General features: G+C 72.8%; 101 protein-coding genes, 1 tRNA gene, 2 pseudogenes and 1 riboswitch (2 of these 105 running past the window's edge). Of the genes and pseudogenes, 59 read left to right on the top strand and 45 right to left on the bottom strand.

Translation table 11 applies throughout. From position 1 onward, the window contains the following. Together ACPA54_RS14030 and pheA are read right to left on the bottom strand one after the other, a co-directional pair. On the bottom strand, positions 1-956 hold the 5' portion of the coding sequence (locus ACPA54_RS14030; RefSeq protein WP_423529479.1) for a DNA polymerase III subunit beta family protein. The gene continues 127 nt to the left of window position 1, outside the view; only the first 956 of its 1,083 coding nucleotides appear in the window; its start codon is at positions 954-956; its stop codon lies beyond the left edge, outside the window. 263 nt (positions 957-1,219) lie between these two features. Further along, complete coding sequence (gene pheA / locus ACPA54_RS14025) at positions 1,220-2,167, bottom strand: prephenate dehydratase (protein WP_423529477.1); 948 nt, start codon at positions 2,165-2,167, stop codon at positions 1,220-1,222. 143 nt (positions 2,168-2,310) lie between these two features. On the opposite strand from pheA, the gene ACPA54_RS14020 reads away from it, so the two are divergent. The 3 genes from ACPA54_RS14020 (at position 2,311) to ACPA54_RS14010 (ending at position 5,407) form a co-directional block, all read left to right on the top strand. Then, positions 2,311-3,177: an ABC transporter permease gene (locus ACPA54_RS14020; RefSeq protein WP_423529475.1), complete on the top strand. Its 867-nt coding sequence runs from the start codon at positions 2,311-2,313 to the stop codon at positions 3,175-3,177. Between the two features lie 255 nt (positions 3,178-3,432). Further along, positions 3,433-3,726: a hypothetical protein gene (locus ACPA54_RS14015; protein ID WP_423529473.1), complete on the top strand. Its 294-nt coding sequence runs from the start codon at positions 3,433-3,435 to the stop codon at positions 3,724-3,726. A gap of 7 nt (positions 3,727-3,733) precedes the next feature. Beyond that, complete coding sequence (locus ACPA54_RS14010) at positions 3,734-5,407, top strand: alpha/beta hydrolase (protein WP_423529471.1); 1,674 nt, start codon at positions 3,734-3,736, stop codon at positions 5,405-5,407. A 3-nt stretch (positions 5,408-5,410) separates the two neighbouring features. Here the strand turns inward: ACPA54_RS14010 and efeB are convergent, their stop codons facing one another. The 6 genes from efeB to ACPA54_RS13980 form a co-directional block, all read right to left on the bottom strand. Further along, positions 5,411-6,637, bottom strand: coding sequence for an iron uptake transporter deferrochelatase/peroxidase subunit (efeB, locus tag ACPA54_RS14005; protein ID WP_423529469.1), 1,227 nt, complete (start codon positions 6,635-6,637; stop codon positions 5,411-5,413). A gap of 5 nt (positions 6,638-6,642) precedes the next feature. Then, a complete protein-coding gene (locus ACPA54_RS14000; RefSeq protein WP_423529467.1) occupies positions 6,643-8,445 on the bottom strand; it encodes a copper resistance CopC/CopD family protein in 1,803 nt (600 codons plus the stop codon). After that, on the bottom strand, positions 8,435-8,974 hold the full coding sequence (locus tag ACPA54_RS13995; protein ID WP_423529465.1) for a copper chaperone PCu(A)C: 540 nt from the start codon (positions 8,972-8,974) through the stop codon (positions 8,435-8,437). Before ACPA54_RS13995 ends, ACPA54_RS14000 begins: the two co-directional genes overlap by 11 nt. Next, entirely contained in the window at positions 8,971-9,669 is a 699-nt protein-coding gene (locus ACPA54_RS13990; protein ID WP_423529463.1) for an SCO family protein, read from the bottom strand. The genes ACPA54_RS13995 and ACPA54_RS13990 overlap by 4 nt, the downstream gene beginning before the upstream one ends. A 43-nt stretch (positions 9,670-9,712) precedes the next feature. After that, positions 9,713-10,471: a YcnI family copper-binding membrane protein gene (locus ACPA54_RS13985; RefSeq protein ID WP_423529461.1), complete on the bottom strand. Its 759-nt coding sequence runs from the start codon at positions 10,469-10,471 to the stop codon at positions 9,713-9,715. 218 nt (positions 10,472-10,689) lie between these two features. Further along, positions 10,690-11,457: a hypothetical protein gene (locus ACPA54_RS13980; protein ID WP_423529459.1), complete on the bottom strand. Its 768-nt coding sequence runs from the start codon at positions 11,455-11,457 to the stop codon at positions 10,690-10,692. 242 nt (positions 11,458-11,699) lie between these two features. Here ACPA54_RS13980 and ACPA54_RS13975 point away from each other — a divergent pair, with 242 nt between their 5' ends. Next, the gene (locus ACPA54_RS13975) at positions 11,700-12,143 is read left to right on the top strand and encodes an ATP-binding protein (RefSeq protein WP_423529457.1); all 444 of its coding nucleotides are present in this window, start codon (positions 11,700-11,702) and stop codon (positions 12,141-12,143) included. A 196-nt stretch (positions 12,144-12,339) separates the two neighbouring features. Continuing rightward, on the top strand, positions 12,340-14,532 hold the full coding sequence (locus ACPA54_RS13970; protein ID WP_423529455.1) for a hypothetical protein: 2,193 nt from the start codon (positions 12,340-12,342) through the stop codon (positions 14,530-14,532). Here the strand turns inward: ACPA54_RS13970 and ACPA54_RS13965 are convergent. Both ACPA54_RS13965 and ACPA54_RS13960 read right to left on the bottom strand, forming a co-directional pair. Beyond that, complete coding sequence (locus tag ACPA54_RS13965) at positions 14,476-16,005, bottom strand: MptA/MptB family glycosyltransferase (RefSeq protein WP_423529453.1); 1,530 nt, start codon at positions 16,003-16,005, stop codon at positions 14,476-14,478. The genes ACPA54_RS13970 and ACPA54_RS13965 overlap by 57 nt on opposite strands. 90 nt (positions 16,006-16,095) lie before the next feature. After that, positions 16,096-16,932 (bottom strand): glycosyltransferase, encoded by an 837-nt coding sequence (locus ACPA54_RS13960; RefSeq protein WP_423529451.1) that lies wholly within the window; start codon positions 16,930-16,932, stop codon positions 16,096-16,098. A gap of 449 nt (positions 16,933-17,381) precedes the next feature. Here ACPA54_RS13960 and ACPA54_RS13955 point away from each other — a divergent pair, with 449 nt between their 5' ends. From ACPA54_RS13955 to ACPA54_RS13945, 3 genes are all read left to right on the top strand, one after another. Further along, positions 17,382-18,104, top strand: coding sequence for a bifunctional DNA primase/polymerase (locus tag ACPA54_RS13955; protein WP_423529449.1), 723 nt, complete (start codon positions 17,382-17,384; stop codon positions 18,102-18,104). 157 nt (positions 18,105-18,261) lie between these two features. Then, positions 18,262-19,020, top strand: a complete 759-nt coding sequence (locus tag ACPA54_RS13950) for a hypothetical protein (RefSeq protein ID WP_423529447.1) — start codon at positions 18,262-18,264, stop codon at positions 19,018-19,020. Between the two features lie 128 nt (positions 19,021-19,148). Then, positions 19,149-19,796: a hypothetical protein gene (locus ACPA54_RS13945; protein ID WP_423529445.1), complete on the top strand. Its 648-nt coding sequence runs from the start codon at positions 19,149-19,151 to the stop codon at positions 19,794-19,796. A 325-nt stretch (positions 19,797-20,121) separates the two neighbouring features. Here the strand turns inward: ACPA54_RS13945 and ACPA54_RS13940 are convergent, their stop codons facing one another. From ACPA54_RS13940 to ACPA54_RS13925, 4 genes are all read right to left on the bottom strand, one after another. Then, a complete protein-coding gene (locus ACPA54_RS13940) occupies positions 20,122-21,102 on the bottom strand; it encodes a DUF5926 family protein (protein WP_345674035.1) in 981 nt (326 codons plus the stop codon). A gap of 225 nt (positions 21,103-21,327) precedes the next feature. Beyond that, positions 21,328-21,810 (bottom strand): ATP-binding protein, encoded by a 483-nt coding sequence (locus ACPA54_RS13935; RefSeq protein WP_423529863.1) that lies wholly within the window; start codon positions 21,808-21,810, stop codon positions 21,328-21,330. Between the two features lie 278 nt (positions 21,811-22,088). Next, positions 22,089-22,898, bottom strand: coding sequence for a glycerophosphodiester phosphodiesterase (locus tag ACPA54_RS13930; protein WP_423529443.1), 810 nt, complete (start codon positions 22,896-22,898; stop codon positions 22,089-22,091). Between the two features lie 76 nt (positions 22,899-22,974). Continuing rightward, the gene (locus tag ACPA54_RS13925; RefSeq protein WP_423529441.1) at positions 22,975-24,324 is read right to left on the bottom strand and encodes a purine-cytosine permease family protein; all 1,350 of its coding nucleotides are present in this window, start codon (positions 24,322-24,324) and stop codon (positions 22,975-22,977) included. Between the two features lie 209 nt (positions 24,325-24,533). Between ACPA54_RS13925 and ACPA54_RS13920 the strand changes: the two genes are divergently transcribed. The 4 genes from ACPA54_RS13920 to ACPA54_RS13905 all read left to right on the top strand — a co-directional run bounded on the left by ACPA54_RS13920 (position 24,534) and on the right by ACPA54_RS13905 (position 28,280). After that, a complete protein-coding gene (locus ACPA54_RS13920) occupies positions 24,534-25,004 on the top strand; it encodes a TFIIB-type zinc ribbon-containing protein (protein WP_423529439.1) in 471 nt (156 codons plus the stop codon). A gap of 144 nt (positions 25,005-25,148) precedes the next feature. Continuing rightward, a complete protein-coding gene (locus tag ACPA54_RS13915; RefSeq protein WP_423529437.1) occupies positions 25,149-26,870 on the top strand; it encodes a S1C family serine protease in 1,722 nt (573 codons plus the stop codon). Between the two features lie 746 nt (positions 26,871-27,616). Beyond that, positions 27,617-27,705: transfer RNA gene (locus tag ACPA54_RS13910), tRNA-Ser, on the top strand. Positions 27,706-27,788: 83 nt separating this feature from the next. Beyond that, the gene (locus ACPA54_RS13905) at positions 27,789-28,280 is read left to right on the top strand and encodes a peptidylprolyl isomerase (protein ID WP_423529435.1); all 492 of its coding nucleotides are present in this window, start codon (positions 27,789-27,791) and stop codon (positions 28,278-28,280) included. Between the two features lie 145 nt (positions 28,281-28,425). Here the strand turns inward: ACPA54_RS13905 and ACPA54_RS13900 are convergent, their stop codons facing one another. After that, a complete protein-coding gene (locus ACPA54_RS13900; protein WP_423529861.1) occupies positions 28,426-28,959 on the bottom strand; it encodes an ATP-dependent DNA ligase in 534 nt (177 codons plus the stop codon). A 534-nt stretch (positions 28,960-29,493) separates the two neighbouring features. Further along, a pseudogene (gene ligD, locus ACPA54_RS13895) lies at positions 29,494-30,357 on the bottom strand (non-homologous end-joining DNA ligase); the annotation flags it as partial. Positions 30,358-30,521: 164 nt separating this feature from the next. Here ligD and ku point away from each other — a divergent pair. Both ku and ACPA54_RS13885 read left to right on the top strand, forming a co-directional pair. Continuing rightward, on the top strand, positions 30,522-31,571 hold the full coding sequence (gene ku, locus ACPA54_RS13890) for a non-homologous end joining protein Ku (protein WP_423529433.1): 1,050 nt from the start codon (positions 30,522-30,524) through the stop codon (positions 31,569-31,571). 812 nt (positions 31,572-32,383) lie between these two features. Further along, the gene (locus ACPA54_RS13885; RefSeq protein WP_423529431.1) at positions 32,384-33,142 is read left to right on the top strand and encodes a transglycosylase family protein; all 759 of its coding nucleotides are present in this window, start codon (positions 32,384-32,386) and stop codon (positions 33,140-33,142) included. Between the two features lie 171 nt (positions 33,143-33,313). Here ACPA54_RS13885 and ACPA54_RS13880 read toward each other — a convergent pair whose 3' ends face one another. Then, a complete protein-coding gene (locus ACPA54_RS13880) occupies positions 33,314-33,487 on the bottom strand; it encodes a hypothetical protein (RefSeq protein ID WP_345674044.1) in 174 nt (57 codons plus the stop codon). A 234-nt stretch (positions 33,488-33,721) separates the two neighbouring features. On the opposite strand from ACPA54_RS13880, the gene ACPA54_RS13875 reads away from it, so the two are divergent. The 3 genes from ACPA54_RS13875 (at position 33,722) to ACPA54_RS13865 (ending at position 37,833) form a co-directional block, all read left to right on the top strand. Beyond that, a complete protein-coding gene (locus tag ACPA54_RS13875; RefSeq protein ID WP_423529429.1) occupies positions 33,722-35,122 on the top strand; it encodes a vWA domain-containing protein in 1,401 nt (466 codons plus the stop codon). 182 nt (positions 35,123-35,304) lie between these two features. Continuing rightward, positions 35,305-36,345: an LLM class flavin-dependent oxidoreductase gene (locus tag ACPA54_RS13870; RefSeq protein ID WP_423529427.1), complete on the top strand. Its 1,041-nt coding sequence runs from the start codon at positions 35,305-35,307 to the stop codon at positions 36,343-36,345. Positions 36,346-36,462: 117 nt separating this feature from the next. Then, positions 36,463-37,833, top strand: a complete 1,371-nt coding sequence (locus ACPA54_RS13865; RefSeq protein ID WP_423529425.1) for an MmgE/PrpD family protein — start codon at positions 36,463-36,465, stop codon at positions 37,831-37,833. A 4-nt stretch (positions 37,834-37,837) separates the two neighbouring features. Here ACPA54_RS13865 and ACPA54_RS13860 read toward each other — a convergent pair whose 3' ends face one another. Then, positions 37,838-38,422 carry a TetR/AcrR family transcriptional regulator gene (locus ACPA54_RS13860; protein ID WP_423529859.1) on the bottom strand — a complete coding sequence of 195 codons (585 nt, stop codon included), beginning with the start codon at positions 38,420-38,422 and terminating at the stop codon, positions 37,838-37,840. 159 nt (positions 38,423-38,581) lie between these two features. Between ACPA54_RS13860 and ACPA54_RS13855 the strand changes: the two genes are divergently transcribed. From ACPA54_RS13855 to ACPA54_RS13840, 4 genes are read left to right on the top strand one after another with little or no spacing between them, the layout of a single operon-like run. Further along, positions 38,582-39,253: an FMN-dependent NADH-azoreductase gene (locus tag ACPA54_RS13855; RefSeq protein WP_423529423.1), complete on the top strand. Its 672-nt coding sequence runs from the start codon at positions 38,582-38,584 to the stop codon at positions 39,251-39,253. Position 39,254: 1 nt separating this feature from the next. Further along, the gene (locus ACPA54_RS13850; RefSeq protein ID WP_345674049.1) at positions 39,255-39,572 is read left to right on the top strand and encodes a DMT family transporter; all 318 of its coding nucleotides are present in this window, start codon (positions 39,255-39,257) and stop codon (positions 39,570-39,572) included. A gap of 43 nt (positions 39,573-39,615) precedes the next feature. Continuing rightward, positions 39,616-40,098 (top strand): thioredoxin family protein, encoded by a 483-nt coding sequence (locus ACPA54_RS13845; protein ID WP_423529858.1) that lies wholly within the window; start codon positions 39,616-39,618, stop codon positions 40,096-40,098. Next, complete coding sequence (locus tag ACPA54_RS13840; RefSeq protein WP_423529421.1) at positions 40,095-40,517, top strand: DUF4395 domain-containing protein; 423 nt, start codon at positions 40,095-40,097, stop codon at positions 40,515-40,517. The genes ACPA54_RS13845 and ACPA54_RS13840 overlap by 4 nt, the downstream gene beginning before the upstream one ends. Positions 40,518-40,521: 4 nt before the next feature. Here the strand turns inward: ACPA54_RS13840 and ACPA54_RS13835 are convergent, their stop codons facing one another. After that, positions 40,522-40,722, bottom strand: coding sequence for a hypothetical protein (locus tag ACPA54_RS13835; protein WP_345674051.1), 201 nt, complete (start codon positions 40,720-40,722; stop codon positions 40,522-40,524). A 100-nt stretch (positions 40,723-40,822) separates the two neighbouring features. Further along, positions 40,823-40,934: riboswitch (TPP riboswitch) on the top strand. On the opposite strand from ACPA54_RS13835, the gene thiC reads away from it, so the two are divergent. Further along, positions 40,925-42,703: a phosphomethylpyrimidine synthase ThiC gene (thiC, locus tag ACPA54_RS13830; RefSeq protein WP_423529419.1), complete on the top strand. Its 1,779-nt coding sequence runs from the start codon at positions 40,925-40,927 to the stop codon at positions 42,701-42,703. Its footprint overlaps the riboswitch before it by 10 nt. A gap of 158 nt (positions 42,704-42,861) precedes the next feature. Here thiC and ACPA54_RS13825 read toward each other — a convergent pair whose 3' ends face one another. Then, positions 42,862-44,178, bottom strand: coding sequence for a prealbumin-like fold domain-containing protein (locus tag ACPA54_RS13825; RefSeq protein WP_423529417.1), 1,317 nt, complete (start codon positions 44,176-44,178; stop codon positions 42,862-42,864). 394 nt (positions 44,179-44,572) lie between these two features. Here ACPA54_RS13825 and ACPA54_RS13820 point away from each other — a divergent pair, with 394 nt between their 5' ends. Continuing rightward, positions 44,573-44,713, top strand: coding sequence for a hypothetical protein (locus tag ACPA54_RS13820; protein WP_423529415.1), 141 nt, complete (start codon positions 44,573-44,575; stop codon positions 44,711-44,713). 83 nt (positions 44,714-44,796) lie between these two features. Here the strand turns inward: ACPA54_RS13820 and ACPA54_RS13815 are convergent, their stop codons facing one another. From ACPA54_RS13815 to ACPA54_RS13805, 3 genes are all read right to left on the bottom strand, one after another. Next, entirely contained in the window at positions 44,797-45,426 is a 630-nt protein-coding gene (locus tag ACPA54_RS13815; RefSeq protein WP_423529413.1) for a hypothetical protein, read from the bottom strand. A gap of 253 nt (positions 45,427-45,679) precedes the next feature. Next, positions 45,680-46,603 carry a metallophosphoesterase family protein gene (locus ACPA54_RS13810; protein ID WP_423529411.1) on the bottom strand — a complete coding sequence of 308 codons (924 nt, stop codon included), beginning with the start codon at positions 46,601-46,603 and terminating at the stop codon, positions 45,680-45,682. A gap of 327 nt (positions 46,604-46,930) precedes the next feature. Then, positions 46,931-48,028 (bottom strand): LacI family DNA-binding transcriptional regulator, encoded by a 1,098-nt coding sequence (locus ACPA54_RS13805; protein ID WP_423529409.1) that lies wholly within the window; start codon positions 48,026-48,028, stop codon positions 46,931-46,933. A 272-nt stretch (positions 48,029-48,300) separates the two neighbouring features. Here ACPA54_RS13805 and hisC point away from each other — a divergent pair, with 272 nt between their 5' ends. Further along, entirely contained in the window at positions 48,301-49,401 is a 1,101-nt protein-coding gene (hisC, locus tag ACPA54_RS13800; RefSeq protein ID WP_423529407.1) for a histidinol-phosphate transaminase, read from the top strand. Positions 49,402-49,492: 91 nt separating this feature from the next. Here hisC and ACPA54_RS13795 read toward each other — a convergent pair whose 3' ends face one another. Then, positions 49,493-50,083 (bottom strand): hypothetical protein, encoded by a 591-nt coding sequence (locus ACPA54_RS13795; RefSeq protein WP_423529405.1) that lies wholly within the window; start codon positions 50,081-50,083, stop codon positions 49,493-49,495. Positions 50,084-50,284: 201 nt separating this feature from the next. On the opposite strand from ACPA54_RS13795, the gene ACPA54_RS13790 reads away from it, so the two are divergent. The 11 genes from ACPA54_RS13790 to trpS all read left to right on the top strand — a co-directional run bounded on the left by ACPA54_RS13790 (position 50,285) and on the right by trpS (position 66,619). Then, a complete protein-coding gene (locus ACPA54_RS13790; protein ID WP_423529403.1) occupies positions 50,285-51,790 on the top strand; it encodes an efflux RND transporter periplasmic adaptor subunit in 1,506 nt (501 codons plus the stop codon). Between the two features lie 56 nt (positions 51,791-51,846). After that, positions 51,847-52,611 (top strand): ABC transporter ATP-binding protein, encoded by a 765-nt coding sequence (locus tag ACPA54_RS13785; protein WP_479729414.1) that lies wholly within the window; start codon positions 51,847-51,849, stop codon positions 52,609-52,611. Continuing rightward, positions 52,608-53,828, top strand: coding sequence for an ABC transporter permease (locus ACPA54_RS13780; protein ID WP_423529401.1), 1,221 nt, complete (start codon positions 52,608-52,610; stop codon positions 53,826-53,828). The genes ACPA54_RS13785 and ACPA54_RS13780 overlap by 4 nt, the downstream gene beginning before the upstream one ends. Before the next feature lie 79 nt (positions 53,829-53,907). After that, entirely contained in the window at positions 53,908-54,690 is a 783-nt protein-coding gene (locus tag ACPA54_RS13775) for a hypothetical protein (protein WP_423529399.1), read from the top strand. 1 nt (position 54,691) lies between these two features. Further along, positions 54,692-55,492, top strand: a complete 801-nt coding sequence (locus ACPA54_RS13770) for a response regulator transcription factor (protein WP_423529397.1) — start codon at positions 54,692-54,694, stop codon at positions 55,490-55,492. A gap of 125 nt (positions 55,493-55,617) precedes the next feature. After that, the gene (locus tag ACPA54_RS13765) at positions 55,618-57,111 is read left to right on the top strand and encodes a sensor histidine kinase (protein ID WP_423529395.1); all 1,494 of its coding nucleotides are present in this window, start codon (positions 55,618-55,620) and stop codon (positions 57,109-57,111) included. A gap of 330 nt (positions 57,112-57,441) precedes the next feature. Beyond that, on the top strand, positions 57,442-58,890 hold the full coding sequence (locus ACPA54_RS13760) for a cytochrome ubiquinol oxidase subunit I (RefSeq protein WP_423529393.1): 1,449 nt from the start codon (positions 57,442-57,444) through the stop codon (positions 58,888-58,890). Between the two features lie 11 nt (positions 58,891-58,901). Beyond that, positions 58,902-59,918, top strand: a complete 1,017-nt coding sequence (cydB, locus tag ACPA54_RS13755; RefSeq protein WP_423529391.1) for a cytochrome d ubiquinol oxidase subunit II — start codon at positions 58,902-58,904, stop codon at positions 59,916-59,918. A gap of 78 nt (positions 59,919-59,996) precedes the next feature. Continuing rightward, positions 59,997-63,563: a thiol reductant ABC exporter subunit CydD gene (gene cydD, locus ACPA54_RS13750; RefSeq protein ID WP_423529389.1), complete on the top strand. Its 3,567-nt coding sequence runs from the start codon at positions 59,997-59,999 to the stop codon at positions 63,561-63,563. Between the two features lie 90 nt (positions 63,564-63,653). Continuing rightward, positions 63,654-65,366 carry a GAF domain-containing sensor histidine kinase gene (locus ACPA54_RS13745; RefSeq protein ID WP_423529387.1) on the top strand — a complete coding sequence of 571 codons (1,713 nt, stop codon included), beginning with the start codon at positions 63,654-63,656 and terminating at the stop codon, positions 65,364-65,366. 221 nt (positions 65,367-65,587) lie between these two features. Next, positions 65,588-66,619 (top strand): tryptophan--tRNA ligase, encoded by a 1,032-nt coding sequence (trpS, locus tag ACPA54_RS13740; protein ID WP_423529385.1) that lies wholly within the window; start codon positions 65,588-65,590, stop codon positions 66,617-66,619. A 69-nt stretch (positions 66,620-66,688) separates the two neighbouring features. On the opposite strand, the gene ACPA54_RS13735 is transcribed toward trpS, so the two are convergent. Continuing rightward, positions 66,689-67,345 carry a response regulator gene (locus tag ACPA54_RS13735; RefSeq protein WP_423529383.1) on the bottom strand — a complete coding sequence of 219 codons (657 nt, stop codon included), beginning with the start codon at positions 67,343-67,345 and terminating at the stop codon, positions 66,689-66,691. 396 nt (positions 67,346-67,741) lie between these two features. Between ACPA54_RS13735 and pdhA the strand changes: the two genes are divergently transcribed. Genes pdhA through ACPA54_RS13720 form a run of 3 tightly spaced genes read left to right on the top strand, consistent with a single transcriptional unit; the run spans position 67,742 to position 71,410 of the window. Next, positions 67,742-68,992 (top strand): pyruvate dehydrogenase (acetyl-transferring) E1 component subunit alpha, encoded by a 1,251-nt coding sequence (pdhA, locus tag ACPA54_RS13730; protein WP_423529381.1) that lies wholly within the window; start codon positions 67,742-67,744, stop codon positions 68,990-68,992. Between the two features lie 17 nt (positions 68,993-69,009). Further along, entirely contained in the window at positions 69,010-69,978 is a 969-nt protein-coding gene (locus tag ACPA54_RS13725) for an alpha-ketoacid dehydrogenase subunit beta (protein WP_423529854.1), read from the top strand. 13 nt (positions 69,979-69,991) lie between these two features. Then, entirely contained in the window at positions 69,992-71,410 is a 1,419-nt protein-coding gene (locus ACPA54_RS13720; RefSeq protein ID WP_423529379.1) for a dihydrolipoamide acetyltransferase family protein, read from the top strand. 75 nt (positions 71,411-71,485) lie between these two features. On the opposite strand, the gene ACPA54_RS13715 is transcribed toward ACPA54_RS13720, so the two are convergent. Both ACPA54_RS13715 and ACPA54_RS13710 read right to left on the bottom strand, forming a co-directional pair. Continuing rightward, positions 71,486-71,986 carry a hypothetical protein gene (locus tag ACPA54_RS13715; protein WP_423529377.1) on the bottom strand — a complete coding sequence of 167 codons (501 nt, stop codon included), beginning with the start codon at positions 71,984-71,986 and terminating at the stop codon, positions 71,486-71,488. Between the two features lie 99 nt (positions 71,987-72,085). Then, the gene (locus ACPA54_RS13710) at positions 72,086-72,913 is read right to left on the bottom strand and encodes a maleylpyruvate isomerase family mycothiol-dependent enzyme (protein ID WP_423529375.1); all 828 of its coding nucleotides are present in this window, start codon (positions 72,911-72,913) and stop codon (positions 72,086-72,088) included. 168 nt (positions 72,914-73,081) lie between these two features. On the opposite strand from ACPA54_RS13710, the gene ACPA54_RS13705 reads away from it, so the two are divergent. Both ACPA54_RS13705 and ACPA54_RS13700 read left to right on the top strand, forming a co-directional pair. Then, the gene (locus ACPA54_RS13705) at positions 73,082-73,858 is read left to right on the top strand and encodes a carbon-nitrogen family hydrolase (RefSeq protein ID WP_423529373.1); all 777 of its coding nucleotides are present in this window, start codon (positions 73,082-73,084) and stop codon (positions 73,856-73,858) included. 91 nt (positions 73,859-73,949) lie between these two features. Continuing rightward, complete coding sequence (locus ACPA54_RS13700; RefSeq protein ID WP_423529371.1) at positions 73,950-75,818, top strand: NHL domain-containing thioredoxin family protein; 1,869 nt, start codon at positions 73,950-73,952, stop codon at positions 75,816-75,818. A 25-nt stretch (positions 75,819-75,843) separates the two neighbouring features. Here ACPA54_RS13700 and ACPA54_RS13695 read toward each other — a convergent pair whose 3' ends face one another. Together ACPA54_RS13695 and ACPA54_RS13690 are read right to left on the bottom strand one after the other, a co-directional pair. Further along, positions 75,844-77,133, bottom strand: a complete 1,290-nt coding sequence (locus ACPA54_RS13695; protein WP_423529369.1) for a M18 family aminopeptidase — start codon at positions 77,131-77,133, stop codon at positions 75,844-75,846. Between the two features lie 165 nt (positions 77,134-77,298). After that, complete coding sequence (locus ACPA54_RS13690) at positions 77,299-79,131, bottom strand: acyl-CoA dehydrogenase (RefSeq protein ID WP_423529367.1); 1,833 nt, start codon at positions 79,129-79,131, stop codon at positions 77,299-77,301. Positions 79,132-79,261: 130 nt separating this feature from the next. Here ACPA54_RS13690 and ACPA54_RS13685 point away from each other — a divergent pair, with 130 nt between their 5' ends. Further along, complete coding sequence (locus ACPA54_RS13685) at positions 79,262-79,660, top strand: SseB family protein (protein WP_345674082.1); 399 nt, start codon at positions 79,262-79,264, stop codon at positions 79,658-79,660. Positions 79,661-79,853: 193 nt separating this feature from the next. Then, a complete protein-coding gene (locus ACPA54_RS13680; RefSeq protein WP_423529366.1) occupies positions 79,854-80,705 on the top strand; it encodes a helix-turn-helix domain-containing protein in 852 nt (283 codons plus the stop codon). A 224-nt stretch (positions 80,706-80,929) separates the two neighbouring features. Here the strand turns inward: ACPA54_RS13680 and ACPA54_RS13675 are convergent, their stop codons facing one another. Together ACPA54_RS13675 and ACPA54_RS13670 are read right to left on the bottom strand one after the other, a co-directional pair. Then, a complete protein-coding gene (locus tag ACPA54_RS13675; protein WP_423529364.1) occupies positions 80,930-81,118 on the bottom strand; it encodes a DUF397 domain-containing protein in 189 nt (62 codons plus the stop codon). Positions 81,119-81,367: 249 nt separating this feature from the next. Beyond that, a complete protein-coding gene (locus tag ACPA54_RS13670) occupies positions 81,368-81,547 on the bottom strand; it encodes a DUF397 domain-containing protein (protein WP_423529362.1) in 180 nt (59 codons plus the stop codon). A gap of 455 nt (positions 81,548-82,002) precedes the next feature. Here ACPA54_RS13670 and ACPA54_RS13665 point away from each other — a divergent pair, with 455 nt between their 5' ends. Continuing rightward, positions 82,003-82,419, top strand: coding sequence for a hypothetical protein (locus ACPA54_RS13665; RefSeq protein WP_423529360.1), 417 nt, complete (start codon positions 82,003-82,005; stop codon positions 82,417-82,419). 129 nt (positions 82,420-82,548) lie between these two features. Here ACPA54_RS13665 and ACPA54_RS13660 read toward each other — a convergent pair whose 3' ends face one another. The 5 genes from ACPA54_RS13660 to ACPA54_RS13640 all read right to left on the bottom strand — a co-directional run bounded on the left by ACPA54_RS13660 (position 82,549) and on the right by ACPA54_RS13640 (position 86,909). After that, positions 82,549-82,620, bottom strand: a complete 72-nt coding sequence (locus ACPA54_RS13660) for a 50S ribosomal protein bL37 (protein WP_372498534.1) — start codon at positions 82,618-82,620, stop codon at positions 82,549-82,551. 78 nt (positions 82,621-82,698) lie between these two features. Continuing rightward, a complete protein-coding gene (locus ACPA54_RS13655) occupies positions 82,699-83,403 on the bottom strand; it encodes a DedA family protein (protein ID WP_423529358.1) in 705 nt (234 codons plus the stop codon). Positions 83,404-83,608: 205 nt separating this feature from the next. Continuing rightward, positions 83,609-84,181, bottom strand: a complete 573-nt coding sequence (locus ACPA54_RS13650) for a TetR/AcrR family transcriptional regulator (protein WP_423529356.1) — start codon at positions 84,179-84,181, stop codon at positions 83,609-83,611. After that, entirely contained in the window at positions 84,181-84,999 is an 819-nt protein-coding gene (locus tag ACPA54_RS13645; protein ID WP_423529354.1) for an alpha/beta fold hydrolase, read from the bottom strand. The genes ACPA54_RS13650 and ACPA54_RS13645 overlap by 1 nt, the downstream gene beginning before the upstream one ends. A 188-nt stretch (positions 85,000-85,187) precedes the next feature. Beyond that, on the bottom strand, positions 85,188-86,909 hold the full coding sequence (locus ACPA54_RS13640; protein WP_423529352.1) for an N-acyl-D-amino-acid deacylase family protein: 1,722 nt from the start codon (positions 86,907-86,909) through the stop codon (positions 85,188-85,190). 108 nt (positions 86,910-87,017) lie between these two features. Between ACPA54_RS13640 and ACPA54_RS13635 the strand changes: the two genes are divergently transcribed. Beyond that, positions 87,018-87,647, top strand: coding sequence for a TetR family transcriptional regulator (locus tag ACPA54_RS13635; RefSeq protein WP_423529350.1), 630 nt, complete (start codon positions 87,018-87,020; stop codon positions 87,645-87,647). Between the two features lie 219 nt (positions 87,648-87,866). Here the strand turns inward: ACPA54_RS13635 and eda are convergent, their stop codons facing one another. From eda to edd, 3 genes are read right to left on the bottom strand one after another with little or no spacing between them, the layout of a single operon-like run. Continuing rightward, positions 87,867-88,517 carry a bifunctional 4-hydroxy-2-oxoglutarate aldolase/2-dehydro-3-deoxy-phosphogluconate aldolase gene (gene eda / locus ACPA54_RS13630; RefSeq protein WP_423529348.1) on the bottom strand — a complete coding sequence of 217 codons (651 nt, stop codon included), beginning with the start codon at positions 88,515-88,517 and terminating at the stop codon, positions 87,867-87,869. Next, the gene (glk, locus tag ACPA54_RS13625) at positions 88,514-89,539 is read right to left on the bottom strand and encodes a glucokinase (protein WP_423529346.1); all 1,026 of its coding nucleotides are present in this window, start codon (positions 89,537-89,539) and stop codon (positions 88,514-88,516) included. The genes eda and glk overlap by 4 nt, the downstream gene beginning before the upstream one ends. Next, a complete protein-coding gene (gene edd, locus ACPA54_RS13620; RefSeq protein WP_423529344.1) occupies positions 89,536-91,440 on the bottom strand; it encodes a phosphogluconate dehydratase in 1,905 nt (634 codons plus the stop codon). Before edd ends, glk begins: the two co-directional genes overlap by 4 nt. A 175-nt stretch (positions 91,441-91,615) precedes the next feature. Here edd and ACPA54_RS13615 point away from each other — a divergent pair, with 175 nt between their 5' ends. The 5 genes from ACPA54_RS13615 (at position 91,616) to ACPA54_RS13595 (ending at position 95,640) form a co-directional block, all read left to right on the top strand. After that, the gene (locus tag ACPA54_RS13615; protein ID WP_345674095.1) at positions 91,616-92,833 is read left to right on the top strand and encodes an ROK family transcriptional regulator; all 1,218 of its coding nucleotides are present in this window, start codon (positions 91,616-91,618) and stop codon (positions 92,831-92,833) included. 273 nt (positions 92,834-93,106) lie between these two features. Continuing rightward, entirely contained in the window at positions 93,107-94,063 is a 957-nt protein-coding gene (locus tag ACPA54_RS13610; RefSeq protein WP_423529342.1) for a pirin family protein, read from the top strand. A 267-nt stretch (positions 94,064-94,330) separates the two neighbouring features. Then, the gene (locus ACPA54_RS13605) at positions 94,331-94,606 is read left to right on the top strand and encodes a hypothetical protein (RefSeq protein WP_345674097.1); all 276 of its coding nucleotides are present in this window, start codon (positions 94,331-94,333) and stop codon (positions 94,604-94,606) included. After that, positions 94,606-95,283 (top strand): hypothetical protein, encoded by a 678-nt coding sequence (locus ACPA54_RS13600; RefSeq protein WP_423529340.1) that lies wholly within the window; start codon positions 94,606-94,608, stop codon positions 95,281-95,283. Before ACPA54_RS13605 ends, ACPA54_RS13600 begins: the two co-directional genes overlap by 1 nt. Positions 95,284-95,376: 93 nt before the next feature. Beyond that, positions 95,377-95,640 carry a hypothetical protein gene (locus ACPA54_RS13595; protein WP_345674099.1) on the top strand — a complete coding sequence of 88 codons (264 nt, stop codon included), beginning with the start codon at positions 95,377-95,379 and terminating at the stop codon, positions 95,638-95,640. A gap of 27 nt (positions 95,641-95,667) precedes the next feature. On the opposite strand, the gene ACPA54_RS13590 is transcribed toward ACPA54_RS13595, so the two are convergent. Beyond that, positions 95,668-96,120: a GNAT family N-acetyltransferase gene (locus ACPA54_RS13590; protein WP_423529338.1), complete on the bottom strand. Its 453-nt coding sequence runs from the start codon at positions 96,118-96,120 to the stop codon at positions 95,668-95,670. 106 nt (positions 96,121-96,226) lie between these two features. Next, positions 96,227-96,577 (bottom strand): annotated as a pseudogene (locus tag ACPA54_RS13585) (ADP-ribosylation/crystallin J1); the annotation flags it as partial. A 210-nt stretch (positions 96,578-96,787) separates the two neighbouring features. Here ACPA54_RS13585 and ACPA54_RS13580 point away from each other — a divergent pair. Together ACPA54_RS13580 and ACPA54_RS13575 are read left to right on the top strand one after the other, a co-directional pair. Further along, complete coding sequence (locus tag ACPA54_RS13580; protein WP_423529336.1) at positions 96,788-97,282, top strand: hypothetical protein; 495 nt, start codon at positions 96,788-96,790, stop codon at positions 97,280-97,282. A gap of 145 nt (positions 97,283-97,427) precedes the next feature. Continuing rightward, positions 97,428-97,931: a GtrA family protein gene (locus ACPA54_RS13575; RefSeq protein ID WP_423529334.1), complete on the top strand. Its 504-nt coding sequence runs from the start codon at positions 97,428-97,430 to the stop codon at positions 97,929-97,931. 65 nt (positions 97,932-97,996) lie between these two features. Here the strand turns inward: ACPA54_RS13575 and ACPA54_RS13570 are convergent, their stop codons facing one another. Beyond that, the gene (locus ACPA54_RS13570) at positions 97,997-99,703 is read right to left on the bottom strand and encodes an N-acyl-D-amino-acid deacylase family protein (protein ID WP_423529332.1); all 1,707 of its coding nucleotides are present in this window, start codon (positions 99,701-99,703) and stop codon (positions 97,997-97,999) included. A 186-nt stretch (positions 99,704-99,889) separates the two neighbouring features. Between ACPA54_RS13570 and ACPA54_RS13565 the strand changes: the two genes are divergently transcribed. The 6 genes from ACPA54_RS13565 (at position 99,890) to ACPA54_RS13540 (ending at position 106,591) form a co-directional block, all read left to right on the top strand. Continuing rightward, the gene (locus ACPA54_RS13565; RefSeq protein ID WP_423529330.1) at positions 99,890-101,095 is read left to right on the top strand and encodes an amidohydrolase family protein; all 1,206 of its coding nucleotides are present in this window, start codon (positions 99,890-99,892) and stop codon (positions 101,093-101,095) included. Next, entirely contained in the window at positions 101,092-102,750 is a 1,659-nt protein-coding gene (locus tag ACPA54_RS13560; protein WP_423529328.1) for an alpha-keto acid decarboxylase family protein, read from the top strand. The genes ACPA54_RS13565 and ACPA54_RS13560 overlap by 4 nt, the downstream gene beginning before the upstream one ends. After that, positions 102,747-104,069 carry an alpha-hydroxy acid oxidase gene (locus ACPA54_RS13555; RefSeq protein ID WP_423529326.1) on the top strand — a complete coding sequence of 441 codons (1,323 nt, stop codon included), beginning with the start codon at positions 102,747-102,749 and terminating at the stop codon, positions 104,067-104,069. Before ACPA54_RS13560 ends, ACPA54_RS13555 begins: the two co-directional genes overlap by 4 nt. Beyond that, complete coding sequence (locus ACPA54_RS13550; protein WP_423529324.1) at positions 104,066-104,704, top strand: TetR/AcrR family transcriptional regulator; 639 nt, start codon at positions 104,066-104,068, stop codon at positions 104,702-104,704. The genes ACPA54_RS13555 and ACPA54_RS13550 overlap by 4 nt, the downstream gene beginning before the upstream one ends. After that, positions 104,704-105,795 (top strand): Zn-dependent alcohol dehydrogenase, encoded by a 1,092-nt coding sequence (locus tag ACPA54_RS13545; RefSeq protein WP_345674108.1) that lies wholly within the window; start codon positions 104,704-104,706, stop codon positions 105,793-105,795. Before ACPA54_RS13550 ends, ACPA54_RS13545 begins: the two co-directional genes overlap by 1 nt. A gap of 145 nt (positions 105,796-105,940) precedes the next feature. Continuing rightward, positions 105,941-106,591, top strand: a complete 651-nt coding sequence (locus ACPA54_RS13540; RefSeq protein WP_423529321.1) for an NAD(P)-dependent oxidoreductase — start codon at positions 105,941-105,943, stop codon at positions 106,589-106,591. 4 nt (positions 106,592-106,595) lie between these two features. Here the strand turns inward: ACPA54_RS13540 and ACPA54_RS13535 are convergent, their stop codons facing one another. Continuing rightward, positions 106,596-107,651: a zinc-binding dehydrogenase gene (locus ACPA54_RS13535; protein WP_423529319.1), complete on the bottom strand. Its 1,056-nt coding sequence runs from the start codon at positions 107,649-107,651 to the stop codon at positions 106,596-106,598. A gap of 154 nt (positions 107,652-107,805) precedes the next feature. Between ACPA54_RS13535 and ACPA54_RS13530 the strand changes: the two genes are divergently transcribed. Together ACPA54_RS13530 and ACPA54_RS13525 are read left to right on the top strand one after the other, a co-directional pair. Continuing rightward, positions 107,806-108,420: a DinB family protein gene (locus tag ACPA54_RS13530; protein ID WP_423529317.1), complete on the top strand. Its 615-nt coding sequence runs from the start codon at positions 107,806-107,808 to the stop codon at positions 108,418-108,420. Between the two features lie 214 nt (positions 108,421-108,634). Next, positions 108,635-110,806: an MMPL family transporter gene (locus ACPA54_RS13525; protein WP_423529316.1), complete on the top strand. Its 2,172-nt coding sequence runs from the start codon at positions 108,635-108,637 to the stop codon at positions 110,804-110,806. A 111-nt stretch (positions 110,807-110,917) separates the two neighbouring features. Here the strand turns inward: ACPA54_RS13525 and ACPA54_RS13520 are convergent, their stop codons facing one another. Next, positions 110,918-111,388, bottom strand: a complete 471-nt coding sequence (locus ACPA54_RS13520; protein WP_345674113.1) for an iron chaperone — start codon at positions 111,386-111,388, stop codon at positions 110,918-110,920. Between the two features lie 93 nt (positions 111,389-111,481). Next, on the bottom strand, positions 111,482-111,934 hold the 3' portion of the coding sequence (locus tag ACPA54_RS13515) for a carboxymuconolactone decarboxylase family protein (protein ID WP_423529314.1). Its footprint extends 3 nt past the window's final position; 453 of the gene's 456 nt are visible here — the last part of the coding sequence; its start codon lies beyond the right edge, outside the window — the gene reads right to left on this strand; the stop codon is at positions 111,482-111,484.

Raw genomic sequence — 111,934 nt, 5'->3', positions numbered from 1 at the left:
CTCATGGCGGGATAGAGCGTGGTCAGTGCGAACCGGATCCGGAGGGCCTCGCCCGTCACGGTGGCCGGGAGCGGGATGCCGGGGTGGGCATCGTCCGCCGACCGTTCCGCCGACCGGATGTTCACTCCGTGGCCGGCGACGTGCAGCGCGATACGGTCGCCCGGGAGTTCTTCCAACGCGCGCAGGAGCAGGTCCTTCGGCACCGTTGCGCGCGTGGTGACCTCGCCCAGTGACGCGAGCATCAGCCGATGGTCGGGGAACTCCTCGGACAGCAACCGGCAATGCAGGTCGTCCCGGTCGGCCATGCGGAACCGGATCCCGTGCGGCACCGCTTCGAGACGGACCAGCGCGCTCCGGCGGAGCTCGGCGACCGCGGTCCGGAGATCGTCGCCGTCGACCGTGCCGGCCCACGGCTGCTCCGGCGGTTCCACCGGCACCAGGGTCCGTACCGAGAGCCGGTACCGGTCGGTCGCCGTCAGGGCGACCGCCTCGTGGTTCGCCTCGATGTGCAGGCCGGCGAGTACCGGCATCCCCGGCTCGTGCGCCGTCGCGGCCAAGACCTGCTCGACCGCATCCGCCAGCACGGGCCCCTTCAGCGCCGCAATCGGCAGACCGGGCGCGTCGCCCAACGCGGCCCTGAGGACGGCAGCTTTCCGGAGTGCCGCCGCCGTATCCCCGACGAGCTTCGCGACATGCTCGTCGACCAGCCGGGATGCCTCGTCCGCCTCGGCGTCGAGGACCGCCTCGACGGCGGCAAGGGGCATGGCGATCTCGCGGAGCCGACGCAGCGTGCTCGCCCGCGCCACTTGGTCGGCGCCGTAGTAGCGGTATCCCGAGACGGGGTCGACTTCGGCAGGGGGCAGCAGGCCGGAGTCGGCGTAGAACCGCAACGCGCTGGAGGTCAGGCCGCTGCGTCGGGCGAAGACCCCGATCGGCATCAACTCGGAATTCGGCACCTCGCCATCTTTGGGCTTCGACCGACTCGAAGGTCAACAGCGCCGGCGCCGCGAGTCGCGTCCGAGGGGGGTATGCCTGGGCATACCCGAGATCCGCGTGCCTGCCGGAAGGTGCTGTTCGCGGACGAGCCGACGTCGCGTCGTTGGAATCGGCCTGCCGCCGGACGACGACACCCACCGCCGCGTCCTGGCCGTCCTGGCCTACCTCGGATCGGGGATCGGCTGATCTCCCCGCGTCGGCTTGTCCCTCCGGTGGCGCCCGGTCAGCTCTGCCCGCGGCGCGCCCGGTCGAGCCAGCGGGCCGCGTCGTCGAACTCCGCGTCGGACGTGCCGCGCCGCACCTGCGGCCGCGCGCCGTCGGCCCGCGGATACGAGCCGAGGAACCGCACCCCCGCGCACACCCGCCGCAGGCCCATGAGCGCTTCGCCGACCCGGGCGTCCGCGATGTGGCCCTCGGCCTCGATCGCGAAGAAGTAGTGGCCGAGGCCGTCCCCGGTGGGGCGGGACTGGATGTGGTCGAGGTTGACCCCGCGCACCGCGAACTCCTGGAGGATCTCCAGCAGCGCACCCGCGTGGTCGTCGACGATGAACGCCACCACCGACGTGCGGTCCGCCCCGGTCGGCGGCGATACCGGAGCCGGCCGCCGGACCTGCACGAACCGGGTCACCGCGCCCTCGACGTCGTGGATCTCGGCGACCAGCGGCACCAGGCCGTAGCGCTCGGCCGCGAACTCGCCCGCGAGGGCGGCGTCGTAGCGGCCTTCCTGGACGAGCCGGGCGGCATCCGCGTTCGAGGCCGACGAGAACCACTCGGCGTCCGGGAGGTTCGCCCCCAGCCAGCGACGGACCTGCGGCTGCGCGTGCGCGTGGCTCGACACGGTCTTGATGTCGGCCATCGTGGTGCCGGGCCGGACCAGCAGGGCGAAGGAGATCGGCAGCAGGATCTCCCGCTCGATGACGAGCGGCTCGCCGGTGGCCAGTTCGTCGATCGTGACGGACACGGAGCCTTCGACCGAGTTCTCCAGCGGCACGACCGCCGCGTCGGCCTCCCCACGCCGCACCGCGTCGAGTGCGGCCGGCACCGAGGCCATGGGCAGCGCCTCGGCCTGCGCGGCCTCCGGCAGCGTCAGCAGCGCGGCCTCGGTAAACGTCCCTTCCGGCCCGAGGTAGGACCAACGGGGGGCACCGGAAGCGGCGGAGGAGTGAGGCATGCCAGCAAGCGTATGCCCTCGCTCCGAGGGCACTAGCCGACGGTTCATCACCCATCCGGGCGAATCACCGTTCCGGCCTCTTCCTCGGCCGCCTCCCTGCGCGTCCTCTGCCGCGCCCGCCCCCGACGCCCTACCGTCAGCCCATGCCCCACCAGCCCTGGGAACCCCACCTGTTTCCCGACGCGGCCCGCATGGCTTCCTCCGTCTTCTCCCCGCTCGCCGCGCCCACCCCGACAACCGCGGCGTCCTCCTCGGGCCAGCTCCCGGTCACCCCGTCGCTCGGCGCCGCCATCGCCGTCCTCCTGCTCCTGGCCTTCGCGATCACCGCGGTCGCGCACCTCGGGCACGGCCGGGCGGTGCTGCTGGCCGGGGTCCGGGCCGCGCTGCAGCTGCTCGTGGTCGCGGTGGTCATCACGCAGGTGGTGGACCACTGGTGGGCGAGCCTGCTGTTCATCGCCGTCATGTACGCGGTCGCCGTGCTCACCGCGTCCGGCCGCATCGTCGGCGCCGTCTACCATCCGTGGATCGCGGTCCCGATCCTCGTCGCCACGATTCCGGTGCTGACCGTCCTCGTCGCCGTCCGCATCGTGCCGTTCGAAGGCCTCGTGCTCATCCCTATCGCGGGCAGCCAGCTCGGCGGCGCCATGACCGCGACCGTCCTCTCCGGGCGCCGGGCACTGGAGGAACTCACTCTGCGGCACGGCGAAGTCGAGGCCGCGCTGTCGCTCGGGTTCCTCGACCGCGACGCGCGGATGGAGATCTGCCGGCCCGCGGCGTCGGGTGCGCTGATCCCCGCGCTGGACCAGACCCGGACGGTCGGACTGGTCACGCTGCCGGGCGCGTTCGTCGGCATGCTGCTCGGCGGCGCCTCGCCGTGGAACGCCGGTGCGGTGCAGTTGTTCGTGCTGATCGCGCTGCTGGCGGTGGAGGCAGCCGCGATCACGGTGACCGTCGAGCTGATCGCGCGCGGCCGCATTGCCCGGCCGCGGACCGCAGGGGTCACCACCTGAGTCGGCCAACGACGCGCGGACTTCCGGCAATTCGGCAGCAAACGCCAGACCTTTATCCACAGGGTTGTGGATAATTTCCCGAGGATCACCGCTCGACCTGTGGATATCTCTGTGGACTACTTCGTCCGCCTGCGGGAGATGCCCCTTATCGGTGAAGATTCCCGATCCCCCCGTGAACTGGCCGATTTGGCAGTGCACTCGGCATAGAGTCGGAGCCACAACCAACCGGCCGGAAGCACGAGGGGGAGGCATTCCGTGCATGTGGATCCTGCCGTACTGAGGACGGCCGCCGCGGAAGCGCATCGGCTGGCCGACGAACTCCCCCGGCTCACCGACGCCATCGCCATCACCGGCCATGAAGCCGCCGCCGCCTGCCCGGGGTTCGCCACCGCCACCGCACTCGCCGAGGTCACGGCCGCCTGGCAGGGTCGACTGGCCGCCGTGGGCGAGACGTTCGCGCGCACCGCACAGGCTCTCGCGGGCACGGCCGACCGCGACTCCGCGGCCGACGGCCACGCCGCCGCCGCGTTCGACGCCGCCGCACGCTGAGCGGACCATGACCCCCGGCACGCTTTCCTGGCTGCGGAACCTCCGCCCCGACACCCTGGATGCCGCCGCTCGCCAGTGGCTGCGCTTGGCCGGCGACGTGGAGAACGCCGCCGGCCGGGCCGCGGCCGAGATCGCCGGGGTTCTCACGACCACCGTTTGGCAAGGGGCCGACGCCGAGGCCGCCGCCCGACAACTCGACGACCAAGACACCGAGTTGCGCATCGCGACGCAGGAAGCGGCGGCCGTGGCGGCCCTGATCGGCCGGGCGGCCCAGGAGCTGGCCGCCGCCCGGCGGAATGGGGAGTCCCTGCTGGCCGAGGCCTCCGCGGCAGGCCTCCGCGTCGACGACGACGGCACCATCCGTCCCACCGCCACTGCCGGGGATCCGGCCGACGCCGTCCGCCTCGCCGCCGCGCTCACCACCGTGCTCGACTCCGCCGCCCTGGCCGACCGCCGCTTCGCGGCCGCCCTGCGCGATCTCGCCCCCGACGCGGTCCGCCCCGGGCGCGACCGCTGGGCCGACGCGGTGGACGACGGCGCCGCCGTCGCCCTCCTCGCCCGTATCGACGCCCGCGCCATCCCGTCGGCGGCGAGTCCGGACGCCGTACGCGCCTGGTGGGCAGGCCTCGACGACGGCGCCCGGCAACGGTTCCTGGTCGGCTGCCCCGCCGTGCTCGGCAAGCTCGACGGACTCCCCGCCACCGTGCGTGATCGTGCCAACCGCTTGCTGCTGCACGCGTCCGAGGCCGGCCTCCGGCGGGAACTGCGGGCCGCGGAGACCGCGTTGGCGCAGGCCGGAGCGCGCAACGGCGGCGGTCCCGCACTCGTGAGCCGCATCGGCGACCTGCGCCGCCGTCTCGCCGGGGTCGAGACCCTGCGCGGCCACCTGGAGTCCGCCGCCCACCGGTGGGGTCCCACCTATCTGCTCGCCTTCGCCCCCGACGGCGACTACGCCGCGGGCGGCCGAGGACGCGGACGGGCGGTCATCGCCGTCGGCAATCCCGACCACGCGCGCCACACCGCCGTGTTCGTCCCCGGCATGGGCGTGGGCCTCGACGCCGCGGGGGACGAGTTGGGGCGCGTGGCCGACCTGCGCGCCGCGGCCCAGGCCAAGACAGGCAGCCCGGACGTGGCGGCCGTCGCCTGGATCGGCTACGACACCCCCGACCGGCTCGCCCAAGCCCTCGATCCCCGCTATGCCGAACGCGCCGCCCCGCACCTCGGCCGCTTCACCGGAGGACTCCGCGCCGCGCACGAGCCGGGCGCCGGCCACCTCACCGTGATCGGCCACAGCTACGGATCCCTTGTCGTCGGCGAAGCCGCCCAGACCGGTTCCGGCCTGCACGCCGACGACATCGTCGTGGTCGGCAGCCCCGGTGTGCACGCCACCCGGGCCACCCAACTGGGCGCCGGACCCGGCCATGTCTGGGTGGGCCGCGCGCAGGGCGATCCGGTGCCCGGCCTCGGCGCGCTGACGTACGCAAGCCCGGTCACCGGAACGACCCCCACCGACCCGGCGTTCGGCGCCAACCGGTTCACCACGGACGGCGCCGCCGGCCACAGCGACTACTGGAACACGGCCCGCCCGGACAGCCTCGCCAACCAGGCCGCGATCGTGGCCGGCAGGTACGGCGACGTCCGGCTGGTCTCCGGCGCCCCGCCCGCGGACGGGAAGCCGTAGCCGCTACCCCTCGAACAGCCCCTGCCCGACGTACCCGCCCGGCGCACAGCCGGGCGGCGCCACGAACAGCCCGCTCGTCTCGTGCCGGATGAACGGCGACAGCGCGTCCCCGCGGGCCAGCTTCTGCTGCACCGGCACGAACCCGTCCCGCGGATCCGCCTGCCAGGCGACGAACAGCAGACCGGCGTCCGCCGTCCCGTCCGGGCGGAACCCGTCGTCGTACGAGTAGCCGCGCCGCAGCATGGCCGCCCCGCGGTTGAACTCCGGTGCGGTGACCCGGATGTGCGCGTTGGCCGCGATGACCGGCGTGCCGTCGCCGTTGCGCCGTCCGTAGTCCGGCTCGGTGCGTTCCGCGCCGCCGGTGAGCGGCGCCCCGGTGTCCTTGCGCCGCCCGATGACCCGCTCCTGCGCGGGCACGTCCAGCCCGTCCCAGCTGTCGAGCAGCATGCGGATGCGCCGCACCACGACGTACGAGCCGCCCCGCGCCCACGCCGGATCCGCCGTGGGTGCGATGAACAGCTTGGCCTCGAAGTCCGCGTCCTCCGGCCGCGGGTTCTTGGTGCCGTCGACCTGGCCCATGAGGTTGCGGTGCGTCATCGGCGTGGCCGTCGCGCCCGGCGACCGGGCGAACCCGGCCATCCTCCACCGGGGGCGTGCCGTGCCCTGGGCGAGCTTGTGCAGTGTGCGCAGCGCGTGGAAGCCGACCAGCGCGTCGTCCGCGCACACCTGGACCAGCAGGTCGCCGTCGCTGCGGGCCGCGTCCAACTCCTCGCCGGGGAACGCCGGAAGGGGCTGGAGCGCGGCGGGCCGCCGGTCGGCCAGGCCGAGCTTGTCGAACAGCGCGGACCCGAACGAGAACGTCACGGTCAGCGACGAGGGCCCCGCGTCGAGCGCCACTTGGTCGTCGGCGTCGGCGCGTTCCCCGCGGCTCATCCGCGCGGCCGCGTCCGACCAGCGACGCAGCAGCGCCGCGGTCTTCGCCCGGTCGGCGCCCGGCTCCAGGTCGTAGGCGGCCAGCACGGTCCGGGCCTGTGGCGGCGTCGTGATGCCCGCCTGGCGGGCGCCGTGGAACGGCACCGCCGTCGACCCCAGCGAGGTCAGCGCGGGACCGCCGCCGGACGAATCCGCCACGGCCGCCGCGACCCCGGCGCCGCCGGCCCCGCCGAGCAGCAGCCCGGCCGCGCCGGCGGCACCCAGCAGACCGCGCCGCGACATTCCGTCGTTGCCCACCGTCCTCACCGCACCTTCACCGGCAACGTCACCGTCGCCCGATCGATCTCACTCGTCCGCACCGAGACCGACAGCTGCCACGTGCCCGCCATCGGCAAGGACACGTTCTGCGCCCGCCACTGCCCCGGCCCGATGTGCTCCAGCGCCAGTGTGATCCCGTCGATCTGCTTGTCGGGCAGCGCGATGGCCGCGGTGACCTCGGGCGGGTCGATCGGGTTCTTCTGCGGGTCGCGGACGAACAGGTCCACGGTGTTCGTGCCGGCGCGGGCCGGGTCGACGACCGCCTCCACGAGGCCCTTGCCGGCCGCAATGCCCGCCGAGCCGCCCGCGTCGTACTGCTGCGTGACGGTGACCGTACGCGGCTTCGTCGCCTGCTCGCGCTCCCACGCGGTGCGTCCCGGCTCGGTGTTCACCAGCACGGCGGTGACCGCGATGACCGCGATCGCGAGCGCGGCTTCCGCGCCGACCGCCCGCTGGAGGGTCCGGCGCTGTGGCAGCGGGTCCCCGGCGCGGGCGCCCGCACCGGCGCGGGACCGCAGCCGGGCTTGCAGCCAGCGCCGCGCGACCCACGCGGCGGCGATCATCAGCACGACGAAGTTGACCTTGAGGATCAGCAGCAGGCCGAACGTCGTGGAGAACAACGCGTCGAAGGAACCGACTTGCCGCCACGCCGCGTACACGCCGGTGACCGCCAGCACGGAAACGCTCGCCATCGCGGCCTTCGAGAACGTGCCCACCGCGGGCACGTCGAGCCCGCCGGGCAGTTCCTCGCCGTCCTCGTCCCGGTCCGGACCGAACAGCAGGGTCAGCATGACCGCGAGCCCGCCGATCCAGCAGCCCATCGCGAGCAGGTGCACGATGTCCGCGGCCGTGGCGAGCGGCGCCTGCCGCCCGACGGACGCGTGGTCGGCCATCGACCAGGTCGCGGCGAGGCCCGTGGACAGCAGGACCCATGCCGCCCCCAGCACGATCCTGGCGCGGCGTTTGGCTTCGCCGAGCACCGCCACCAGGTAGCCGAGCAGGGCGCCGGCCGCGCCGAGGATCAGGATGCGCACCGACAGCGCGCGCCCGAGTTTGCTGTCCAGGGTCACCCGCAGCACGTCCAGGTCGAACGCCGACGAGAACGACAGCCCGGAGGCCTTGGGCCCATAGAACATCAGCGCCGCGACCGTGGACACGAGCAGTCCGGCCCACGACGCGAACAGCAGCATCCACACCCGGAACCGGCCGACCGCGGCAGGCCGCAGCGCGACCAGGAACAGCACCGAGCCGGACAGCAGCGCGAACGACAGGAACGCCGCCCACCGCGCCAGGCCGTCGGCGAAGTTCACCGCGCTGTCGGTGCCTTGCCCGAGCCCGGACACGTTCGCACCGGCCGAGGCCCGGATCACGTTGAACGTGAACGCCCCGGAGACGGGGTGCGAGTCGTCCGAGACGACCCGCCACGCGACGGTGTAGGTGCCGGGGCCCAGCCCGGACAGCAGCTTGACGCGCACCGTCGAGCCGCCGCCGATGCCGTGCTCCGGGTTGCCGGAGTCGACGCGCTTCCCGGCCGGGTCGAGGACCTTCACGCCGCCGAGTTCGGTCGACACGGACTCGCTGAACCGCAGCGTCACCGTCGGCGGGCCGGACGGCAGCGTCGACCCCGACACCGGATCGGTCGAGTCCAGGCTCGCGTGCGCGGACGCGGTGCCCGCGCCGCCGAGCACCAGCGCCACCAGCAGGACGGGCAGCGCGAAGATCCAGGCGAACCGGCGGCGCCCGGGCCCGGCGGCGGCCGCCGGACCCGTCATCGGCTCAACTGCCATGGCCCGGGTGCTCCGGCGACCCCGCCGTCACGGCCGGTCCGGACGGTACGCCCGGATCGCCGGGCCGGTCCGCCGCCCCGAGCACCGGCACGTGCACGGTGATCGGCGCGGATTTCGCGAACGTCAGCGTCACGTCGACGGATTCGCCCTTCTTCAACTGGCGCGTGGGATCCATGAACATCAGGTGCATGGTGCCGCGTCCGAGCACGCCTTGCCCGTGCGCCGGGATGTCGAGGCCTTCGACTTGCTGCATCGCGTTGCCGCTCGACTCGTGGATCTCCGCGCTCGGCGCGAACGTCGAGCTGACCGCGACCAGCCGGTCGGCGGAGTCCCCGTCGTTGCGCACGACCAGGTAGCCCGCCGCCACATCCGGCGACGCGGGCTGCGGGATGTACGGGTCGACGACCGCCAGCTTCGGCGCGGTCGACCCGGACGACCCGCCCGTCGCATACGCGACCAGCCCGATGCCGCCCGCGAGGACGACGGCCCCCGCCGCGCCGAAGAGCACCGTGCGGTGGGGCAGCCTCACGACGCGTCCGGGTGGATCAGCAGCGGCAGGTCGTGCGCGAAGTCGTCGGCGGTGATCCCGGCCGCGCTGCCGTCCGGGTTCATGCCGACCGACGCCAGGTACACGACGCGCGCCCGGTTGTCCGGCGAGAACGCCACGACCTGGGTGCCGTGCGTGCTGGTGACCTTGCCGTCCTTGACCACCGGCGGCTCGATCGGCACGCCGACGCTCTTCGCGGCCGCCTGGATCGTCTCGAACGATCCGGTCAGCCCGGTGAACGACGGGTCGAACGCGTCGAGCCACTGCCGCAGTTCCGGGCCGGTGTCGCGCTCCGGGTCGGTGGTCACGAACACCACGTTGACGTTCGCCCGGTCCTCCGCCTTGAGCTTGGTGAGGGCGCGGGCCACGTCGGCCATGGTGGTGGGGCACACGTCGGGGCAGTGCGTGTAGCCGAAGTACAGCAGGGTGACCTTGCCGGCCGTGCGGGCCTTGAAGTCGTACGCCTGCCCCGACGTGTCCGTCAGCGCCAGATCGGGCTTCTCCATGGGCCGGTCCAGTTCGGTGCCGCGGAACTTCGACGGCGGCCCCGACGAGGTGATCTTCACCGGCGCGCCGTTTCCGCTCGGAGTGCCGTTGCCGTCGGAGCTGCTGCAGCCCGCGGCGAAGAGCAGCCCCGCCACGGCGAGTGCCGCGGTCCTGACCAGTGCCTTGCGCATGGATTTCTTCCGATCGATGACGTGGACGGAGAGGGGAGCGGGGCTACGAGGCCCGGCGCGAGCCGCGGATCAGGCCGAACGCACCGACCGCGAGGCCGAGCACGCCGACCACCAGCCCGGCGATGCCGAGCGTGCGCGCGGTGGAGTCACTGGCCTTGTCCGACTTCGACGCGGCGACGGTGACGTTCTGGCCGGACGCGCCGGACGCCGCCGGGCTCGGCTTGGCCGCGCTGCCGGTGCCCGCCGGGACCAGCTTCAGGGTCGGCGCGGGCTTCTCCGGCTCCTTGCCGTCCGGGCCGGGCAGGTCGATCCAGCGCACGACGTCGCCGTTGTCGTAGGTCTGCAGCGCCTTGAAGACGAGCTTGTCGGTGTCGGTCGGCAGCGGGCCGAGGGACACCTCGAAGTCCTCGTACTGGCCGGGGTTGATGCGGGTGCCCGCGTTGGCGGTCCACGTCACCTTGGACACCGCCTCGGTGATCGTCTTGCCGTGCGACGTGATCGGCGTCGCCAGGGTCTTCTTCTCGACGTTGGCCGTCCAGCCCGCCAGCGGACGGGTGCGCACCGAGGTCAGCGGCTTGTCGTCGGGCAGGTTGACCTCGAGCTTGTTGGTGCCCGCGTTGTCGTTCTCGTTCGGGACGCGGAACGTCACGCCCGCGTAGCCGCCCTGCTCGGCCTGGCCGGGCTGGACGCTGACGTGCGCGGACGCGGGCGCGGCAAGTCCGAGGACGGCCGCCGCGGCGATCGCGGTCAGCGTCAGCGCACGGCGGCGGGCGGGACGGGCGGTGCGGATGTTTGCACGCATGGGTGCTGAGTCTCCCTGGATGGGCGTACGCCGCCGCAGCCGCGGCACAGCGCGGGCGGGGGTACGGAAACCGGATGCGCGGCCTTCGCGGACGCGCGGGCAAGAACGGCGGAAAACGCCGGAGGCCTGCCGGATCCGGTCTCCTCCCACGGCACGGCGGCCGAGGCCGCGCACACGCCCGGATACCGGGGCGGCGGCCTACACAGCAGGAGAAAGGGTCAGCAGGCGGGCGCGAACGCCGGCGGCCCGCGCCGCACGACGGCATGCCGCAACTCGGCCGACAGCAGGCGGCGCACCGCGGCCCGCGGACGGTCCACCGGCAGCGGGGTGCCCGCCGCCGGAACGGTGCCGAACAGCACGGCCAGCACCGCGCGCAGCGGCGCCACCGCGGCGCCGCCCAGGCGTGCCAGCAGGCGGAACAGCGCCGCTTCGCCCTGGCGCAGCCACCACGCGGCGACGAGCGCGGCGGCGGCGTGCGCGGCGAGCATGCCGTAGCCGCCGTCGAAGATCATCGGGCCGACGGAGTGACCTCCGCCGTGTGCCCCGCCCGGCACGGAGGGCAGTGCGCCCGCCTTGTCGGGATCGATGCCCGCGCTCGCCACGACGTCGCGGGCCGACCAGCCGGATGGCAGCATGATGTGCCCGCCGGAGTCGCGCGACCCGCACAGCAGCCGGTCGAGGACGCTCAGCCCGGAGGCGCGGCCGTCCATCGCCGAGCCGGTGTGCGACGTGGCCATGCCGAAGCTGAAGAGGGTGTGCAGGGCAACCTGCCCGGCCGCCAGCAGCACGCCGATGCCCGCCCACGGGCGCTCCCGCCCGGCGGCCGCGTAGGCCACCGCGAAAACGCCGGCGAAGCCCGCGGCGAACGTCCACCACGGCAGCGGCTCGGCCGTCATGAACGCGTGCCCGGCCGCCGACAACGCGACGCACACCGCGGCGAACACGGCGGCTCGCGCGGCGCGAAGCGGGGCGGACACGGTAGGCATGACGCCCCATGGTCTCACCGCGGATCCGACACCCCTACGCAGCCCCCGGATTCGCCTCGCACGCGCCCGGCCGCGGGCTCCCTCGGACCTCCCCCGGCACTCCCTCGCGTCCCCCTCGATCACCGCGGCGCGCGGTACACGGGAGGCGGAAGGGGAAGAAAATTCGTTGTTGACTTTCTGTGTGATTCGGGTATATGCGCTGAGTCTTTGTCTGAAGGCGCCCCACCGACTGGAGGCCGTTCATGGACATGCGGTGGACCGTTCACCTTCCGCGGGAGACGGCGAGCGTTCCCATGGTGCGGCGCTTGCTGATGGGGGCCATGGAGACCGCGGGCGTCGACCCCGGGGTGGCCGCGGAGATCGGCCTCGCGCTGTCCGAGGCGTGCGCGAACGTCGTGGAGCACGCCTGCGGCACCGACCCGGAGGCCGAATTCGAGGTCCGCGCCGGCATCACCGGCAACCGATGCCGCGTCGAAGTCTGCGATACCGGCCCCGGGTTCAGCCCGGAACGACTCAGTACCCCGCTGCACCACGTCGCGTCGCCGGGCGCCGAGAACGGCCGCGGCCTCCTCCTCATCGAGGCGATGAGCGACCGGGTGCAGCTGCGCAACCATCCGCGCAAGGGCGCGGTCATCCGCTTCGAGAAGTCCTTGCGCTGGCGCAAGGACGCGCTGCTGCCGGTCTGACCCGGCCTCGGCCCGGCGCCCTCCCGCGCCTCTCCTGCCGTCTCCCGCTCCTCCTGCCCACTCCTGCCCCCTCCCGCCGCGTCCTGCCTCACTCGTCTCCCCGGACCCCCGCGGCACCCGGCGTGCCCGCGGCGGGTGCGCGCTCCGCATAGCCTGGTGGCCCCCCGCACCGGACCGTACGAGGAGCCCGCCCGCCGTGACGACCCGCCCCGCCAGGCCGCTCCTTGCCGTGGCCGCGCTGCTCGCCGCCGTGGCCGGCGTGCTCCTCGGCACCCCGGCCCACGCCGTCTCGGCCGCTCCGGCGGCATCCGACGGCCGGGACGCCGACCATGTGGTGTTCGTCGGTATCCCCGGCCTGCGCTGGTCGGACGTCACCCCGGAGCGCACGCCGAACCTGGCCCGCCTCACCGGTCAGGCCTCGGCCGCGACGCTGTCCGTGCGCACCGTCGAGAAGACCACCTGTCCCGCCGACGGATGGCTGACCGTCGGCTCCGGCGCCCGCTCGTCCGCGCCCCGCCAGGACGGCGCATGCGCCCCGCTGCCCGCCGTGGCCGTCGGCCCGGACGGCGCGGTCACGGTGCCCGACCTGCCGCGCATCGCGGACTTCAACACCACGTACTCGTACGACCCGAAGTTCGGCATCCTCGCCGCCACCGCGGCCCGCAGCAACCAGTGCGTGACCGCCGTCGGCCCCGGCGCCGCGCTCGCCACCGCCGACGCCCAGGGCCGCAGCCCGGCCGCCTACCTGCCCGGCGCCGACGCCCTCGACGCCGCGGCGCTGGCCCGCTGCGGGCTGACCCTCGTCGACCTCGGCGCGCTCACCGACGGCGCCCCCGACCGTGACGCAGGCCTGCGCGCCGCCGACGAGGCGGTCGGCCGCATCGCCGGCCTGCTGCCCGAACGCACCGAACTCGTCGTCGCGGGTCCCGGCGACGGCGGCACGACCGGCACGCCGCACCTGCGCACGCTGCTCGCCACCGGGCCGGGCACCCGCTTCGACGGCGGCTACCTGACCGCGCCGTCCACCCGCTACGACGGCATGGCCCAGCTCACCGACCTCGCGCCGAGCCTGCTCGACCCGCTCGGCATCGACCCGCCGTCCGAACTCGTCGGCTCGGTCGTGGCCCGCGCCTCCGGCCCGACCGGCGCCGCCGCGGTGCGCGATCTGAACCTGATCGACGTCGGCGCGCAGGCCGCCCGGGACGTCCGCGAGACCTACCAGTTCTTCACCTGGCTGACCGTCGTGCCGCTCGTGCTGTTCGCGGCGGGTATCGCCGCGGCGGCCCGCATGCGGAAGCGGGGGGTGCCGGACGCCTCGCGGGCGAAGCTGTACCGGGCGCTCCAGGTCGTGGGCGTGACCGCCGGAACGGTGCCCGGGGCGACGTTCCTCGTCGGCCTTTTCCCCTGGGAGAAGGCGGGCAGCCCGGAAGCCGCGATCGTCCTGCTCAGCCTGGGCTGGACGGCGGTGCTGACCGCACTGGCCTTCGCCGGGCCGTGGCGGCGCAGCCCGTACGGCCCGCCCGGCTTCGCCACCGCGGCGACCGTGCTCATCCTCGCCGCGGACGTGGTCACCGGCTCGAACCTCCAGATGAACACGCTGTTCGGGCTGTCCCCGCTGGTCGCGGGCCGGTTCTACGGCTTCGGCAACGTCGCCTGGTCGGTGTTCGGCCCCGCCGTGCTGCTCGCCGTCGCCTGGCCGGTCGGCCTCCGCCTCGGCGCGGGACGCCGCCGCGCGGCACTCGGGGTCCTGGTGGCCGGGGCCCTGGCGGCGATCGTGGTGGACGGCTGGCCCGCCTTCGGCAGCGACTTCGGCGGCGTCCTCGCCCTGGTACCGGGCTTCGCGGTCCTCGGCCTGCTGCTGTTCGGCATCCGGATCTCGTGGGGCAAGGCGGCCCTGGTCGCGGCCGGTGCGGTGACCGTGGTGGCGATCATCGCGGTCTTCGACTGGATGCGTCCCGCGGCCGGCCGCTCGCACCTCGGCAAGTTCGTCCAGCAGGTGATCGACGGCGACGCGGGCAGCGTGCTGCACCGCAAGGTCGCCGACAACCTCAGCTCGTTCCACGGGCCGATCGCGTACCTGATCCCGGTGCTCTACGCCGTGCTGCTCGTCGCCATCCTCGCCCCGCACCGGCTCCGCGCCACCGCACTGCCGCCCGCCTACGAGCGGATCCCGTGGCTGCGCGCCGTGCTCGTCGCCTGCTGGATCGCCGCCGCGGTGGGCTACGCCGCCAACGACTCGGGCATCCAGATCCCCTCGGTGGCGCTGCTCATCGGCCTTCCGCTGCCCGCCGCGGCGCTGGCCGCGGTGGCCGCGGAACGCGCCGGCCGCGCGTCACGCGGCGAGGGGAGCCCGGCGCGCCCGCAAGCCCAGCCACAGGGCGCCGAGTAGCAGCGCGATGCCGGCGTACGGGCCGATGCTCGCGCGCAGTGTGTGCGCGAGCGAGTCGACGGCGTGCGGCAGCGGCACCACACGGCCCGGAACGTAGGCGCACACCAGCACCGTCGTCCGGCCCAGGAGCAGTCCGTCCGCGCCCGACGCCGCGACGAGCACGAACGGGGCCCACGCGGCCACGTCGTACCAGGGCAGGCTGTAGGGCGCGGTCAGCAGCCACGCCAGCGCGAGCAGCGCCGCGGCCCCCGCGGCGTCGGCCGACACCCCGTCGCGGAGCGGCCCGCGCGCGGCTGCCCGCATCACGACGGGGGCCAGCAGCCAGGCGACCAAGGCGAGCGTGGCGTAGCCGACGAGGCCGATCAGGTTCCGGGCGGTATCCGCACCGAGCGCCGATTCCAGCGGGTGCACGGCCAGCCGCAGCGGCATGGCGAGCGACACCAGCTTGCTGTTCTCCCGCATCTGCGCGAACGCGTCGCCGCCGCCCGCCGCATAGACCGGCAGATAGGTGAGAACGCCGACCGCGAGGCCGGTGCCGAGCATCGCCGCCAGGTCCCGCCGCCGATGCCGCAGCCCCCACGCCAGCGCCAGCACGAACAGCCCGAGCGTGATCTTGGTGGCGCATGCGAGCCCGACCAACACACCCGCGAGGACGGGCGAGCGGCGTACCGCCACAAGCGCACCGACCGCGAGGGCGACCGCGAACGCGTCGATGTGGCCCGCATTGACCCCGACGAACAGCAGGAGCGGATTCAGCGACCACAGCAGCGCCACCCGGGCCCGTGCCTCCTGTGTGCGCACCGCGCGCTGCATCAGCAGCCCGGTGAGCACGAACGCGGCCGCGCCGATCAGGGTCAGCACGAGCACCGTCGTGTGCACCGACGTGCCGCCGATCTTCGCGGCCAGCCATTGCTCAGCCGTGGCGACCGGGCCGTACACCGACGGGGTGTCCTGCCACGGCGCCTCGACGGCCCGGCCGACCGGATCGCCCGACCGGGCGAGGTCCGCGGCGGTGTCGAGGTACGGGTTGCCGCCGGTCGCCGTGAGCCTTCCGTAGGCCGCGTACACCAAATGGTCCGCGGACCCCATCGGCGGCACCAGTACGGCAGCCGCGGCGGCCACCGCGCCCGCGATGGTCAGCCGCCGGGGATCCGGCGTCCACCCGCCGCGCAGCGCGAGCATCGCCAAGCCCAGCCCGACCGCCCCCGCCAGCGCGGAGCCCAGCAGCAGCCCGGTCACCAGCCCCGCGGACGGGTCGGTGCCCAGGTCGTACGGCGGCAGCCATCCGGGCCCGCCCGGCAACGGGGGAGCGGCGGCGGACGTGCCGAGGAGCCCGGCGGCCAGCAGCAGCCCGATCCCGGCGGCCAGAAACGCGAGCGCGGCTTTGCCCGCGCCTGGTAGGCCATCCGCGCCGAGCGCCCGCAGCCGCGCGCCGACCCCGGTCGCCCCGGTCGTGGCGGTCGTGGCGGTCACGCCGTCGGGCCGGAGCGTCGATGCGGGGCCTGACCTGGGCGGTTGTGTTTCACGTGAAACATGCGGTGGATTCGGCACGGACACGGCGGCTCAAACGCCCGGCTTACCGGACGTGCCGGAATCACCCGGACGGGCGACCTTGCCGCGCACCGCCCCCGGCAGCGCGCCCGCCGCGCCGCGCTCCGCCAGTGCGCGCGCCACATGCGCGTACTGCTTCGCCCGGTGCAGCTGCCCGGCCAGATCGGCGCCGGTCACCCGGTGGTGCAGGTCCACTTCCACCTCGAGGACCTCGAAGCCCTGCCGGACCAGGTCGATGGTCAGCCCGGTCTCCACGCCGAACCCGGCGGCCAGCGGCAGCGCCGCATCGAACGCCTCGCGGGTCAGGCAGCGCTGCCCGGAAAGCGGCTGCGTCGCCACGAACCCGCTCGCCCGGCGGATGCCGTCGCGCGACGCGCGCACCACGAACCCGTGTCCGCCCCCGGCACGCTTCTGCGGCGGCAGGATCGCGATCGTCATCGCCGCCTCGCCGTCCCGCACCGGCCCGATGAGCGCCGCCGCATGGGCCGCGCTCTCCTCCAGGTCGGCGTCCAGGAACAGCAGCAAATGCGCGGTGTCCGGCTTGGCGCGGCCTTCCCGCGCGTCGATCGCGGCGACCGCCGCGGCACCCGTCTCCATCGCCGCGGCCTTGCCGCGGTTGCGGCCGTGCCGCACCACGATCGCGCCCGCCGCCGACGCCGCCGCGACCGTGCCGTCGCGCGAGCCGTCGTCGACCACCACGACCAGGTCCACACCGTCCATCACCGACGCGGCACGCACCGTCGCGGCGATTCTGCGCTCCTCGTCGTGCGCCGGGATCACCACCGCGGTCGGTGCCGCGGCTCCGTGCGCCGCTGCGGACTCCGCCATTCCGGATGCCTGAACTGCCATGGCAAGGGATCGTAGAGCGTGTGCGAACCGGTCCGCCGCGACCGTACCGCGCTCCCGACGCGGCGCGGCGGCGTGCCCGGATACCCCGAAACGGGTACAAAGAAAGGCAGGGCAAGGCCCGGACCGGCTTCAAGGTCATCGGGAACCTTGCGGAGTGACGATTCGTCATCTCAGAAGAGAAGAGCTGATCGGGTACACCTCCCGACGGCGTCGCACGCGGGCCGCGGCAGGCCCGTGGGATCCGGCAGACCGGGTGCGGCGCGCGGGCGGGAGTCCGGTCGAAGGCTGTACCTCCGCGGCACCGTGCCGCGTGGCCGACCCGCCCTCACCGGCGCGCGCAGTGCGCGGCCGGCACATCCGGCGATGTACCTCCGGCGCCCGCAGAACAGCGGCGTGCACATGCAATGCACCAGCAGTTTCCGGCAGGCTCACGGAAGGGAACGAGCGCCATGTTGCGCGAGATCCTCGGCAAGCGACGTAGGGAACGCTCCGCACTGCTGTCCGCCGCGACGGCCTGCGCCCGCTGGGGCTGGCCCGTGGTGCCCGGCATCGGCATCGCCGCCTGGGCGGGCACCTGCGGCTGCGGACAGGACGACTGCCCGCTGCCCGGCGCCCACCCGGACACTCCCCCGCCCCCCGACCCGGACACGCCGGTCCTCCCGCGCACCGCGGGGTCCGCGCGGCCGCCGCTGATGGCCGCGAGTGCGGACGAGCGCATGGTGCGGTGGTGGTGGTCCCGATTCCCGGACGCCCCGGTGGTTTTGGCGACCGGCGTCCGGGTGGCGGCGCTGAGCGTGCCCGCCGAAGCGGGCGTTCGGGCGCTGCGCCAGCTCGACACGCTCGGCGTGCGCACCGGGCCGGTGACCGTCGCGCCGGGCCGCTACGGCTTCCTCGTCCGGCCCTATGCGCTGGACGAACTCGCCGACCTGCTCGACCGCTACGGCCTCAACCGGTACGGCTCGGTGCCGTTCACGCTGCGCTGCCACGGCCCCGGCGGCTTCCTCGCGCTGCCGCCGTCGCGGGTACCGGGCGGTCCGCTGCGGTGGGCGGTAGCGCCGCGGCCCGGGGATGTTTCCGGCGCGTCGGCGCCGTGGCTGCCCCATGTGTCCGACCTCGTGCGTACGCTCGTCGATACCTGCCACTCGGTCACCCACGTGCGGCGTTCGGCCTGACCGGACGCGGTCCGGGTGGCCTGCCGGGGGTTCGTGCCCGGCGTGGCGGGGCGTGCGAGATGTCGCGTCCCGTGACCGCGGAGTCGCGATGAGTCTCCCGCGACCGGCGCGACGGCGGTAGCGTGAGACCGGATCGGAAGCGGCTCGGGGAGGGCGAATGCGTCAGCCGGACGGGTACGAATCCGGTGCCACGCGGGACTTCGCCGGGCACGGCGGCCGTGGCGCGGAGCCGGAAGGATGGGACGGCTCGCTGCTGCCGCCGAGTGTGTCCGGCGGGTTGGAAAGCCTTGCCCGCTTGTGCGTGGACATGGATTTCGCCTTGGAGAGCGCCGACTTGGCAGTCGGCAAAGTGCGCGTGGCCTATGAACGGGCCCGCCAGGACGAGTCGGGCGCGTCGTTCCAGCCGCGGACCGCCGTCGCGTGGCAGCTGGAGTCGCTGGTCTACGCGCACTACAACGGAATTCGGCGGCTGGCGTTCGAGCGCAACGCGGCTTATGCGCTGGCCGCGGCCGCCGTCTTGCAGGCGGTGGTCGAAGGACGTGCGCCCGGCGATGCCGACCTCGCGCCGGCCGGGGATCCGGAGCACATCCGGCAAGTACTCGACGACGCAACCGCGCTGCGGGAGATGCTGTCGCGGCCGGTGACCGGCAACGTCGAGGTCGACGACGTGCTCGGCCGGGCGCACCGTGCGGTGCTGCGTGCGCTGGGGGCCGCCGGTTCACAGGAACTTCCGTGGAGCCAGGCGCATTTGCACCTGGCCGAGCTGGTGGACGACTTGGCCGAGCTGGACCCGCCGGTGGCGACGGGAGAGCCGGGGATCAACCTGTCGCTGCGGGCGTACGCGCAGGGGTGCCACGGCGTGGTGCTGGGGTTGGCGCCGGGCGGGTGGCTGGCGGTCAGCCCGGTGGCGGGCTGACGGGTTTCCCGACCATCCGATCGTCACCACAACTCCCGCGCGACTGTGGCATATCCGGGACATCGCGTGATCGTTTCGACGGCGCCCAGGCGATAGGCTCGCGCAGGACCTTCGCGCGAGGAGACAACATGCAGCGGGCACGTGCGGCACGCGTTCGTACGGCGGCGCTCGGCACCACGGTCGGGCTCTGTCTGCTCATCCCCCTCGCCGCCGCGTCCGCGGATTCGGCACACGACCACGGCGCTTCCGCCGACGGTCCGCGCGCGTCCGCGTCCGGCGCCGCGACGCCCAAGCCGTCCGGCGGCGGCCACGACTACGGCAACGGTGTCGCCCCCGGCGGCCCGGACGGCATCGACGCGGTCAAGCAGCTGCTCGGCCCTGCGTCGTCGCCGGCCGCGACCAAGTCGGTGCCGGTCGTTCCGGCGGGCACCGTCGCGGTGGCCGACAAGCTGTGCGGGAAAGCCGTCGAGGTGCAGGCTGTGCGCGCCCAGACGTGTGTGGAACGCGAGGGCGGCGAGGTGTGGGCCCGGGTGTACTACCGCAACACGTCGGCGGAGCCGCTGATGCTGGTGCTCGGCATGGTCCGTCCGGGGGTCGGGGCCGGGAGCCTGCAGATGACCTGCGACATCGACGCCAAGTCGGGCGACGGCCAGTGCGATACCCCGCGCCTGCGTACCGACCAGCCGCTGGCGGCGTGGTCGGCGGTGTCCGAGATCGCCACCGCGGACGGCTCCCGCAAGGTGCTGCGCAGCGGCACGGCCGGCGCCGCGGGCTGACCGCGGGAGCCCGGCCGGACGGCGGGGCGGCAGCGGGACGGGTTCCGCAAAAAGAAAAAACAAGGGCCCGGCCGCTGAAGACGGGGGATGCATCAGCGGCCGGGCTGGGTCAAAGGTAACAGGCAATTTCCCTGTACCCAAGTCCGCGGCGACATTGGACCGGGTCCAATGTGTCGACCCGGCCCCGAGGCCGGGAATCCCACGGTGACCTGCTGCACTTTCCCGTCGTGCGGCGGTGTGTTGCCGACAGGTGCCGGTAAAGCCGGAGGGGGCCGCGCAGGGTCGGAATCCGGCCGTGCGCGGCCCCCTCGGGCGGTCGCGTCGCTCAGTTCAGGGTGATCTGGCGGTTCAGCAGCCCGTTCCGGGCGCTGCGCTGACGGGGCGTCAAAGCCGTTGTGTCGGCGAGGGATTCGGCCAGGCGCACGGCGAATTCGGCGGCCGGCTTCTCGACGTCGTCGGCCGTCATGCCGGCCGGGAGGTCCCACACCGGTACGAGCAGGCCGTGCGCGCGGAAGGACCCGACGAAGCGTGTGCCGTCGCCCAGCGACGACGCGTCGGCCGCGTGCAGGCGGGCGATCGCATCGAGGAGCTGCTCCTCCGGGTGCGGCATGACCCAGCGGAGGTGATTCTTCTCACGCATGCTGCACCAGTACGCGGCGTCCACCGACGTGAGGCGTGCGGTCGGGGTCGCGGCGGCGTTGGCGCGCTCCAGGGAGGCGGCGACGTCGCCGGTCGCGGCGTCGGCGTCCTCGACCCAGAAGTCGAAGCCGGTGTGCACGGTGACCTCGAGCGGCGCCGACACGTCCAGCAGGTCCTGGAGGCGCGCGCCCGGGCCGGGCAGCGGGCCCGGGGTGATCGGCGTGCCGTCCTCGGCGGCCAGTGCGCGCTCCAGCGAGTCCGCGAGGTCGCGGCTCACGTCGCCGGAACTGGTGTGCGTCTGCAGGCCGATGAGGATCTCGCCGGTGTCGCGGCGGAGCGCCGGCCAGGCCATCGGCAGCACCGTGGCGAGCGTGACCGGGCGGGCGGCCTCGGCGCCGGCGAGGGTGAGCGACGCGGTGGCGGCGGGCACGAGTTCGCGCATCGCGACCCAGTCGCACTCGTTCGGCAGTCCTTCGAACGGCCGCTGGACGAGCGTGTCCGCGGCCACCGCCGCGTCGCGCCCGTGGCAGGCCTTGTAACGGCGGCCGGATCCGCACGGACAGGGTTCGCGACCGCCGACCACCGGGACCGTGTCCGCGGCGCCCGGGGAACCCGGGGCGGTTGCGCTGGTGTTGTGCCGGATGTTCCGCGCGGCCTTCTTGCCCATGCTGAGATGTCTCCCGGTCGCGGATCGCGATTGTGGGCGGCACGGACCGAACGAGTGCCCGACGCCGCAGGACGGTGAACGTCCGTCGAGCGTAGTGCGCTCCCGGCATATAACCCATTCCGCGGCACGCGCCCGGCACCGGGCGGATGCGGTGCCGCCGGGCAGTACAGCCGAGCAGTACAGGCAAGCTGTGCGGGCGGGCCGTGCGGGCGGGTGGTGCGGCGGTCAGCCGTCGAGGGGTTCGACCGCGTCGAAGTCGAAGGCGTCCCACGCGGAGGACGCGCACTCGTCCGGGCGGCCGGTGGCGAGCAGCGCCCACACGGTCACTTCGTCGCCGCCGCCGCGGACGCCCCATTCGGCGGAGAGCGCGTCGATGATCGACAGGCCGCGGCCGCCGCGTGCGGTGAGCGACGGGCTGGACCGGCGGGGCAGCGTCGGTCCGCCGCCGTCGGTGACCTCGATCCCCAGCAGGTGGTCCGGGCGCACCGCCCAGGCCGCGCGCACGCTTCCGGACGGCAGGGCGTGCGCGTGCTTGAGCGCGTTGCTGAGGAGTTCGGACAGGACGAGTGCGGCGTCGTCGACGACTTCCGGCGCGATGCCCCGGTCGGTGAGGTCGGCGATCATCCGGTGCCGGGCGGCGGCGACTCCGACAGAGGCGTGCGGGACGAGTACAGCCTCGGAATCGGGCACCCCACGGGCCACGACCATTGCCACCCCCGGACCTCCTTCTCACCCACACACGTCGGGCATGGGATGCCCGGTGCGCGTCGATCGGAAACAGAATCGCCATCCGCCCGCAACAACGGGTACGGCCCCCGAGGCACCGGACCCGCGCGTCGGCCGGACGGGCCTGCGGCGCGGAGCCGCGATGTGTGTGCTCCTTTCTACCCCGTCGGAGCACCGGAGCCGGAGACCGCGGCCAAGGCTGATGAGGACTTGTTACCGAGTTCGTGTCGCGGCGGTAGCCGCGCGGTCACCGGATACGCCTACCCGGAGATCTGACGGAGAACCGCCCCGGGCCGGTTGGTGATGATGGCGTCGACGCCGAGCGTCATGCACAACTCGACGTCTTCGGGCCGGTCGACGGTCCAGACGTGGACGCGGTGCCCGGCGCGGTGCAGCCGGGCGACGAAGCGCGGGTGGGCGCGGACGATCTCGATGCTGGGCCCGGCGATCCGCACGTCCTTCGGCAGCGCGCCGTCGCGGAAGCGGAGGGGAACGCGTTCCATCAGGAACACCGCGGGCAGGCGGGGCGCGAGTTGCCGCATACGCCGCAGGGACAGTTGGGAGAAGCTCATCACGCGCACCGGCGAGGGGGTGTCGCCGACGGGGCGGGCCATGCCGAAGTGGTCGAGGAGTTCGACGAGGCGGCGTTCGACGAGGCCCGCGTACCGGGTGGGGTGTTTGGTCTCGACGGCCAGTTGCACGGGGCGCCCGGCGTCGACGACGAGTTGCAGGAGCCGGTCCAGGGTGAGCACGGACGTGCGGTCCCAGTCCGGGGCTTCGGGGTCTTCCGCGTGGATGCCGCCGGCTTTCCAGGAGCCGAAGTCCAGGGTGGCGAGGTCGGCGAGTTCCAGTGTGGAGACGAGGCCGCGGCCGTTGGAGGTGCGGTTGACGCGCCGGTCGTGCACGCAGACGAGTCGGCCGTCCGCGGTGAGCCGCACGTCGCATTCCAGCGCGTCGGCGCCGTCGTCGATCGCCTTGCGGTAGGCGGCGAGCGTGTGTTCGGGCACGTCCTCGGACGAGCCGCGGTGTGCGACCACCTGGACGGCGGGGCGCGGTGCGGGAGCGGTCACGCCCACATCGTGCCACCTCGTCCCGAACACGAGGTGACGTGCGGCCGACGCGCCGGCGCGTGCCGCGCCCTGCTGCTCAGCGGGTGCGGCGGGCGTCGAGGCGGACGAGGAGCAGGGTGCCGAGCGCGGAGGCGGCGAACGCGAAGAGGGTGGCCGAGGTCCAGGTCTGCGGGTGGATGTGCAGGGCGTCCTGCGCGCGCGTCCAGAAGTCCGCCCACCAGCCGATCGTGCCGGGGTTGATGAGCTGGTACACCGCGAACCCCAGCAGCCACGGCAGCAGCATCGCCCAGCGGGCGGGCGCGTCGTCGCCGAGGTTCCACGCGGTGCGTCCGCGGCCGAGGAACCAGTCGACCGCTGTGACGCCGAGCAGCGGCACGAAGACCGAGCCGATGAGGTAGAGGAAGCTCTCGTACTTGGAGAAGTCGTCGACGAGCATCGCGCAGCCGGTGACCAGCGCGCCGACGGCGAGGCAGATCGCCCGGCGGTCGAGCCGGGGCGCGAAGTTCTGCAGCGACATCGCGGTGCTGTAGACGTTCGCGAACGACTGGTCGACCTCGCGGATCACGAGCACGGCGAAGAACAGCCAGCCCGCGGTGAAGCCCAACAGGGTGTCGAACACGTCCTGGTCGGCCTTGGTCTGGGCGAGCGCGAGGATGCCGACGAGGCTGCACCAGATGCCGGTGGTCGAGTATCCGCCGAGCGCGCCCCAGAACGCGGTGCGGGTGCTGCGCGAGTGGCGCGTATAGTCGGACGCGAGCGGGACCCACGAGACGGCGAGCGCGACGGACGCGTCGACGACCGGCAGGAATCCGTCCCAGGAGCCCGCGGTGACGTCGGGGACGCCCGCGCGCACGAGCTGGACGGTGAAGTAGAGCATCGCGATGCCGACGGCGATCGTCACGTAGCGGCGCAGGATGCGCAGCATCCCCAGGGGCCGCAGCGTCATCGCGGTGGTGAGGACGCCGGCGAGCAGCACGTACAGCCAGTGCGGTCCGCGGCCGTCGGTGAGCTTCTCGACGCCCATCGCGATGACGGTCAGCTCGAAGACGCCCCAGCCGACGCACTGGACGATGTTCATCCCGGTCGGCAGGTACGACAGCTTGGTGCCGAACAGGCCGCGCAGCAGCGCCATCGCGGGGGCTCCGGTCGCGGCGCCGGGCAGCCCGGACACGGCGACCATCGCGGTGCCGACCACGGTGCCCACGGTGATCGCGACGGTCGCCGCGATCAGCGACATCTGCGGATAGCCCTCGGGGGCGAGGAACGCGGCGGCGCCGCTGAAGCCGATGAGGCTGACGCCGAGGTTGGCCCAGAACGAGAACTGGTCGCGGAACCCGAGCGTTTTCGGCGGCGCGGTGTCCAGGACGAGCGGTGCCTCGTCGCCGGACGGATGCGGGCGCGGTCCGGTGGCGGCTGGAGCCGACATGGCTCTCCTCTTCTCCCTACGCCGGCATTACCCGGTCAGGTTCGAGCGGTCGGCGGCACCGGAAGCCCTCTTGCTTGCTCCCAGCCGCCCTCTCAGCCTGGTTGGCCCAAGCTCCCGCGTGTGGTGAGGAAGAGCACAGTACGCGGTGGAGCCGCGCGCGCCGGCGGCAGGGTCCTCCGCGGAACCGTTTCCGTGGGTACGTTGGCGAGATGAATACCCTCACCTGCCCGCGCTGCCACGGCATGATGCAGACGTTCCAGCGCGCCGGCGTCGCGGTCGACCAGTGCACCCAGTGCCGGGGGATCTTCCTCGACCACGGGGAGCTTGAGCACATCCTCAACGCGGAGAAGTCGTGGGGCGCGCAGGCCTATCCGCAGCAGCCCGGATACCCGCAGCCGGGCCAGCCGCAGCCCGGCTATCCCCAGCCCGGATACCCGCAGGCGGGGTATCCGCAGCAGGGTTACCCGCAGCAGGCTCCGCCGCCGCCCGGGTACGGCGCGCCGGTGCCGGGGGCGCACGGGGCGCCGCATGCGGGCGGGCACGCCTACTACGGCCATGCCAAGCACGGCGGGCACGCGTACTACGGGCATGGAAAGAAGGGGCACGGGTACTACGGCCACCGGCGGCACGGCGGCCACTACGGGCACCGGAAGAGCTTCATCCAGGAGCTGTTCGACTGACCGGGCCTCGTGCGCCGGCGGTGCCGCGGGTGCGTAACCCCGGCGTAAAGATGCCGTGGGCCAAGTCGCGCGGGCATTAACCGCGTTCCGACACGCCATCCGGAACGATGAGCGCACAAGGTAGCCCGACGAGTGGAGGAACCCGTGGCCAACGACGATCGCGAGGGCGCCGGCAACGTGCCGGCCGAGGGGGAGGGCAGCAGCCTCGCGCCGTCCGAGCCCGAGGCGTTCCCGGCGGCGGACGGCGGCGCGGAGCGCGACAGCGCGCCGCCGCGGCCGCAGCAGCCGCCGGTGGTCGGCATGGGGTCGGACGAGGTCGAGCGGGCCGCCGCGGCCGGGGACACCGGGCAGGCACCGGCCGTGCCGCCGACGGCGCCTCCGCCGCCGGCGGAACGGCCCGCGGCGGCTCCGCCGGAGCCGACCGCGCCGGTGGCGGCCGCGCCGCCGTCGGTGCCGCCTGCCGTTCCTGCCGTGCCCGCGGCTTCGGCGACCGAGCCGCCCGCGAGTGTTCCGCCCGCGAGTGTTCCGCCGGCCGACGCCGACGACCCGTTCGCCAAGCCCGGTGCTCCGGCGGCCGATCCGGCGACGGCGGTCTTCGGCATGGCCGCGGCGGGAGCCGGGGGTTCGGGTGCCGGAGGCGGGTCGGGGCTGCCGCCGTACGGCTTCCCGGGCGGCCCCTACGGCAGCCAGCCCAACTTCGTGATGCCGCCCGCGCCGCGGCGCCGTCGGCCGAACCCGCTGGTGGTGACCGCGCTCGTGACGGCGCTGCTCGCGGGCGGCGTCGGCGGCGGCATCGGCGCGTGGCTCGCGGACCGGGACAACGGCTCGTCGTCGTCGAGCGTCAACACGTCCAGCGGCCCGGTCGACCCGGCGTCGCTCAACCGCGCGCCCGAGTCGGTCGCCGGAATAGCGGCCAAGTCGCTGCCCGGCACGGTCACCATCAAGACCAAGAGCGGCGGCACCGGCCGCGGCGGCCAGGAAGGCACCGGCGCGGGCTTCGTCCTCGACGACCAGGGCCACATCCTCACCAACAACCACGTGGTGTCGCTGGCGGCCGACGGCGGCGAGCTGACCGTCACGTTCTCGGACGGCAAGACAGTGCCCGGCAAGATCGTCGGCCGGGCCGAGGGCTACGACCTCGCGGTGGTCAAGGTCGACGGCGTGCAGGGCCTCAAGCCGCTGCCGCTCGGCGACAGTTCGGCCGTCGCGGTCGGCGACCCGGTGCTCGCGATCGGTTCGCCGTACGGGCTCGACGGCACGGTGACGCAGGGCATCATCAGCGCCAAGAACCGGCCGGTGGCGTCCGGCGACCAAGAGCAGACGTCGTACATGAACGCGCTGCAGACCGACGCGTCGATCAACCCCGGCAACTCCGGCGGCCCGCTCCTCGACGCGCAAGGCCGCGTGGTGGGCGTGAACTCGGCGATCCGTTCGGCGGGCGGCAGCGGCTCGGACCCGTTCGGCGGCCAGCAGCAGGCGGGCAGCATCGGCCTCGGCTTCGCCATCCCGATCGACCAGGCCAAGTGGGTCGCCGACACGCTGATCAAGACCGGCAAGCCGGTCTACGCGCAGGTCGGCGTCATCCCCGACCCGGACTACCGCGGCGTCGGCGCGCGCATCCGCCAGGCCACGGTGCAGGGCCAGGTCCCGGTCACCCCCGGCGGCCCCGCCGACAAGGCCGGCCTCAAGGCCGGCGACGTCATCACCAAGCTGGGCGACCGCCCGGTGACCGGCTACGAAGAACTCTTCAGCGAGATCTGGAGCCACAAGCCGGGCGAGAAGGTCAAGATCACCTACCAGCGCGACGGCAAGGAGAACACGACCGAGCTGACCCTCGGCCAGCGCGACGGCGACCAGACGAACTAGGGCGTGTCTGGTGGATATTCGCGCCCCTCACGTCGTCTGGTGCCGTGCATCGCAAGGCGCAGGCCCGCAGCTCGTACTTTCTCGTACTCGCAAGGGCCTGCAACGCCGTGAGGTGCGGTGCCAGGCGGCGTGAGGGGTGTGAAGATCCACCAGACACGCCCTAGTCGACCCCCGAGCGCGGCAATGCTGCGGTGGCGGTGGAACCGGGTGGGGCCGGCCACCCCACCGCAGTTGTCGTTCGAGGTCGTTCGAGGTCGTTCGAGGTCGTTCGAGGTCGGTCGCGGCCGGTTGCGCCGGCGGCTCCCGTCGCGCGGGACGAGCGGTGGGGACCGGCCGGACGGTTGTGGCGCGGGTGGCAGGAGTGGCCCGCCGTTCCGCCGCGTGGGACCGGCCGCCCACGGCGCGGCTGTGGCGGGAGAAGCGTGGGGCCGACTCGTCCGCCTGGCCCGATCAGCGGCGGGGCGCGGTGTGTGTCGGCGTGTCCGCGCCCCGACCGCAGCCGGGCGGGTCCCGTTTTTTGCCGCTCGCCGGGGTCTGCGGCGCACGTCGGCCGCCGAGGGCGAACCCGCCTGCGGGTATCGCCACCCGCCGTTGGTTGCCCACCACGTCCGGTCCCGCCCCGCGTTTTCCGAGCGGTCGGTTCTCGTGCCTGCGATCCCGTCGACCGCGCTCCCCCGGGGCCGAAATCCGCCGTCGGCACGAGGCCCCGTCATGAGAGACTGTCGAGGCCCGCGCAGCGCGGGCCTGGAGGGCTCGCCTAGAGGCCGATGGCGGCGGTCTTGAAAACCGCTATGGCTGGTGACAGTCATCGTGGGTTCGAATCCCACGCCCTCCGCTTCCGCTATCACACGCATGCCCCCCGCCCGCCTGCCGCGCGGCCGGGGGCTTCGGGTGCGGGGGCTGTGTATGTTCGGGGCTATGAGCAACGTCTTCTTCGACATCACCATCAACGACGAGCCCGCGGGCCGGATCGTCTTCAACCTGTACGACAAGGCGGTCCCCAAGACCGCCCGCAACTTCCGCGAACTCGCCACGGGCCAGCACGGCTTCGGCTACGAGGGCTCGTCGTTCCACCGCATCATCCCGGCGTTCATGCTCCAGGGCGGCGACTTCACCCGCGGCAACGGCACCGGTGGCAAGAGCATCTACGGCGAGAAGTTCGAGGACGAGAACTTCCAGCTGAAGCACGACAAGGTCGGCCTGCTGTCCATGGCCAACGCGGGCAAGAACACCAACGGCTCGCAGTTCTTCATCACCACGGTCGTGACCCCGTGGCTGGACGGCAAGCACGTCGTCTTCGGCGAGGTCGTCGAGGGTCTGGACCTGGTCCAGAAGATCGAGTCGCTCGGCTCCTCCAGCGGCACCCCCAAGGCCAAGGTCACCATCGCCAAGTCGGGCGTCGTCGAGTAATTCGCCCGGACGGCTGCCTGGCCGCGCGGCGCGGCGACGTCGGACCCCCGCCGGGTCACCGACCGCCCGACCGCCACCCCCGGTACGGACCCGGACCTGCCACCCCCGCGGCTGCGCGCCGCGCCCCGGCGGGTCCGGGTCCGCGTCATGTCGGCGGGTTCTCGACCGTTCGCCAGGCGGTGCGCAGGCGCGCGCTGTAGCGGGTGCCGAGGCCCTTGGCGACCAAGCCCTCGATACCGGTCGGGGCCAGGGCACGCTGCCACCCGACGGCTTCGGCGCGGACGGTGGTGGCCATGACGATTTCCAGCGGCGGTCCGACGCCGTCGAGCGTGCTGTGGAGCAGCTCCCAGCGGTCCCGGAGCGGGAGTTCGCGGACGTCCCGGCCGGGCGCCGCGAGCAGGTCGAAAGCGGCGTAGGTGAGGGCGACGCGGTCCCGGTCGCGGGCCGCGCGGGTGCGGGCGAGCTGGTCGAACGCGAGGCGGCCGTCGTGCCAGGCGCACAGCTCGCCGTCCAGGACGGTGCCCGCCGGGAGCGCCGCGACGGCCGCGGCGACGGCCGGGAAGTCCGCGGCGAGGTCCCGCCCGGTGCGTGACTGCAGCACGGCCCGCCCGGACCCAAGAGCGAACGCGACCACCCGGAACCCGTCGAGCTTGATCGAGTACTGCACGCCGCCCGGCATGCCGTCCTCGTCGGGCAGGTCCGGGACGGCTTTCGGCCGCATGACGGTGACCGGTGGCGACAGGACGACGGAAGCCGCCTCCGGCGTCGCCGCCGCCCGGGCACGGCCGGGGCCGCGGCCCGCCGCCTCGCCGTCGGCACCACGGGGTGGCCCGGCGGCACGCCCGCCCCCCGGGCTGCCGCGCGACGGGCCCGATGCCGCCGCCCTCGCCTGTCCCGCGCCCGCACCGGACGCCGACCCCGCGCCCGCACTCGTCCGTTTCCCCGTCCCCGTCCGCGCGCGCGACGCCGATTCTGCGCCCGAACCCCGCCCCGTCCCGGCCGTCCCGCCGGCGCGTGCTGTCTGCACCCCGCTCTTCCCTCCACCGCCGCGCGCTTGGTCTCCGCGCGGCGTTCCGGACCGGCCCGTCCCGGTCCCGCGCGGCGCCCCTTTGCCACTCGTCTCGGCCGCCCGTGATTCCCCGGTGCCGCCGGCCGCCGCCCCGGCGTGGTCCGTCCGCCCCCGCGCGGCCCCACGCCGCACCCCACCCACATCCGGCAACCGCTCCTCCCGCCGCGGGTTCAGCATCGGCGCCAGGAGATCCCCCATCCGGGCGATCCGTTCCGGTACCTCGTCGATCGTGAAGACCAAGTCCGCCGCCGCGCGCGCCGCCGCCAGTTCCTCCCACGCCACCGGCGTCGACACCGTCGGCGTCGGGCGGGCGCGCACCGTATAAGGAGCCGCCGTGGTCTTCGCGGCGGCGTTCTGGGAGAAGTCGAGGAAGACCCGGCCGGGGCGCCGGGCCTTGGCCATGTCGGCGACGATCAGCGACGGGTGCGCGCGGGCGAGTTCCACCGCCAGTGCCTTCGTGTAGGCAGTCACCTCGTCCGACGGCACCGGTTCCAGCGCCGAGACCAGGTGCAGCCCCTTCGACCCCGACGTCTTCGCATAGGCCGTCACCCCGTCCGCGGCCAGCCGCTCGCGCACCAGGAACGCCGCGTCGCGGCAGGCCAGGATGTCGGCCGGCGCACCGGGGTCCAGATCGACGACGAGGCGGTTCGCGATGCCGTACGCGTCCTCGCGCCACTGCGGCGTGTGCAGCTCGGCGACCAGGTTCGCCGCCCACACCAGCGTCGGCAGGTCCTGGACGACGACCTGCCGGATCGTCTCGGTCTTGCCCGGCGTGTCGGAGTAATGCACCCATGCGGGCGTACCGGGCGGGAGATGTTTCGTGACGAACTGGTGTCCGGTTCCGCCGTCCGGATAGCGCACGAAGGAGATCGGCCGGTCGCGCAGATGCGGCAGCAGCGCCGACGCGATGCGCGTGTAGTAGTGGACGAGTTCGCCCTTGGTGGTGCGGGTCTCCGGGAACAGCACCTTGTCGAGGTTGGTCAGGGCGATGCGGCGGCCTTCGACCATGGTCACCGGCACGGGGCGTCCTCCGGCATGCGCTGCGGCCTCCTCCGGGGGCGTCCCGCGGTCCGGCCGGGACCGCGGACAGGAATGTTGGCTAAGCGGACAAATGAGACAATTAACGCTACTCCCGGGGGCCTGGCGAGGGGGCCGACGAACGGAGCGAACCGGTGGCGGTGCGTGCGATCTGGAAGGGTGCGATCAGCTTCGGGCTGGTCAGCATCCCGGTGAAGGTGGTCTCGGCAATCGGCAGCGAGCACTCCGTGAAGTTCCACCAGATGCACCAGTCGGACCAAGGCCGGGTGCGTTACCGCAAGGTGTGCGAGCTGGACGGGCAGGAACTGTCCTCGGGCGACATCGTGCGCGGCTACGAGGCGGCCGACGGGCGGACCGTCGTGGTGACCGACGACGATCTGGCCGACCTGCCGCTGCCGACGGCGCGGGCGATCGAAGTGCACGGGTTCCTGACCGAGGACACCGTCGACCCGCTGCAACTCGGCAAGCCCTATTACCTGGCGCCGGACACCGCGGGTGCCAAGCCGTACGTGCTGATGCGCGAGGCGCTGCGCCGCTCCGGCAAGGCCGCCGTCGCGAAGCTCGCGATGCGCGGGCACGAGACCCTGGCCCTGGTGCGGGCACAGGACGACGTCCTGGTGCTGCACCAGTTGTACTGGCCGGACGAGATCAACTCCACCGACGGTGTCGCGCCCACCGAGCGGGTCCAGGTGACCGACGCCGAATTGGACATGGCCGACACCTTGATCGACACCCTGGGCGCCGCCGACTTGGACGAGTTCCACGACGAGTACGCGGCCGCCGTCGAGGAGTTGGTCACCGCCAAGCTGGAGGGCGTCGAACCGCCCGCGCCGGAGGCCGAAGGCGAGACCGGCGCGCAGGTGATCGACCTGATGGCGGCGCTGCGGCAGAGCGTCGAGCAGGCGCAGGGCAAGCGCGCCGAGGAGGCCGGGGACGAAGGCGCCAAGCCGGCCCGGAAGTCGGCGCGTGGCGGCGGTGCCCCGGGCGGGTCGGGCTCGGCGGGTGCGCGGGGTGGCGCGAAGAAGTCCCCGGCGAAGCGGGCCGCGTCCGGCGGAGCCGCCAAGAAGACGACCGGGAAGACGGGCACGAAGACGGCGGCGAAGAAGACCGCCACGAAGAGCACGGCCGCGAAGAGCACGGCGAAGAGCACCGCTTCCCGGAGTGCGAAGAAGAAGGCCGGCTGACCGCGCGACCATCCCGTTCAGGCCGTTTCGGGTACGGGTCCGGCCCGTTCTGCGGGCGGTTTCGGTCCGGTTCGGCCGGGTACGCGCGCGGGGGCCGGGGCGGCCCGCCGGACGCGGTTATCCCCGGGAAAGTGGGCTGAGTCACAGCTATTCGCGGGGCGCAGGTAATGCCGTCCGGGTATTGCGCCGACTTGATCGCCGCCTTTCCTTACCGGAATCACCGCAGTTGAGAGGCGGCGCGCGCGGTCGTGCGCCGGGCGCGCGGAACCCCTATTACGCGGCGCGATCATCGACAAGGCGAACGGCCGTGTGAACTCGGTCACGCAGCAATCACAAGACCGGCAAAACCGGACGGAACGACCGCCGAGTGGTCATTCCATCTCACCGGTTGTCCGGCAATCGGGTGACTACCGTGTGTGATGTATGAACAGATGGTAACCGATTCACTCCTTTGCGCTTATCGCCGAGGGGCAAACAGGACGATTCGTTCCCCATGCGTCCCACCGGCAAACTCCGAATCACCGGGAAAGACACACCCGAGTGCATCGGAAAAACGCGGGCTGACCTGCATAAACATCGGAGGAGGTTGATAACGCCCCGATAACCTGCTTATGGTCTCGGCCAAGTGCAAATCGCACCCCGAGGGTTTCTCGACTCGAACGTCGAGGTCGGGATCCGCGCCTGGGAGGGACGCGGAACCAGCGATTGCCGGAACGATCTCGCCGCAAGGCGGAACCGGGCCGGCACCCCGTGCGGCACGGCCTTCGGGTCCGCGCCGCCGTATCGCCCCGCGGGAATTCCGAGAGGAATGTATGTCTCTCCGTTCCGCTTTCCGCAGCGACAACACCCACCGCGGCATGGGGCGCACCCAGCGCCGTGTCCGCACCGCCGTCGTCGCCGGTGCCGTGGTCGCCGCCCCCCTCGTGGGTGTCGCGGCCGCCGGTTCCGCCTCGGCCGCGAGCGTCTCGACGTGGGACAAGGTCGCGCAGTGCGAGAGTGGTGGCAACTGGTCCATCAACACGGGCAACGGTTACTACGGCGGCCTGCAGTTCACGGTCAGCACGTGGCGGGCCAACGGCGGCTCCGGCATGCCGCACCAGGCGTCCAAGTCCGAGCAGATCCGGGTCGCGGAGAACGTCCTCAAGAGCCAGGGCCCCGGTGCGTGGCCGGTGTGCGGTGCGAAGGCCGGCCTGTCGCGCGGCGGATCCAGCCCGGACCTCGGCTCCTCGCAGACGCAGAGCAAGCCGCAGTCGAAGCCGCAGACCAAGCCGAGCACCTCGACGGCGAAGCCGCAGACCAAGCCCCAGACGAAGCCGCAGACCAAGCCGCAGACCAAGCCGCAGACTTCGGCCCCGTCCCAGACGTCGGCCAAGCCGGCCCAGCCGGAGGCGGCGCCGCAGGCGGCGGACGCGGCGGGTACTTACGTGGTCCAGGCGGGCGACACGCTCAGCAAGATCGCCGCGCAGCACGACGTGCCGGGCGGCTGGCAGGCGCTGTACGCCAAGAACCGCACCTTGGTCGGCTCCAACCCGGACCTGATCTTCCCGGGCCAGAAGCTCGTCCTGAGCTGACGCCGGAGGGTTCCCGAGGGTGACGTCCGAAGGGCCGTCCCGCACCGACGAGGTGCGGGGCGGCCCTTCGGCATGCGCGGGACGTTTGCGGGTAGGGCGCTGAGGGGCCGTCAGAGGGCCTCGGGAGGCCAGGAGGCAGGGGAACCTGGGTTGCGGGTCCGGCCGCCCGCGTCAGCGCGGCAGCGGGTCTTCGGTGAGGGTCCGGCAGGCCCGTTCCATCCGGCGGGCTATGTCGCCCGCGCGTTCCAGGAGCAGCCGGGCCCGCTCGCGGTCACGCTCACGCCACACCAGGGCGTCGGCGTCCTCCGAGTCGGAGTCGCAGAGAGCGGGACCGTTGTTGTTCATGTTCGGTCGGTTTCCACATCCTTGGGAGAGTCATTCGTCTTTTGATGGATCGTCATGCGTGATTCCAGTCACGTCACGGACCGTCAGGAGTCGTCACGCGATCGGAAGTTGTCGACGCGCCCGGCCGCGGGCGTGGCCGACCGGCCGGCGCCGCAAGGTTTTTGCGGGCCGCCGCGGGCGGCAATTCGGGCCCTGGCCAGCGGGAGCGGGGCCGGGCCGGTCATCATGTCGTCCATGACGACGCTGATCGCCGGTGCCAATGTCCCCGTTCCGGCCGGGGACCTGACGGTGGTCGTCCGCTGGGCCGCGGGCGCGCACGGGTACGGCGCTTCCGCCGTGGACGCCTCGGCGCTGCTGGTCACCGCGGCCGGCCGGGTGCGGTCGGACGACGACTTCGTCTTCTACAACCAGCCGCAGGCGGCCGGCGGCGCGGTGGCGCACCACGTCGGGCAGGCCGGTTCGGAGTACCTGCGGGTGCGGCCCGAGGGGCTGCCCGCCGACGTCGACCGGGTCGTGGTGGCGGCGTCCGTGCACACCGGGACGTTCGCCGCGGTCGCCGGGCTCGCCCTCGACCTGGTCGACGCCCACGGCACGGTCACCGCGACGTTCCCGGTGCAGGCACACGGCGCGGAGACCGTGATGGTGCTGGGCGAGCTGTACCGCCGCCAAGGCGCCTGGAAGCTCCGGGCGATCGGCCAGGGCTACGACAGCGGCCTGGCGGGCCTGGCGACCGACTACGGCGTCTCCATCGCCGAAGAGGACCCGACGCCCGCCCCGCCGCCCGGCGTGCTGCCCGCGTCTCCGCCGCCGCCCCCGGACCGCTGGGCGCCGCCCGCGTACGCCGACGACGCGACCATGCGGCTGCCCAACCCGGCCGACGACGCGGACACCGCCGGACTCCCGCCGAACATGGGCGCGTTGGTGTCGCTGCGCAAGGAGACCGTGCGGGTCACGCTGGAGAAGAAGGGCATGACCGGCGTGCGGGCGCGCGTCGCGGTGGTGCTCGACCGGTCCGGCTCGATGCGGTCGCTGTACGGCGGCGGCACGGTCGGCCGCCTCATCGAGCGGATGGCGCCGATCGCCGCCAAACTCGACTCCGACGGTTCGCTCGACGCGTGGATCTTCGCCGACGAGTTCGCCCGGCTGCCGTCCTTCCGGGTGCCCGAACTCGCCCGCTGGATCGACTCCCACGTGTACATCCTCAGCAAGGGCCAGCAGGTCCCGCCGCTGCCGGACGGGAGCCGGCGCCACCCCGACACGCTCGCGCACGTGCGCGGCGGCAACAACGAGCCGCCGGTGATCCGCGACATCCTGGACTTCTACACCTCCCGGCCGGGCGACCCGGTCCTGGTGATCTTTTTCTCGGACGGCGGCATCAACCGCAGCAAGGAGATCGGCCGCCTCCTCACCGAAGCGGCCCGGTTCCCGGTGTTCTGGCAGTTCGTCGGCCTCGGCCGCGCCGACTACGGGGTCCTCGAGAAGTTCGACACGATGCCCGGCCGTGTGGTCGACAACGCCGGGTTCTTCCAGGTCGACGACTTCGACAAGGTGCCCGACGGCGAGCTGTACGACCGCCTGCTCGGCGAGTTCCCGCAGTGGATCGCCGCGGCCCGCGCGCAGGGCATCGTCCGCTGACCCGGACCGGTCCGCGCGCGGCCGGACGCCGGTCCGCCGCGACCCGGGCACCGGCGAGACTTTCGCCCGTGCCCGGCACCGGGTAGAAAAGGCTCAGCCCCCAAGGGGATGTGGGGGAACGTGGGGGATGCGGCCTTTGCACGGAGCGCGTACCGCCCCGCTCGCGAGACGGAGGTGCTCCGGTGACCCGGCTGCGGATCACATACAGCCCGTGGGGCGAAACGCTTACCGAGCTGTGTGCCGCGGCGGCGGCCGCCGAGGACGCCGGCGCCGACGTGCTGTGGGCGCCCGAGCTCCACCGCAGCGGCACCATCGCGGCCGCCGCGATCGCGCACGCCACCAACCACGCGCACATAGGCACCAGCGCGGCCCTGGCGTTCACCCGGTCCCCGATGACCACCGCGCTGGAAGCCCTCGACCTCGACGAGCTGTCCGGCGGCCGGTTCCTGCTCGGGCTGGGCAGCGGCGTGCGGCGGCTCAACGAGGAGTGGCACGGCGTCCCCTTCGACCGCCCGGTCCGGCGTATGACGGAAACCGTCGCCGCGATAAGGCAATTCACCACGCAGTGCACCACCGGCGACCCGGTGGAGCTGCGCGGCGAGGTCGCCGGCATGCGCCTGCGCGGGTACCGGCGGCCGTTCCCGGTGCGCCGCCCCCGCATACCCGTCTACGTCGCGAGCTTCGGTCCGGAGATGACCCGCTGCGCGGGCCGCGTCGCCGACGGGTGGATATCCCACGAACTGTGCTCGCCGGCCTACCTGAAGGACCGGCTGCTGCCGCACTTGGGCGAAGGCATGACGCAGGCCGGGCGCGGGCCCGGCGACGTTGACGTGGTGGTGTCCGCGTGCTGCTCCGTCGACCCGGACCGGGCGGTCGCCCGGCGCCGTGCGGCCGGCACCGTCGGCTTCCACGCCACCGTGCGCACCTACGCCGACCTGTTCACGTACCACGGCTTGGGTGCGGAACAGGCCGAAATAGACCGCCGGTTCCGCGCCGGGGCGGCCCCCGACGGGCTCGCCGACGCGGTGCCCGACCACATGGCCGACGCGCTGGCGCTCACCGGCACCGCCGACGACGTCCGGGCCCGGATCCTCGCCTACGAAGGCGTCGCGGACACCGTCCGGCTCACGCCGCCGACCCACGGGCTCACCCCGCGGGAGATCCGCACCGCGCAGCAGCGCGTCATCGAGTTGATCGCGGACCTGTCGGCCGACTGGCAGTGACCGGGCCGGCCGCCAACGCCTCTGTCGGCGATCCCCAGTCGTAATCGGCCCTTCCGCCGGGTACGACGCGGGGCAGGGACGCGGCACAGGGCCGCGCGGCCAGGGTGGGGGCCCGACATGACCGTTGCGACACACCTGGCGTTGTGGGCATTGGGACTGGCCGACGACGACGTTCCGGACGAGGTGCGCGACGCCGCGTGCCGCCAACTCCTCGACGGGGTCGGCACCGCGGTGGCGGCGGCACGGACGGGTGCCGGGGGACCGGCCGTGACGGTGGCCGGGCTGCTCGGCGGCCCGCGCAGAGCCGCGGTGATCGGTTCGACGGGCCCGAAACTGTCCGCGCCGGCCGCCGCGTTCGCCAACGGCGCGCTCGTGCACGCACTGGACTACGACGGCACGCATCCCGCGGGCGTCGTGCACGCGACGGCTCCCGTGCTGGCCGCGGCGTTCGCCGCCGGCCAGGACGAGCGGGCCACCGGGCGCGAGGTGCTGCTCGCCTCGGTGGCCGGGCTGGAGGCGGTGTGCCGGATCGCGGCCGCCGTGCCGCACGCGTTCCATGCCCGCGGCCTGCACGCGACCGGCATGGCCGGGGTGTTCGGGGCGGCGCTGACGAGCGCGCGGCTTCTCGGGCTGGACGTGCAGCAGACCGTGCATGCGCTGGGTATCGCGGGGAGTTCCTCGTCCGGGCTGCTGGAGTGCCTGAACACCGGGGCGGAGACCAAGCTGCTGCACCCGGGCTCGGCGGCGGCCGGCGGGGTGCTGGCGGCGTGGCTGGCCCGGGCCGGGGCGACCGGGCCGGACACCGTGTTCGAGGGCGAGTTCGGGTTCTACCGGGCGTTCGCGGGGCGTTCCGTGGCGCCGCACCAGGTGATCGGCGGGCTCGGCGAGCGCTGGGAGCTGCCGGACATCACGGTCAAGCAGTACCCGTGCTGCGAGCTGATCCACGCCTCGCTGCGCGCGGCGGCGACGGCGGCCGCGCAGATGGCCGAGGCGGGGCTGGGGTCGGACGACATCGAATCGGTGAAGGTCGCGGTGCCGAAGGAATCGATTCCGCTGGTCGGTACGCCGGACAAGGCGGCGCCGCGGTCGGTCTACGAGGCGAAGTTCTCGCTCGCGTGGTCGGTGGCCGCGATGCTGGTCGACGGATCGGTCGACGTCGACACGTATGCGGAGGGCTGCACGCGGCGGACCGCGCCGGCGGAACTCGCGCAACGGGTGCGGATCTCCACGGTTCGGTGTGACGGGCCCGCGGTGTCCGCGCCGGGCGAGCTGACCGTCCGGTTCCGCGGCGGGCGGCGGCTGCGCGTGGACGAGCCCGGACTGACCGCCGTGCCGGACGAGGTGGTGACCGCGAAGTTCCATGCCAATGCGGGCGGCATGACCTCGGATTCGGAACTGCTGGCGGCGAAGCTGCGTGCGCTGGGCACGGTGTCGCGCATCGGGCCGCTGATCGAGCTGACCGCGAAGATCGCCGCCCCGCGCGGGTGACGGGTCAGGCCCGTGGTGCCAGCACGCCGCGCGCCAGCGCGGCCAGACCGGCCGCGATGCGGTCCGGGCTCAGGCCGCGGCCGCGCTGCATCCGGTACACCTCGGGGGCCAGCGGGGCGAGGAGCTGGTCGGCGAGGGCGTCCGGGTCGGCGCCGGTGCCCGCTTCGGTCACCAGGTGCCGGACGTGCGCGCGCCAGAAGCCGTACGCGCCGGTCGCGAACCGGGCCTGCCCGGTCTCCGCGCCGAGCACCAGGTCCACGTGCGACTCCAGCAGGTCGACCATCGCGGCGTAGAACGCGGCGAGCCGTTCCGCGGGCGCGACCGCGCCCGGGCCCAGCGGCGCGGGGCCGCGCATGAGCCTTTCCTGAAGCGCGCGTTCGTGCTCGTCGAGCAGGGCGCGGGCGATGGAGGCGCGGTCGGGGTAGCGCCGGTAGAGGGTGCCGCGGCCGATCCCGGCGGCTTTCGCGATGTCGTCCATCGTCACCGCGGCCGGCTCGCCGTCGCGGAACAGCCGGTCCGCGGCGGCGAGCACGCGCGCCCGGTTGCGGGCCGCGTCCGCCCGTTCGCGGGCCGGGGCGGGAGCGGCCATCGGTAGCTCGGGAATCGGGTTCACGCCGGCCACTCTACGGCACCTCCGCGAATAAGTGGACATGACGTCCGGTTGACCCGTAGGGTCGTCACCGAACAAGCGGACGACATGTCCGTTTGTTCGTCAGCCGATGCCTGCCCCGCGACCTGGGAGTACGCCATGCCCCGCCTCCTCCACCTGGACAGCAGCGCCCGTTCCGACGCGTTCTCGCGCCGCCTCGGCGCCGCCTTCGTGACGTCGTGGCAGGCGTCCGGCGGCGGCCCGGTCACCCACCGCGACCTGGCCGCCGACCCGCCCCCGCCGATCGGCGAAGCCTGGACGACGATCTGCGACACGCTGCTGCGCGAGGGCATCACCGACATCGCCCGCTACCCGGAGGCCGTGCGCACCGACGCCGAACGCGCCGCGTGGGCGATCGTCGCGCCGCTGCTCGACGAACTGGTCGCCGCGGACGTCGTGCTGATCGGCGCACCGATGTACAACTTCGGCGTGCCGGCCGCGCTCAAGGCATGGATCGACCAGGTGACCTTCCCCAAGATGGTGCTGGCCCCGCGCCGGTTCGTCGTGGTGACGGGGCGCGGCGGCGCGTACGGCCCGGGTATGCCGCGCGAGCCGTTCGACCACCACGGCCGCTACCTCGCCGACTTCTTCCGCGGCCACTACGCCGTCGACGACGCGGTGTTCGTGCACGCCGAGCTGACCAACGCGCTCGTCGACCCGGGCCTCGCGGAGCGGTTCCCGCAGCACAAGGAATCGTCCGTCGCCGCCTACGCACAGGCCGCCGACCTGGGCGCCGAGCTGGCCGGATTCGCCCTGCCGAGGGAGGACTGACATGCCGTGGATATGGCTGCTGCTGGCCGGCGTCGTCGAGGTCGCCTGGTCGCAGAGCATCAAACCGACCGAAGGCTTCACCAAGCTGCCGCAGACCGCGCTGTGCTTCGTCCTCATGGTCGGGGCGGTCTACCTGTTGTCCCGCGCCATGAAGGACCTGCCGACCGGGACGTCGTACGCCGTCTTCACCGGCATCGGCACGATCGGCGCCATCACGCTCGGCGTGGTCCTCCAGGGCGACAGACTCGACCTCGCGCGGATCACCGCACTGGCGCTCATCGTCGCCGGACTCACCGTGGCGCGGCTCACCTCCGCCTAGCGGGGGGGAATAGCGCAGGCATACGGGTGTGTTGTCCGCTGTCATGCTCACCGGACTCGCCGTCGTCGCCTGCGTGCTGGCCGCCGCCACCGCGGTCGGCCTGTGGCGCCGCCGGACCGACGGAAGGATGCGCCCCGTGGCCGACTCCGCCGCGGCGGCGCCCGCGCCCGCCCTCACCCCCGACGAGATCGGCACCGCGCTCGGCGACCGCGCCACGTTCGTGCAGTTCTCCACGGCGTTCTGCGCCCCGTGCCGGACCACGCGGGCGCTGCTCGGCCAGGTCGCGGGTGAACTCGACGGCGTTGTGCACGCCGAGATCGATGCCGAGCACCACCTGGATCTGGTGCGCCGCCTCGACGTGACCCGGACGCCGACCGTGCTCGTCCTCGACGCGCACGGCACCGTCGTCAAGCGCGCCACGGGCATCCCGCGCAGGCAGGACGCGCTGGCCGCGGTGGCGCTCGCCGCGGCGGGGGCGTCCGGGGCCGGGGCGTCGGGGACCGAAGCGTCGGGGGTTGGAGCATGACCAAGGGCCTCGACCCGCGTGGGCCGCGGTTCGCCGCCGCCGTGACCTCCGTCGTCCTCGCGGTCGTCGTGGTGACCGGGAGCGGATGGCTGCTGGCCGCGCAGGCGGCCGTGTTCGCCATTGGTGCGTTCGCGGGTCCGGGAGCCGCGCCGTACGGCATGTTCTACCGCCGCGTCGTCGCGCCCCGGCTGGCCCCGCCCGCCGAGCGCGAGGACCCGCGGCCGGTCCGGTTCGCGCAGTTCGTCGGACTGGCGTTCGCGGTCGTCGGCGCGGCGGCGTACCTGCTGGGCGCCCCGGTCGTCGGCATGGTCGCGGCCGCGGGCGCGCTGTTCGCGGCGTACCTCAACGCGGCGTTCGGGCTGTGCCTCGGCTGCGAGATGTACCTGCGCTACCGCCGCGTGGTCCCGGCCCGCGGCTGACCGGTCAGCCGAACGCGGACTGCACGTACACCGTCCGCGGCGCCTGGTACTCCACGACGGTCACCAACTGACCCACCTCGAACGTCTCGTCGGGTGTCACGGGATAGGCCAGGAACGCCTCGATGCCGCCCCGCACCCCGACCATGACCTCGCCCACCAGACCGGGGCCGATCCGCCCCGTCACCTTCCCGCGCAAGCCGACCATGCGGCAATTGTGGACTGCCGGAGTACGGCACGGCCGCCGGGATCCCCCTCGACCGGACGGGGCTGGCCGGAATGCCCGGTGTATGCCAGGGTGGTGGCCGACCGATACACGCGGGAGCTCGGGGCACCGGGCTGAGAGGGCGCTGACAGAGCCGCGCCGACCGCAGAACCTGACCGGGTAATGCCGGCGTAGGGAGATTTCGATGTCGACGCCCTCCAATGCGTCCACGCCTGCCCGCAACTCCGCCCCCGCCGGGGCCGGAACGGGCATCACCACCGGTGCGATCTCCGCGGCGCACCACAAGCAGTACCTCACCGGATCACGCGACGACCTGCGGGTTCCGGTGCGGACCGTGCACCTGACCGACGACTCGACGGTGCGCTTGTACGACACGTCCGGCCCGTACACCGACCCCGCCTACGAGGTCGACGTCCGCCGCGGCCTGCCGCCGATCCGCGACCCCTGGATCGACGAACGCGGCGACACCGAGCGCTACGACGGCCGCATCGCGGCCCTCGGCGTGCTCCCCGGCGCCACCGTCGTCCGCCCCCGCCGAGCCGCCGGTGGCACGGCGGTGACCCAACTCGCCTACGCACGCCGCGGCGTGGTCACCCCGGAGATGGAGTTCGCGGCGATCCGCGAAGGCCTGTCCCCGGAAACCGTGCGCGAAGCCCTCGCGGCGGGGCGCGCGGTGCTGCCCGCGAACATCAACCACCCGGAGATCGAGCCGATGCTCATCGGCAAGGACTTCCTGGTGAAGGTCAACGCCAACATCGGCAACTCGGCGGTGACTTCCTCGATTGAGGAGGAGACCGACAAGCTGGTGTGGGCGATCCGCTGGGGTGCCGACACGGTGATGGATCTGTCGACCGGCGACGACATCCACACCACGCGCGAGTGGATCGTACGCAACTCGCCCGTCCCGATCGGCACGGTGCCGCTGTACCAGGCGCTGGAGAAGGTGAACGGCAAGCCCGAGGCCCTGACGTGGGAGTTGTACCGGGACACCGTGATCGAACAGGCCGAGCAGGGCGTCGACTACATGACGGTGCACGCGGGCGTGCTGCTGCGATACGTGCCGCTGACCGCGCGCCGCAAGACCGGCATCGTGTCGCGCGGCGGATCGATCATGGCGGCGTGGTGCCTGGCGCACCACGAGGAGAACTTCCTCTACACGAACTTCCGCGAACTCACCGAGATCCTGCGGGCGTACGACATCACCTACTCGCTCGGCGACGGCCTCCGCCCGGGCAGCACCTACGACGCCAACGACGAGGCGCAGTTCGCCGAGCTCACCACGCTCGGCGAACTCGGGCGCATCGCCCGCGAGATGGACGTCCAGGTGATGATTGAGGGCCCCGGCCACGTGCCGATGCACAAGATCAAGGAGAACATCGACCTCCAGCAGGAGATCTGCGACGAGGCGCCGTTCTACACTCTCGGCCCGCTCACCACCGACATCGCGCCGGGCTACGACCACATCACCTCGGCGATCGGCGCCGCGATGATCGGCATGTGGGGCACGGCGATGCTCTGCTACGTGACTCCCAAGGAGCACCTGGGACTTCCGGACCGCGACGACGTCAAAGCGGGCGTGATCGCGTACAAGATCGCCGCCCACGCCGCGGATTTGGCCAAGGGCCACCCCACCGCCCACGAATGGGACGACGCCCTGTCCGACGCCCGTTTCGAGTTCCGCTGGCAAGACCAGTTCGACCTGGCCCTCGACCCGGATACCGCCCGCGCCTTCCACGACGAAACGCTCCCGGCGGCCCCGGCGAAGACCGCGCATTTCTGTTCGATGTGCGGTCCGAAGTTCTGTTCGATGAAGATCAGCAGAACCATCACGGAGACCTATGGGCCCCTTGGCGCTGCCTCTGATGCCCTGACCAGCGGTGATGCCGTGGAGGACGGGATGCGGGCCAAGTCGGAGGAGTTCGCCCAATCGGGCCACCGGGTGTATCTGCCTGTGCGGGATTGACCCGCCGGCTCGGCTGTCTCCCCTTCGTGTGACGGCCGGGTGGGAGTCGGGTCGACGGCCGGCGACAGGATCGACACCGTGCAGGAGTTCGCGGAGCGCGAAGGCGAGCGGTGCTTTGGCTCGGCCTCGCGCTCCGCGAGTGGATGTGTGCGTCGTGGTCAGCTGTCGCAGCCGCCGCGCTCGGAAGGTCCGGGCTTGTCCCAGTCGTCGGGGTGACCGTGGCAGGGCGGCTTCGGCCAGGTCGGCTCCGCAGGGTCCTCGGCGGTGGCGCTGACGCCGGTGGCGGCGTTGGCGGCGGTCAGGACGAGCGGGCCGAACACGCGGTCGTCGGGGAGGAGGTAGCCGGCCGGGGCGCCGGTCTCTTCCCAGTAGTACGTGCCGGCGGGGACGTTGCGGGTGCAGGTTCCGTCGGTGCCGGTGACGCACGGCTCGCCGATGCTGGTGTCGGCGTTGCTGCCGGTGGTCTGGAGCCCGGGGGTGCCGTTGGTCTCCTGCCAGAGCTGGAAGGTGGCGCCGGCGAGCGGGGCTTGGGTCTCGGCGTCCCGTTTGAGGACGGTCACGTTGCCGGTGACGACGGCGCAGGGCTCCCAGGTGAGGGTGGCCTCCCCGTTGCCCTGACGGGCTCCGGTGGTGAACACGGCGTTCGCGGGGCCGCTGCTGGAGCCTCCGCCGCCGCCCGCGCCGCTGTTGGAGGAGGTGGGGGACGCGGCCCCGCCGCCGCCCCCGGTGGCTCCCGCACCTCCGCCGCCACCCGCGCCGCCGTGGGGGTCGAGGATGCTGTTTCCGCCCGCGCCTCCGACCGGTCCGACGGCCGGGCTGCCGTTCTCGCCGTTGGGGTCGGTGTGGGGCGCGTTGACGCCGCCCTGACCGCCCTCGCCGCCAGGCCTGCCGGGCTTGCCCTCGTCGTCCCCCGGGAGCCCCTGGCCCGGCTCGCCCACCTCGCCGGCGTTCCCGCCGCCGATGGCGGTGGCGAAGAACGACGCGCCGCCCCCTCCGCCGCCACCCGCCACGACGAGGGCTGTCGTACCGGTGCCGACGGTGGTCCGGCCTCCGCCGCCACCCGCGGCGATACCGGAAATCTGCCCGTTTGCGATGTAGGCGCCGCCTCGGCCACCCCCGTTGTAGCCGCCCTGGGTGCGTGCCGGGTCGCCGTCCTCTCCGGAGTGCCCGGCGCCGCCCACGTTCACCGTGAGGACTTGTCCCGGCGTCACGCCGAACGTCGCCGATACTTCCGCTCCCCGGCCGCCGGATACGCCGTACTGGCCGATCCCTCCGGCGGCCCCGAACGCGTCTACGGTCACCTCGCACACGTCGGCGGGGACGGTGAACTGTTCGGGTGCCCCGGTGAAGGTGAAGGTCTGCGAAGCCTGCCGCGGAGAGGGGGCCGTGGCTGCCAAGGCCGCGGTGGGGAACACGGCCGACGTGGACAGTCCGGCGGCCAGCACTGCGCCTGCGAACGAAAGGTAAGGTCTCATAAGGGAAGGCTCAGTTACGCAGGCAAGCAACGCTCAGTGGAGATCGGCCAAGCGGCCGAATAACGCGCCCGTACGGGTAAAGCCCGCACGCGGAATGCCCAACCATCAGGTCGGACTTTGTTGCGCTACCAGGTCCTGTCTTCGAAGTTGGTAGCTGCCGGAGCAGGGTTGCCGCGAGGGTGACAGCTGCTTCGTAGGAGGCCGCGGCCTTGTCGGAACGGCTGGCGATGGCGCGTTAGTACTTGAGACCGTTGAAGCACCGTTCGGCGACCGGGATCCCCCGCAGCGAGCGAACGACTTTGCCTCGTGCCGACATTCGATTCCTTCAGCCCTTGGGCGAGGTCGAGACGACGGCAACGTGGCATGTGTTTCTTCTGTCGGGATCCTCTGTTCGATGCGCATTTCTTCGGACATCCGTGCGTACGCCGCGGCGCGCGGCGTCGACGAGGATTCCGCACGCGCCGACGGCATGCGCGAGAAGTCCGCGGAATTCGCCGCGCAAGGCGGCACGGTGTATCTGCCGCTCGCCGACTGAGCGACTGAGCGGCTGAGCGACCGAACGGCTTTCGGTGACCCTGGCCCGGGCGTTCCCCCGTCGGGACGTCCGGGCCCGGGCGGTCAGCCGACCACGCCGTCGCGGCCGAGGGCCGCGGCGGCGAGGCGGGTGGTCATGAACGGCAGGATGCCGCGGTGCAGCAGGGCGCGGTGCCAGGCGTCGCGGGCCCGGCGGACGTCCTGGTCGGGGGCCGGGGTGCGCTGGTTGCGGCCCGCGGAGAAGAGCATGGCGAAGCCCGCGACGACGGCGGTGGTGAGGGCGATGGCCAGGGAGGCGAAGCCGACCAGGCGGAGCGGGGCGACGCCGTCGTCGTGGCGGGTGGTCAGGGCGATGGCGTAGTAGGCGCCGAGGAAGACCGTGGCGGAGATCGTCGCGACGATGATGGTCACCCAGGACGTCAGGGCGAACGCGCCGACGCCTTCCGCGGGTTCGGCGGTGTCCGCGGCGTCGAGCGCGGCCGGCTCGGCGCGGTCCTCGGCGTCGGTCAGGCGCAGGTACTCGGCTGCGGCCGCCCCGGTGATCGATTCGGCGTGCGCCCAGGTCGCCGTGCGGAGTTGCTCGGCATTGATATCCGGCGTGTCGGCGAGAGCCTTCGCGATTTCCTCGACGTGCAGGGCCTCGTCGACGAACTGTTCGAAAAGTCTCCGGTGTTCCTCACGTCGGAAGGGGTGTGGGTGCTGGTCGTTGTGCATCGGATCCCCCGAGGTCGACCGCCGCGCGGGTGCGCCCGCGTCCGCCCCAAACCCGCCGGGCCGCAAAGGTGGCGACGATTCCCGTCGCTCGCCGCCTCGCGGCCGGGCGGCGGCGGAGCGGATATCACCGATGGTAGAGCGCAGCCGGGGGATTTCGGACAGGGATTTCCCTCTGGTGCGGGGCATTCCGTCCGCCGTGGAATGCGCGGCGGTACGTGGGGAAACGCGAGTGAAACCGCGGTGGGGGAGGGACTCAGCGGTACTCGGGGTCCTCGTCGATGTCGTAGACCATGCCGAGAGTTTCGTCGTCCGACCCGGACACCGGCGGCTCGACCGGCTCGCGCAGCGGCAGCCGCGCGACCAGGCACGGACCGCCCAGGTAGATGCCGCCGTCCAGGTTGATGACCTGGCCGTCCGCGTACACCCGCGGGCCGTCGATCAGCGCCGGGTCCTCGCCGGTCTGGTACGGGATCGGCGTGTGCCCGTGCACGATCTGCCGTCCGCCCAGCTCGCCCATCAGGTCCGCGGCCGCCAGCGCGCCCGTCTCGCCCATGAAGGCGCCGCGCCGGGTGAGGTTGCGGAACAGGTCCCAGCACGGCAGCGGCTCGGGGTCGCCGAGCAGGTCGCGGATCTCGCCGTCGATGTCCTCGATGGTGCTGCCGTACTCCAGGTACGCGTTGCTGTCCGAGTGCACCAGCAGGTACTGGTCGACGACCGCGGCGACCGGCTGGCGGGCCAGCCACAGGGCCTGCGCGTCGGTGAACCGGTCCAGGTCCCACTGCAGGCCGCCGTTGCGCAGCCAGATCTCCCGGAACGTCGTCGAGCCGCCCGCCACCGGCACCGGGTGGTCGCCGAAGAAGTAGACGCCGAGCAGCAGGATCTCGTGGTTGCCCAGCAGCATTCGCGAACTGCCGCCGGCCTCGGCGGCCTCCTCGGACAGCTGCATGGCCAGTTCGACCACGCCGATGCCGTCCGGGCCCCGGTCGGTGAAGTCGCCGAGGAACCACAGGCGCGCGGCGCCGCCGGCCCAGTGGCCGTCCTCGTCGATCAGACCTTGTTCCAGGAGTGCCTCGCGCAGCGGCTCGAGGTGGCCGTGCACGTCGCCCACCACGTACAGCGGCGCGTCCTCGACGCCGACCGCGCCCGAGGTGTCGGGCGCTCCCGAGGCGATGCTCACGAGACGATTCCTTTCTTCCGCCCCCACGCCACACGGCACGCCATGAGGGTGCTGCCTGTCATGAAGCATGACGCACTGGCCGGCTTCCCGGCTGCGGTGGCGGGGCCCGAACATCTGTCGGAACCGCCGCCGGCCGCGGAGGCCGTGCGGTGACCGTATCCTGCGCGGGCTGATCCGGGAACGGTACGGCCCGGACGCGTCGCGCGTCCCGCGCATTCCGGGCGCTCCCGGGGCCTGTTCGCGGCGTCCGGACACGCCGGTGCTCGACCGATCGGAGCAGCCCCGCGGGGGCGGTCCGTCCGCCGGGCGGCGGCGGACGGGCCGCCGCTACCCGCCGGGCACGGCCTGGATGCCCTGCGCGGCCCGGGCGGCCGCGGTACGCATGCTGGAATCGCGGACGGACAGACGGATCGGCACCGTGCGCTGCGCGGGGATGCGCGGGCCCGGCCCCTGGGCGTCGTCCTCGATCACCCCGACGAGCAGCTCCACCGCGCTGCTGCCCGCCACTCGCGGCTGGAGGCTCAGCGTGGTGAGCGCCGGGTCGCCCGACGTGGCCGCGGCGTCCTCGCCGCAGCCGGCCACCAGCACGTCCTCCGGAACGCGCAGCCCGCGGGTGCGGGCGGCGGCGAGGAGTTCGGCGCCGCAGCCTTCCTGGATGCCGTAGACCGCGTCGGGGCGTTCCCCGGCGGGCCGGTCGAAGAGCCGTCCGGCGGCTTCGCCGGCGGCGCCCGGGCGGCCGAGCACGTAGGTCTCGATGAGCGGCTCCCGGCCGTGCTCCGCGCACCAGGCCTGGTACGCCGCCACGCTCCGGCGCGCGTACGTCCCTTCGCCGGCCGCGAGCACCGCGATGCGCTGCGCGCCCGCGTCGGCGAAGTGCCCGAGGACGGTGCCCATCGCCAGCGCGTGGTCGATGTCCACCCACCCGTGCACCGTGCTGTCGCCGGGGTGGCCGCCGGTCACCACCGGGACGCCGCGGCGCAGCAGCTCGCGCACCATCGGATCGTCCTCGGCGGGGTCGACGACGATCGTGCCGTCGAGTGCGACGTTGCTCCACACGTCGTGGCGCGACGAGGTCGGCAGCACGACGAGCGCATAGCCGCGGTCCAGTGCGGCGCCGGTCGCGGCGCGCACCAGCTCGGTGAACCAGCCGTACTCGGTGAGCGCGAACGGTTCTGCGGCGTGGTTGGTGGTGGTCAGCCCGATCAGGCCGGACCGCCCGGTGCGCAGGGTGCGCGCGGCGGCCGACGGGCGGTAACCCAGCCGGTCGGCGACCTCGCGCACGTGCACGCGGGTCGAATCCGGAAGTCTGCCTTTGCCGTTCAGGGCATCGGAGACGGTCGTGATCGACACCCCGGCCGCGGCGGCCACATCGCGGATACCGACGCGCGCGGGGCGGCGCGCGGGCACTCCCTGGTCAACAGTCATCGCGACCGACATTAGGGCCGTTCGGGGGGCCAGGTGCCCGCCATGGGCTTCCTTTTGCGAAGAAACGGTTTTCCGCATACCTGGTCCTGAAGGTGCGTATTCCTTCGGCATTCCGCCGGGGGCGGCACCGGCCCGCGCCTCCGTCGCCCAGGGAACGCACCGGGCCGTCTCCAGGTTGCATTCGGCAGGCTCGTAAGGTGAGCGAAGGGCGCACGACGAGGTGCGCGCCAGCTCGTGCAAACCCGCATCCCGCGGGCGACTGGAGGACGACGGTGACCCACGACCACGCCGGAACCACCGGGCCCAGGCTGCGCGGCGTCCTGGACACGCTGCCCGCCTACACGCCGGGCCGCCCGGCCGCGGCGGGGGCGGACGCGCCGTCGTACAAGCTGTCCTCGAACGAGAACCCCTACCCGCCGCTGCCGGGCGTGCTGGCCACCGCCACCGCCGCGGCCGGGGAGATGAACCGCTACCCGGACCTGACCGCGGCCGCGCTGACCGCCGAACTCGCCGACCGGCTCGGTGTGCCGCAGTCCCACCTGGCGACCGGCACCGGCTCGGTCGGCGTCGCGCAGTCGCTGCTGCACGCCACGGCGGGCCCGGGCGACGAGGTGATCTTCGCGTGGCGGTCGTTCGAGGCGTACCCGATCATCACGCAGATCGCCGGCGCGACCGCGGTGACCATCCCGCTGCTGCCCGACGAGAGCCACGACCTGGACGCGATGGCCGACGCGGTGACCGACCGGACCCGGCTCATCTTCGTCTGCAACCCCAACAACCCCACCGGCAACGCCATTCGCCGTGCCGAGCTGGAACGGTTCCTGGACCGCGTCCCGACCTCGGTGCTGGTCGTGCTGGACGAGGCCTACAAGGAGTTCGTGCGCGACCCGGAGATCCCGGACGGCATCGAGATCTACCGCGACCGCCCGAACGTGGCCGTGCTGCGCACCTTCTCCAAGGCCTACGGCCTGGCCGGCCTGCGGGTCGGCTTCGCGGTGGCGCACGACCCGGTCGCCATGGCGCTGCGCAAGGTCGCGGTGCCGTTCGGCGTGAGCCACATCGCCCAGGAAGCCGCGATCGCGTCGCTGCGCTCGGAGGACGCGCTCCTGGAACGCGTCGAGAACCTGGTCGCCGAGCGCACCCGCGTCTTCGACGCGCTGGTCGCACAGGGCTGGACGGTGCCGGAGACCCAGGCCAACTTCGTGTGGCTGCGCCTCGGCGACCGCACGCAGGCGTTCGCCGCAGCGTGTGCCGAGGCGGGCGTCGTGGTCCGGCCCTACGGCGACGAGGGCGCGCGGATCACGATCGGCGAGAAGGAAGCGAACGACCTGTTCCTGGAGGTGGCCGGGCGGCTGGTGGGCGGCGCGGCCTGACGCCGGCCACCCGATCATCCGACGGCTCGACCGCGCGGCGCCTCCCTCCGGAGCGCCGCGCGGCCGCATTTTCCGCGGTGGGCCGACGCCCTTACGGCGTGCCGGTGGCGGCCGGCGTCGGCGCGAGTGCCGCGCACGCCTTCAGCGCGTCCGCGACGCCCGCTGCCGAGCGGTCCAGCGCGGCGATCCCGCCCTGGGGGATCGTCACCTGGTGGTCCTTGAGGCAACTCGTGTACACCCGCTCGCCGTTGCCCGCGCCGCCCCCGTTGCCGCCGCCGTTGCCGTTTCCGAAGCCGCCTTCGCCGGTGCGCTGCGGCCGGACCGACGCGCACGCCTGCATGGCCTTCTGCCACGCCGGGTCGGTGCTCCGGCTCTCGGGGAACCCGGAGGGCCGACCCGACGGGCGGTCCGTGGCGCGGTCGGTCGGACGGTCGGTCGGGCGTGCCGTGGGCCGCCCGCTCGGGCGGTCCGAACCGCGGCCGCCGGGGCGTTCGGCGGGCTGGGTGACGCCGTTGGCGCGCAGGCAGTCCGTGTAGGCGGAGTTCCCGGGCCCACCGGACGCGCTGCCGCTCGGCGCCGCCGCGGACGCCGGCTTGGCGCCGCCTCCGCCTCCGCAGCCGGTCAGCAGCAGCGCCGCGGTCAGGGCCGCCGCGGCCGCCGCCCCCGTACGGTTCGCGTTCACGCTCGTTCCTCCCGATCGGTCCGCGTACGACGTAACCGCGCGGAGGTGTCCGCACCCCGGGAGAATGCTGGGAGTTCCCGGGCAACCACCGTCGGATACGCCGGGAAAGGCCGGTAAGTCAGGATTTGTCGGCAGGCTCTCCCAGCGTTCTCCCAGCCCGCCCCCAGCCTTGCGCCACCCCGGCGGCCAAGGCTGGCCCGCATGACGCGAGTGCGACGACGACGCGGCCCGATTCTGCTCAACGCGGCATTGGCGGTCGCCCTGGTGACCGGTGCCGGGTTCGGCTATGCGGCGGTCAATGACGACGGCAAGTCATCCGGCACCCCGCGGGTCCGCACGGCCGCGGTGGCGCGCGGGACGGTGCTGGCGTCGGTGTCCGCGTCCGGCACGCTCGTTTCGCCGTCCGACACCGGCGTCTCGTTCGGTGCGTCCGGCAAGGTCACGGCGGTGAACGTCAAGGTCGGCGACCAGGTCAAGGCCGGGCAGGTGCTGGCCCAGATGGACACCGCGCAGGCCGACGAGGACCTGGCCGCGGCGCAGTCCGGTGTCGACGTCGCGCAGACCAACCTGGACAAGGCGGAGAAGGGCACCGCGGTGCAGTCCTCCGGCGGCCAAGGCAGTGGTGGCGGCAGCAGCGGCGGCAGTGGTGGCGGCGGCAACAGCCAGCAGGCCGACGTGCGGCCCGCCGCGGCCGGCGCCGACCGGACGGCGACGGAGCCCGCGGCCGGATCGTCCGCGACGCCGCGCCCGGAGACGTCCGGCAGCGGCAAGCAGACCCCCGCGCCGACGGTGACGGTGACGATCACGAAGACCGTCGCGGCGTCGCCGACGCCGAGCCCGTCCACCACCGTCGACGCCGCGCAGGTGGCGCAGGCGCAGAACGCGCTGGTGCAGGCGCAGAACAAGCTTGCCCAGGCGCAGCGCGCCCTCGACGCCACGGTGCTGAAGGCGCCGAACGACGGTGTGGTGGCGTCCGTCGCGGGCAAGGTCGGCGACACGGTCGGCACGTCCGGCGGCTCCGGGTCGGGCTCGACCGGCAGCGGCAGCGGGAGCGGCGGCAGCGGCAACTCCGGGAGCTCGTCGAGCAGCGGCACGCCCAGCGGGTTCGTGGTGTTGACCAACCCGGGCGGCATGCAGGCCGCCGCGTCGTTCTCCGAGGCGGACGCGGGCAAGATCAAGGCCGGGCAGGCCGCCGTCGTCACCCTCAACGTGGACAGCACGGTCAAGCGCAACGCGAAGGTCGTCAGCATCAACCCGCTGCCGGACAGCGGCGGTTCGTCGGGCTCGGTGAAGTACTCCGCGCGGGTCGCGCTGGACGGCGACCTGAGCACGCTGCGCACCGGTCAGACGGCGAGCATCCAGGTGGTCATCCAGGAAGCCGACAACGCGCTGTACGTGCCGTCCGGCGCGGTCACCGGCACCGGCACCACGGGCACCGTCCAGGTCGACGTGGCCGGGAGCACCGAGCGCCGCCAGGTCGAACTCGGCGTCAAGGGCGACCAGACCACGCAGATCCTCACCGGGCTCAAGGAGGGCGACCTGGTCGTGATCGGGATCCAGGGCACCACGGGCACCGGTACCGGTTCGACCGGTCAGACGGGCACCGGCACGACCCGCGGCGGCCTCGGCGGCGGAGGTGGCGGCGGTGGCAGCCTCGGCATTCCCGGCGGTGGCGGCGGGGCCGGCTTCGGCGGCGGTGGCCGGTGACGGGGCGTTCCCGCCGCGGCCGGCCGCGCGACGCGGGCAAGCACGCCGAGGACGCCCTGCCCACGGTGCGGCCCGACGCTCCGGTGATCGCGCTGCACGGAGTCACCAAGTCGTACGGCGAAGGCGACGGTGCCGTGCACGCGCTGCGCGGCGTCGACCTTGTCGTCGAGCGCGGCGACTACGTGGCGGTGATGGGAAGTTCGGGTTCCGGCAAGTCCACGCTGATGAACATCGTCGGCTGCCTCGACGTGCCGACGGCCGGGCGGTATCTGCTCGACGGACTCGACGTCGGCGTGATGGACGAGCGGCGGCTGAGCCTGGTGCGGTCGCGGCGGATCGGGTTCGTTTTCCAGTCGTTCAACCTGATCCCGCGCACCAGCGCCCTCGCGAATGTGGCGATGCCGCTCGCCTACGCGGGCGTCCGGGCCCGCGAGCGCCGCACCCGCGCGCTGGCCGCGCTCGCCCACGTGGGCCTCGCCGACCGCGTCGACCACCACCCCAACGAGCTGTCCGGCGGCCAGCAGCAACGCGTCGCGGTGGCCCGGGCGTTGGTGACCGCGCCCGCACTGCTGCTCGCCGACGAGCCGACCGGCAACCTGGACAGCCACAGCACCGACGAAGTGCTCGGCATCATCGACCGGTTGAACAACGCGGGCCGCACGGTCGTGGTCATCACCCACGAGTCCGAAGTGGCCGCCCGCGCGAAGCGCGTGCTGCGGCTGGTCGACGGCCGCGTGGTCGAGGACCGCCGCCAGGCCCCGGTCGGCGGACCGCCCCCGGCCCTGGCCGGCGTCGCGGCCCCCGCGGGGGTGACGGCGTGAACCCCGTGGAGATCGTCCGGTTCGCGGTCCTCGGACTGCTCGCCAACAAGATCCGCACCGCGCTCACCATGCTGGGCGTGCTGATCGGCGTGGCCGCGGTGATCCTGCTCGTCGCGGTCGGAAACGGCTCGTCGCAGGCGGTGCGCTCCTCGATCGAGAAGCTCGGCACGAACCTGCTGACCGTGTCGCACACCGCCGGCGGCGGCCGGTTCGGCGCGGCGGGCTCGGGAAGCGCACTGAAGGACCTCACCGTCGACGACGCGCACGCGCTCGCCGACCCGGTGGCCGCACCGCATGTGAAGTCGGCGTCGCCGGTGCAGAGCACGTCCCAAAGCGTGACCTACGCCGGACAGTCGGTGACGGTGAATCAGATCGTCGGCACCACGCCCGACTGGTTCGCGACCACCAACCACGACCTCGGCGACGGCGCCCTGTTCACCGCCGACGACGTGACGCTGTCCCGGCGCGTGGCGGTGCTCGGCACCACGACCGTCGAGAACGTGTTCGGACCGGAAGACCCGATCGGCAAAGACGTGCTGGTCGGCGGCGTGCAGTTCCGCGTGGTCGGGGTGCTCCAGACCCGCGGCGGCGCGGAGGGGCAGGACCCGGACGACACGATCGTCGTCCCGCTGACCGCCCTGCGGGAAAGCCTGACCGGCTACGGCTCGCTCAGCCAGATCGCCGTGCAGGCCACCTCGTCGGGCGCGACCGCGCAGGCGCAGGCCGAGATCACCGCGATCCTCGACACCCGGCACCGGATCACGTCGTCGTCCGCGGCGGACTACCGCATCGTCAGCCAGGAATCCCTGCTCAGCGCCCGGGACGAGACGACGCACACGTTCACCGTGCTCCTCGCCGCGGTCGCGGCGATCTCGCTGCTCGTCGGCGGGATCGGCATCACCAACATCATGCTCGTGACGGTCGCCGAGCGGACTCGCGAAATCGGCATCCGGAAGGCGATCGGCGCGCCGCGCGGGGCGATCCTCGGGCAGTTCCTGGCCGAGTCGACGCTGCTGTCCGTGTGCGGCGGGGGCCTGGGCGTGGCCGCGGGCTTGTTCGCGGCCCGGTTCACCGTGGTCGGGATCGAGCCGGTGGTGGTGCCCAGCTCGGTGGTGGCGGCGTTCGGGGTGTCGGTGCTGATCGGGCTGTTCTTCGGCAGCTATCCGGCGGGGCGCGCGGCGGGGCTGCGCCCGATCGAGGCACTGCGCCATGAGTAGTAGCACGGCCGACATGACTGGCAACCCGCGCCCGGCAGGGTGCACCGGCACGGCGGAACAGGCGACGGAGGAGACGGCCATGACGGCATCGGAGTACGCGGGCGAGGCGGACACCCGCGAGTTCGTCGGCGGCTTCACGGGCGTGTCCCCCGAAGCACCCGAGTCGGCCGGCGCGGACGAGGCCGGCGCCGCGGCGGCGACGGTTGACCTGCTCGCACCCCCCGAGGGCATGCGGGACGTCGACGCCGAGCTGACCGCGCCGCCGCGGGCCAAGCTGCCCCGGGTCACGCTGCTGCTGGCCGCGGGCGTGCTGCTCGCGGGCGGCTTCTTCGCCGGCGTCAAGGTCGACCGGTGGCAGAACGGCACCGGTGGCGAGACCGCACGCGGCACCGCCGCCGCGGGCGCCGGACGGCAGAACACCGCAGGCCAGGGCCAGACCGCGGGCAACACGGCCGGCGGCACGGCGGGCGCGGCGGCGGGTCAGGGCGGCACCCGGGCGAACGCGGCCGGGGCGGGGGCGACCGTGGGAACGGTCAAGCTCGTCGACGGGTCCACGGTCTACGTCACCGACGCATCAGGCACCATCGTGAAGGTGACGACGAACGCGGACACGAAGATCCAGGTCTCCCAGGACGGCAAACCCGCCGACCTCAAGCCGGGCGACACCGTCGTGGTGCGTGGCGCCGCGGGCGACGACGGCACGGTGGCGGCGAGCACGGTGACGCAGGGCCAGGCCGGGGCGGGCCTCACGTCCGGCGGCTTCGGCGGCGCCGGGGCGGCCGCGGGGACCGGCGCGGGGACGGGTGCCGGGACCGGCACCGGCGGCGGCACCCGTGCGGGCACCGGTTCAGGGCGAGGCTGACATGGCGGGCATATCCGGGATGTCCGGCCGCGGCGACTCCGGGCCGGCGGCGGGGTTCCCGCACCCGGTGCCCGCGGCCCGCACCCCCGCGCCGACCTCCGGAGCCCGGCTGCTGGTCGTCGACGACGAGCCGAACATCCGCGAGCTGCTGTCCGCCAGCCTGCGCTTCGCCGGATTCACCGTCGAGTCCGCCGCCACCGGTGCGGAAGCCGTCGCGGTGTCCCGCGCGCGGCGCCCCGACCTGGTCGTCCTCGACCTGATGCTGCCCGACATGGACGGCTTCTCCGTCGTCCGCAAACTGCACGCCGACGGCAGCCGCCCGCCGATCCTGTTCCTCACCGCCCGCGACGGCGTCGACGACAAGATCACCGGGCTGCGCATCGGCGGCGACGACTACGTCACCAAGCCGTTCAGCCTCGAAGAGCTGATCGCCCGCATCCAGGCCGTGCTGCGCCGCACGTCCGGCGAGAACGCCGAACCGGCCGCGCCGACCGAGCGGCTCGCCGTCGCCGACCTCGTCCTCGACGTCGACGGCCACGAAGTGACCCGTGCGGGCGCCGAAGTGCCGCTTTCACCGACCGAGTTCAAGCTGCTGCACTACCTGATGGTCAACACCGGCCGGGTTGTCTCCAAGAGCCAGATCCTCGAACACGTGTGGCACTACGACTTCGGCGGCGACGCCAGCATCGTCGAGTCGTACATCAGCTACCTGCGGCGCAAGGTCGACAACGCCGAGCCCAAACTGATCCACACCGTGCGCGGGGTGGGGTACGTGCTGCGCCGCCCGCCCGCTTCGGCATGATCCCGGCGACCGACATGCCTTCCTCCTCGGACCGGTTGCCGCCGCCCGCGCCTTCGCGGGTCCGCGGCCGGTTCCGGCGCGGGCTGCGGCGGGTGAGGCCGAGCCGTTTCTCGCTGCGTTCCCGCGTGCTCACCACCGCAATTGCGCTGGTGGCGTGCGCGCTCGCGGTGAGCGCGACATTCGTCACGGGCGCGCTGCGCGGATACCTGACCGACCAGGTCGACCGGCAACTGGCGCTCGCGGCACGGCAGCTGTCCCACGTCGGCGGCGAACGGACGGCGGACGGCACGGGCGGGTCCGGCGTCTTCACCCCGGGCAGCGGCTCGGTCGGGCCGGGCTCCGGCACGGGGACCGGAGGCGGCAACGGCAACGGGACGCTGTTCCCGCGGCCGCGCGTGAACGTGCTGCCCAGCCGGGTCGTCGCCGAGTACCTCAACGAGGACGGCACCACCCGCGACCGGCTCCGCTCGCCCGGCAGCGAAGCCGAGAAGGGGCCCCGGCTCCCGCACCTCGACGGCGCGGCGGTGCGGGACCGAGACCGCGCGCCGTTCGAAGCACGCAGCGCCGAAGGCGAAGGCCGGTGGCGGGTCCTCGCGGTGCCGATGTCGAACGGCTCCGGCAGCGTGGTTGTCGCGACGTCGCTGCACGACGTGGACGCCACGGTCGCCCGCATGGACGTGCTGTGCCTGGTGGTGGGCCTGGTGTCCATCGCCGTGCTGGGCGGCGCCGGGTGGTTCGCGATCCGCGCGAGCCTGCGCCCGCTGCGCCGGATCGAGGAGACCGCGGCGGCGATCGCGGCCGGCGACCTGTCGCACCGTGTGCCGGTGCCCGTGACCGGCACGGAGGTCGGGCGGTTGTCCGGCTCGCTCAACGGGATGCTCGCGCAGATCGAGTCCGGGTTCGCGGCCAGAGCCGAATCCGAGGCGCGGATGCGGCGCTTCGTCGCGGACGCCGGGCACGAACTGCGCACGCCGCTGGCCAGCGTGCGCGGTTTTGCGGAGCTGTACCGGATGGGTGCGCTGTCGGATCCCGACGAAGTCGCGCGCACGATGCGGCGCATCGAGGACGAGGCGGTGCGGATGGGCGGCCTGGTCGAAGACCTGCTGCAGCTCGCCCGCCTCGACGAACAGCGGCCCCTGCGCCGCGAACCGCTCGACCTGCGCGTGCTCGCGGGCGACGCGGTCCACGACATCGAAACGCTTGCCGCGGACCGCCCGGTGACCCTCGGCGGCCACGACGGCCGCCCGGCCCGGGCGGTGGTGGTCCCGGGCGACGAGGCGCGGCTGCGGCAGGTCGTGGGCAACCTGGTGACGAACGCGCTGAAGCACACGCCGCCGGGGACGGCGATCCACATCGTCGTGGACACCGAGGACGGGTACGGCTACCTCGAAGTCGCGGACGAGGGGCCGGGACTCGACGAGGTGCACGCCGCCCGGGTGTTCGAACGCTTCTACCGAGTGGACTCGTCGCGGAGCCGTGGGACGGGCGGGGGAGCGGGGCTGGGGCTGGCGATCGTGGATGCGTTGGTGGCGCGGCATGGGGGGCGGGTGGAGTTGCGGAGCGAGGCGGGGCGGGGCGCGGCCTTCCGAGTCCTGCTGCCACTCGTGCCCCCGTCATAGGGCCCTCCCTCCTCCCACCATCTCCGGGAGTCTCGCGTCGAAGGCCCCTCCCCCGCCCCCGCCGCCATCGGATCCGCCCGACCTCCGCACCCTCCCACGCCCGCCCCCGCCGTGTCCGTCTACTAACCCAAGCCTGTGGACAACCCCGACCCCACCCCCCTGTAAGAACCCGTTCCACCCCCCGGTTAGTGTTTGTGAACGGATGCACAAGCCCGACTTTGTGAAAGCATGCACAATGTCGAGCTTGTGAATCAGTTCACAAGCTAGCCCCGCAAACCCTGCCAGACCCCCACAAGCCCAGCACCCAAGAACGACCGGAGGAGGTCGTCCGTGGACCTCGCCCTCGACACCGTCGATATAGCCCGGTGGCAGTTCGGCATCACGACCGTCTACCACTTCCTTTTCGTCCCCCTGACGATCGGCCTGTCGACGCTCGTCGCATGCCTCCAGACCGCGTGGTACCGCACCGGGAAGGAGCACTACCTCAGAGCCACCAAGTTCTGGGGCAAGCTCTTCCTCATCAACTTCGCGATGGGCCTGGTCACGGGCATCGTCCAGGAGTTCCAGTTCGGCATGAACTGGTCCGACTATTCGCGGTTCGTCGGCGACGTGTTCGGCGCCCCGCTCGCCATCGAGGCGCTGCTCGCGTTCTTCCTCGAGTCCACGTTCCTCGGCCTGTGGATCTTCGGCTGGGAACGCCTGCCGAAGAAGATCCACCTCGCGGCCATCTGGGCGGCGGCCATCGGCACGATGCTGTCGGCGTACTTCATCCTTGCCGCCAACTCGTGGATGCAGCACCCGACCGGCTACAAGATCAACCCGGAGACCGGGCGCGCCGAGCTCACCGACTTCGTCGCCGTGCTCACCCAGAACACCGCGGTCTCCGCGTTCGCCCACGTGATCACCGCGGCGTTCCTCACCTCCGCCGCCTTCCTCGTCGGCATCAGCTGCTGGCACCTGCGCAAAAGCAACGAGGTCGAGGTCTTCCGCCCCTCGCTGCGCCTCGGGCTGTGGGTCGCCGTCGTGGCCGGGCTCGGCGTCGCCATCACCGGCGACTTCCAGGGCAAGATCATGTACGAGCAGCAGCCGATGAAGATGGCCTCGGCGGAAGCGCTGTGGGAGACCTCCCAGCCCGCGCCGTTCTCGATCTTCTCCTACGGCGATGTCAACAAGGGCCACAACAAGGTCGCGATCGAGGTCCCGGGCGCGCTGTCCTTCCTGGCGAAGAGCGACTTCAACGCCGAACTGCCCGGCATCAACGACCTCCAGCGCCAGATGGAGGCCAAGTACGGGCCCGGCGACTACCGCCCCAACATCCCGGTCACCTACTGGGGCTTCCGCCTCATGATCGGCTTCGGCATGACGTCGTTCGCGGTCGGCGCGGTCGGCCTGTGGCTGACCCGCAAGAAGCGGGACCTGCCGGCCAACAAGTGGATCTGGCGGGCCGGCATCTGGACCATGGTCTTCCCGCTGGCCGGCAACTCCTTCGGCTGGGTCTTCACCGAGATGGGCCGCCAGCCGTGGGCCGTGTTCGGCGTCCTCAAGACCGACTCCGCGGTTTCCCCGGGGGTGTCCACCGGTGAGGTCCTCACCTCGCTGATCACCTTCACGCTGCTGTACGCCGTCCTCGCCGTCATCGAGGTCGGCCTGCTCAAGCGCTACGTCAAGGCCGGGCCGCCACAGGTCGAGAAGGCCCCGAAGGACGGCCCCGGCGGATCCGGCGCGTCGCCCGGCGAGGCCGACGCCGATGCCGACCGACCGCTCGCGTTCGCGTACTAAGGACCCCCGCGATGGAACTCACCACCGTCTGGTTCATCCTCATCGCCGTCCTGTGGACCGGCTACTTCTTCCTGGAAGGCTTCGACTTCGGCGTCGGCATCCTCACCAAGGTGCTGGCCCGCGACGAAGTCGAGCGCCGCGTCCTCGTCAACACGATCGGCCCCGTCTGGGACGGCAACGAAGTCTGGCTGATCACCGCGGGCGGCGCGATGTTCGCGGCCTTCCCGGAGTGGTACGCGACGCTCTTCAGCGGCTTCTACCTGCCGCTGCTCGCCATCCTCGTCGCGCTGATCCTGCGCGGCGTCGCCTTTGAATACCGCGCCAAGCGCGACGACGCGCGGTGGAAGCGGAACTGGGAGCAGGCGATCTTCTGGGGCTCGCTGGTCCCGGCGTTCCTGTGGGGTGTGGCGTTCGCCAACATCGTCCGGGGCGTCAAGATCGACGCGCACAAGGAGTACGCGGGCACCGTCCTCGACCTGCTGAACGCGCACGCGCTCCTCGGCGGCCTGGTCACCGTCGTGCTGTTCACCTTCCACGGCGCGATATTCGTCGGCCTCAAGACCGTCGGCGACATCCGGGAGCGGGCCAACAAGCTCGCGTTCAAGCTGGGCCTGGCCACCGCCGTCCTGGCGTCCGTGTTCCTGGTCTGGACGCAGGCCGACAGCGGCAACGGCAAGAGCCTGGTCGCGCTGGTCGCCGCGGTCGCGGCGCTCCTGGTGTCGCTCGGCATGAACCGGCTCGGGCGCGAAGGCTGGGCGTTCGTGTTCTCCGGGCTGACCGTCATCGGGGCGGTGGCCATGCTGTTCCTGGCACTGTTCCCGAACGTCATGCCGTCGAGCATCGACAGCGCGTTCAACCTGACCACGGCCAATGCGGCGTCCACGCCGTACACGCTGAAGATCATGACGTGGGTTGCCGTGATCATGACGCCGATCGTGCTCTGCTACCAGGGATGGACATACTGGGTCTTCAGCAAGCGAATCGGGACCAAGAACATCCCGACGTCGGTGCCGCACGGCGCCGCGTGACCCGGTCGGTATCCATGCCGGTATCCGTGCCGGTATCCATCCCGGTATCCAGCGAATGACGAGAGCGCCGAGAGCCCTGTGAAGCCCGTAGACCCGCGCCTGCTGCGTCATGCCCGAGCCACCCGGGGATTCCTCGTCCTCACGGTCGTCCTCGGGGTGGTGGGCGCGGGTCTCGTCATCGCCCAGGCGGGGCTGCTCGCGTCGCTGATCGTCGGCGCGTTCGAAGACGGCAAGGGGGTCGCCGCGCTGCGCGGCGACCTCGTACTGCTGGCCGCGGTGGTGGTCGGCCGTGCGGCGGTGGCGTGGCTCACCGAGGTCGCCGCGCACCGCACGTCGGCCGCGGTGAAGTCGGAACTCCGCCGCAGGCTCCTCGCCCATGTGCTCCGGCTCGGCCCGCGCTGGCTCACCGGCACCCGCAGCGGCGAACTCACCACGCTCGCCACCCGCGGCATCGACGCCCTCGACGGCTACTTCGCCCGCTACCTCCCGCAGCTGGTCCTCGCGGTCGTGGTCCCCGTGGCCGTGCTCGCACGCATCGTCACCGGCGACTGGATCTCCGCGGTCACCATCGTGGTGACGCTGCCGCTCATCCCGCTGTTCATGGCGCTCATCGGGATGGCCACCCAGAAGTTCATGGACCGCCAGTGGGACGTGCTCGGCCGCCTGGCCGGGCACTTCCTCGACGTCGTCGCGGGCCTGCCCACCCTGAAGGTCTTCGGCCGTGCCAAGGCGCAGGCGAAGTCCATCCGCACGATCACCGACGACTACCGGAAGGCGACACTGCGCACGCTGCGCATCGCCTTCCTGTCCTCGTTCGCCCTCGAACTCCTCGCGACGATCTCCGTCGCGCTGGTCGCGGTCGGCGTGGGCCTGCGCCTGGTGGACGGCGACCTCGATCTGGAAACCGCGCTCCTCGTGCTGATCCTGGCGCCCGAGGCGTACCTGCCGCTGCGTCAGGTCGGCGCGGAGTACCACGCGAGCGTCGAGGGGCTCACGGCCGCGGACCGGGTGTTCACGGTGCTGGAGGAGACGCCGGAGGGAGACGTCCGGGCGGACGCGGACCCGGCGGCGGACGACGGCACCCGGGACCGGCTGACCCTGAGCCGCGGCGTCGCCGCCGCGGCGGAGATCCGCGTCGAGGAACTCACCGTCCGCTACCCGGACCGCAGCGTGCCCGCCGTCGCGGACGCCTCGTTCGTGCTCGGCCCGGGGGAGACCACGGCGCTCGTCGGGCCGAGCGGCGTCGGCAAGTCCACCGTCCTCGGCGCGCTGCTGGGCTTCGCGCCCGCCGCGGCCGGGCGGATCACCGTCGACGGCGTCGACCTCGCGGCGCTGGACCCGGACGCGTGGCGGGCGCACGTCGCGTGGGTGCCGCAACGCCCCTATCTGTTCGCCGGCACCGTCGCCGACAACCTCCGCATGGCCGCCGCCGACGCTTCCGACGACCGGCTGTGGGACGCCCTGCGTGCCGCGCACGCCGCGGACTTCGTCACCGCCGCGGGCGGCCTCGGTGCGGAACTCGGCGAGGACGGCAGCGGCCTGTCCGCCGGTCAGCGCCAACGGCTCGCCCTCGCCCGCGCCTTCCTCGCCGACCGGCCGATCGTGCTGCTCGACGAGCCGACCGCGAACCTCGACGGCGCGAGCGAACACGCCGTCGTCGAGGCCGTCCGCGAACTGGCCCGCGGCCGCACCGTGCTGCTGGTCGCGCACCGCCCCGCGCTGCTCGCGGTCGCCGACCGGGTGGTCCGGTTGGCGCCCGCCGCAGCCGCCCCGGCCGCCCCGGCGGCCCTCCCCGAGCAGCGGAACCCCGCCGCGGCGGAACCGGCACCGCCGGATGACCCCGCCGACCTGACTGCCGCGGTCCCGCCCGGCGCGGAACCCCTCGGCAGCGGCCGCCGCGGCCCGCTCCGCCGCCTTCTCGCCCTCGCCCGCCCGGTGCGCTCCCGGCTCGCGCTCGCCGTGCTCCTCGGCGCGGTCGCGCTGGGCAGCTCGGTCGGACTGATGGCCACCTCGGCCTGGCTGATCTCGCGCGCCTCGCAGCACCCGCCGGTTCTCACGCTCATGGTCGCGGTCACCGCCGTCCGCGCCTTCGGCATCTCGCGCGCGGTGTTCCGGTACGTCGAGCGGCTCGTCTCACACGACGCCGCCTTCCGGATCCTCGCCGACCTCCGCGTCCGCGTGTACGAACGGCTCGAACGCCTCGCCCCGGCCGGCCTGCCCGCGTTCCGCCGCGGCGACCTGCTCTCCCGCCTGGTCGCCGACGTCGACGCCGTCCAGGACTTCTTCCTCCGCGCCCTGCTGCCCGCCGCCGTCGCCGCGGTCGTCGGCATCGGCGCGTCCGCCGTCACCGGTGCGTTCCTGCCCGAGGCCGGTGCGGTGCTGGCCGGCGGGCTGGTCGCCGCGGGCATCGTCGTGCCGTGGACCGCGGCCCGGTTCGCCCGCCGCGCGGAACGCCGCATCTCCGCGGTACGCGGCGAACTGTCCACCGGCATCACCGAACTCCTGCGCGGCGCCCCCGAACTCGTCGCCTCGGGCGCCGCCCCCGCGCGGCTCGCCGCGGTGGACGCGGTCGACGGACGGCTGCGCCGCACCGAAGCCCGGCAGGCCCAAGGCGCAGGCCTGGGCGCCGGTCTGGCCGCGCTCGTCACCGGCGCCACCGTGTGGGGCTGCGCCGCCGTCGGTATCGCCGCGGTCGCGGCCGGGCGGCTCGACGGCGTGCTGCTCGCGCTCGTCGTGCTGACCCCGCTCGCGGCGTTCGAGGCGACGTCCGTACTGCCGTCCGCCGGGCGCCACTTGGAGGCGTCGCGGCGTGCCGCCGCCCGGGTGTTCGAGGTGCTCGACACCCCCGAACCGGTCCGCGAACCCGCGGAACCGGCCGCCGTGCCGCCCGCGCCGCACGAGCTGCGGATCCGCGGCCTCGAAGCCCGTTGGACGCCGGACGCGGCACCCGCCCTCGACGGCATCGACCTCGACCTCGCGCCCGGCCGGCGGATCGCCGTGGTCGGCCCCAGCGGCTCCGGAAAGACCACGCTCGCCCAGGTGCTGCTGCGGTTCCTCGACCCGTCCGGCGGCGAGGTCCGCCTCGGAGGCACTCCGATCACCGCGCTCGACGGCGACGCCGTGCGCCGCGTCGTCGGCCTGTGCGCCCAGGACGCGCACGTGTTCGACAGCTCGATCCGGGAGAACCTGCGGCTGGCCCGCCCCGGCTGCGACGACGACGCGATCCGCGACGCACTCGCCCGGGCCCGGCTCCTCGCCTGGGTCGACAGCCTGCCCGCCGGACTCGACACGATGGTCGGCGAGCACGGCGCGCGCATGTCCGGCGGCCAGCGCCAACGCCTCGCCCTGGCCCGCGCGCTGCTCGCCGACTTCGAGGTCCTGGTCCTCGACGAACCCGCCGAACACCTGGACCTGGCCACCGCCGACGCGCTCACCGCCGACCTGCTCGCCGCGACCGAGGCCCGGACCACCGTGCTCATCACGCACCGCCTGACCGGCCTCGACACCGTCGACGAGATCGTCGTGCTGGACCGCGGCCGTGTCGTGCAGCGCGGCACGTGGACGGAACTCACCGCGGCCGACGGCCCGTTCCGGGCACTGCGGGACCGCGAGGAAGCCGCCGACGCGGTCGCCCGCGCGGCCTGAGCACGCGGCGCGGCTCGGACGCCGTTCCGCTGCGGTTCCGTGTCCTTTCGATGCCCGGAAAAACGATCACCTGCCCGTAAGGTCGTCCTCATGGCCGATGCGTCCGATACCTCCTCCTCGCGGGTGCCCGAACTGTCCGCGCTCGGCCTCGACGACCTGGTCGCCGAAGTCGTCGAACGCCTGCAGAGCGCCGCCGCGACCGGCGACAAGCTGCAAGGACTCCTGGAAGCCGTGGTCGCGGTCGGCGCCGACCTCGACCTGCACGCCACGCTGTACCGCATCGTCGAGGAAGCGGTCGACCTGGTCGACGCGACGTACGGGGCGATCGGCGTGATCGGCCCGGACGGCGCGGACCGGCACCTCGTCGACTTCATCACCGTCGGCATCGACCCGGAGACCGCCGCCGAGATCGGCGACCTGCCGCGCGGACGCGGCATCCTCGGCCTGCTCATCGACGACCCCGAGCCGCTCAAGCTCGACGACCTGACGCTGCACCCGGCGTCGTACGGCTTCCCGCCGAACCACCCGCCGATGCACTCGTTCCTCGGCGTCCCGATCCGGGTGCGCGACGCGGTCTTCGGCAACCTCTACCTCACCGAGAAGCGCGGCCGCCCCGGCTTCAGCGACGAGGACAAGCAGGTCGTCCGCGCGCTGGCCGCCGCCGCGGGCGTCGCCATCGAGAACGCCCGGCTCTACGCGCAGGCCCGCGAACGCGAGGAGTGGATCAAGGGATCGGTGGATATCACCACCGCCCTGGTCGGCTCCGAGGACCCGGATGAGGCCCTGCAGGTCGTCGCCCGCCGCGCCCGCACTCTCGCCTCCGCGGACTTCTCGGCGATCTACCTTCCCCAGGGCGACGGTTCGTACCTGGTGGAGATCACCGACGGCCACGACGTGTCCGCACTCGCGGGGACGGTGCTCCCGCCGGACTCACCCCTCGCCCGGGTGATCGAATCCGGCGAAAGCGTGTTCATCGCCGACATGAGCACCGACCCGGACGTGATGCTCGAACAATCGCGGGCCTTCGGCCCCGGCCTGTTCGTCCCGCTCACCGCGGGCGGCTCGGTCCTCGGCGCGCTCGAACTCGACCGCAGCATCGGCGCGTTGCCGTTCACCCAGACCGAACAGACCTTGTTCCAGGCCTTCGCGGGCCAAGCGGCCATCGCGTTGGTCCTGGCGAGCGCTCAACGCGACCGAGCCCGCCTCGCCGTCTACGAAGACCGCGACCGCATCGCCCGCGACCTCCACGACCTCGTCGTCCAACGGCTGTTCGCCACCGGCATGATGCTGCAGGGCGCCGCCCGCCTCGCCATCGTCCCCGAGGTCGTCCGCCGCCTCAACCAGGCCGTCGACGAACTCGACGCGACGATCCGCGAAGTCCGCAGCACGATCTTCGCCCTCCAACAGGGCCCCGAAGATGCCGGCCCGGGCGTCCGCGCCCGCGTGCTTCGCGAGGCGGCAGCAGCCACCCCCGCCCTCGGCTTCGAACCCGCGGTGACGTTCGTCGGCCCGGTCGACTCCCGCGTCCCCGACGAAGCAGCCGAACACCTGCTGGCAGCACTCCGCGAGGCCCTCTCCAACACCGCCCGCCATGCTCAGGCCACCCGCACCGAGGTCTCCTTGGTCGTCGACGAAGAAGCCGTCCTGACCGTCACCGACGACGGCGTCGGCATCGCCCCGGGCGGCCGCCGCAGCGGCCTCGCCAACCTGCGATCCCGCGCCGAGTCCCTCGGCGGCACCGCCGACTTCGGCCCAGGCCCGAACGGCACGGGGACGACGGTGACGTGGCGGGTGCCGGTGTGAGCCCATCTCGCCGGGAAGCCCGCCGGTGTTACCCTCGGTTCATGCTCAAGACCACGGCGATGTCCTGGTGGCGCTCCTCTTAGGAGCGGCCGCCACTTCAGACACGCCTCGGGCCGTTCGCGCAGGACGGCCCTTTTTCGTGCCCCGGATCGATGTCGGAGGCCGCGGTGGCCGCCCTTGCGGCAGTGCCCACCCAGCCGACAGATACCGGAGCACCCGCCATGACCCTCGTCACCTCCGCCGCAGCCGACACCGCCGTCCCCACGCCCACCCCGCGGCGCATGCTCACCGGCGACCGCCCCACCGGACGCCTGCACCTCGGCCACTACTTCGGCACGCTGCACAACCGGGTCCGCCTGCAGGACGCCGGTGTCGAGACGTTCCTGATCATCGCCGACTACCAGGTCCTCACCGACCGCGACGTCGCCGAGCATCTGGCCGAGCACGTCGAGGACCTCGTGCTCGACTACCTCGCCGCCGGCATCGACCCCGCCCGCACGACCGTCTTCACGCACAGCGCGGTGCCCGCGCTCAACCAGCTCCTGCTGCCGTTCCTCAGCCTGGTCTCGGTCGCCGAGCTGCAGCGGAATCCGACGGTCAAGGACGAGATCGCGCACTCGCGCCAATCCACCGTCAGCGGGCTCATGTTCACCTATCCCGCGCACCAGGCCGCGGACATCCTGTTCTGCAAAGCGGACGTCGTCCCGGTGGGCCAGGACCAGTTGCCGCACCTCGAAGTCACCCGCACGATCGCCCGCCGCTTCAACGACCGCTACGGCCGGGTGTTCCCCGAACCCGAAGCGCTGCTGTCCGCCGCGCCGCTCGTCCTCGGCACCGACGGCACGAAAATGAGCAAGTCCCGCGGCAACGCCATCGCGCTGAGCGCCACCGCCGACGAGACCGCCAAGCTCATTCGCCGCGCCACCACCGACGCCGACCGCACCATCACCTACGACCCCGACCGCCGCCCCGGCGTCTCCGGGCTGCTCCTCCTCGCCGCGCACTGCCTCGGCCGCGCCCCCGAGGACATCGCCGCGGAGATCGGCGACGCCGGGGCCGCGCGCCTCAAAGCGCTGGTCACCGAAGCCGTCAACGAGCATTTCGCGCCACTGCGCGCCCGCCGCGCCGAACTGGCGCGGGACCGCGCGTACCTCCACGGCATCCTCCGCGAGGGCAACGCCCGCGCCAACGAGATCGCCGACCGGACGCTCCGCGAGGTCCGCACCGCGATGGGCATGGACTACGGCGTCTGAAGGCGACCATCGGGCGGCGGCGTCACGCCCGACCCCTACACGCCGCCGCCCGTGACAAGCACCACGGCGCTACCGGCGATTTTCGGCCTTCGTCCGCGCCACATAAGCCGCCGCCTGTGTCCGCCGTTCCATCCCCAGCTTCGCCAGCAGGCTCGACACGTAGTTCTTCACCGTCTTCTCGGCCAGGTGCAGTTCCCCGCCGATCTGCCGGTTCGTCATACCCTCGCCGATCAAGTCGAGGATCTTGCGCTCCTGCTCGCTGAGCGAAGCGAGCCGGTCGTCCTGCTTCCCGCCGCCGCGCAGCCGTTCCAGGACGCGCGCGGTCGCCACCGGGTCGAGCAGCGACTTGCCGGCCGCGACGTCCCGCACCGCGCCGACCAGGTCCGAGCCGCGGATGTCCTTGAGCACATAGCCCGCCGCCCCGGCCATGATCGCGTCGAACAGCGCCTCGTCGTCGGAGAACGACGTCAGCATCAGGCAGCGCACGTCCGGCATCGTCGACCGGATCTCCCGGCACACCTCGACCCCGCTGCCGTCCGGCAGCCGCACGTCCAGGACCGCGATCTGCGGGCGGGTGGCCGGAATTCGCACGAGTGCTTCCGCGGCCGTCCCGGCTTCGCCGACGACCTCGATGTCGTCTTCCAGGGAGAGCAGCTCGAAAACACCCCGGCGGACCACTTCGTGATCGTCGAGAAGAAACACCCGGATGGTTCCATGTTCAGTCACTTGTCCAGATTCGCACGAGAACCCGGACGATGCCCGCACCCGCCTCGCCCCGGGCTCGGCCGGGCCCCGCGACACGGCCGCGAAACGCCCGCTGAGCAGGGCCTCGGCAAGCCGGGGCGGCCCGTCGCGGGGCGCCGCGGAACGATCTTCCGGCGGGTTGTTGTCGACGTCCGACAAACGCGATCCGACTTCTCCGGGTGGTTGCCGCTATCAGCGGCACCGACCGACGGGTAACGTTCCCGTGTGCAGCCTCCGGGGCATTCCGGAGACAGCACACCTGTGCGCAGGTGCCAACCCGGATTTACTCGGGAATTCCTAGGACATCCTAGTTTCGGGGGCCGCTCCGCGGCCCGCGGATGATGTTTCGGGAAGTAAGCCACCCTGTCGTGGCCCGGTATGTCGCGCACACCCCGCGCGGAAACCGGACCCGGCAAGCCGGATTCGGTCCACGGCGATCCCGCGGGCCGGACAGACCGAGGAGTGAACGTGGCAGTGGACCATGCGGGAGGGCCGCTTTCGGGCGCCGACCTCTCCGATCCGGCCCCCGGCCAGGTGCCGGGGCTCGTCCAACTGCTCACCCCCGAGGGTGAGCGGGTGGAGCACCCGGACTGGTCGATCGACCTCACCGACGAGGAATACCGCGGTTTGTACCGCGACCTCGTCCTCGTCCGGCGCTTCGACGCCGAAGCGACCGCCTTGCAGCGGCAAGGCGAGCTGGGCCTGTGGGCCTCGCTGCTCGGCCAGGAGGCCGCGCAGGTCGGCTCGGGCCGCGCGCTGACCGGCGCGGACTACGCCTTTCCCACCTACCGCGAGCACGGCGTCGCCTGGTGCCGCGGCGTCGACCCGCTCAACCTGCTCGGCATGTTCCGCGGCGTGAACAACGGCGGCTGGGACCCGGGCGGCAACAATTTCCACCTCTACACCATCGTGATCGGCGCGCAGGCATTGCACGCGGTCGGATATGCGATGGGCCTGCAGCGTTCCGGCACCGACGGCGCGGTGATCGCATATTTCGGCGACGGCGCGTCCAGCCAGGGCGATGTCAGCGAGGCGTTCACCTTCGCCGCCGTCTTCAATGCGCCCGTGGTCTTCTTCTGCCAGAACAACCAATGGGCGATTTCCGAGCCCACCGAACGCCAGATGCGTGTTCCGCTGTACCAGCGCGCCGCCGGATTCGGATTTCCCGGCGTCCGCGTCGACGGCAACGACGTCCTCGCCTGCCTGGCGGTGTCCCGCGGCGCCCTCGCCCGGGCCCGGCGCGGCGAGGGCCCGATGCTGATCGAAGCCTTCACCTACCGCATGGGCGCGCACACCACGTCGGACGACCCGACCCGGTACCGCCTCGCCGCGGAACTCGAGGCGTGGAAGCTCAAGGACCCGATCGAGCGGCTCAAGGCGTTCCTGCACAAGAACGACCTGGCCGACGCCGAGTTTTTCGCCGACCTCGAACGGGAAAGCGACGAGCTTGCCAAGCGGGTCCGGCAGGGCGTCCGCACGATGCCCGATCCCGACCCGGTCTCGATGTTCGACCACGCCTATGCGGAACCCCACCCGCTGGTCGACGAGGAACGCGCCGAATTCACGGCATACCACGCGTCGTTCTCCGACCACGGCGCCGGCGCGCACGGCGAGGAGGGCGCCCGATGAGCGATCAGCCCAAGCAGATGACCATGGCGCAGGCGCTCAATGCGGGGCTGCGCCGCGCGTTGGAGGACGACCCGAAGGTCCTGATCATGGGGGAGGACGTCGGCAAGCTCGGCGGCGTCTTCCGGATCACCGACGGCCTGCAGAAGGACTTCGGCGAGGACCGCGTGGTCGATACGCCGCTCGCCGAGTCGGGCATCCTCGGCACCGCGATCGGGCTCGCGCTGGCCGGCTACCGGCCGGTCGCGGAGATCCAGTTCGACGGGTTCGTGTACCCGGCGTACGACCAGATCGTGTCCCAGCTCGCCAAGATGCACGCGCGAGCCCTCGGCCACGTGAAGGTGCCGGTCGTGGTGCGGATCCCGTTCGGCGGCGGCATCGGCGCGGTGGAGCACCACAGCGAGTCGCCCGAGGCGTACTTCGCGCACACCGCGGGCCTGCGCGTGGTGTCGCCGTCCAACCCGGTCGACGCGTACTGGATGATCCAGCAGGCCGTCACGTCCGACGACCCGGTGATCTTCCTCGAACCCAAGCGCCGCTACTGGACGAAGGCCGCGGTCGACCCGGCCGCGTCGCCGGACCCGCTGTTCAGCGCACGCGTCGTGCGGCCGGGCCGGGACTGCACGGTGGTCGCGTACGGCCCGATGGTGCAGACCTGCCTGGACGCCGCGTCGGCTGCCGCGTCCGACGACGGCCGGGACCTGGAGGTCATCGACCTCCGGTCGGTCTCGCCGATCGACTTCCCGGTCATCGAGGAGTCGGTCCGCCGCACCGGGCGCCTGGTCGTCGTGCACGAGGCACCGACCTACCTCGGTGTCGGCTCGGAGATCGCCGCGCGCATCAGCGAACGCTGCTTCTACCACCTCGAAGCGCCCGTGCTGCGGGTCGGCGGCTACCACACGCCGTATCCGCCGTCCCGGGTCGAGGAGGAATACCTGCCGGACCTGGACCGCGTCCTCGACGCCGTCGACCGCTCGCTGGCCTGGTAGGGGAGGTCCGGATATGGCAGTGCAGACATTCGTGATGCCCGACGTCGGCGAGGGCCTGCTGGAAGCCGACATCGTCACGTGGCAGGTCGCGGTCGGCGACACCGTGCACGACGGCCAGGTCATCGTCGAGGTGGAGACCGCCAAGGCGCTCGTCGAACTCCCCTGCCCGTTCGACGGCGTGGTCACCGAACTCCTCGCCGGCGAAGGCGAGACGGTCGAGGTCGGCGCGCCGATCATCACCGTCGAGGTCGCCGGCGGCGGCGCGGACACCGCGCCGGAACAGCCCGCCGCCGCGGCCGCCCCGGCAGCGGGCACCAACGGCAACGGAAACGGCAACGGAAACGGCAACGGAAACGGCAACGGCGGCGGTGACGCGGCTTCGCCCGGCTCCGGCCGCGAAGCGGTGCTCGTCGGCTACGGCGTCCGCCAGTCCAGCGCGCACCGCAGGCCGCGGAACAAGCCCGCGGGACCGACGCCCGCCGCGCGTCCGGCAGCCCCCGCGCCCGCCGCACCCGCGCCCCGCCCCGCGGTGCCGGCCGCGCAGGGAGCGGCCGCCGCCGGCCCCGGCAGTGTGCTGGTGCTGGCCAAGCCGCCGGTCCGCAAGCTCGCCAAGGACCTCGGGATCGACCTCGGCCGGCTGACCCCCACGGGGCCGGGCGGCGTGGTCACCCGGGACGACGTGTATGCGGCCGCGGAAACCTCCGCGGCCCCGGCCTCGGCGGTTGCGGAAGGCGGCGAACGCCGGATCCCGGTCAAGGGCGTCCGCAAGGCCACCGCGCAGGCGATGGTCGCCAGCGCGTTCACCGCCCCGCACGTCACCGAGTGGGTGCAGGTCGACGTCACGCGCAGCGTCAAGCTGGTCGGAAAGCTGCGCAAGCTGCCGGAGTTCGCGGACGTCAAGGTCTCGCCCCTGCTGCTGGTCGCGAAGGCCCTGCTCGCCGCGGTGCGGCGCAACCCCGACGTCAACGCGTCGTGGGACGAGCCGAACCAGGAGATCGTCCTCAAGGACCGGGTCAACCTCGGCATCGCCGCGGCCACCCCGCGCGGACTGCTCGTGCCCAACATCAAGGACGCGGGCGCGCTCCCGCTGCTCGGCCTGGCCCGCGCCCTGGGCGAGCTGACCGCGACCGCGCGCGCCGGGAAGACCGCACCCGCGGACCTCTCCGGCGGCACCATCACCATCACCAACGTCGGCGTCTTCGGCATCGACGGCGGCACGCCGATCCTCAACCCGGGGGAGGCGGCCATCCTCGCGGCCGGTGCCATCCGCGAAATGCCGTGGGTGCACAAGCACAAGGTCAGACCGCGGCACGTCATGACGCTGGCGCTGTCCTTCGACCACCGGCTCGTCGACGGCGAACTCGGCTCCAAGGTCCTCGCCGACACCGCAGCCGCACTGGAACGGCCGGAACGGCTCATCGCCTGGGGCTGATCCGGCATTGGTTGCAGCCGAGGGGCGGTCCCGTCGGGGCCGCCCCTCGGTCGTCCCGCGTCCCGAATCGACCCGCTAACGCGGCACGTTGTAGACGAGCATCGCGCAACTGTCGTGCGCGTCCGCGACGGTGTCGCAGCCGTCGACGCCGCCGGTGTTCACCTGGTCCACCGCGACCACCCGCATGAACGTGCGGATCTGCGCGGCCTCGCCGCCGCCCGGCCGCACGGTGTACGTGAAGCTCGTCATCCTCCCCGTCGGCAGGTCGCCGACCTGGAAGAACCGGCGCGCGCCCGGTACGCACGGGCCCACGCCCTGCGGGCCGTCCGCCGAGCACGTGCGGGTGACCGCGCGGAGCACCAGCCCGGTCGCGGTACCCGGACCCGTGTTGCGGACCCTGACGTCGTACAGCGCGCCGCCGTCGTCGAGCAGCGGCCCGTCCGCGTCCACCACGATCCGTACGGTCGCCTCAGCCTCCGCCCCGTGGGCGGTGTCGGGCCCGTCGAACGCCAGTGCGGCCAGCGGCGGCAGCACGGCAAGCCCGGTCAGTGCGGCGAGCGCGGTGCGGCGGCGCATGGCGGAGGTCCCTTCCCCGCCCCGGCCGTCGTGGCGGTCGCGGGCGAAGGTGCCCCCGGCCGCCGCGCCGGAAACCGCCGCGGCGAACCGGCCCGCGGGCTACAGCGTGACGGCCATCTGCGCGAGGATCAGGTCGGCCGCGCGCCGGTCCCCGTCGACCTTCACGTCCGCGTGCTGCGGCCGGATCCGCCCGCACATCAGCCGCGCGAACGTCTCCCAGTCGGTCGAGAACCGCACCAGTGGCGCCAGCGGCACCTGCCCGTCCAACGTGGCCTTGCCGCCCGGCTGCACGGTGACCGTACGCATGAACTCCAGCGGCCCGTGCACGTCGAACACCACCGCGTTGCCCGCCGGAATCTTGGCGTCCTCGGCGACGACCAGCGGCAGTTGGCGCAGCAGGAAGTCCCGGGAGATCTGCGCGGCGGGCGAGTCGAGGTTGCCCGGCAGTCCGGTCGCCCGGCGGATGTCCTGCTCGTGCGCCCACACGTCGAACGCGCGCGACCGCAGCAGATGGCGGTACGGGGTGCTGCGGCCCATCATGCCGCGCACCTCGGTCTCCGGCGCCGTCTCGCTGTCCCGCAGCATGCGCAGGCGGCGCATGAGGACGTACGACAGCTCGCCGGTCATCTCCGCCGCGGTGTGGCAGCGGCGCACGTCCACCGGGATCTCGCAGTAGCGGCTGAACTCGTCGCCGGGCCGCACGTGCGCCAAGTCGCTCGGCAGGGTGTGGATCGGCCGGGGATCCCCGAGCAGCTCCAGTTCGACGCCGATGACGTGCGACACGACGTCGCGGATCGACCAGCCGGGGCATTCCGTCGCCCGGTTCCACTGGCCTTCCGTCAGCCCGGAGACGACGTCGGAAAGAGAGCGTATGGATTGCTCCCACGCTTCGACCAGATATCCCAGGTCTTGGGGATCATTGCTCACGGGTGACCTCTGTGTCGACGCTGCGTCGGCCCGTCCGGACCGGGGTCCTGGCAGGCACGTTACGCTGCGAAGGGGCCTGGCGGAGCGGGTTCGCGCGAAGCGGACCGCCTTCCGCCGCGCCGTGCGGGGGTTGCTCGGAGGAACGTTCGACGGGAAGTGGTGGTCTGCATGCGGGTTTCGCTGATTCAGCTCGAAGTCGACCTTGCCGAGCCCGCGGAAAGCCGCCTCGCCGAAGCCGCCGGTCAGGTCCGCGCCCGCACGGGCGACCACCTCGTCGTGCTGCCCGAACTCTGGCTGCCCGGCGGCTGGGACTACGCCCGCTGGGACGCCGACGCGGAAGACCTCGACGGCCCCACCGCGCAGGCCATGTCCGCCGCGGCCCGCGACGCCGGCGTGTGGCTGCACGCGGGCAGCATCGTGGAGCGCGGCCCGGAAGGCGCGCACTACAACACGTCGCTGCTGTTCGGCCCGGACGGCGTCCGCCGTGCGGCGTACCGCAAGATCCACCGCTTCGGCTTCGACAGCGGCGAGGCCGCGCTCATGGGCCCCGGCACCGACCTGGTGACCTGCCCCACGCCGTACGGCACCCTCGGCCTCGCGACCTGTTACGACCTGCGCTTCCCGGAGATGTTCCGGCTGCTCCTCGACCAGGGCACCGAAGTCCTCGTCATTCCGGCCGCGTGGCCGGCCCGCCGGGTCGAGCACTGGCGGCTGCTGGCCCGCGCCCGCGCCGTCGAGAACCAGGTCTTCGTCCTGGCCTGCAACACCGCCGGCACCCAGGCGGACATGCCGCAGGGCGGGCACAGCATGGTCGTCGACCCGTGGGGCGAGATCGTCGCCGAAGCGGGCGCCGGGGGCCAGGTGCTGACCGCCGAGATCGACACCGCGCTGGTGGCCAAGACCCGCGCCGATTTCCCGGTGCTCAAGGACCGCCGCCTCGGCTGAGCCGCCCCTGGACCGCCCCGTCGCGGGCACCCCCGCGCGCCCGCGACGTCGTTGCCCCGATTCCGGCGATCCAGGTGTTTGACTTGGGATCATGACCGAGTCGACGCGCCGCGCCCGCGTCCGCGCTCCCGAACTGGTCGGGGCCGGAGGCTGGATCAACACCGGAGGCAAGAGCCCCACCCTGGCCGGCCTGCGCGGCAAGATCGTCCTCCTGGATTTCTGGACCTTCTGCTGCGTGAACTGCCTCCACGTGCTCGACGAGCTGCGTGCGCTGGAGGAGAAGTACCGCGACGTCCTCGTGGTCGTCGGCGTGCACTCGCCCAAGTTCGCGCACGAGACCGAGCACGAGGCGGTCCGCGCCGCCGTCGAGCGCCACGAGATCCACCACGCCGTCCTCGACGACCCCGACATGGCCACCTGGCGGCAGTACGCCGTGCGGGCCTGGCCCACCCTCGTGGTCGTCGACCCGGAGGGCTACGTCGTCGCCCAGCTCGCCGGCGAAGGCCACGCCCACGCGATCGACGCGCTGGTCGCCGAACTCGTCAGCGAGCACGAGGACAAACGCACCCTGCACCGCGGCGACGGCCCTTACATCCCCGCCGAACCCCCGCACACCGACCTGCGGTTCCCCGGCAAGGTGCTGCGGCTGCCGTCCGGCACGCTGCTGGCGTCCGACGCGGGCCACCACTCGCTCGTGGAACTCGCCGACGACGGCGTCACCGTCCTGCGCCGCATCGGCAGCGGCCGCCGCGGCCTGGTCGACGGCGGCCCCCGGCACGCGAGCTTCGCCGAACCGCAGGGCGTCGCCCTGCTCCCCGCCGAAGTCGCCGCGCACGTCGGCTACGACATCGTCGTCGCGGACACCGCCAACCACGCCCTGCGCGGCGTCTCCCTGGCCACCGGCACGGTCCGCACGGTCGCCGGGACCGGCCGCCAGTGGTGGCAGGGCGCCGCGACGTCCGGCGGCGCCCGCGAAGTCGACCTGTCGAGCCCGTGGGACGTCGCCTGGTTCGGCGGCCGCGTCGTGGTCGCGATGGCGGGCGTGCACCAGCTGTGGGAGTTCGACCCGGTCGGCGAGGCGGTCGACGTCCTGGCCGGCACGACGAACGAAGGCCTGGAGGACGGGCCCGTCGAGACCGCCTGGTTCGCCCAGCCGTCCGGGCTGGCCGTGTCGCCCGACGGGCACACCCTGTGGATCGCCGACGCCGAGACGTCCGCGCTGCGCGCGCTGACCGACGGCGAAGTACGCACCGCCGTGGGCGAAGGCCTGTTCGACTTCGGGCTGCGCGACGGCGACGCCCGGCACGCGCTCTTCCAGCACCCGCTGGGCGTCACGGTGCTGCCCGACGGCTCGGTGGCGGTGTCGGACACGTACAACCAGGCGCTGCGCCGCTACGACCCGCGCACCGGCAAGGTGACCACGCTCGCGACGGGGCTGCGCGAACCGGCGGACGCGGTGGTGGTCGCCGACGACGACGGCGTGTACGTGATGGTCGCCGAATCGGCGGGCCACCGCCTGACCCGGATCCGGATCCCGGACGAGGCGCTCACGGTGCCCGAGGAAGCCCACCGGACCCGCCGCCCGCCGGTCGAACTGGCACCCGGCTCCCTGGCGTTGACCGTGGTGTTCGACGCGCCGCCGGGGCAGAAGCTGGACGACCGCTACGGGCCCGCCACGCGCCTGGTGGTCGAGGGCAGTCCCCCGGAGCTGCTGACGGCCGGAGAGGGCGCCGGAACCGACCTCACGCGGGCGCTGGTGCTCGACGCCGCGGTGGGCGAGGGCGTGCTGCACGTGTCCGCGATGGCGGCGTCGTGCGATGCGGTGGGGGCGGACGGGAAGCCGGTGGAGTACCCGGCGTGCCATGTGCACCAGCAGGACTGGGGCGTGCCGATCCGGGTGACCGCGGAGGGCGCGGCGGAGCTGCGGCTGGTCCTGGCCGGCATCGACACCGGGCACTGAGCGCACCGGCCGGGACCGCGCGCCGTCAGCTCTCCAGCAGCGCCGTCACCGCCGACGCCAGCAGGTACGGGTCCGACGCCCCGCACAGCTCCCGCGCCGAGTGCATCGACAGCTGCGCCACACCCACGTCCACCGTTTCGATGCCGAGCCGCGTCGCGGTGATCGGCCCGATCGTCGACCCGCACGGGATCGAGTTGCGGCTCACGAACGTCTGCCACGGCACGCCCGCCCGTGCGCAGGCCGCCGCCCACGCGGCCCGGCCGCCCGCGTCCGTCGCGTACCGCTGGTTGGCGTTGACCTTGAGGATCGGCCCGCCGTTCGGCACCGGGTGGTGGTCCGGGTCGTGCCGCTCCGGGTAGTTCGGGTGCACCGCGTGCCCGGCGTCGCTGGACACGAACAGCGAGTCGGCGAACGCCCGCGCCTGCTCGTCCCACGCGCCGCCGCCGACGATCCGGCGCAGCGTGTTCTCCAGCAGCGGCCCGGCCGCGCCGGTCGTCGACGCGCTGCCGATCTCCTCGTGGTCGAACGCCGCGAGCATCGGGATGTGCCGGAGGTCCGGTGCCTGCGCCGCGGCGAGCAGCGCGGCCAGTCCGGCGTGTACGGACAGCAGGTTGTCCAGCCGCGGCGAGGCGAGGAGTTCGCGGTCGCGGCCGAGGTAGGCGGGCGGCTGCACGTCGTGCACCATCAGGTCCCACCCGGCGACGTCCCCGGCGACCAGCCCGGCTTCCTTCGCGACGAAGTCGATCAGCGCGCCTTCCGCGACGTCGCCGAGCCCCCACACGGGGGTCATGTGCTGCTGCTTGTCGAGCGTCAGGCCCTCGTTGACCGCGCGGTCGAGGTGGATCGCGAGCTGCGGCACGCGCAGCAGCGGCCGGTCGACGAACACCAGGTGCTCGGTGCCGTCGCGCAGGACGAGGCGCCCGGACAGGCCGAGGTCGCGGTCGAGCCAGGTGTTGAGGAGCGTGCCGCCGTACAGCTCCACGGCGACCTGGCGCCAGCCGAACCGGCCCGTGTCGGGGCGCGGCTTGACCCGCAGGTTCGGCGAGTCGGTGTGGGCGCCGACGATGCGGAACCCGGCGGCTTCCGGGGCGTTCTCCGGCACGTACCAGGCGATGACCGCGCCGCCGCGGCGCACGTAGCGCCCGCCCGGGCCGCCCTCCCACCGGTCGGTCTCGGCGACGCGCCGGAACCCGGCGGTGTCCAGGCGCTCGGCGACGTTCGCGGCCGCGTGGTACGGCGAGGGGCTCGCCGCGACGAAGGCCATCAGGTCGTCGGTGTGCGCGCGGTCGAACCGGTGTCCGAGCGGAGATGTCATGGTGCTCCCGTCCAGGGCCGGTACCGGCCGCGGAGATCGTGTCCAGGCTTGCTGCGAGCGTACGCCGCGCCGCCTCCGACCGGGGTGCGCGGCGCTGCGGGACGGCCGAGGGCCCGGCCGTTCCCGGCCGGGCCCTCGGTTTCCGTCACGTGCGACGGCGGCTGCTCAGAACGCCGCTTCCGGCAGCTCCATCAGCGCGTTGTCGGTCTGCTCGACCATCACCCGCTGCGGCGTGAGCAGCGGCAGCACGTTGTGCGCGAAGTGCTTCGCCGCGGCGACCTTGCCCTGGTAGAACGCCTTGTCGCGGGCGTTCGCGCCGTCCGCCTTGGCCAGTGCGACGGCGGCCTGGCGCAGCAGCAGCCACGACACGACCAGGTCGCCCGAGGCGAGCAGCAGGCGGGTCGTGTTCTGGCCGACCTTGTAGATCGACGTGATCTCCTGCTCGGACGCCATGAGCTGGGTGATCATCGCGCCGACCATGCCCTGCACGTCCTCGGCGGCGCGGGCCAGCAGCGCCTTCTCCGCGGCGAGCGCGTCGCCGCCCGCGTCGGAGCCGATGAACTCCTGGATCTCGCCGGCCACCTGGGTCAGCGCCTGGCCCTGGTCGCGGACGATCTTGCGGAAGAAGTAGTCCTGGCCCTGGATCGCCGTGGTGCCCTCGTAGAGGGTGTCGATCTTGGAGTCCCGGATGTACTGCTCGATCGGGTACTCCTGCAGGAAGCCGGAGCCGCCGAAGATCTGCAGCGACTGGGCGAGCTGCTCGTAGGACTTCTCCGAGCCGTAGCCCTTGACGATCGGCAGCAGCAGGTCGTTGACGCGCTCGGCCAGTTCGTCGCGGGTGCCGGCCGCTTCGGCCTGCGCGACGCGGTCCTGCCACGTGGCGGTGTAGAGGACCAGGGCGCGCATGCCTTCGGCGTACGCCTTCTGGGTGAGCAGCGAGCGGCGCACGTCCGGGTGGTGCGTGATGGTGACGCGCGGCGCGGCCTTGTCGGTCATCTGCGCGAGGTCGGCACCCTGCACGCGCTCCTTGGCGTACTCCAGCGCGTTGAGGTAGCCGGTGGAGAGGGTGGCGATGGCCTTCGTGCCGACCATCATGCGCGCGTACTCGATGATCTTGAACATCTGGGCGATGCCGTTGTGCACCTCGCCGACGAGCCGGCCGACGGCCGGGACGCCCTCCTTGCCGCCGAAGGTGACCTCGCAGGTCGTGGAGACCTTGAGGCCCATCTTGTGCTCGACGTTGGTGACGAAGGCGCCGTTGCGCTCGCCCGGCTCGCCGGTCTCCAGGTCGAAGTGGAACTTCGGCACGATGAACAGCGACAGGCCCTTGGTGCCGGGGCCGGCGCCTTCGGGGCGGGCCAGCACCAGGTGCACGATGTTCTCGGTGAGGTCCTGGTCGCCGGATGTGATGAAGCGCTTCACGCCCTCGATGTGCCAGGTGCCGTCTTCCTGGCGGACCGCCTTGGTACGGCCGGCGCCGACGTCGGAGCCGGCGTCCGGCTCGGTCAGCACCATCGTCGAACCCCACTGGCGGTCGACCATGTGGGCCGCGATCTTCTTCTGCTCCTCGGTGCCGAGGGCGTGCACGACGTGCGCGAAGTCCGGACCGGCCGCGTACATCCACAGCGCGGGGTTGGCGCCCAGTACCAGCTCGGCGACCGACCAGCGCAGCGACAGCGGGCAGGCGGTGCCGCCCATGTCCTCCGGGAGCGCGAGGCGCCACCACTCGGAGTCCATGTAGGCCTTGTAGCTCTTCTTGAACGACTCGGGCAGCGAGGCGCTGTTCGTCGCGGGGTCGAACACCGGGGGGTTGCGGTCGGCGTCGGCGAAGGAGTCGGCGAGTTCGTTCACGGCCAGCCGCTCGACCTCGGCCAGGATCGACCGCGCGGTGTCGGCGTCCATCTCGGCGAACGGGCCACTTCCGTAGACCTGCTCGCGGCCGAAGACCTCGAAGAGGTTGAACTCGAGGTCGCGGAGATTCGACTTGTAGTGACCCATGGTGTGGCTCCGCCTGTCCGTTTCCGAGTGCCGCGTACTGACTGGTAACCCCATAATCCTACCCGTCGGTAACTTTGGCAATCCCCGACACGCCGCAACCCCCGCCCGGGAGGCGGTAACCTCGTTTCCCGTGTACGGCTACGCGACCGAGGAACCCCAGGTGCGGGCGGAGGGCCCCAACCTGAGCGACGCCGTGCGGGCGTTCGCCACCGGGATGATGAGCGGCGAGGACTTCCAGTCCATCTTCATAGCTTCCAAGGTGTTCTGCCCCCGCGGCGAACGCCCGGGCTTCCTCGCCTTGCACAACACCCCCGAGCCGGTCATCCCGATGTTCTCCTCCCTCAAGGAACTGAAGCGCTACGCCGGCGACGAGTCCCGCCACTTCACCGTGACGGGCGCCGAGGTCCTCGACCTGCTTCCCAACGGCTACGGCTTCGTCCTCGACCTCGACGGCGAGCACCGCGTCATGTTCGACGCCAAGGCCATCGAACAGATGATCAACTTCGCCATGCGCCGGATGTACGGCTGAGGCAGGCCCCCGGGCCCTGTTGCGCGATTGAGACCATCACCAGGTGATTCACTCGCGCGGGCTACGGCAAACCTGCTCCCGTGACCTTTCCTCGTACTAGGCTGACGAGTGGCGGAGTGACATACGGCATTTCGCCGTGTGCAACGTCGTGCCCGCGCATGCGGAGCACTCCCGACAAGGCTGGTGACCTTTGATGCCGGAGTACCTCGACCCGCTCGTGGCCTGGCGTCGCTTGCACCTGGAGCTGCGACGGCTGCGCGAGGTGAAGGGGGACACCCAGCAGCAGGTCGCCGACGCGATGGAGTGGTCGCTCTCGAAGCTGATCCGCATCGAGACCGGGCGCATCCGTATCTCGGTCAACGACCTCCGCGTGCTGACCGGCTACTACGGCCTTCCGGACGACGTCCGCAACGAACTCCTGGCCCTGGCCCGCGACTCCCGGAAGTCGGCGTGGTGGGAGCCGTACCGGGATGTGATCTCGAAGAGCTACGCGGAGTTCATCGCCTTCGAGTCGGTCGCGTCCGTGGTGCGTTGCTTCTCCAGCGTCGTGGTGCCGGGTCTCCTGCAGACCGAAGAGTACGCATGGCAGGTCATGGAGGCCGCGGGCATGCCGGACCAGCTCGCCCGGCGCCTCGTGGAACTGCGGATGAAGCGGCAGGAGATGTGGCGGCAGGCGACTTCGGTCGACACGCGCTTCCTCGTCGACGAGTCGGTGATCCGCCGGGTCGTCGGCGGGCCGGACGTGATGCGTCAGCAGTTGCAGCGCCTGCGGGAGGTCGCCGAACTGCCCAACGTGAGCTTCAAGGTGGTGCCGTACAGCGAAGGCCTCTACCGGCTCCACCGGGTCGGCTATTCGCTGTTCCAATTCCCGGACGACGCGCCCCTGGTCCTGTATCTCGACAACGACTCCAGCGACATGATCACCACCGACGTGGCCGACGAGCGGCCGGTGGCCTACCTGGACACGTACACCGACCTCGACGCGAAGTTCTCGGCCGAGGACGCGACGAAGATCATCGGTGACGCGCTCGCCCGTCTCGGCTGAGCCACCCTCCCCCGCGCCTGCCTCGCGGTCGGATCCCGTTGCGGGGCAAGGGAAACCCCTCGAATCGGATAGACCCACCCCGCCCTCTTGTCAGCAGGTCTGACGTACGGTCCAATTGAACTAAGTCCATATGCCACATGGCAGATGTACGTAGGGCGAACGGCCGGGAGGTGAGGGACATGCGCTCGACAGAGTCCAAGCCGAAAGCGCACGCCCCCGCCTCGTCAGTCGCGGTCGACCGCGGCCAGCATTTCCTTCCACGCGGGCGCGGAGAACGCCAGTACGCCCCTGTCGGGCTGCCGGGAGTCGCGCACGAGGACGCCGTTGTCGCAGCGCGCTTCCAGGCACTCGGTCTTGCTGCCGCTGTACGAACTGCGGTACCAGCTCTTCTTGGTGGTAACGAACTCGGCCACGCTCTCTCCCTTGCCCATGGACATCAGAGGTCGGCCGTAGCGGGGTTCGTGACGCCCTTGGCACGGTTTCCGCAACGGAAGACGGCAACTACCGCTGTAGACAGGAGGATTCCCCCAAACGTCGACGGTTTCCCCACGAAACGAGGGGGAGCAGCGCACGACAGCCCGGTTTTCGGCGGGACGGTTCCCGCGTGTCCGCGCGCCCGGGCCGCCGCGGGGCCCGAGCGCACCCCCTGCCTTGTCAGTGCTCTAGACGCCGAGCAGCAGCCCCTGCCAGGCCGTCGCCGGGAAGGCCAGTACCCCTTTCTCGAGGCCCTGGGAGTCGCGCACGAGAATGCCGTTGTCTCGGCGTACTTCCAGGCAGTTCGTGCCGCCGGCGCTGTGCGAACTCCGGCGCCAGGTCTGTGTGCCGGTGGCGGAATCGGCCACGTTCACTCCTTCGTCCATGGACGTCAGACGGCAGCTGCCGCTGTACACAGGAGGATTTCCGCAGTCACTGACGGGCCCCGCGAAGCGGCGGGGAGCGGCGCATGGCCGCTCGGTTTCCGGCGGAAGGGTTCCCGCGCCGGACACCGCTCACGTAAGCGCGCAAATGGGATCAACGCCTCCCCCTTCGGGCGTCCATCCGCACGGCAAGGGGCGGCTCGCCGACTAGCCCTCGGCGTCCGCCCCAGCCGCCGAACCACCGGAAGCAGCCTTCGCTGCCCGGGGATCCGAGACAGACTCCCAGGTTAGCGAAGCCTGCGCACGGTGATAAGGGTCCGCATCGAACCGGATGCCGCGGCCGTGGGCGAACACGCCCCCGGGGCGGGACGGTTCGCCGCGGGCCGTGTCTTCTCGCCGGTGCGCTCCGGCGCGCCGTTCGGCCCTTGGGAGTCATTCCGATGCTGGGTTCTCGGACGCTCCGCGTCCCTTCCGATTCCGATGTCGTCGTCATCCGCAACGGGTACACCTGGACGGTCCCCGGTGCGGTCGGCGCCGTCGCCGTCCTCGTCCTGCTCGGCGCCGTGCGCGGCGGCGGGTCCTCGCACACCGAACCGCCGAACCGCGAGGCCGTCGTCGCCGAAGCGGCCGGCGTCGCGCTGCGTGCCGAACCGCGGTCCGACGCGGCCAAGGTCGTCGACCTGCCGTACAACCGCCAGGTCACGATCGTCTGCCACACCGACGGACCCGCCGCCGGCGGTTGGGGCGGCACCAGCACCGTGTGGGACCGCATCACCGTCGACGGCGCCACCGGGTACGCGCCCGATGTCGCCATCAACACGCACGTCACGGTGGCCCGGATCGCGCCCCGGTGCTGACCGCGGCCCGTCCGGCTTCCGCGCACCGGCCCTGCGGTACGCGGGAGAGCACTCCGTCCGCACACGCGCCGCCCGCACCGCAGCGACAACGCGGTGCGGGCGGCGTGCACGGTGCCGCCGACCGACGACTCAGGCCGGGCGTTTTCCGTGGTTGGCGCGGTTCTTGCGGCGGGTCTTGCGCTTGCGGGTTTTCTTGGACACCGCGGCTCCCTCCGCGCGCCGCATCCGGGCGGCGCGTCCATGGGCGTTACGCCGTACGGTAGTTCGCCCACGTACGGGTTACCAGGGGAAGCACATCCACGGCGCCGCGGTCGGGTTGGCCGGGACGGGCTCCACCGGCGCCAATTCGGGCTCCTGGGGGGCGGGATCGCGCCCCCCGGTCGACTTGCCCGTCGAGTGGCGGCGCACCCCGTAGACGATGAGCGCGATGCCGACCAGGACGATGCCCGCGACGGTCGCCGCGGTGCCGACCTGCTGCTGCGCGGCGAGCCCGGCGAAGTGGCCGAGGGAGACGAACGCCGCGGCCCAGACCGCCGCGACGGGTATCTGGGTCGCCCCGAAGACCCGGTACGGCACCCGGGCGCGCCCGGCGAGCCGGGGCGCGAAGGTGCGCAGTCCGGAAATCCACTGGCTGGTGGCGAGGGCCAAGGCGCCGTGCCGGGACACGAGGTCCTCGGCGCGTTCGATGGTGGTCCGCAGCTTGCCGCCCTGCCCGGCGCGTTTTCCGGCCACCACGCGGCGCGTGGAGGGGCGGCGCCCGCGCAGATAGGCGATTTGTCCGCCGGTGATCGCGGCGGCCACGGCGACGGGAATCGCCGCGGACAGCGGGACGTCGCCAAGGCGGGTGGCCAGGCCCAGCGCCAAGAGCATCGTCGACCCCGGCAGCACGAGACCGATCAGCAGTGCCGACTCGGTGACCACTGCCAGACCCACCAGCACCAGCATCACGGGTGTGGGCAATGCGCCGATGATGTCGTGGACCACCGGGACCTCCCATCGGCGTACCGCGCGAGCTGCGGCGTACTCACTCCCTTAACGCTTCAGCACAACCTGACCCGGATCTGTTCCCCGTCGCGGGAAAGCCGCACGGGGTTCGGCCGAAATACATGGTTGGATGGCGCGAAATCGGCCCGGGACACGGCCCCGGGACAGGGCCGCGGGACGACCGCGGGACGGCCGTGAAGCGCGGTCACGCGGTGCGGCGGTGCGGTGCCAGGCCCGCGACGAGGACGTTCAGCAGCGTGGCGAAGCTCGTGTCGATGTCCTGCGGGAGGCCGAAACCGCCCTGTGCCTCCAGGACCGCGAACCCGTGCACGGCCGCGCGCAGCGTGCGGATGAGGTGGATCCGGTCGGCCGCGGACGCGCCGTACTCGCGGACCACGGCGTCCAGCGACGCGACCGACGACGCGGCGGCGGCCTGCGCCGCCGGGTCGTCCGGGGCCGGCGCGCCGGCGAGCATCGCCGCGCGGTGCGGGTGGGTGCGGACGTGGTCGCGGTACGCGGTGAGCAGCGACCGCACCGCGGCGTCGCCGGAGACGCCGAGCGCGGCGGCGTTCAGTACGCGGGCGAGGTCTTCGGTGGCGCGGGTCTCGACGGCGCGGCGCAGTGCCGGGAGTCCGTCGACGTGCTTGTAGAGGGACGGGGTGGCGACGCCGGCGCGCTGGGCGACCTTGGCGAGGGTCAGCGCGTCGGGTCCTTCGTCGTCGACGATCGCGACGGCGAGGTCGACGACGGCCTGCGGGGTGAGTCCGGCGCGGGCCATCAGGCGGCGGTCTTCGCGGCGAACTCGGCGACCGCGGCGACCCACGCGTCGGGGAACTCGGCCTGCGGGTAGTGGCCGGAGCCGTCGACCATCACGACGGTGCCGTGCGTGCGCTCGGCGACCAGGCGGGCCTCGGCGGCCGGGTCCTTGAAGTCGGAGTCCTTGGTGCCCATGACGACCAGCGCGGGCCGGGTCAGTTCGGCGGCGCGGCTCTCGCACGCGGCGCGGGAGGACGCGAGCATCGCGCGCAGGGCGGCGACGTGGCCGGGCTGCTTGAGACTGGTCTTGAGGCGCGCGGCGTAGGCGGCGTGGTCGGCCGGCTTGCGGGTGGGGAACAGGGTCTTCCAGTACGTGAGCCACAGTGCGGGCGTGCGGCCGACCAGCCATTCGGCGGCCTTGATCACGGCGTTCTTGGGGATGTCGCGGATGAACGGGCCGGACAGCACGATCCCCGCGACCAGCTCCGGCGCCTCCGCGGCGATCCACAGCACGCTCGCGCCGGTGAAGGAGGTGCCGACGACGATCGCCGGTCCGGCGCCGAGGTGCCGGAGCAGGGCGATGGCGTCCTCGGCGGAGTCCTCCGGGTTGTACGAGGCCCAGTCGGCGGACGATTCGCCGGCGCCGCGCAGGTCGGCGGTGACGACGCGGTAGCCGGCCGCGACGAGCAGCGGGGCGGCGTGCCGGAAGACGCCGCGGGTGTCGCCGAGGCCGGGGAGGCACAGGACGAGGGGGCCGGTGCCTTCGGTGTCGTCGTACGCGATCCGGCCGCCGGGGAGGTCGAGGTGGCGGGTGGCGGGGGTGGCCGGGGTGGCGGTCATGGCGGTCGGCTCCTTCGGTCGTGCGGTCTGGGGTCGGGGTCCCGCCCGGCGAGCTCTCTCTGTTAGCCACAAAGCTAATACAATTAGCTTTGTGGCGCAAGGGGACGAGGGAAATCGTGTCGGGCCGGCACCGCGTGGTGCGGTGCCGGCCCGATCGCCGTGCGGCCCGATGGCCGCGCCGTTTGCGCCTACGCGCGCCCGTGCCGCAGCAGGCGGCCGGAGTGGGTGCCGACCTCCTTGTCGTCCTCCACCGTCACCTGGCCGTTGACCAGGATGTAGCGGTACCCCGACGCGCCGATAACGGTGCGCAGCTGCTCGGCGGGCAGGTCGTGGGCGAACTGCGGGTCGCCGTAGGCGAGGGCATCGTAGTCGTACACGATGATGTCCGCGGCGGCGCCTTCGCGCAGGATGCCGCGGTCGGTGAAGCCGGCGCAGTGCGCGGGGAGCGCGGAGAGGCGCCAGTGGGCGCGTTCAAGGGACGTCCAGGCGTGCTTGCGGACGTACTCGACGATGTACTCGGTGCCGTACATGCCCGCGCTCAGCGTCTTGAGGTGCGCGCCGCCGTCGGACAGGCCGGGGATGAGGTACTCGTAGTCGACGAGTTCCTTGAGGCCTTCGAGGGAGGCGTTGAACTGCCCGGTGTGCACCTCGGTGCGCAGGGCGTCGGCGATCGTGACGTCGCACAGGACGTCGACGGGGTGGCGGCCGAGTTCCTCGCCGATCTCGCGGAAACTGCGTCCTTCGAAGCGCTTGTACTCGTCGGTGAAGGTCTTGTGCAGCTTCATGTCCGGGTACGCGTGGTAGACCATCGGGTCGAACTCGCGCAGTTCGGCGCGGATCTGCGGGTCTTGGAGGAGCGCGATCTTCGCCTCGACGGTCTCCGCCTCGAAGACGGTCGCGACCGGCGGGCGGACGCTGAGCCCGCCGTACAGCCAGCTGAACGGCACGGGCACGTCGGTGGTCATGGCCTGGCCGTAGATCGGCAGGCCCTTCTCCTGGCAGCGCTTGAGCCATTCGATCTTGCGCTTGTAGAGGCCGCCGCTGCGGGTGTTGGCGATGACGGCGTTCCAGATGAGCGGGCGTCCGCTGATCTCGACGAGGTGCTCGAACTCCTCCTCGGTGATCGAGGTGCCCGACAACTGCATGAATCCGCGGCCGAGTTCGGCCAGCGCCTCGGCGAGCGCCAGGCGGGTCTCCGGCCACATGACGTCGGTCGGCATCGGAGTGCCGTCGAAGTCGCCCTGCATGAGCCGGTCTTCGGGGTGGCCGGGGCGGCCGAGGCACTGCGCGGACCAGCCGCCGGCGCCGGCCTCGAGGGCTTCGGTGAGGATGCGCGCGATCTCGGCGTTCTCCTCGGCGGTCGGCTTGTCGCCGGCCTTGGCGCGGTCGAGGCCGAGGACCCAGACGAGGAGCGGGTTGACGGGCACGTACGGGAGGACGTTGACCGCCTTGGGGGTGCGCTCAAGGCTGTCGAGGTACTCGGGGAACGACACCCAGTCCCAGGGCAGGCCCTGGCGGAGCGTCTCGGTCGGGATGTCCTCGACGGCGGTCATCGACAGCATCGCGCGCTCGCGCTCGTCGGGGCGCACCGGGGCGAAGCCGAAGCCGCAGTTGCCGGTGACCACGGAGGTGACGCCGTGCCAGCCGGAGGTGGTGACGTACGGGTCCCAGAAGACCTGGGCGTCGTAGTGCGTGTGCAGGTCGATGAACCCGGGCGCGACGACGAGGCCGGTCGCGTCGACGACGCGCCCCGCGCCGTTGATCTCCGCCGCGGACAGCCGCCCGATCCGCTCGATGCGGTCGCCGCGGATCGCGATGTCGGCTCGGATCCGCGGGTTGCCGGAGCCGTCGACGACGGTCCCGTTGGTGATGACGATGTCGTAGCCGTTGCCGTTGCCGTTGCTGGCCATCCCGGACCTCCCTTGTTTTAAAGAAGGTGTTTAATACGGCGGGGCGCGGAGGTCAAGAGGAACGGGGGATCGGGAAATGACGGGATCGAAGGTCGCTATCCTCCGCACATGCCGCGAGATTCCGGACCGACGCGTCGGTTGCTCGTCGACGCCGCCGAGCGGCTGTTCGCCGAACAGGGCCTCGACGTGCCCCTCGGCGAGATCACCCGCGCCGCCGGCCAGCGCAACACCGGCGCCGTCCACTACCACTTCGGCGGCCGCGACGGCCTGCTGCGCGCGATCCTCGACCGCCACGTCCCCGCCGTCGCCACCCGCCGCCGGGCACTGCTCGCGGAAGCCCTCGAGACGCCCGGCGACCCCGCCGGCTACGGCCGCGCGCTCGCCCTCCCGGTCACCGGACTCCTCTACGGCTCCCCGACCGACCGCGCCTACCTGCAGATCTCCGTCCGCCTGATGGGCGACCCCACCTCCCCGGTGGCCCGCGAACTCGGCGGCGACGACGTCCAGGACGTCGTCGCCGCGGCCATCCACGCCCTCACCCCGGCCGACCCGGCCGCCCTGCAGGAGCGCGCCTTCCTCGCCGTCCAGATGACCGGCCTCCTCTGCGCCCACCGAGCCGCCCGCGGCGACACCAAACCCCGCCCGGACGCGATCGTCCGCACGGGAGAACTGACCCGCACGGAGTTCGAAGCCCACGTGACGGCCATCTGCGCGGGGGCGGTACGGCCGCCGGGGTAGGAGAGAGCCGCCGGAAGCCGGCGGGCAACGGCCGGGGGGAAACGGCACGGGAAAACGGAGAGGCCCGCTCTCCTCGCCGAAGAGCGGGCCGATCGCGGTGTCAGGTAGGCCGAACCCTCATACGGCCTACCAAGGGGAGTCGAACCCTCATACGACTCGTTCCGCGGTCCGTACCCCTGGCGCACCTCAGGGCAGAGCGCGCCAGGGGACGTTTTTGTGTCAGGCGGGAGTTCCTCCCGCCGTCTTGTCGCGCAGCCGGGACGCGGTCCGGGCGAGCGCTTCGATCCGGGCCCAGTCGCCGGCTGCGACTGCGGACGCCGGGAGCATCCACGAGCCGCCCACGCATGCCACGTTCGGCAGGGCGAGGTAGGCCGGGGCGCTGTCCGGCGTGATCCCGCCGGTCGGGCAGAACCGCACGTCGGGCACCGGCGACGCCAGCGCCTTCAGGTAGGGGGCCCCGCCCGAGGCCTCCGCCGGGAAGAACTTCATCTCGCGGACGCCGTGTTCGCGCAGCCGCAGCACCTCCGACACCGTCGAGGTGCCGGGCAGGAACGGCAGCCCGGTGTCCGCCAGCGCGCTGTACAACGCGTCGGTGCAGCCGGGGGTCACCAGGAAATTCGCGCCGGCGTCCGCCGCGGCCTTCGCCTGGTCCGGGGTCAGCACGGTGCCGGCGCCGACGTAGGCGCCTTCCACCTCGGCCGCGATCCGCTCGATCGCGCCCAGCGCGGCCTCGGTGCGCAGCGTCACCTCGACGGCCGGGAGGCCGCCCGCGACGAGGGCGCGGGCCAGCGGCACCGCCGCTTCCACGTCGTCGACGATGACGACCGGCACCACGGGTGCCAGGTCCAAGGGGGACAAGGGCAAGCTCATACGCCGACCGCCTCTCGTGCCTGCGCGCCGCTGTGCGTCTCGAGCCACGCCGCCGCGCCCACCAGGGCGGGGTACGGCGCGGTCACCAGCACCGTGGAAATGCGGTGCAGGTACGCGGCCATGGTCGGGTTGGTCTCGAAGCCCGCCCGGAACTCGCTGTCCAGCAGCAGTTCCGCGATGCGCGGCAGGACGCCGCCGGCCAGGAACACCCCGCCGCGAGCGCCGAGCGTGAGCGCGACGCTGCCCGCGAAGGTGCCGAGCAGCCGGCAGAACAGTTCGATGGTCTCGGTGCACAGCGGGTCGGTGCCCGCCAGCGCGCGCCCGGAGATGTCCGCGGGGGACAGCGCTTCGGGGGTGGCGTCGTGCGACGTGGCGACGTGGCGGTACAGCCGGGTCAGGCCCGGGCCGGACAGCACGTGCTCCGCGGTCACCATGCCGAAGCCGCCGCGCTCGCCGAGCAGGACCTCGATCGCTTCCGCGTCGACGCCGTGGCCCGGGCGCAGCAGCATGTGGCCGCCTTCGCCGGGCAGCGGCACGTAGCCGCCGCCGGGGACCGGGACCAGGCCCGCGACGCCGAGGCCGGTGCCGGGGCCGAGGACGGCCATCGGCAGGGACGTGTCGGGGCGGCGGTCGCCGATCACCACGAGGTCGTCGTCGCCGAGGTGCGGGAGCGACAGCGCGAGTGCTTCGAAGTCGTTGATCAGGTGCAGCGCGTCGACGCCGAGGCGGCGGCGGGTGTCGGAGATCGACAGCGCCCACGTGCCGTTGGTGAAGCGGAAGCGGTCGCCGGTCACCGGGCCCGCGACGGCCGCGCACACGGCGCCGGGGCGGCCCGCGCCGACGGCGGTGAGGTACTGCTCGACGGCGGCTTCGAGGTCGGGGTGTTCGGCGGCGCGCAGCACGAGCACGCGTTCGGCGGCCGCGCCGGGGGCGGTGACCAGGCCGAAGCGGGCGTTGGTGCCGCCGATGTCGGCGACCAGCCAGGGGCGGGACTCGGTGGGCAGCGGGACTTCGTACGTCACGGCGCCACCTCCGCAGCCTGGTCGCGAACGTGGTCGAGAGGGGTGCCGACGGTGGCCGCACCCAGGTCGGCCGGGCCGACGCTGCCGCGGAGCGCGGCGAACAGTTCGCGGCCGGTGCCGACCCACTGGGTGTCGGTCGGGGCCGCGCCGGTGGCCGGGCGGGCCGCGAACTCGGCGTCGTCGACGGCGATCACGAGGGTGCCGGTGACCGCGTCCACGGTGACGACGTCGCCGTCGCGCACCTTGGCGAGCGGTCCGCCGGCGGCTGCTTCGGGGGTGCAGTGGATCGCGGCCGGGATCTTGCCGGACGCGCCGGACAGGCGCCCGTCGGTGACCAGCGCGACCGCGTGCCCGCGGTCCTGCAGGACGCCGAGCGCCGGGATCAGCTTGTGGAGTTCCGGCATGCCGTTGGCCCGCGGGCCCTGGTAGCGGAGCACCGCGACCACATCGTGGTCGAGTTCGCCGGCTTCGAACGCGGCGGTGAACTCGGCCTGGCCGTCGAACACCCGGGCGGGCGCGGTGACGGTGTGGTGGTCGGGGGAGACCGCGGAGACCTTGATCACCGCGCGGCCGAGGTTGCCGTGCAGCATCCGCAGGCCGCCGTCGGGCGCGAACGGGTCGTCGTGCGGCCGCAGCACCTCGGTGTCCAGGCTCTTCGCCGGGCCGTCGCGCCAGGCCAGCCGACCCTCGTCGAGGTACGGCTCCTGCCGGTACCGGTCGAGGCCGGGACCGGCGACCGTCTGCACGTCGGGGTGCAGCAGCCCGCCGTCGAGCAGCGTCCCGACCAGGAACGCGGTGCCGCCCGCGGCGTGGAAGTGGTTGATGTCCGCGGGCCCGTTCGGGTACATCCGCGCCAGCAGCGGCACGACGGTGGACAGCTCGGCGAAGTCGTCCCAGGTCAGCGTGATGCCCGCGGCGGCCGCGATGGCGACCAGGTGGAGCGTCAGGTTGGTCGACCCGCCGGTGGCGAGCAGGGCGACGACGGCGTTGACGATCGCCTTCTCGTCGACGATGTCGGCGATCGGTGTGTACGCGCGGACCAGCGTGTCCGGGTCGCCGAGCGCGGTCGTCGCGGCGACGCGCGCACCCGCGGCGTCGGTCAGCGCGGCGCGCAGCGGCTGGTCCGGGTGGACGAAGCTGGCGCCGGGCAGGTGGAGGCCGAGGACCTCCATGAGGAGTTGGTTGGTGTTGGCGGTGCCGTAGAAGGTGCACGTGCCGATGCCGTGGTACGCCTTGGCTTCCGCGTCCAGGAGTTCCTCGCGGGTGGCCTTGCCCTCGGCGAAGCGCTGGCGGACCCGTGCCTTCTCCTTGTTGGGGAGGCCGGAGGACATCGGGCCGGCGGGCACGAACACCGTCGGCAGGTTGCCGAAGGACAGGGCGCCGATCACCAGGCCGGGCACGATCTTGTCGCACACGCCGAGCATCAGCGCGCCGTCGAACATGTCGTGCGCGAGCGCGACGGCCGCCGCCATGGCGACCACGTCGCGGGAGAAGAGGGAAAGCTCCATGCCCGCGCGGCCCTGCGTGATGCCGTCGCACATCGCGGGCACGCCGCCCGCGAACTGCGCGACACCGCCGGCCGCGGCGACCGCGGTCTTGAGCTGCTCGGGGTAGTCCCGCAGCGGCTGGTGCGCGGAAAGCATGTCGTTGTACGCGGAGACGATCGCGATGTTCGGCTTGACGGGGCCCTGCGGACCGGTGCCGCGCAGCGCGAGCTTGTCCTCGACGCCGCAGGCCGCGAAGCCGTGCGCGAAGTTCGCGCAGCCGAGCTGGGTGCGCACCGGGCGCTCGGACGCGGCGGCACGGACCCGATCCAGGTACGCCGACCGCGCGGGGGCGCTGCGGCGGGCTATGCGCTCCGTCACCGCGGCCACCGTCGGGTGGGTCGTCTGCTCGTTCACCGTGCTGCCTCGCGTTGCCTCGTGCCAGGTCCCGGGAGGGGGCCTGATGGGGAACTTTCGAGGATCAAACTAGGGGTACTTTTGCTTCTTGGCAAGCAAAAGAATGACGCTCGGGCGTAGAAGAGATGAACTTCGGTCTTTGACCGGGGTAAAAGGGTCCTGGTTCACTGGGGGTATGGCCCGACGCGCGAACCCCCTGCCGCACAGCAGTGCGGGGGATGTCCTGCAGCTCGTGCGGGACGGGGAGGCCGAGACGCGGGCCGATGTGGCCCGGCTGACCGGTCTGTCCCGTTCCGCCGTTGCCGCGCGCGTCGACGACCTCGTCGCCGCGGGTCTCCTGGCCGAGCGCGCGGATCGCGCGTCGACCGGCGGACGCCCGCCGATGCGCCTCGAACTCAACGCCGCGGGCGGCCTGGTGCTCGCCGCCTCGCTGGGCAGCAGCCGCGGCCAGCTCGCGGTCTGCGACCTGCACGGCACGGTCCTGGCGACCCGCGAAACCGCGATGGCCGCGGGCAGCGGCCCGGACGCGGTCCTGTCCCGGCTGCCCGACTGGTTCGACGCCCTGCTCGCCGAGGAGGGCTACGCCCCGGACGACGTGCGCGGCATCGGCGTCGCGGTCCCCGGCACCGTCGAACTGGCCACCGGACGCGCGGTCGGCCCCCCGACGCTGCCCGGCTGGGACGGCGTGGCGATCGCCCCCGCACTGCAGCGGCGCTGGCCGGTCCCGGTGTACGTGGACAACGACGTGAACGTCATGGCGCTCGGCGAGTTCCGCACCCGGGGCGACGCCGGCGACCTGGTCTTCGTGAAGGTCTCCACCGGTATCGGCGCCGGAATAGTGTCCGAGGGCCGGGTCTACCGCGGCGCCCTCGGCGCGGCCGGTGAGATCGGCCACATCCCGGTCGCGGGCGGCCGCGGACTGCGCTGCTGGTGCGGCAACGTCGACTGCCTCGAAGTGCTGGCGAGCGGCCGGCACCTGGTGGAGACGCTGGCCGCGCACGGCGCGGCGGTGGCCGGGGTCCGCGACGTCGTGGCGCTGGCCGCGGCCGGGCACCCCGAGGCGGTCAGCCTGGTGCGCGAGTCCGGCCGGCTGCTCGGCGAGGTGCTGGCCAGCGTGGTGAACGTGCTGAACCCGGCGGTCGTGGTGCTCGGCGGCGACCTGGCCGATGCGGGCGATCCGCTGCTCGCCGGGGTGCGCGAGGTGGTCTACCGCCGGTCGACCGCGGTGGCGACCCGGGAGCTCAAGATCGTCGCCAGCTCGCTCGGCGAGCAGGCCGGTCTGCACGGCTGCGCGACGATGGCGCTCGACCGCATCCTGTCGCCGGAATCGGTGGACGCGACGCTGGCCCGGTACGCCGCGCAGCGTGCGGTGGACGACGCCGTGGCGGTCTGACCGGCCCGGTCGGGCCGACCGTACGCAAGCAGCGCGCATATATACGTAGGGAAGAAAGGGCTCCGCCGACCGGCGGGGCCCTTTTGCTTTCCGTGCTCCCGGGCTGTCGGCGGCTTCCGTGTGCCCGGCCGCGTGGCAAGGGCCCGCCCCGAAGAAAGTTGAGTCTTCAACTAGCGGAATGTTGATCGCTCAACTATTGTTTGACCTGTCGAACCCGGAGAGACCGGGTCGATACTCGAATCGACGGACGATTCGACGCCCAGGAGGTCCGCCATGCCCGCCGTGACCGTCGAGAACCCGCTCAACCTGCCGCAGCTGCACAAGCCGGCGGTGGGGAGCCGCCCGCGCAAGGTGGTCCAGGTGGCGACCGCGCCCAGCGGTCTGGAAGGGGAGGGCTTCCCGGTCCGCCGCGCGTTCGCGGGCGTCGACCAGGCGCGCCTCGACCCGTTCATCATGATGGACCAGATGGGGGAGGTGGAGTACGCCGCCGGGGAGGCCAAGGGCACCCCGTGGCACCCGCACCGCGGCTTCGAAACCGTGACCTACCTGATCGACGGCACCTTCCGGCACCAGGATTCGGCGGGCGGCGGCGGTCTGATCACCGACGGGGACACCCAGTGGATGACCGCGGGCTCCGGCCTGCTGCACATCGAGGCGCCGCCGGAGGAACTCGTGCGCAGCGGCGGCCTCTTCCACGGCATTCAGCTGTGGGTGAACCTGCCGTCCGTGCAGAAGATGTCCGACCCCCGCTACCAGGACATCCGGGCCGGGAACGTGAAGCTGCTGACCACCGAGGACGGCGGGTCGCTGGTCCGGGTGATCGCCGGTTCGGTGGCCGGATATGACGGTCCGGGCATCACGCACACCCCGATCACCCTGATCCACGCCACGGTGAGCCCCGGCGCGCGCCTGGAACTCCCGTGGCAGCCGGACTACAACGCGCTGGTGTACGTGCTCAACGGCGCGGGCACCGTCGGCACCGAGGCCCGACCTGTGCGTATGGGCCAGACCGCGGTCTTCGGCGACGGCGACAGCATCGAGCTGCGCGCCGACGACAAGCAGGAGAGCCGGTCGCCGAACCTGGACGTGATCATCCTCGGTGGCCTGCCGATCGGCGAGGAAGTGGCCTGGTACGGACCGTTCGTCATGAACACCCATGCGGAACTCGCCCAGGCGTTCGACGATTTCCGGTCGGGCCGGATGGGCACGGTGCCCGCCGACCGGATCTGACCCCCCGGCGGCGCCGCGGACGGACCGCGTCCCGCCGCCGGCAGACGAAAGCCGCAGGCTGCCGCCTGCGGCTTTCGTATTTGTGGATTTGGCGCTTCGTTCGTTGCCCTAGGCTGTCCGCGTGGTGACCACGACGCGGGCGGCAGGGCATGAAATGCACCGGTGTGCGCGCCTCTTGACGCTGCCTTGCGGTCTGGTCACACTGAGCAAGGTCAATTGGAACGTACCGGTTTGTAGGCGGCAAACGGTGAGAGGCGGCGGTGGCTGATGGCCGATTCGCCGTGGCGGAAGAGCGTCCGCGAAAGCACCGTCAAGAACCGTGTGTCGACGGTCAACTGGGCGGCCAAGCAAGTCGTCCATTCCGACCTGCTCACGGCGCTCATCCTGGGCGCGGCCGCGGTGACGGCGGTCGTCCTGCACTTAAGGGGCCGCGACTCGCGGGCCGAATGGCTCGGTATCGCCATCGCGTTGCCCTGGGTCCTCGCCGCGTTCCGGCACCGCAAGATCTGCAACCCGTGCCCGCGCCAGAAGGGCGGCGGGTGATGAGCACCGGCAACGGCGGTACCGGCAAGCCGCGTCGCAGCGGCATGGCCGGACGGCTCGGCCGCGGCCGACCGGCCAAGCCCGCTCTGCCCACTCCTTCGCCCGCGCCGCGCCGCGCGGGATGGAAGCCCAAAGGCTCGCCGCAATCCCCCGTTTCCGGCGGCGGCCGCGCGACCCCGGGAGCGCCGGTCCGGCGCACCCCGCCGTCGCGTACGAACGGACCCCGCACCGGCCGACCCGACCCCGCGGGCGGCCCGGTGCCCGGCAGCACGACCGCGAAGCCCAAGGAACGCCGACGCATACCCCGGCAGTTCCTGCCCGGCGGCGCCGCCCGCGACGACGCCGCGCCCGGCGCCGACGAGCCGGGCGGCCCGACACCCGACCGCAACACCCGCCCCGAGCCACCCGGTTCGGGCGGCGGGTGGCAGTGGTCCGGGGGCGGGTACACCGCGGTGGACTACTTCATGTTGATCCCGGGGGCGGCCGTCGCCTGGTACGGCGGCCGGTTGGTCGAGCAATGCGCTGCGGAAGCGAGCGGTAGGACCGCGTTCTTCCTGTGGCTCATGATCGCGTTCTGGGTCACCGTCGCCACCGCCCGCTGGCCTGCGTTCCGCATGCTGCGCTGGGCGTGGGTGCTCGCCGGTGTCCTCGGCGCGGTCTGGACTCCCGGACGATGACGGGTAATTCACCGCCGTAGCAGGCTCACCGCCCCGAACGCCGGGGTAGGTCACCGCACACAGGGATCCACAGCGCTGGACCGGAGGGGAACCATGAACACGCTCGCCGCTGTTGTCGTCGCCGCACCCGAGGACACCACGTCGGTCGGTCAAGGGGTGACGATCGGCGTTCCGATCATCATCATTTTCATCCTCTTCTACCTGGTCACCCACAAAGGGTACAAAATGGCCGGGCTGATCCTCGCCTTCGTGGCCGGCGTGATGCTGTCCGGCACCGCGGCCGCCGGGTCGCTGTCGCAGCTGGTGGAGAACGTCGTCAACGCGGGGGTCAACGGCGTCACCGACGTGTTCAAGTAGCCGCCCGCCGCGCGGGCCGCGCGGCGGTCAGCCGCCGGCCGGACGCGGAGTGTGCCCGGGGCGTTCCATGTACATCGGATCGGGCGCGGCGAACCCGTACTTCGCGTACAGGCCGTGTGCGTCCGCGGTGTGCAGCATCCAGCGGAAGGCCCGGCCTTCGCCGTCCTCGACCATGGCCTGGACGAGCGCTTGGCCGAGGCCGTGGCCGCGCGTTTCCGGCAGCACGAACACGTCGGCGAGGTAGGCGAACGAGACGCCGTCGGACACCGCGCGGGCGAAGCCGACCAGCGCGCCGTCGGTGGTGCGGTAGGCGCCGACGACGCGCCACGAGGCGTTGAGTTGGCGTTCCAGATGCGCGCGTTCCCGCCAGGTGCCCCAGTAGGCGTCGGTGGAGAGGAACGCCCAGACCGCGTCCCGGTCGATGCGCGCCGGGTCGTCGTCGACCTCGAACGCGCCGTCCTTGCCCACGGTGATCCGCATGCCCCCGACCTTACGGCGCTTGCGGGGCCGGTGCCCCGGGCATTTCCGGTGCGGCGGTGGGGCCGGGGCCGGGGAGGGCGCGGGGGTCGGCTTCGCCGTCCGGTCCGAAGGCCCGGACCACCTCGATGGTGCCGACGATGTGCGTGTTGAACGCGTCGAGTTCCGCGGCGGGCACCCACAGCTCCAGGATCGTCTCGCCGCCCGCCCGGCGGACCGGGTAGCGGGCCAGGAAGGCGCTGTCGACGGCGAACCGGGTGACGTAGCCGGCGCCGCTCGCCGGAACGTTCCAGTCGCGGGCGATGCGGACGGCGTAGTCCTCGTTGAGCACCGGGTAGAAGATCGGCTGCTCGGGGAGCCTCGGCGGCCAGGCACGCCAACCGGATGCGGCGACCAGGGCGAGTTCCTCGGGGCCGGTCGGGCGCCACAGAGTGGTCGTCGGGGGCGTGGGGGAGGGCATGGCCGTACTCCTTGCCGTACTCCTTGCCGGGCCCGGAGCCGGCGCCGGAACGGTGGTGGGAGCGGGGATTTTGCCGCACGAGGGTTTGCCGTGGCCAGATGTTTAATCGCGCTTGACGCCGAAGTACCTGTGCGCGCAGGACGCTTCGGCCATAGTGACCGTGGTCCGGTGTGCAGTCGGGCCCGGGGGCAGACGACACGGAGGTGGGTTGTGGCAACCCGTCGGACCAAGGCGGACGCGTCTCCGGGCAGTGCGGCCGAGGTCGGCGAGGCCGACGGCGTCACCGCGGACGAGGACGTCAGCGCGGACGAGGACGGCACCGCGCGGAAGCGGCCTGCGGCCCGGCGGTGGGTCCGGCGTATCGCGCGCGGCACGGGTGCGGCGGTGCTGATGTCGCTGGTCGCGGTCGGGTTGGCGGACAACGCGGTCGCGGTGAACCCGGGGCTCGACCAGGTGACCGGCCATTTCCGCGGCATGGACCGCATCGTGCACTTCGTCCGGGACGGCCAACAGCATCCGCACACGCCGCGCCACCCGGGCACCCCGGGGAAGCCCAAGGCGCCGGGCAAGGGCGGGAAGTCGAACGGCAAGACGAGCGGCAAGCCGGGCGGAAAGCCCGGCGGGGCGAACACCGACCCGGGCAAGGCCGGCGGCCACGCCGGGCCGACGGACGGGCCTTCGGCACCGGCAGCCGCGCGGGTGTGAGGACAGCCGGCACCGGGCCTTGAGCCCGGTCCGGCAAAGGCCCTCCCGAGCGCGGCGCTCTCCGCGTCAGCCTGGTGACACCGCTGACAGCCCCCTGTCAGCGTCCCGTACGTGCCCTGTCAGCAGGTCGGGCGACGCTCGTCGCATGAAGACCGCATCGCTCACCGCCAAGGCCGCCGAAGCCGCCACCGGGACCGGATCCGCCGCCGCGTTCGCCCGCTTCGTCGTGTGCGGCGGCGGGGTGACGCTGGCAGGGAGCGCGGTGCTGGTGCCCGCCTCGGCGGCCATGCCGTTCGCTGTCGCCAACGCGCTGGTCACCGTGGTGTCCACGGTCGTCACCACCGAGCTGCACGCGCGGGTGTCGTTCCGCAGCGCGGAGCGCGGCTGGCGGCCGCACCTCAAGTCGGCGCTGACGGTGCTGGCGAGCTTCCTGGTGACCACCGCGGCGATGCTCGGCCTGCACGCGTGGGCCGCCCACCCGGGGGTGCTCGCCGAGCAGGCGACCTACCTGGGCGCGTGCGGGCTGGCCGGCATCGGGCGGTTCGCGGTGCTGCGGCTGCTGGTCTTCGCGCGGCCGCAAGCCGCGAAGGCCCCGCGACCCGCCGCGCAGCCGGAACTCGGCCGCGGCGGCGTCGCGATGGCGGCCTGAGCCGCGTACCGGAAAGGGTTCGTCCCGGCCCGATGGCGGCCTGAGCCGCGTGCGCCAGACGCTGCCTAGTCCCGGTCGGCCAGCGGCCCGCGCAGCAGGCGTCCGGCGAGGGCGCCGGTGTGCTCGCCGTCGCGGAAGGCGACCTGGCCGCCGACCACCGTTGCGCGGATGCCGCGAGCGCGCTGCCGGAGCCGGTAGGCGCCGCCGGGGATGTCGTAGGCGACCTCCGGCATCAGGGGCGCCACCGTCTCCGGGTCGATCACGTTCACATCCGCGGCCATGCCTTCGCGGAGCAGGCCCCGGTCGTGGAAGCCCCACGCGAGAGCGGGCGCGTAGGTGATCATCCGGATCGCCTCCTCCCACCCGAACGCGCCTTCCCCGCGCACCCAGTGTCCGAGCAGCAGCGTGTGCAGCGATGCGTCGGCCATCGAGCCGACGTGCGCGCCGTTGTCGGTGAAGGTCATGACCGCGCGCGGGTGCCGCATGACCGGCAGCAGGTCGGCGGGGTCGTCGCTCACCACCGCCTGGATGAACAGCTGGTGGAAGTCGGTCTCCAGCGCGAGGTCGAGGATCAGGTCGACCGGGCCGACGCCGCGCTCGGCGGCGACCTCGTTGACGGTGCGCAGCGGCGGCATCGGCCGGTCGTACACGCGCATGCGGTCGAAGTCGGGCTTGCGGGCTTCGGCGCCGATGGCGCGCCCGTAGGGGCCGTTCAGGGCGATCTCGACGAGCCGGGCGCGGGTTTCCGGGTCGCTGTAGGCCTTGCGCTGCTCGTCGAGGGAGAGGGCGCGGATGTCGCTCCACAGCGGCAGCTTGTCGAATGCCGTTTTGGTGCGGAACGACGTGACGGTGTTGATGCCGCGGCTGTGGCTGAGCCCGTAGGCGACACCGCCGGCGTCGGCGATCGAGTCGAGCAGGCGCAGGCCGTGGAAGACGCCGTTGCGACCGGAGACGCCGAAGTTGAACGGGACGCCGGTCTCGGCGGCGAGCGTGCGGAGGCGGGCGAAGTACTCCTCGCGGACCTCGTCCGGGCCGCCCGCGCCGGGTTCGTGGGTGATCTCGAAGACACCGGCGCCTTCCTCGGCGAGCACGCCGACCAGGCGGCGGACTTCGTCCCAGGACGCGAGGCGGGAGGCGACGGGGCGGCCGTCCGCGGTCTCGTGATTGTCGTTGCGGGTCGTCGTGAAGCCGACCGCGCCCGCCCGCAGGCCCTCCCGCAGGACGGCTTCCATCTCGGCGAGTTCGGCGTCGCTTGCCGGGCCGTCGAAGGCACGTTCGCCCATCGCCCAGGTGCGCAGCGCCGAGTGCCCGACCTGGGCGGCGTAGTTGACCGCCTTGGGAAGGGCGTCGACGGCGTCGAGGTACTCGGGGAAGGTCTCCCAGGTCCACGCGATGCCCTGCTCCATGGCGGCCGCGGAGATCTCCTCGGCGCGTTCCAGGTTGCGGGTGACCAGGTGGCGGGCGTCGGCGCGGGCCGGGGCGAGGGTGAAGCCGCAGTTGCCCATGACGACGGTGGTGACGCCGTGCCAGGCGGAGCAACTGCCCTGTTCGTCCCAGAAGACCTGGGCGTCCATGTGGGTGTGGCCGTCGATGAAGCCGGGGGTGACGAGGTGCCCGGCGGCGTCGATCTCGTCGGTGCCCTGCTGCGACGCTTCCCGGGGGATGCGGCCGATGCGGGTGATCCGGCCGCCGGTTATGCCGACGTCGGCGCGGTAGCCGGGCAGGCCCGAGCCGTCGACGACGGTGCCGCCGCGGATGACGAGGTCGTACATGCGCTCCACCCTTCGTTAGCCAATGGCTAAAGCGCACTGTCGCCCGGGCGGCCGACGAAGTCAAGAGCGGTCCGCGGCTTTCCGGACGGGTGTCTGCGGCTCTTGACTTCTCGACTCCTTAGCCATTGGCTAAGGCCGCGGCGGCCGGTCGGTCCGTGCCGCCCGCAATGCCGTTTGGAGGCCGCCGTGAGCCGTGAACTTCCGTGGGTCGTCTCGGTCGACGACCATGTGGTGGAACCGCCGGACGTGTGGACGAGCCGCCTGCCCGCGAAGGACCGCGAGCGCGGGCCCCGCGTCGTGCGGGCGACCTGCCGCACGGAGTACGTCACCGCCAACACCGTGAAGTACCACTTCGGCGGCGACGGCCCGGAGACCGACTGGTGGGTCTACGAGGACCTGCGCAAGCCCGTCCCGCAGGTCGTGGCGTGCGTTGGCTTCCCGCGCGAGAGCCTGACCATGGAGCCCATCTCGTACGCCGACATGCGCCCGGGCTGCTACGACCCGGCCGCGCGGCTCGCCGACATGGACCTCAACCACACCGAGATGTCGCTGTGCTTCCCGACGTTCCCGCGCTTCTGCGGCCAGACGTTCCTGGAAGCCCAGGACCGCGACCTGGCCCTGGCCTGCGTGCGCGCCTACAACGACTGGATGGTCGAGGAGTGGTGCGGCGGGTCCGGCGGGCGGCTGCTGCCGCTGTGCCTCATCCCGCTGTGGGACCCGCGGCTGGCCGCCGACGAGGTGCGGCGCAACGCGGCGCGCGGTTGCCGGGCCGTGGCTTTCACCGAGTTGCCCGCCAACCTCGGACTGCCGTCGATCCACGACCCGGCGCGGTATTGGGACCCGTTCTTCGCCGCGTGCGACGAGACCGGGACGGTCGTGTGCATGCACATCGGGTCCAGCTCCCGCATGCCGGTGACCTCGCCCGACGCGCCGGAAGGCGTGCGCATGGCACTGACGTTCGCCAACGCGCAGTACTCGTTCGTGGACTGGCTGATGTCGGGTGCGCTCGCGCGCTTCCCGAAGCTGAAGATCGCGTACTCGGAAGGGCAGATCGGCTGGATGCCGTTCGTCCTGGAGCGCGTCGACAACATCTTCCGGCACAGCCGCGCGTGGGCCGGGCTCGACCCGTCCATCACCGAACTCCCCAGCACGTACGCGGCCGGACGGGTGTTCGGCTGCTTCTTCGAGGACGACTTCGGCATCGCCTCGCGCGCCGCCGTCGGCCTTGACCGCATCACTTTCGAAACCGACTACCCGCACCAGGACAGCACCTGGCCGCGGACCCGCGAGATCCTCGAACGCATCGCCGCCGAGGTCGGGCCGGACGAGCTGTACGGGATCGCCCGCGGCAACGCGCTGGCCATGCTCGGCATGGAGGACCCCGCACGATGAGCACCACCGTCGCCACCCGCCTGATCGCCCGGCTGCGGGAGATCGGCATCGAGCACCTCTTCGGGGTGCCGGCCGACTACAACCTGGATTTCCTCGACCGGGTGTACGCGTCCGAACTCGCGTTCGTCGGCAACTGCAACGAACTCGGCGCCGCCTACGCCGCGGACGGCTACGCACGGCTCCGCGGCGCGGGCGCGCTGCTGACCACCTTCGGCGTCGGCGAACTCAGCGCCGTCAACGGCATCGGCGGCTCCTACGCCGAGTCCGTCCCGGTCGTGGAAATCGTCGGCGCGCCTTCGACACGTGTCACCGCCGCGGGCCTGCCCATGCACCACACCATGGCCGACGGCGACTTCGGGCGCTTCGAACGCCTGCACCAAGAAGTCACCTGCGACCGCGTCACGCTGACCGCCGAGAACGCCGCCGAGGAAATGGACCGGGTGCTGCGCGCCTGCTGGGAGCACAAGCGCCCGGTGCGCATCGCGCTGCCGACCGACCTGGTCGACGCCCCCGCGCCGGACCCCGACGAGCCGCTGCTGCCCGAGGCGCAGTCCCCGGCCGCGCCGGTGCTGGAGGCGTTCCGTGCGGCGGCGTCCGTGCTGCTCGCGGACGCCGCCCGGGTCGCCGTCGTCGCCGACCACCTGGTGGAACGCCACGGCGCACACGAGGCCCTCGCCGACCTGGTCGCCGCCGGGCCGCTGCCCGCGGCGGCGATGAACATGGGCAAGGGCGTGCTCGACGAGAGCGCCGCGACCTTCGCCGGGATGTACATCGGCGCGGCCTCCGCGCCCGTCACCCGCCGCACGGTCGAGGAGGCGGACTGCCTCGTCGCGGTCGGCGTGCTCGTCACGGACGCCAACACCGGCGGTTTCACCCACGCCTTCCCGGAAGGCCGCACGATCGAGGTGCAGCCGTACCGCACCCGGATCGGCCAAGCCGAATTCGGCGGCCTCCCCATGGCCGACGCGCTCGCGGTGCTCACCGACCTGGTCAAGGGCCGCGCCGCCGGAGAACTCCCGCAGCCGGCCGCGCGCGTTCCGGCGGTCGAAGCCGCGGAACTCACCCAGGCGGTGCTGTGGGACCGCGTCGCCGCGTTCGTGCGTGCCGGGGATGTGGTCGTCGCCGAACAAGGCACCGCCTTCTTCGGCATCGCCGACATGCGCATGCCCGCCGGGGTCAGCGTGGTGAGCCAGGTCCTGTGGTCGTCGATCGGCTACACCCTGCCCGCCGCGCTCGGCACCTGCCTGGCCGCGCCCGACCGGCGCACGCTGCTCGTCATCGGCGACGGATCGCTGCAGCTCACGGCCCAGGAGATCGGCACGTTCGCCCGCGCCGGAGCCGCTCCCGTGATCGTCGTGGTGAACAACGGCGGCTACACGATCGAACGCGCCATCCACCCGACGGACGCGCCGTACAACGACATCGCCCCCTGGCGGTACACCGACCTCCCGGCCGCGTTCGGCGCGGGCGACCGCGCGGTGTCCTTCCGCGCCACCACCCCCGCCGAACTCGCCGCCGCCCTCGCCGAAGCCGAACGCGCCGACGGCCGCCTGGTGCTCATCGAAGCCGTCGTCGACCCCGAGGACTACCCCGGCCGGCTCGCCGCCATCGCCGCCAAGTACCGCACCCCCGCGGCCACCGGCGGTGCCGCATGACCGGCATGGGGCGCAGCGGCGGCCTCGCCGACCTGGCCCGCCCGCTGGCCGGCGACCTGCTGCGCCTGGCCACCGGCCGCCGCGGACCCGGCACCGGGCCGCTGAGCATCGAGGACGTGCGGGCCCTGGCCCGGAAACGCTCGTGCGCGCTGCCGTTCAGCTACGTCGACAGCGCCGCCGAGGACTTCACCACCCACCGCGCCAACCTGCGGGCCTTCGACGAGGTCACACTGCGCCCGAACCTGCTCACCGACGTGCGCGAACGCGACCGCGGCATCCGGTTGTTCGGCCGCACGCTCGACTCGCCGGTGCTGCTGTCGCCGACCGGCATGCCCGGCATCCAGCACCCGGACGCCGAATTCGCCGGTGCGGGCGCGGCCCACGCCGCGGGCACGGTGTTCACGGTCAGCATGGCCTCCAGCCATTCGGTCACCGAGATCGCCGCGCGCTGCCCGGGGCCGCTGTGGTTCCAGCTCTACCCGTGGGGCAACCCGGACGACTTCACGCCCTACGTCGAACTCGCCCGGCGCGCCGGCTGCGAAGCACTCGTCGTCACCCTCGACACCCCCGTCGGCGGCAACCGCGAGGCGGACGTCCGCACCGGCTTCACCATGCCGCCCCGCATCACCCGCGCGAACGCCGGCGAAGTCCTGCGCCACCCCGTGCGTTTCGGCCGCTGGGTGAAGACCCTGGCGAGCGGCCCCGGCATCCGCATGGGCAACATCGCCGAGACCGGCGTGACCGGCGGCATGAACGCGGTGCACCAGGCCACCAAGTTCGAGTCCAAGTTCGTGCCCGGCTTCTCGGCCGCCGAACTCGCCCTCGTCCGCAGCCTGTGGACCGGCCCGCTGCTCGTCAAAGGCATCACCACCGGCGAGCAGGCCCGCACCGCCCACGCCGCGGGCGTCGACGGCGTCATCGTGTCGAACCACGGCGGACGCCAGCTCGACGGCCTGCCCGCCGCGCTGCGCGCTCTCCCCGAGGTCGCGGCCGCCCTGCACGGCACCGGCGTGGAGATCCTGCTCGACGGCGGGATCCGGCGCGGCACCGACATCCTCAAGGCGCTGGCCCTCGGCGCACGGGCCGTCATGATCGGCCGCCCCTGGGTGTGGGGCCTTGCGGCCGCCGGACGGCCGGGCGTCGACACCGTGCTGCGGATTCTGCACACCGAACTGGAACGCGACATGGCGCTCATGGGCATCCGCACCCTGGACGAACTCGGCCCGCACAGCCTGAACGTGCCCGCGGCGTGGGCGACCCGCCCGGCCGGGATGGCCGCGGCGGACCCGGAGCCCGCGTCCAGCACACTGGCGCCATGACAAACGACCCGCAGTCCCCGGCGCCGGCGCAGATCCTCGCGGCGGCGACCGAGCTGTTCCACGAACGCAGCCCGGCCGCGGTGTCGCTGCGCGAGATCGCGCGGCGGGCGGGCGTCAACTACGGGCTGATCCACCACTACTACGGGACCAAGGAGTCGGTGCTGGCCGCGGTCTTCCGCACGTCGGCGCAGCAGGGCGGCCGCCTGCTCGCCGACGCCCCGGACGCCGACGCCGCGCTCGCCCGCCTCGCCCGCGATCCGCGCGCGTTCGCCCGCATGCTGGCCTGGGCGGTGCTGGACAGCGACACTTCGAAGGTGTTCGCCGAGGAGTCGCCCGCGATGCACCGGATCGGGGAGCTGATCGCGGCGGAATGGGCCGCGTCGCCCGGTCCGGCCGCGGGCTCCGACCCGATCCCGCCCGGGGAGGCCCCGCCCGGCGGCTTCGACCCGCGGGTGGTCGCCGCCACCTCGGTCATGACCGTGCTCGGCTGGAGCCTGTTCGCGCCCTACCTGCTGCCCGCCGCCGGCCTGCAGGACCGCGACCTCGACGACATCCGCTCCGAAGTCCTCGCCCTGCTGCACCGCACGATCGCGGCGACCGCCCCGGGCCAGGAACCACCCCAGCAGGAGGATTGATGCGCGCTGCCATGCTCGAAGAGGCCAACGGCCGCCTGGTCGTCGGCGAAATAGCCGCCGCCGAGCCGGGACCCGGCGAGGTGCTGGTCGACACCGTCGCGGCCGGACTCTGCCACTCGGACATCCATCTCCTCGACGGGGCGATCCCGGTCGCCACGCCGTCGGTCGTCGGCCACGAGGCCTCGGGCATCGTCGCCGCCGTCGGCCCCGGCGTCACCCGCGTCGCGCCCGGCGACCACGTCGTGGCGTGCCTGTCGGTGTTCTGCGGCACCTGCGCGCTGTGCCTGCGCGGCGAGACGTGGCTGTGCCAGAACAAGCAGGCCGTGCAGCGCGCCGCGGGCGAGCCGCCGCGGCTGTCCCGGCCGGACGGCAGCGCCGTCGCCACCAACGCGGGCATCGGCGGCCTCGCGGAGCGCATGCTGCTGCACCAGAACGCCGTCGTCACCATCCGCAAGGACATGCCGCTGGACGTCGCCGCGATCATCGGCTGCGCGGTCACCACCGGCGTGGGGGCGGCCCTCAACACCGCCGACATCCGCGCGGGCGAGACCGTCGCGGTCATCGGCTGCGGCGGTATCGGCCTCAACATCGTGCAGGGCGCCCGGCTGCGCGGCGCGGGCCGCATCGTCGCGGTCGACCTGCTGCCCGCCAAGCGCGAACTCGCGCTCTCCGTGGGCGCGACCGACGCCGCCGACGGCGACCCGGCGGAAACGGTCGCGGCGCTGACCGGCGGACTCGGCGCCGACCACGTGTTCGACGCGGTCGGCATCGCGGCCACCAACGCGCAGGCGCTGGCCATGACCCGGCCCGGCGGCTCGATGTACGTCGTCGGCATCGGCGGCATGGCCTCCAGCGTGTCCGTGCCCGGCTACGCGCTCTGGGGGCAGGGCAAGTCGGTGCGCGGCGTGCACATGGGCTCGAACAACTTCACCGTCGACATGCCGCGCTACGTCGAGCTGTACCTGCAGGGCCGCCTGCACCTCGACGAGCTGATCTCCCGCCGCATCACCCTCGACGAGGTCAACGACGGCTACGACGCCCTGCGCCGCGGCGACGTGGCCCGGTCGATCGTGGTGTTCCCGCAGAGCTGACGACGCGGCCGCGCGGCGGGGCGGGCTCGACCGGTCCCGCTTCGCCGCGCGTCGTGCGGACGGGCGCGGCCGCGCAGGTTTGGCGGCCCCGGGATGCGGTCATTCGGGCTGGCGCCCCGCCCACCGCAACGTTCCGGAGCCCCCCATGAAGATCATCGTGCTCGGCGCCACCGGCATGATCGGCAGCCGCATCGCCGTCGAGGCCCTCGCCCGCGGCCATCAGGTGACCGCGCTGAGCCGCCGGGGCGGCGGACCGGCCGGCCCGGGATCCGCCGCGGTCGCCGCCGATGTGTCGGACACCGAGCGCATGGCGGAGCTGGTCGCGGGCCACGACGCGGTGGCGTCGGCGCTCGTGCCGCCGCGGGACGGGAGCGACCCGGTCGCGCCCTACGTCGCCCTCAACGAGGCGCTCATCGCGGGCGTGCGCGAGTCCGGCGTCCGCCGGCTTGTGGTGACGAGCGGGGCGGGCAGCCTGCGGGACCCCGCTTCCGGTGAGGAACTGGTCGACCAGCCGGGGTTCCCCGCCGCGTACCGGCCCGAGGCGCTCGCGCACCGCGCCGTGCTCGCGCTCTACCGCACCGTCGACGACCTCGACTGGACGCTCGTCTCGCCCGCACCCGAGATCGCCCCCGGGGAGCGCACCGGGAAGTACCGGATCGGCGGCGACGACCTGCTGCCCGGCGTCGGCCACCACACAAGGATCAGCGCCGAGGACTTCGCGGTCGCGGTCCTCGACGAACTGGAGGGCGACGGCCACCCGCGCCGACGGATCTCGGTCGCCGACCCGGTCGACTGACCGGTCAGCGCCAGGGCTCGACGAGGATCTTCGCGTGCGCCTCCGGGTTGCGCAGGTCCTCGAACGCCTGGGCACCGCCGTCCAGCCCGACCCGGCCGGTGACCAGCGGCGTCCCGTCGATGCGGCCTTCCGCGAGGTGGTGCAGCGTCTCCGCGAACTCGTCGGCGGTGTAGGCGACCGCGAACTGGACCTGCAACTCCTTGGTGAGCCCGACGATGGGCAGGAAGTTGTCCGGCTCCATGCAGGCGCCGACGACGACCACCTGCGCGCCGCGCGGCGCACCCGCCATGACCTGCTGGATCAGGCCCGGCACGCCGACGCACTCGAACACCACGGCGGGCCGCGACGAGGGCAGCCAGCCGAGCAGCGGCACGACGACCTCGGGCTGCACGGCGCCGCCTTCCGGCACCAGCGCGTCGGTCCAGCGCTCGTACGGCGACTCGACCGCGGGGTCGATCACCACGTCCGCGCCCATGGCCTCGGCGAGCCGGCGGCGGGCGGGGGAGAAGTCCGCGGCGACGACCGGCCCGATGCCGCGGACCTTGAGCGCCGCGATGACCGCGAGGCCGACCGGGCCGCAGCCGACGACCAGCGGCACCGCGCCGTCGTCCAGGCGGGCCATCGCGACCGCGTGCCAGCCGACCGCCATCGGCTCGGTGAGCGCGGCGAGTTCGGCGGGCAGGCCGTTCGGCACCGGCAGCAGCAGGCTTTCGTTGAGCACCATGCGCTCGGCGAACGCACCGTTCCGCAGCGGCGTCGTGCCGAGCATGGCGACGCCCCGCGAGGCCGAGTAGGCGAGCGGGAGGCTGCAGACCAGCGTTCCTGCGGCCAACGTGCGGTCGGTGCCCGGCCCGTGGTCCACGATCTCGGCGCAGAACTCGTGCCCGAACACCATGTCGGGGCCCGGGGTTTCCGCCTTGCCGGCGAGGTCGAGCAGGTGCAGGTCCGAGCCGCAGATCCCGGCGGCGCGCGGCGCCACGAGGACCTGGCCGGCATCCGGCTCCGGCACGGCGATGTCGTCGACGACGAGGCCGCCGGACCGGAGGACGAGGGCGCGCATCGGGGTCTCCCGTTCGGAGGCGGCGTCGGACGGCCGCAATGTAGGACGCATCCGATGGGGTTTCAAGGGTTGCGTCCACAGCTTGCCTCGACCTGCGCGCGGCGTCCGGCGCGGCCGGGCCGGCGCGTCCGCCCGCGGTGCGAGACTGCCGACCATGAGCGAAGCCGCGGCGAAAGCCGACCTTCTCAGGTATCTGCAGGAAGCGCGCGACGCGCTGCTCTGGAAGCTCGACGGCCTCTCCGAATACGAGATCCGCCGCCCCCGCACGCCGACCGGAACCAACCTCCTCGGCCTGGTCAAGCACGTCTCCGCGGTGGAGATCGGCTACTTCGGCGACACCTTCGGCCGCCCCTTCGAAGACTCCGTGCCGCACTGGATGGCGCCGGACGCCGAACTCAACGCGGACATGTGGGCGGCCGCCGACGAATCCCGCGCCGACATCGAAGCCCTGTACCGGCGCGCGTGGGCGCACTCGAACGCGACGATCGGCGAACTCCCGCTGGACACCGTCGGCCGCGTCCCGTGGTGGAACCCCGAGAACGCCGAAGTGACGCTGCACCACATCGTCGTCCGGGTCCTCGCCGACACCCAGCGGCACGCCGGGCACGCCGACATCCTGCGCGAGCTCCAGGACGGCTCGGCGGGCTGGCTGCCCGGCAAGGACGCGCTGGCGACGAGCGACCCGGACTGGTGGGCCGCGTACCGCGACCGCGTCGAGGCCGCCGCCCGGCAGGCCGAGGAGAACGACACCGGCGGCGCACCGCAATAGGGCCCGCCCCCGGGCCCGCACGGGGGCGGGCCCGGTGGGTTCAGCCATCGCAAGGGGTGGGGCTACACCCACCCCACGTCGGTGTCTGGAGGCAATGTCCGCCGGCCCCCGCGCCAGAAGACTCGGTGTCGTGACGGAAACACGAACTCCGAGTCGAGGGGACGGGGTTGCCATGCAGCCGAGCAGGACCGGGCGGAACACCGCGACCGTACGGATGGCCCGATGGAGCGCCACGAATCCGTGGAAGGCCATCGGCATGTGGGTCGCCTTGGTGGTCATCTGCCTCACGGCCGGCACCATGGCCGGAACGCACAAGGCCACCGCGTCGGACATGGGCGTCGGCGAGTCCGGCCGCGCCGACGAGATCTCCCGCCAGTTCGACCTGGTGAACCCGGCGTCGGAGAACGTCCTCATCACCGCCCAGGGCGGCGGAACGCTGGACAAGGCGGCCGCGCAGCGCGCCGCCGACCAGGTCACCGCGAAGTTCAAGGCGCTCCCCGAGGTGGCGAACGTCGGAACCGCGATCGCGTCGGCCGACGGCACGGCGTTCCTCGTCCCCGTCGAATACAAGGGCGACCCGGAGAAGGCGAAGGACCACGTCGACCCGCTGCTGTCCGCGGGCAAGGACGTCGCCAAGGACAACCCGCAGCTCCGCGTCGAACTCATGGGCGACGGCTCTGGTGCGAAGGGCATCGAGGAGCAGATCGGCAGCGACCTCGGCAAGGCCGAGATGTTCAGCCTCCCGGTCACCCTGGTCATCCTCATGATCGCGTTCGGCGCGCTCATCGCCGCCTCGGTGCCGATCGTGCTCGCGCTCACCGCGGTCGCCGCCTCGTTCGGCCTCTACGGGCTGGCGTCCGCGGTCTTCCCCGACCCGGGATCCGCGCAGAACGTCGTGATGATGATCGGCATGGCGGTCGGCGTCGACTACTCGCTGTTCTACGTCCGCCGCGAGCGTGAGGAACGCGCCAAGGGCCACGGCCGCATCGACGCCATCGAGATCGCCGCCCGCACCTCCGGCCACGCCGTCGTCGTCTCCGGGTTCGCGGTCGCCGTGTCCATGGCCGGCATGTACGTCGCCAACGACGCGATCTTCTCCGGCCTCGCCACCGCGGGCATCATCGTGGTCCTGGTCGCCATGGTCGGCTCGCTGACCGTCCTGCCCGCGCTGCTCGCCAAGCTCGGCAACAAGCTCGACCGCCCGCGCGTCCCCGTCCTGTGGCGCCTGACCGCCCGTCAGGACCGTGAGCCGCGCGTGTGGAAGGCCATGCTGCGGCCGGCCCTGAACCACCCGAAGGCCACCCTCGGCACCGCGGTGGTCCTGCTCGGCGCGCTGGCCCTGCCCGCGTTCGGCATGAAGCTGCAGAACACCGGGATCGACGACTTCCCGCGCGAGATGTCCGTGATGCAGACCTACGACCGGATGACCACCGCGTTCCCCGACAAGCACGCGGGCGACAACATCGTCGTGCTCGCCGCCCCCGGCAAGTCCGCCGAGACCCGCGCCGCCCTCGACCGGGCGCTCGGCCAGGTCGCCGCCAACCCGCTGTTCGTACACGAGGCCGCCCAGGTCAAGACGTCCACCGACGGCCGCGCGTTCAAGGTGGAGGTCACCGCGCCGTTCGGCTCGACGTCCGGCCAGGCCAAGGACGCCCTGGCGGCACTTCGTGGCGACATCCTCCCGAACACCGTCGGCAAGGTCGCCGGCGCCGAGTTCGCGGTCAGCGGCGAGACGGCAAGCAACCTCGACTACGCGGCGCACGTGAAGGACAAGCTGCCGCTCGTCATCGCATTCGTGCTGCTGCTCACCTTCGTGATGATGGCCTTCACGTTCCGCTCGGTCGTCATCGCCCTGACCGCGATCGCGATCAACCTGCTGTCCGCGCTGGCGTCGTTCGGCCTGCTCGTCCTGGTCTTCCAGCACACCTGGGCGGAAGGGATCCTCGACTTCACGTCCAACGGCTCGGTGATCGCCTGGCTCCCGCTGTTCCTCTTCGTGGTGCTGTTCGGCCTGTCGATGGACTACCACGTCTTCGTCGTCAGCCGGATCCGCGAAGCCGCCCTCTCGGGCATGTCCACCCGGCAGGCCGTGGAACGCGGCATCACCGGCTCCGCGGGCGTCATCACCAGCGCCGCGATCGTCATGGTCTCGGTCTTCGCGGTCTTCGCGACGCTGAGCATGATGGACATGAAGCAGATGGGCGTCGGCCTCGCCGCCGCGGTCCTCATCGACGCGATCGTGGTCCGCATCGTCGTCCTGCCGTCGCTGATGGTCCTCCTGGGCCACCGCAACTGGTGGCCGTCGAAGATGCCGCGCGGCCTCCACGCGGCGCCGGACACGCACCACGACACCCACGCCCCGCAGGTGGCGCGCTCGGTCGGCTGACCGGGGAACGCCCCGGACGCGACCGGGCCGCGGAGACCATTCGGTCACCGCGGCCCGGTCGCGTTTTCGCGTGGCCGGCGGGTGCGGGGTTTGCCGGCGCGCCGCGCGCCTTCAGCTCGCCGCCTGCTTCACCAGGGCGGCGATGCGTGCTTCGTCGGCGGCGGTGAGCGTGGTCAGGGCGAAAGCGGTCGGCCACATCGAGCCGTCGTCGAGGTTGGCCGGGTCGTTGAAGCCGAGCGTGGCGTAGCGGGCCTTGAACTTGTCGGCGCTCTGGAAGAAGCACACGATCTTGCCGTCCCTCGCGTACGCGGGCATCCCGTACCAGGTCTTCGGCGCCAGCTCCGGGGCGTTGGCCTTGACGATCGCGTGGATGCGCTCGGCCAGCACGCGGTCAGACTCGGGCATCTCGGCGATCTTGGCGAGGACGTCGGCCTCGGCGGCCGCGGCCTTCTCGGCGGCCGTACCGCGGCGGGCGGCCGCCCTCGCCTCCTTGGCGCGCTCCTTCATCGCCGCGCGTTCGTCGGCGGTGAAGTTCTCGGTCGTCTCGGCGGTGCGCTTGGTGGTCTTGCGGGCCTCGGCCATGGGGGTCTCCTTACGGGTTGCTGCTTCGATTCTGCGGAGTGGATCAGCCGGGACGGGCGAACGCCGCCTCGGTTTCGGGCGGGCTGCTGTCCGTCAGCCCCAGGCGCCGGCGATCTGCCGGGTGGTCGCGTTGAGCCGGTTGAACATGTTCGTGACGCCGATCATCAGCACGATCGCGGCCAGCTGCTTCTCGTCGAAGTGCGTCGCGGCGGCGTCCCAGACCGCGTCGTTCACCGCGTCCGGCCGGTCCGCCAGCCGCGTCGCGGACTCCGCCAGTTCCAGCGCGGCCCGCTCCGCCGGGCTGAAGTACGACGTCTCCCGCCAAGCCGCGACCGTCGCCAGCCGCTCGTCGCTCACCCCGGCCTTCCGCGCGGCCTTGGCCCCGGCGTCGACGCACGCGCTGCAGCCGTTGATCTGGCTGACCCGCAAATGCACCAGCTCCAGCGTCTCGCCGTCCACGCCGCCGCTGTGCACGGCCTTGAAGATGTCCTGGATCGGCTGCATCGCGCCGGAGAGGACCATGGCCGGGTTCTTCATACGGGACTG

Origin of the sequence: Uniformispora flossi (genome assembly GCF_049534875.1) — a bacterium.
In the GTDB taxonomy this organism is placed as follows: domain Bacteria; phylum Actinomycetota; class Actinomycetes; order Streptomycetales; family Streptomycetaceae; genus Yinghuangia; species Yinghuangia aomiensis.
The sequence above is the reverse complement of the archived record's forward strand: the minus strand, read 5'-3'. Positions and strand labels throughout refer to the sequence as shown.

What these genes read in the sequence shown, in the direction of transcription:
- ACPA54_RS13615 (WP_345674095.1), top strand. Translation starts at nt 91,616, where the DNA reads ATGGCCCGACGCGCGAACCCCCTGCCGCACAGCAGTGCGGGGGATGTC.
- ACPA54_RS13575 (WP_423529334.1), top strand. Translation starts at nt 97,428, where the DNA reads ATGAAGACCGCATCGCTCACCGCCAAGGCCGCCGAAGCCGCCACCGGG.
- ACPA54_RS13805 (WP_423529409.1), bottom strand. Translation starts at nt 48,028, where the DNA reads ATGACTGTTGACCAGGGAGTGCCCGCGCGCCGCCCCGCGCGCGTCGGT.
- cydB (WP_423529391.1), top strand. Translation starts at nt 58,902, where the DNA reads ATGGAACTCACCACCGTCTGGTTCATCCTCATCGCCGTCCTGTGGACC.
- ACPA54_RS13925 (WP_423529441.1), bottom strand. Translation starts at nt 24,324, where the DNA reads ATGTCGGCTCCAGCCGCCACCGGACCGCGCCCGCATCCGTCCGGCGAC.
- ACPA54_RS13975 (WP_423529457.1), top strand. Translation starts at nt 11,700, where the DNA reads ATGGACATGCGGTGGACCGTTCACCTTCCGCGGGAGACGGCGAGCGTT.
- ACPA54_RS13940 (WP_345674035.1), bottom strand. Translation starts at nt 21,102, where the DNA reads ATGGGCAAGAAGGCCGCGCGGAACATCCGGCACAACACCAGCGCAACC.
- ACPA54_RS13545 (WP_345674108.1), top strand. Translation starts at nt 104,704, where the DNA reads ATGCGCGCTGCCATGCTCGAAGAGGCCAACGGCCGCCTGGTCGTCGGC.
- ACPA54_RS13845 (WP_423529858.1), top strand. Translation starts at nt 39,616, where the DNA reads ATGCTCACCGGACTCGCCGTCGTCGCCTGCGTGCTGGCCGCCGCCACC.
- ACPA54_RS13705 (WP_423529373.1), top strand. Translation starts at nt 73,082, where the DNA reads ATGCGGGTTTCGCTGATTCAGCTCGAAGTCGACCTTGCCGAGCCCGCG.
- ACPA54_RS13530 (WP_423529317.1), top strand. Translation starts at nt 107,806, where the DNA reads ATGAGCGAAGCCGCGGCGAAAGCCGACCTTCTCAGGTATCTGCAGGAA.
- ACPA54_RS13770 (WP_423529397.1), top strand. Translation starts at nt 54,692, where the DNA reads ATGGCGGGCATATCCGGGATGTCCGGCCGCGGCGACTCCGGGCCGGCG.
- ACPA54_RS13610 (WP_423529342.1), top strand. Translation starts at nt 93,107, where the DNA reads ATGCCCGCCGTGACCGTCGAGAACCCGCTCAACCTGCCGCAGCTGCAC.
- ACPA54_RS13690 (WP_423529367.1), bottom strand. Translation starts at nt 79,131, where the DNA reads ATGGGTCACTACAAGTCGAATCTCCGCGACCTCGAGTTCAACCTCTTC.
- ACPA54_RS13645 (WP_423529354.1), bottom strand. Translation starts at nt 84,999, where the DNA reads ATGACCGCCACCCCGGCCACCCCCGCCACCCGCCACCTCGACCTCCCC.
- thiC (WP_423529419.1), top strand. Translation starts at nt 40,925, where the DNA reads ATGTCGACGCCCTCCAATGCGTCCACGCCTGCCCGCAACTCCGCCCCC.
- ACPA54_RS13520 (WP_345674113.1), bottom strand. Translation starts at nt 111,388, where the DNA reads ATGGCCGAGGCCCGCAAGACCACCAAGCGCACCGCCGAGACGACCGAG.
- ACPA54_RS13570 (WP_423529332.1), bottom strand. Translation starts at nt 99,703, where the DNA reads ATGTACGACCTCGTCATCCGCGGCGGCACCGTCGTCGACGGCTCGGGC.
- ACPA54_RS13960 (WP_423529451.1), bottom strand. Translation starts at nt 16,932, where the DNA reads ATGGCAGTTCAGGCATCCGGAATGGCGGAGTCCGCAGCGGCGCACGGA.
- ACPA54_RS13900 (WP_423529861.1), bottom strand. Translation starts at nt 28,959, where the DNA reads ATGCCGGGCGGCGTGCAGTACTCGATCAAGCTCGACGGGTTCCGGGTG.
- ACPA54_RS13640 (WP_423529352.1), bottom strand. Translation starts at nt 86,909, where the DNA reads ATGGCCAGCAACGGCAACGGCAACGGCTACGACATCGTCATCACCAAC.
- ACPA54_RS13540 (WP_423529321.1), top strand. Translation starts at nt 105,941, where the DNA reads ATGAAGATCATCGTGCTCGGCGCCACCGGCATGATCGGCAGCCGCATC.
- ACPA54_RS13775 (WP_423529399.1), top strand. Translation starts at nt 53,908, where the DNA reads ATGACGGCATCGGAGTACGCGGGCGAGGCGGACACCCGCGAGTTCGTC.
- ACPA54_RS13955 (WP_423529449.1), top strand. Translation starts at nt 17,382, where the DNA reads ATGTTGCGCGAGATCCTCGGCAAGCGACGTAGGGAACGCTCCGCACTG.
- ACPA54_RS13840 (WP_423529421.1), top strand. Translation starts at nt 40,095, where the DNA reads ATGACCAAGGGCCTCGACCCGCGTGGGCCGCGGTTCGCCGCCGCCGTG.
- ACPA54_RS13880 (WP_345674044.1), bottom strand. Translation starts at nt 33,487, where the DNA reads ATGAACAACAACGGTCCCGCTCTCTGCGACTCCGACTCGGAGGACGCC.
- pheA (WP_423529477.1), bottom strand. Translation starts at nt 2,167, where the DNA reads ATGCCTCACTCCTCCGCCGCTTCCGGTGCCCCCCGTTGGTCCTACCTC.
- ACPA54_RS13885 (WP_423529431.1), top strand. Translation starts at nt 32,384, where the DNA reads ATGTCTCTCCGTTCCGCTTTCCGCAGCGACAACACCCACCGCGGCATG.
- ACPA54_RS13525 (WP_423529316.1), top strand. Translation starts at nt 108,635, where the DNA reads ATGGCCCGATGGAGCGCCACGAATCCGTGGAAGGCCATCGGCATGTGG.
- ACPA54_RS13875 (WP_423529429.1), top strand. Translation starts at nt 33,722, where the DNA reads ATGACGACGCTGATCGCCGGTGCCAATGTCCCCGTTCCGGCCGGGGAC.
- ACPA54_RS13745 (WP_423529387.1), top strand. Translation starts at nt 63,654, where the DNA reads ATGGCCGATGCGTCCGATACCTCCTCCTCGCGGGTGCCCGAACTGTCC.
- ACPA54_RS13700 (WP_423529371.1), top strand. Translation starts at nt 73,950, where the DNA reads ATGACCGAGTCGACGCGCCGCGCCCGCGTCCGCGCTCCCGAACTGGTC.
- pdhA (WP_423529381.1), top strand. Translation starts at nt 67,742, where the DNA reads ATGTCGCGCACACCCCGCGCGGAAACCGGACCCGGCAAGCCGGATTCG.
- ACPA54_RS13835 (WP_345674051.1), bottom strand. Translation starts at nt 40,722, where the DNA reads ATGGTCGGCTTGCGCGGGAAGGTGACGGGGCGGATCGGCCCCGGTCTG.
- ACPA54_RS13665 (WP_423529360.1), top strand. Translation starts at nt 82,003, where the DNA reads ATGCTGGGTTCTCGGACGCTCCGCGTCCCTTCCGATTCCGATGTCGTC.
- ACPA54_RS13825 (WP_423529417.1), bottom strand. Translation starts at nt 44,178, where the DNA reads ATGAGACCTTACCTTTCGTTCGCAGGCGCAGTGCTGGCCGCCGGACTG.
- ACPA54_RS13550 (WP_423529324.1), top strand. Translation starts at nt 104,066, where the DNA reads ATGACAAACGACCCGCAGTCCCCGGCGCCGGCGCAGATCCTCGCGGCG.
- ACPA54_RS13560 (WP_423529328.1), top strand. Translation starts at nt 101,092, where the DNA reads ATGAGCACCACCGTCGCCACCCGCCTGATCGCCCGGCTGCGGGAGATC.
- ACPA54_RS13790 (WP_423529403.1), top strand. Translation starts at nt 50,285, where the DNA reads ATGACGCGAGTGCGACGACGACGCGGCCCGATTCTGCTCAACGCGGCA.
- ACPA54_RS13935 (WP_423529863.1), bottom strand. Translation starts at nt 21,810, where the DNA reads ATGGTCGTGGCCCGTGGGGTGCCCGATTCCGAGGCTGTACTCGTCCCG.
- ACPA54_RS13590 (WP_423529338.1), bottom strand. Translation starts at nt 96,120, where the DNA reads ATGCGGATCACCGTGGGCAAGGACGGCGCGTTCGAGGTCGACGACGAC.
- ACPA54_RS14020 (WP_423529475.1), top strand. Translation starts at nt 2,311, where the DNA reads ATGCCCCACCAGCCCTGGGAACCCCACCTGTTTCCCGACGCGGCCCGC.
- ACPA54_RS13990 (WP_423529463.1), bottom strand. Translation starts at nt 9,669, where the DNA reads ATGCGCAAGGCACTGGTCAGGACCGCGGCACTCGCCGTGGCGGGGCTG.
- ACPA54_RS13555 (WP_423529326.1), top strand. Translation starts at nt 102,747, where the DNA reads ATGACCGGCATGGGGCGCAGCGGCGGCCTCGCCGACCTGGCCCGCCCG.
- ACPA54_RS13865 (WP_423529425.1), top strand. Translation starts at nt 36,463, where the DNA reads ATGACCGTTGCGACACACCTGGCGTTGTGGGCATTGGGACTGGCCGAC.
- ACPA54_RS13725 (WP_423529854.1), top strand. Translation starts at nt 69,010, where the DNA reads ATGACCATGGCGCAGGCGCTCAATGCGGGGCTGCGCCGCGCGTTGGAG.
- ACPA54_RS13680 (WP_423529366.1), top strand. Translation starts at nt 79,854, where the DNA reads ATGCCGGAGTACCTCGACCCGCTCGTGGCCTGGCGTCGCTTGCACCTG.
- ACPA54_RS13980 (WP_423529459.1), bottom strand. Translation starts at nt 11,457, where the DNA reads ATGCCTACCGTGTCCGCCCCGCTTCGCGCCGCGCGAGCCGCCGTGTTC.
- ACPA54_RS13595 (WP_345674099.1), top strand. Translation starts at nt 95,377, where the DNA reads ATGAACACGCTCGCCGCTGTTGTCGTCGCCGCACCCGAGGACACCACG.
- ACPA54_RS13950 (WP_423529447.1), top strand. Translation starts at nt 18,262, where the DNA reads ATGCGTCAGCCGGACGGGTACGAATCCGGTGCCACGCGGGACTTCGCC.
- eda (WP_423529348.1), bottom strand. Translation starts at nt 88,517, where the DNA reads ATGAGCTTGCCCTTGTCCCCCTTGGACCTGGCACCCGTGGTGCCGGTC.
- ACPA54_RS13650 (WP_423529356.1), bottom strand. Translation starts at nt 84,181, where the DNA reads ATGGCCCGCGCCGGACTCACCCCGCAGGCCGTCGTCGACCTCGCCGTC.
- ACPA54_RS13715 (WP_423529377.1), bottom strand. Translation starts at nt 71,986, where the DNA reads ATGCGCCGCCGCACCGCGCTCGCCGCACTGACCGGGCTTGCCGTGCTG.
- ACPA54_RS13535 (WP_423529319.1), bottom strand. Translation starts at nt 107,651, where the DNA reads ATGCGCGCCCTCGTCCTCCGGTCCGGCGGCCTCGTCGTCGACGACATC.
- ACPA54_RS13605 (WP_345674097.1), top strand. Translation starts at nt 94,331, where the DNA reads ATGGCCGATTCGCCGTGGCGGAAGAGCGTCCGCGAAAGCACCGTCAAG.
- ACPA54_RS13855 (WP_423529423.1), top strand. Translation starts at nt 38,582, where the DNA reads ATGCCCCGCCTCCTCCACCTGGACAGCAGCGCCCGTTCCGACGCGTTC.
- ACPA54_RS13695 (WP_423529369.1), bottom strand. Translation starts at nt 77,133, where the DNA reads ATGACATCTCCGCTCGGACACCGGTTCGACCGCGCGCACACCGACGAC.
- ACPA54_RS13905 (WP_423529435.1), top strand. Translation starts at nt 27,789, where the DNA reads ATGAGCAACGTCTTCTTCGACATCACCATCAACGACGAGCCCGCGGGC.
- ACPA54_RS14010 (WP_423529471.1), top strand. Translation starts at nt 3,734, where the DNA reads ATGACCCCCGGCACGCTTTCCTGGCTGCGGAACCTCCGCCCCGACACC.
- ACPA54_RS13820 (WP_423529415.1), top strand. Translation starts at nt 44,573, where the DNA reads ATGCGCATTTCTTCGGACATCCGTGCGTACGCCGCGGCGCGCGGCGTC.
- ACPA54_RS13945 (WP_423529445.1), top strand. Translation starts at nt 19,149, where the DNA reads ATGCAGCGGGCACGTGCGGCACGCGTTCGTACGGCGGCGCTCGGCACC.
- ACPA54_RS13850 (WP_345674049.1), top strand. Translation starts at nt 39,255, where the DNA reads ATGCCGTGGATATGGCTGCTGCTGGCCGGCGTCGTCGAGGTCGCCTGG.
- ACPA54_RS13920 (WP_423529439.1), top strand. Translation starts at nt 24,534, where the DNA reads ATGAATACCCTCACCTGCCCGCGCTGCCACGGCATGATGCAGACGTTC.
- ACPA54_RS14000 (WP_423529467.1), bottom strand. Translation starts at nt 8,445, where the DNA reads ATGGCAGTTGAGCCGATGACGGGTCCGGCGGCCGCCGCCGGGCCCGGG.
- ACPA54_RS13815 (WP_423529413.1), bottom strand. Translation starts at nt 45,426, where the DNA reads ATGCACAACGACCAGCACCCACACCCCTTCCGACGTGAGGAACACCGG.
- ACPA54_RS13985 (WP_423529461.1), bottom strand. Translation starts at nt 10,471, where the DNA reads ATGCGTGCAAACATCCGCACCGCCCGTCCCGCCCGCCGCCGTGCGCTG.
- ACPA54_RS13720 (WP_423529379.1), top strand. Translation starts at nt 69,992, where the DNA reads ATGGCAGTGCAGACATTCGTGATGCCCGACGTCGGCGAGGGCCTGCTG.
- trpS (WP_423529385.1), top strand. Translation starts at nt 65,588, where the DNA reads ATGACCCTCGTCACCTCCGCCGCAGCCGACACCGCCGTCCCCACGCCC.
- ACPA54_RS13600 (WP_423529340.1), top strand. Translation starts at nt 94,606, where the DNA reads ATGAGCACCGGCAACGGCGGTACCGGCAAGCCGCGTCGCAGCGGCATG.
- ACPA54_RS13635 (WP_423529350.1), top strand. Translation starts at nt 87,018, where the DNA reads ATGCCGCGAGATTCCGGACCGACGCGTCGGTTGCTCGTCGACGCCGCC.
- ACPA54_RS13860 (WP_423529859.1), bottom strand. Translation starts at nt 38,422, where the DNA reads ATGGCCGCTCCCGCCCCGGCCCGCGAACGGGCGGACGCGGCCCGCAAC.